We start from the raw sequence: 114573 nt of genomic DNA, 5'->3' as shown, positions 1-114573 counted from the left end.
GGCTGCCTTCGATATCGGCACCAGTTTGCAGCTGTTCGGCCGGATCGAGAACGTGTTCGACACCGATTACCGCGTCGTTTCGGGGTACAATACCCCCGGTCGCGGCGCATTTGCCGGGATCAGGGCGCGGATGTGAAGCGCCTGCTGGCCCAGTCGCTGCCGGTGCTCTCGCTACTGGCGCTGCCTGCCTGCTCTGGCGAGCGAGGAGGCGGGCTTGCGGTTCCCGGGCAACCGACAATCGTCAGCCTCAACCCTTGCACCGACGCGATCCTTGCCGAGATCACGGGGCCGGACCAATTGCTGGCGATCTCCCACTACAGCAAGGACCCGAATGCCAGTTCGATGGCGGCCGGGGATGCTGCACGGTTCAATGCGACGGGCGGTACGGTCGAAGAAGTGCTCGCCCTCGATCCGGATATCGTGGTGGCATCGACCTTCATCGCTCCGGCTACCCGTGCAGCGCTCGAAGATATGGGCTTCCGGGTTGAAACCTTCGGGGGCGTCAGCAGCGTCGAAGAGAGCATCGAGCAAATCCGTAAACTCGCATCTGTTGCAGGCAATCCTGCCGCTGGCGAAGCGCTCGCCGCGAGGATCGAAGCTGCGCTAGACAACGCAGCCTTGTCGGGAACGAAGCTGGAGGCCGCACTGTGGCAGCCCGGCGGGATCGTGCCGGGCGAGGGTGCCTTGGTGAGCGATCTGCTGCGGCGTACAGGCTTTACCAGCTATTCGCTTGTCCGCGGCATGGCGCAGGCGGACTACCTTTCGCTTGAACAAGTGGTCTCCGACCCGCCGGACGTCCTGCTCGTGGCGGGAAGCGAAGCGGGACAGGAGCATCCTGCGCTCGATTCCGTTCCGCAAATGCGGCGTGAAACCTTCGATCCCGGCCTGCTCTATTGCGGCGGTCCGACGATTATCCGCGCATCGCAGCGGCTGGCCCAGATCAGGCAGGCGGCGTCATGACGCGCGCGATTGTAATCTTCGGACTGCTGCTTACCCTCGCTTTGCCTCTGTCCCTGTTTGCAGGCCGCGTCTGGATCGACCCAGCCACAACGCCCAACGCCTCCATCATCCTGGCCGAGTTACGCCTGCCGCGCGCACTGCTGGCAATTGCAGTAGGCGCGGGCCTTGGGGCGGCGGGGGCAGCGATGCAGGGCTATTTGCGCAATCCGCTGGCTGATCCGGGCCTGTTCGGCATCGCCCCGGGTGCAGCGCTGGGCGCGGTGACTGCCCTGTTCTTCGGCTATACCGCCAGCGCCTGGCTGGTGCCGCTGTTCGCGCTGCTGGGTGCATCGGGCGCGATGGCGCTGCTGGCGCTGATAGCGGGCCGGACGGGCGGAATTGCGCTGTTCACGTTGGCGGGACTGATGGTGGCTAGCCTTGCGGGCGCACTGACCGCGCTGGCGATATCGATGGCTCCTAACGCATTTGCGATGAGCGAGATCGTCCTCTGGCTAAACGGCGCGCTGACCGATCGGAGCTGGCGCGAAGTCTACCTAGCTGCACCGCTCACCGCATTGGGGATCGCCGTGCTGTGGCGCACGGGACCCGCGCTCGACGCCCTCACATTGGGAGAGCCGGTCGCGCGCTCGCTTGGCATCAATACCTCGCGGCTTTTGTGGCTGCTGATTGCAGGCATCGGTTTGACGGTGGGGGCAGGGGTGGCAGTTGCGGGGATCATCGGCTTTGTCGGACTGATCGTCCCCCACCTCGTGCGTCCGTTTACCGACCGGCGGCCCTCGCAGCTCATAGTGCCGAGTGCGCTGGCGGGGGCGCTTCTGGTGCTGGTCGCGGACAGCCTCGTGCGGATCTTGCCGCTAGTGACTGAATTGCGGCTTGGCATCGCGCTCAGCCTGCTGGGCGCTCCGTTCTTCCTGTGGCTGCTGCTGCGGATGCGCAGGGGTCTGGCATGATGCTGGAGGCAAGGCACGTTTCTATTGCAGGCCGGCTGACCGATGTGAGCTGCACGCTGCGGGCGGGTGAGGTCACGGCCATTTGCGGGCCGAACGGCGCGGGCAAGTCCAGCCTGCTGGAGGCGATGGCGGGGCTGCTGCCAGTCGGGCAGGGCGCTGTCACCCTTGATGGGAGCAGGCTTGGCGATCTCAGCCTGCAAGAAAAAGCGCGCAAGATCGGCTATCTCCCGCAGGAGCATACCGTGGCATGGGACGTCCCGGTCCGCCGCCTGGTCGAGCTAGGACGGCTACCGCATGGGGACCGGCGCAGCGAACCCGTCGATGCCGCTCTTGCTGCCCTCGACATCGCGCATCTCGCTGATCGCCGCGCGCAGTCGCTGTCTGGCGGCGAGACCGCGAGGGTTCTCTTGGCAAGAGTGCTTGCCGGAGAGCCTGAGTGGATATTGGCTGACGAGCCTCTTGCAGCTCTCGATCTGGGCCATCAGCTGGCCTTGCTCGCGCACCTCAGGTCAGCCGCACAGCGGGGCATCGGGGTGGTGCTGGTGCTGCATGACCTGGCCCACGCGATGAACCATGCGGACAGGGTTCTGGTGCTTGATAGCGGCAATCTCGTCGCCGACGCTGCGCCCGATGATGCGTTGTCGAAAGAACGCATTCAGCAGGTCTGGAAAGTCACGGCGAACTGGATTGGCGACCGGGGCAAAATGGCCCTGACGGCATAGGAAAGGGGCCGGACCTCGCGGTCCGACCCCCAGAGAATTTTCAGCGATGTGACGGCTTAGTTTGCCGGCAGCTTGCCGTCGGAAACTTCGCTGTCCGCTGCCTCGTCGCCAGCGATCAGGCCGCGGGCTTCGAGCATCGGGGTCACGTCTGGTGCGCGTCCCGCGAAGTTCTCGAACATCTTGAAGTAATCCATCGTGCCGCCGCGGCTGAGCACGGTGGCGCGATAATGATCGCCATTCGCGCGGGTCAGACCGCCGTTTTCGATGAACCACTTGCGGCTGTCCCGGTCGAGCATTTCGGTCCACAAATAGCTGTAATAGCCTGCGGAATACCCTTCCGGTGAGCTGAAGATGTGGCTGAAGTAAGTGCTGCGATAGCGCGGCGGCACGAGGTCGACTTCCAGACCCAGATCTTCGAGGGAACTGCGCTCGAAAGCGTCGACCTTTTCAGGTGTGTCGATGGCTGCGGCTTCAGCCGGGCTCAGCGCGCTCCACTTCATGTCAAGCAATGCCGCTTCTACGACTTCGCCGAAATCATAGCCCTGGTTGAACTTTGCCGCAGCTTCGATCTTGGCGATCATCTCGTCAGGGATGGTTTCGCCCGTTTCGTAGTGCTTGGCATAGTTCGACAGGATGCTCGGCCAGGTGGCCCACATCTCGTGGACCTGGCTGGGATATTCCACGAAGTCGCGCGCCGTGGCGGTGCCCGACAGGCTGGCATAGCGCTGGTCGGCGAAGAAGCCGTGCAATGCGTGGCCAAATTCGTGGAAGGTCGTGTTCACCCAGTCAAAGCTGACCAGCTGCGTCTCACCCGCAGGTGCCTTCGGGATGTTGAGCACGTTGTAGATCACCGGCTTGGTGCCATACAGATGGCTCTGGTCGACGAAGTTGCTCATCCAGGCGCCGCCGCGCTTGGAGGGGCGCTGGAACGGGTCGAAGTAGAACACACCCAGTTCGCTGCCGTCGCGGTCGAAGACGGTATAGGTCGATACGTCGGGGTGATAGACCGGAAGATCGGTGCGCTTCTGGAAGGTCAGGCCGTAGAGTTTCTCGGCCATGTAGAACACGCCGTCTTCGAGCACCTTGTCGAGCACGAAGTATTCCATCACCGCATCTTCATCGAGATCGTACTGCTCGGCCTTGATGCGGTTGGCATAGCGGTACCAGTCCCACGGCTTCACATCATAATCGCCGCCGTCGGCCTTGATCGCTTCGGTCAGCAACGCGGCTTCGCGGCGCTGCGTTGCGGCAAGGGCGGGGACCATCTGGCCCATGAAGTCGAGCGCGGTCTTCGGCTTTTCAGCCATCCGGTCCCACATCGCATAGCTGGCCCAGTCGGCTTCACCGAACAGGGCAGCCTTTTCGGCGCGCAGCCTTGCAATTTTCGCGATCAGCATCCGCGTGTCGACGCCAGTGTTGCCGTCGGCGCGGTTGTAGCTCGCCTTGAACAGCTTTTCGCGGGCGGCGCGGTTTTCCATCGCCGGAAGCAAGGGCTGCTGCGTGGTGTTCTGCAACGCGATGGCATATTTGCCCGGCTGGCCTTTCTCGGCGGCGAATTCCGCTGCCGAGGTGATGTCGTTTTCGGACAGGCCCGCAAGATCGTCGCGGCTATCGAAGAAGACCGGCTGGTCGCTCATTGCGCTGCGAGCAAGCTGACTGAATTCCGTGGTCAGCGTCGACAATTGCGAATTGATCGACTTGACCTGTTCGCGCTGTGCGTCGGTCAGCAGGGCGCCTGCATGGACCATGCCGTCATAGGTGGTTTCCAGCAGCTTGGCGTCTTCGGGCGTCATCGCCATCGCAGCGCGGTTGTCGTAGACTGCCTTGACGCGGGCAAACAGCGCAGGATCGAGCGTAATGGCATCGTAATGCGCCGTCAGCTTGGGGCTGATTTCGGTGTTGATCTCGTCTAGCCGATCAGTCGTGTTGGAGCCTGTGAGGGCGAAGAACACGGTGTTGATACGGCCGAGCATCTTGCCTGAGGTTTCCAGCGCTACGATAGTGTTTTCGAAAGTGGGCGCGGCTGGATTTGCCTTGATCGCGGCCACTTCTGCGGTGTGGATTGCCATCGCCTGCTCGTAAGCGGGGAGGTAATCGTCCTCGGCAATTTTTGTGAAATCGGGCGCGAGGAAGGGCAGATTGCTGTCTGCGGCGAAATAGCCTGTGCCTTCGGGCACGGCCACAGCGACGTCAGCGTCGGCCATGGTTTCGATATCTCCTGCGGGGATAGTGCTGCAAGCGCCAAGCAGCGCGGCTGCGGCGGTCGTGGCCAGGATTTGGGCCTTCATGTTTTCTCCAGTATTTTGCGACTTTGCGAATGTTTGTCCATTCGGCATATGGTTTCATTTGCGACAATGGCGCATGAACAGGAATTGCAGGCGAAGTGCAAGTTTGACGCTGCGAAACGGTGACTGTGCTCTGCCAAAGGGCAATCAGTCGATTTCTTCGCCTTGGCCGCGATCAGCCTGACGCCTGGCGGCTTCGGCTGCTTCGTCGAGAGCTTGCCGGTTGACCGTGACGACGCGCGGCTTGCCGCCTTCCTCGTCGACCACCAGCCACAAAGATCCCAACTCGAAGAACGCACCTTGTCCCTGGTCAACCGTCATTTGCGACAAATCGAGGTTCTGCAGTATCTCGATCATCCGTTCGTCGAACACGTCATCGAATAGCGTCTCGACTTCTTCCTTGGTCAGCTCGCGGCGCTCGCCCGCTGCATCGATGTAGAGCAGGGGTAGCCCAACCTGTTCCAGTAGGCGTGCCTTGTTGCCGCTTTTAGCCGCATCGCGCAGGGCCGCGATGGCCGCTTCGAACTGGCTTGGGCTGGTGCCGGTGGCGCAGGAAATCGCGCCGCCTTTCACCGTGTCGTGCGACTTGTCGAACTCGATATCCGGCTCGTCCTGTTCGGACCAAACAAGCAGTAGGCAATCTTCTGCCTGGTCTGCTTCCACCTTGGCTTCTTGCGTCCGAAGCATCGGTTCTGTGTCGCCCTCGGAGGCGATCACATCGGCCGGTGACGGCGAGCAGGCCATTGCCAACAAGGGCAAGACAGGCAGCAGGGAAATTCGCAAAGCGGTCATATCCGGGCAGGATAGCGGACAATGGGGGTATAAATCGACCCCTCGTCCCGCAATTCGCTCTCGAAAAGCACGAATTCCTGCACGGTCCACGGCGGGAGAGCGAAAGAGGCGGTGTTCGCAAGGAATTCGGCGACCGGTCCCGATGCCGTGTTGAGCCGGGCAAGGGTGATATGCGGAATGAACTTGCGGCTCTCTGCAGGTAGTCCGACTTGCTGACACACCCGTTCGACCTTGCGGTGCAATCGCTCGAGCGGTTGGCTGCGCTCGACCCCGGCCCAAACCGCCCTTGGAATGGATTTCCTCTCGAAAATTCCGGTACTTGAGAGGCGCAGCTCGAATGGTTCGAACGGGATGCCGGCAAGCGCGTCAGCCAGGTCGTCCGCCTGATGGGTTTCGACATCTCCGACATAGCGCAGGGTCAGATGAAGCTGATTGTCATCCTGCCAGCGTGCGTTATCGATATCCTGCATCAGGTCGAGGAGCGCGCTGCGCACCGCCAAGGGCGGCCGTAATCCGGCGAACAATCGATGGCTCATACCGGTGCCTTAGCGTGAAGGGCTAACCGCGTTCAACGCTGCGAACGCGGTTGCGGCCGCTCGTCTTGGCGTCATACATCGCTGCATCGGCTTTCAGAAGACTGGAATCGACCGTATCGCCGCGTTTGTGTCTGGTGAGCCCGATTGATGCGCTCGTCGCTCCGGCAGGCAGTCCGATCGAGTTATGGAGCCCTGCCAGCGCCTCTCTCATGTCTTCTGCAAAAACGAGTGCCTTGTCGCGATCTGGCTCGTCTATGAATATGCAGAATTCCTCACCACCGAGCCGCACGGCAAAGTGATGGCCTGAGCCGTAGGCGCGCAGGGCATCGCGCATCATGGCGCTAGCGGCGATCAGGGCGCGATCGCCTGTGTCATGGCCGTAGGTGTCATTGAGCTTCTTGAAGTGATCCAGGTCAATCAACAACAGGTGCGCTTCGTCCTGCGTCGCCTCTTCAATGAGTTTCTGCTCGAACAGCGCGCGGCGGTTGTAAAGGCCGGTAAGCGGGTCATGCTTGGCCAGAAATTCCGAATGGGCGAGCGCTTCGGCGAGATCCTCATTGAGCCGCTGGTTTTCGACCAGCATATCGGAGGAGAAGATCCGCTGATGTGCGGTTGCGAATGCGAAAATCATGACCCCGAGTGACAGCGCACTCATTCCGATGATATTCGGGATCAAGGCGTCTCCCGCCATCAAAGCCAGTCCGATGAAGAATGTCAGCAGGAAGCCGGCAATGAACGCCAAAGCCTGCGGCTTGAGCGGAGCAGTCATCGTGACGACAAGGGCAACTCCGACCATCGCGCCGCCAGCGACCAACAACCTGAACGGGTGGTCGGAAGGCTCTACTATGACGGGAAGGAGTAGGTACGCCCAACTCATGCCGCCAAAAAATAGCATGACTGCTAGCAGTCTGAGTGAAGGACCCAAATCAGCTGAGCTATCTATTTTCGAGCGAAGATGATTGTAGGAAAGATGTGCGCCGACCAAAGCCAGCACTCGCATCATCAGCGGCAGAATGAATGAAGTCGCATTGGGCAGAAAAGCAATCGCGACCCCGAACGCCAGTGCGCCAAGGGCGTTTGCCGAAAATGCTCGCTGCTCTGTGATAAGAACGGACCGTACGGTTTCCCGCCAACGTTCACGTACCCAGTCTTCATCACGATCGGGCAGTGCCCGAAAACCTTGTGCTGTCGCCAAGCGACAATCCCCTTAAACGACCCGCCTGTTTTGCTCTCGGCGGCACTCGTTTAAATATGCACTAATTTCACTAAATGTAAAAACCCTATAAAGAAAATTTACAATTGGCCTGGGTGCGGGTCGGAAACTGTCTCAAATCTCTCGTGGGTTTTCGTATGTCGCATCCATGAAGATTTGGGCACGGCGCTCGGAACGGAACTCCAGGCCGCGGGCCACCTTGCCGCCCGCATGAGTATAATCGAGTTCGGCTGCGATACCTTCGTAGTCAGCGTCTGCGATCGCCGCATTCAGTCGCGGGCTTTTGCCTTCCGACGCATTGCCAAGGCCGACATTGTAAACAAGGTCGAGAAGCGCATCGAATTCGTGCTGAAACAGTGGGAGCTCACTGGCAAGCGTTCTCACGCCGCGCTCGGCAATTTCGAGGTCATGCTCGAGGAATTCGAGGACCTGCTCTTCCGAAACACGGTCACCGATGCGAAGATTATCCTGCGGTGTGATCAAGTGGCCTACGCCGACAGTCGGATAGCCTGCGACATCGCGATAAACGGTGTATCGAACGCCTTCTTCCTCAATCAACGCCTGCTTGAAATCATCGCTTGCCTTGAGCAGAGCGGCAGGCTTGCGGATATCGTCATTCTGGACAGTAGATATCATCTGCGGATCGGTCGTGGATGTGCTCGTCGGCGGTCCGGTAAACGCCGCCAGGCTCATCGCTCCTGCACCCATCATCAAAGTCGCGCGCTTTCGCGTCGAGAACTTGGGCTTCGTGCCGAACACCTGTTGCGCCGCCTGCCGTGCGCGCTTGAGCTCTGTGCGGTGGCGTCTATGGCGGCGAATACGGTTGAGAAACTTCTTCGCGCCCTTTTGGTCGCCGGCGTGGGGTGTTGCTGTCCAATTTTCATTGTCGAGCGGCTTGTCCAACTCACTCATTAGGGCGCGCAGACGATCGCTCTGGTCGGAGCCTGATATTAGCCCGGGCCGCAATCGACCGCTTGCCGGTGTGTTCCGGCCTGTCTCCTGCTTTTCCTTTTGCATTATATTTATAACCTTCAGATACTTGTGACACTCTCTTCGCAAACGCGTTCCGGTTGCGAGAGGCCCTCGAATAGTCGTGCGAAACACTGACTTTGGGGCGGTACTTATCTGAAGAACGGTTGAGCGACCGGATTAGGTCCACGCTTCGTCGTTCACGTGAACCGGCTCGGGGGGAGGTGGGGCCTAAGATCCTTCAGCGTCCATCTGCGGTGAAGAAGTATTGACTGGCGCGAACATTTCATGAACATTGACTGCCAGAAGGCCGCTCTTGCGCCCGCGTGAGACGCCCCTCTGGACTCAACCCCTTCCAGCCCCCACTTGGACCGCCATGGCACTTACCAAAATTTCCGTACGCGGCGCGCGTGAGCATAACCTCAAGGGCATCGATATTGATCTTCCACGCGATGCACTGATTGTCATCACGGGCCTGTCCGGCTCGGGTAAATCAAGTTTGGCGTTCGATACGATCTATGCCGAGGGGCAACGGCGGTACGTCGAGAGCCTCAGCGCCTATGCGCGCCAGTTCCTGGAGATGATGCAGAAGCCCGATGTCGAACATATCGACGGGCTATCGCCGGCCATCTCGATCGAGCAGAAAACTACCAGTCGCAATCCGCGTTCGACCGTTGCGACCGTCACCGAGATCTACGACTACATGCGCCTGTTGTGGGCGAGGGTGGGTGTCCCCTATTCGCCGACCACCGGTCTGCCGATCGAAGCGCAGACTGTTTCCAACATGGTCGATCGGGTCATGGAACTGCCCGAAGGCACGCGGCTTTACCTGCTCGCTCCCGTGGTGCGGGGCCGCAAGGGCGAATATCGCCGTGAATTGGCCGAATGGCAGAAGGCGGGCTTCACTCGCGTTCGCATCGACGGCGAGATGTATCCGATCGAGGAAGCGCCTGCGCTCGACAAGAAATTCAAGCACGACATCGAGGTGGTGGTTGACCGGTTAGCGGTGAAAGAAGGCCTGGAGACGCGCCTTGCCGACAGTTTCGAAACTGCCCTCAAGCTGGCCGATGGCCTGGCCTTTGTCGATCTTGCGGACGGCGTCGTGCCGGGCCGCGAAGACGAAGGTGCATCGGGCGGCGCGATGAAGGGCGCTGGCCTGCCTGCGAACCGGATCGTATTCTCCGAACGCTTTTCCTGCCCTGTCAGCGGTTTCACCATCGAAGAGGTCGAACCGCGCCTGTTCTCCTTCAACGCACCCCAGGGTGCGTGCGCCACTTGTGACGGACTGGGCGAAAAGCAACTGTTCGACCCGCAGCTCGTCGTGCCGAACGAAGGGCTAAGCCTCAAGAAGGGCGCAGTGGTTCCGTGGGCCAAGTCCAATCCGCCAAGCCCGTATTACATGCAGGTGCTCGCCAGCCTAGCAAAGGAATACGAGTTCGACCTGACCACTCCGTGGGAGGATTTCGACAAGGAAATCCGCGACATTATCCTGTACGGGACACGGGGCCGCGCCATTCCGCTCACCTTCAAGGACGGGCGCAAGCAGTACACGGTGCGCAAGGCGTTCGAGGGTGTGATCGGCAATCTCAACCGCCGCCTGTTGCAAACCGAAAGCGCGTGGATGCGCGAGGAACTGTCCAAGTTCCAGACCGCCCAGCCGTGCGAGGCGTGCCACGGCAAACGCCTCAACCAGAAAGCTCTGGCGGTGAAGATCGCTGACACCGACATCGCGACGCCCACCAAGATGAGCGTGGCGGACGCGAAGAAGTGGTTCCTCGCGCTGCCGGACAAGCTGAACAGCACCCAGACCCAGATCGCCACGGCCATCCTCAAGGAAATCAACGAGCGGCTGGGGTTCCTCGACAATGTGGGCCTCGACTACCTCAACCTCGACCGGACCAGCGGCACGCTGAGCGGCGGAGAGAGCCAGCGCATCCGCCTCGCCAGCCAGATCGGCAGCGGGCTTTCCGGCGTGCTCTACGTGCTCGACGAACCCAGCATCGGCCTCCACCAGCGCGACAATGACCGGCTGCTGGAAACGCTGAAGCGGCTCCGCGATCTCGGCAATACGGTGATCGTGGTCGAGCATGACGAGGACGCGATCCGCCAGGCCGACCACGTGGTCGACCTTGGTCCCGGCGCCGGTGTGCGCGGGGGCGAGGTGGTGGCGCAGGGCACGCTGAAACAGGTGCTCAAGTCGAAGAAGTCGCTCACCGCAGACTACCTCACCGGACGGCGCGAAATCGCGGTCCCGCCGCAGCGGCGCAAGGGTAACGGGCACAAGCTGACCGTCCACGGCGCGCGGGCGAACAACCTCAACGACGTTACCGCGTCCATCCCGCTCGGCACGTTCACCTGCGTCACCGGCGTATCGGGCAGCGGCAAGTCGTCCTTCACCATCGACACGCTCTATGCCTCTGCCGCGCGCACGCTGAACGGGGCGAGGGTGGTGGCTGGCGCACACGACAAGGTCACCGGCCTCGAATATTGCGACAAGGTGATCGAGATCGACCAGTCGCCCATCGGCCGCACTCCGCGGTCCAACCCGGCAACGTATACCGGCGCCTTCACCCAGATCCGCGACTGGTTCGCCGGCCTCCCCGAAGCGCAGGCGCGCGGGTACAAGCCCGGACGCTTCAGCTTCAACGTGAAGGGCGGCCGCTGTGAGGCGTGCCAGGGCGACGGGCTGATCAAGATCGAGATGCACTTCCTGCCCGACGTGTATGTCACGTGCGAACAATGCGGCGGCAAACGCTACAACCGCGAAACGCTGGAGGTGAAGTTCAAGGGCCTCTCCATCGCCGACGTGCTCGACATGACGATCGAGGATGCGGAAACCTTCTTCAAGGCCGTCCCCCCGATCCGCGACAAGATGCACATGCTGAACGAAGTGGGGCTGGGCTACGTCAAGGTCGGCCAGCAGGCGACCACGCTGTCAGGCGGCGAGGCGCAGCGGGTGAAGCTGGCCAAGGAACTCAGCAAGCGCAGCACCGGGCAGACGCTGTATATCCTCGATGAGCCGACCACGGGCCTGCACTTCGAAGATGTCCGCAAACTCCTCGAAGTGCTCCAGCGGCTGGTGGACCAGGGCAATTCGGTGGTGGTGATCGAACACAATCTCGACGTCATCAAGACCGCCGACCACATCCTCGACCTCGGCCCCGGCGGCGGCGTACGCGGCGGCGAGATCGTGGCGCAAGGCACGCCCGAAGAAGTGGCCGAGGTGCCGGAAAGCTTTACCGGCCATTACCTCAAGCCGATGCTCGAGAAGAGCAAGGAGCGGCAGCGGGAGGCTGCGGAATAAGGACTACGACGGATTGCCCACATCGTTTTCAAGGTCGTGAACCTCCTGTCCGACCAACCGACTGAAATTCCGTTCAATGGAGTCCGCTTCAAAAGCCTGAACTTCCTCAAGTGGACGTCCCATCAAAATAGCCACTACTTCAGCTTTCGCGTTCAAATCATACTCATCGAATTTTGGAATATAGTCCGTCTGATCGAGATTGAAGCAAATCTCGTGATAGCTCTTGATAAAGCGCTTAATTCTCGACCTGTGCTCCGCCGGCAAACCGACCCTATTTAGCTGATTTTGAACAAAACTATCTAGATGTGCGAGCTGCTTCAAATTTTCGGTTCTTGAGAAAAACATCATCCAGCCGCGCCTCTTTGCGTCGGCAATGCAACCCGTGATTTTGAGGTTCAGCCGAAATATTAATCGCTCGACGTCGCCGCGATATCTGTAATCAGTGATGACCTTCAGTAGGTTGTTAAACATGCGGCGAAATGAGCTTTCACGCACGGAGATTATTTCGCGCTGTATATGATAACCTAGATAATCAACTCCATCAGCAATATCGGAAATCTCAGTTTTGCCTGATGTGCCGACGGGATGAATAGCTAATCCAAGTCGACCCAAACTTCTTCGCATACTGTTCAGCCGTGCCTGCGCTTCAGCTGCTGGGGAGATCATCAGTATGTCGTCTACGTAGCGGAAATACTGGTGGAAACGCCGCGTTTGCCGATCATCAAACCTTAGGAGATAGATGCAGGCGAGTGCTCCTGAAATACTTAGTCCTTGGGCGATACCTCGGCTTTCAGGCTGCTCCGCGCTTCCGATGCGACATGCAACTGCGTTCATGCATAATTCGCGGGTCATTTCATCCAAACCAAATCGCGCCAATTCCGCTGCTAGGAGATCATGGCGAATGCTTGGGAAAAACTCCTTCACATCAATTCGGATAAATGAACTATTTAGAGGACATAGTCGAAGTTGAGTAGCAACTCGATCCACAACTGCATGTGGAGAAAAGCCTGTAGATTGAGGTATTGCTGAATGAAGTATTTGGCAAACAGCACGCAATACTAGCCTGTCGCGGACTGTGGGGATGCATATTTGGCGTGGTGCTTTGCCCACGCCTTTTAGCAAAAGCCTCTCTTTGTATGCTGTGAAGGCGTATCTTCCACCAAGAACTTTACGCCTGATAATCTCGACATTCTCGGTAAGGTTGTCTTCGAAAATGCCAACCCGAATGCCGTCTTTTCCTGTGGCACGTGATTTCGCAATCTTTTCAACAAACAGGCGTCGAAGATGATCTGTTTCGAAATGCTGCTCCGGGCTACGCTCGACTGGAAAATCGATTAGATCTTCAAATGTTAAAACGGTCGCCAATTCACTGCACCGTTATGAAGCGCGGGGCATACCACACTGGACCCAAAAAAATCGCTGCCATAGTCACCCAGAACATTGCTCTTCGCAGAACTGCGGCACTGAGGGAGGAGAAGGAAGCCGGAACCTTGCCCTTCGTGTCAAAAAGCTCGCCTTTACGAAGCCAAGTAGAAAGGATGACTTCTCCATCATCGCGCGAAGAATGGTTTGGATAGCGCTTCCGCGCTTCGCTATATCGCTTTAGCTTGACCTCTTCTTGAACACTTGAATCCCAAATTTCCTGTAATTCGAGATAACAAGCACGATACTCGTCGGCTCGCTTTTGCAAAATACCCGTCGCGAGAAATACTGACGAAGCAAAAATAGCTATCGAAGAAGCTGCCAAAGCCGTTTCAAAATGTGATATCACCACAGTATTTGAGGAAACTGCGATAGACGCAACTATGATCAAGAATGAATACCATATGATAAGAATATTCGCCGTCATGGAATACAACCGGTAACGAGACTCCGCTTTTATGCGCGCCTTGTAGGTTAAATAAATCCGGTTTGATGGTTTAACGTCAGTCATAAGTTGGTGGGCGCATACAATGTAACACTAATTCCTCTTTCGAAGACAGCAAAGCTCAGAAAAACTCAACTGTAAGGACAGCCTCAAAGAAGCTAACAGCCAAAGCTGCTCCGCCCACCATTGGTGTGGGTAAAGCGAATAGGCGCGGAGAGCAATCGTTTGATTTTCCGCCCATACAAACCTGTCCTACTCTCTGATCGCGATTCAACTAACCTAATTCACTCAACTCCACAGTGGTGAGCCATGAGCGCCATCGACTCCATTACTCCCGCCCCACCGCAGGCCAGCATGGGGGGACTTTCCATTTTCTCGCACCGGCGCAGTTCTTTGTCTGCGCCCTCAAACGCCGGGCGGGGCGCGGTCGCGCTTGCCTCGCCTAGCGGCGCGGACGCTTTCGCCAGCCAGCAGCGAGCCGCCCTAAACCTCCGGCTTCCCTCTCCCCATCGACCAGTTCTCCTGCATCCGCACCTTGGGGTTGGGGGCGCACCAGATCTCGCCGTTTTCGTCCAGTGCGGTTACCCAGATGAGGTCCACGCTCCGGTCCGTAGTCTATCACCGCCAGCGCCAGCCCCTTTCCACGGTCGATGACGGTGACGGGCAGCGGCGGATTGAGCTGGGTGAACATGGGTGTGCGATCCTGCGGGGCGAGGGGACAATTCCCTGTCGCGCATAGCCAAACGCGCCATCGCGATTTTCGGCACCCGCATGCCGCCCGCATGCGCGCTCTGTCCTACACCCCCACCGCTGTATAAATGGCCCGGTTCCCCTGATCACAAGTCACACAGGTGAACCATGCACGAAACTGACAAACATCTCCCCCTCAACTCGGCGCTCGGCGTATCTCAGGCACACTTGCAGGCGCATGCTTGCGCCTGGTTGGCGCATGTGCACGCAGGTCGGATCGCCGCCGACGATGGCATGACCCGCACGCAATTGGCGCAGCTGGTGCGCAATGAGCTTGTCTTGCTCGGGAATCGCGTATGAACGCCATCGTCGAACATGCCGACTTCATCGAAGCCGAGCATCACACCGTCCTCACCCCCTCGCGGCAGGCGGATTTTCTTTCAAGCCTCCAGCTGTTCGGCAATGTCCGGCTTGCGTGCCGTTCGGCCAGTGTCTCGGCGCAGACGGCCTATCGGGCGCGGCGCGCTGCTCCCGGCTTTGCGCGGGCGTGGGATGCGGCGCTGCTGGCGGCGCGGGCGCATGCGGAAGCTACGCTGGCGGACCGCGCGCTGAACGGGGTGGAGGAGGCGGTCTATTATCACGGCGAGGAGGTGGCGCGGCGCAAGCGGTTCGACAGCCGTCTGCTGCTCGCGCACCTGGCGCGGCTCGACCGGCTTGAAGAGCGCGCGGATATCGCCGCCACGCTCCCGCTGCTTGACGACCAGATCGATGCCCTGCGGCGCGGGGAGGCATTACCCGATGCTCCGCCTCCGGTGAATTTGCCCCAGGACCCTGTTCCATGTGTTCCATCCGGTGGGACTGGCGGGGGCGGGGGCCTACATGGCTCCTACACGCAAGACGAGGGGCTGGAGGACGGCCTGGAGGACGGGCTGTGGCTCGCCAGTGACGAGGACCCGCGGTACGACCGCTGGCCGGAAGGGTCGTGGAAGCACCGCCTGCCGCCTCCCGCTTATCCGGAATGGGAGGAGGACATGGACGATCCCGATCACTGGGTAAACGGGACCTACCGCCCGCCGCTCTCGCGCCTGCTCGCCGCGATGGAGGAGGACCGCCCGCGCGGGGCGGCGAAGCCTGCCCAGCAGGGACGCGCGGCCGAGATCGAGCCGCTGCAGATGGCGGCGTTCGAGGGCGGGGTGGACGAGTGGTGGCTCGTCACCAGTGACGAGGAGCTGGAGGCGGCGCTGGCGGGGCCATGCCCGCAGCGGGCGGTCAGTCGACCAGCGCCAGATCCACAGTGCCGTGACCGCGGCGGACGATACCGATCTGCTCTGCCGCAGCACGGCTGAGGTCGATCGTACGGCCATGGGCATAGGGCCCGCGGTCGTTGATGCGGACAGTCACCGATTTACCGGTGTTAGGGTTGGTCACTTCGACCAAGCTTCCGAAGGGCAGCGTCTTATGCGCAGCTGTCATGGCGTTCATGTCGAACCGCTCGCCACTCGCGGTGCGGCGGCCGTGGAACCGGCGGCCGTAATAGGAGGCAATACCCTTGCCGAGCGATGTGCTGGCAGGCTCCACCTCGACCGGGGCATCGAAGGTGTCGAGATCCACGACTGCTCCGCCCGGCAAAGGTGCGTCGGGCAGGGGGGCATACTCGGCGAAACTCGCCTGGAAATGGGTGTCAGTGACTGGAGTAAGCTCGCGCTCTTCGGTGTGTCCGGCAGTGCCGGGCAGCACAAGTGCTGCAAAAAAAAGCGCGCCGCGAAGAGCGCGTTGGGCCATGAATGGACCTCCCGTTCGGTTCGGGAGGATATAGGAGAGTTGGCGGCGAGAGTCGTTAACGTGAACGTCAACCGCCCCAATTTGGACACGTTTGGGCGTGTATCATCGGTGGATATGGCGGTTCTGCAGGGTTGAGAGATCACCGCATGCCGGGCAGTTGCGGGCCGATTCGGGAGGCGCATAGCAAATGGGGCCGGCATTGCTGCCGACCCCACTCTCACCGATACGTGGCCGTGTTCCTTCAACCGAAGTTCAAGGGACGCAGACTTGGCATCCGATGTTTTCCCTTCTGTTCATCCGAAGATGATCTTCCGGTTCTATCACCGGCGCTCGCACCGGCATCCGGCTCCACCCTCCAGTCAGCCCGGTCCAGTCGCGTCGCAGCCGAAGCTGTTCGCTTACCTTCACCAGTTGGCCTTCAACAGGCAGCTCCGCAGCCCGACTTTCCCTTGGTGGCCAGAGCCTCAAACGGTTACATCGCCATCCGGCCCGAAGGCCTTGTTGCGACGCCTCCTTCGGCATCTGACCGGGTTGGTCCGGCCCGTAACAGAACGTTACGCGTCTTCGTCATCGACCCACCTTGCGTCCGGCGTGAGCCTTCGGCACGAGGGTCTCTTAAGTCGCGCGGACAGGTTCTGCCACGTCTTTCCGGTTCCGAATTTCCTAAGTCTTTCAAGTCGTTAAACCGTCGAGACCGGAAGCTTTCTTTGCCGTTCCGATGAGTTAAAGCTGCTCTCGATCGACCGATTCTTCAAGCCAGCAAGAGGGGAGTTATCCACTTTCCACGGATTTCGCTGTGGACGAGGGTGGATAACTCAACCGGTCGTCGCAATTTTTAACGGTCGCGCTTCGCCAGCAGGCGCAGACGTAATGCGTTTAGCTTGATGAAGCCGTCCGCGTCCTTCTGATCATATGCGCCGGCATCGTCTTCGAACGTGACGTGCGCTTCTGAATAGAGGGAATTGGCAGACTTGCGTCCGACTACCATCGCATTGCCTTTGTAGAGTTTGAGGCGGACGGTGCCGCTGACCTTTTCCTGGCTGAGATCTACGGCGGCCTGTAACATTTCGCGCTCGGGACTGAACCAGAGGCCATTGTAAACGAGTTCCGCATAGCGCGGCATTAGTTCGTCTTTCAGATGTGCGGCCCCGCGATCCAGAGTGATCTGCTCGATTCCTCGATGGGCGCGGGCATAGATTTCGCCGCCCGGCGTTTCGTACATGCCGCGGCTCTTCATTCCGACGAACCGGTTCTCAACGAGATCGAGGCGCCCGATGCCATGTTTTCTGCCAAGATCGTTGAGGGCGGCGAGCAGGGTAGCCGGGCTCATGGCTTCGCCGTTCAGTGCTACGCCGTCGCCCTTCTGGAACTCGATCGTGATATATTCAGGGGTGTCGGGAGCTTCTTCCGGGTGGTTCGTGCGCGAGTAAACGTAATCCGGCGTTTCTTCCCACGGGTCTTCGAGAACCTTCCCTTCACTCGAAGTGTGCAGGAGGTTTGCATCGGTAGAGAACGGGCTTTCACCGCGCTTGTCCTTCGGTACCGCGATCTGGTGTTCTTCGGCCCAAGCAATCAGTGCAGTACGGCTGGTAAGGTTCCATTCCCGCCACGGAGCGATCACCTTGATATCGGGATCGAGTGCGTAAGCGGACAGCTCGAAGCGAACCTGGTCATTACCCTTGCCGGTCGCACCATGCGCGATCGCATCTGCGCCGGTTTCATGCGCGATTTCCACGAGGCGCTTGGAGATAAGCGGCCGCGCGATTGAGGTCCCCAGCAGATAGTCGCCCTCATAGCGGGCATTCGCGCGCATCATCGGGAACACGAAGTCTCGCACGAATTCCTCGCGCAGGTCTTCGATGAAAATGTGCTGGTCGGGGATGCCCATTGCCCGCGCTTTTTCGCGAGCAGGTTCGATTTCTTCGCCCTGACCGAGATCGGCGGTGAAAGTCACCACCTCTAGACCGCGCTCAACCTCGAGCCATTTCGCGATCACAGATGTATCGAGTCCGCCGGAATAGGCGAGGACGACGCGCTTGATATCGGACATTGCAGAGCACCTTGATTGCTTTGCGGCGCGGCTAGCAGGGCGCGCGCGGTCCATCAATGAAGAAGCACTAGACTGCGGGAAAGGGGGATGTGGCTGACGAGGACGCCTGCCGGTGCCGGATTGTCGGATCAGGCCAGTCGGAAATATGTGGGGGCAAGCTAATTGCCAAGAAGCCTTCGCTCTTCCGCTTCGATATATCCTCTGGTCAGCGGCAAGGCGCGCCGATTTCGCGTAAACTGGATCTGGTAATTGCCCATGCCGCCCCATTCGAAGGCGGCTGTCGCACCGGACAGGTAGAACATCCACATCCGGTAGAACCGCTCATCATACATCGCGATGATCGCATCCCTGTTGGCTTCGCATTCGCGATACCATGCGCGCAGGGTCTTGGCGTAGTGGAGCCTGAGCGTTTCGATGTCAGACGCGATCAGCCGGTATTTCTCACTGGCCCGAACGGTTTCGGACAGGGCCGGAATGTAACCACCAGGAAAGATGTACTTGCGCGTGAATGCATCGGTTGTGCCGGGAGATCCGAACCGTCCGATCGTGTGCAACAGGATCACGCCGTCCTCATGGAGAAGCGCGGTGCATGCCTTGAAGAAATCTTCAAACTGAGGGCGTCCGACATGTTCGAACATCCCCACCGATACAATGCGGTCAAACACCTGACCGCGAGCAGCCAGATCGCGGTAATCGACGAGTTTGAAAGTAACCCTGTCGGCGACGCCGGCTTTGTCGGCACGCGTTCTTGCCAGCGCCAGTTGCTCTTCGGACAAGGTAATGCCCAGCACATCGATTTCGTATTTCTGCGCCAGATAAATCGCCATCCCGCCCCAGCCGCAGCCGATGTCGAGAACTTTGTTGCCGGGCGTAATCGCAAGCTTTGCAGCGATATGGGCAAGTTTAGCTTCTTGGGCCTCGGCCAGCGTATCTACGCCGTCACCCCAATAGGCGCAGCTATACTGCATGTGCTCGCTATCGAGCATCAGTTGGTAAAATTCATTCCCGATGTCGTAGTGGTGAGAGACATTGCGCTTGGCACCAATGCGGTTGTTGATGGATTCGCGCGCAAACCCGACCGAGTTCTTCAGCCGTTTCAGCGCGCTCGGCCCCCTCAGTTCGCCCCCCTTGTCCCAGGGCTGATTGCGCCGCAAAAGCTCCACAAGGCCCATGACATCGCCGCTCTCGATGAGCAGCCGCCCGTCCATGAAAGCTTCTGCCGCTCCGAGGCGCGGATCGAGCATGATATCGCGCGGCACCTTGGTGTCGGTGAACCGTATCGCGATGTCGGGATATCCATCGACCTGCTTGCCAAGCGCTTCTGTCGAGCCGTCAGCAAATCCAACCCGTAAAGTTCCGGATTTCACTACATGGGAAAGAAAGCGGATCACAAGGCGCTTGCTCATAGAGCCAGTGACTATTGCATCGTCTCTTGAATGTTAAGAGATATTCTAGGGTAGGGTGGCTGTCCCTTTTCCGTGCGTTGCCGAATTGGTAGGGTGCCTTTCATGGCAGAAGCAAAAACACAGGTCACAGACCGCGATCCGGCAGATTTCATCAGCGCCGTAGAGCCCGAGCGGAAGCGCGAGGAAGCGCAAGTTCTCGACGACCTGTTTCGCAAGGTAACCGGCGAGAAGCCGCAGATGTGGGGGCCTGCCATTATCGGCTACGGCGCTTACCGAACGACTTACGCAAGCGGCCGGGATGTTCATTGGATGCGCAGCGGGTTCAGTCCGCGCAAAGCCAAGCACTCGCTGTATCTGATGGGCGGCTATTGCGACGAGCTGGCGGGAGAGCGGCGCGATGAATTGCTTGCACAGCTTGGCAAATACAAGACCGGCAAGAGCTGCCTCTATATAAACAGGCTCGCCGACGTCGACATGGACGTTCTCGAACAATTGCTGCGCAACGATTGGGAAGCAATGGCGCGCAATTATCCCGAGTGATCAGATTCCGGCGTACCACTGGTAGCCAGCGCGATCTTCCCAATAGCCGCCTTCGCCTGTGCCGATGTCGTCAAGACTGGCCACAGCTTCGATAGCCGTGAGATACTTGGCATGTTTATAGCCTAATTGCCGTTCGATCCGCATTCGCAGCGGCGCCCCGTTGCGGATCGGAAGAGGATCTCCGTTCAGCAGATGAGCGATAATGGTTTGCGGATGATAGGCGTCGATCAGATCGACGCTCTCATAATAATCCTGCCCATTCAGATTGTCGGCACAGCGGAATACGATGAACTTTGCCTCTGGCCTCAACTTGGCTGCGTCCAGCAGCAAGGAAAGCTGCGGGCCGGTCCATTCACCAATTGCGCTCCAACCCTCTACGCAGTCGTGGCGGGTGATCTGGGTGCGTTGTGGCAATCGGCGGATGTTGTCGAGCGAGAGGCTAAGCGGGTTTTCGACCAGTCCGCGAACCTCAAGCCTCCAATCCGCAAACCGGGCGGCTGCCTGTGCCGGGTAGTCTCCATTCTTCGGATCGGTCGATCCGTTGCCGCGAAAGAATGGGGAGATCGCACTGCGCGGAAATTCCGGCGCCAGCGCTTTGCGATCCTGCAACAACCCGTGCGCGCTTTTATGCCACTTCTCAGCAGCGCCGAGCAATTTCGAACCAGTGTCGCTTTCGGCGACCTTGTTGCAGCCGGCCACAAATCCTGCAGCGATCACGGCGAGGAAGCCCCTACGCTTGATCATGGCGCCCTCCTGTTATCATGTCGCGGATCTGGTGGATCGGACCCGCAAGGATGACCAACGCCAGGTGGACGACGAAGAAACCGAAGATAGCGAATGCAAAGATGAAATGCAGGCTACGTGCCGATTGCCTTCCGCCCATTAAATCGACCATCCAGCCAAGCACTGGCTCGATACCGGGACTGATCGCCATTCCGGTGAACACCATCATCGGCAGGAATATGCCCAGCACCAGCCCATAGGCAAGCTTCTGGAGGAAATTGTATTTCCCACCTGTATGATCGAAATTCAGCTTCAGATGCTTAACGATATCCGTGCGTATGTTCGACCAGCGCCATTCCTTCCTGCTGGTTGCAATATCGCGCTTGAAATGCCGGTTCACGAGCATGGCGACCCACATCAGCAACAAGCCGATGGCAAATGGCCAGGCCATCAAGATGTGCCAGTCGCGGGCAACGGCCAGACTATAATAACCCGGGATGGTCATCCAGTCGGGAAAGCGGGGCACCTCCAGCCAGGCATGAGCGCGCGAAAATCCCCAGTCGCCCCAATAGAGCAGACGGTGCGCGTTCGATATCGTCAGACCCGACATGAACAGGACCACGATGCAAAGCAGGTTGAGCCAATGCCAAGCCCGCGTGCTCAGGGAATGCCGTTTCATGAGGCTTCCATTTGCTGACGCGCCAGATAGATCACGTCCCGATCTTGCCGGAGCAGGTGCTGTCCGCTGTCGACGAACAAGGTCTGGCCCGTGGCGAGCCGGCCTTCTGCAAGAAAAACTGCTGCATCTGCTACTTCCTCGACATGCGTTCTGCGGCCAAGCAGGTTCATGCGGTGCGAGATTTCCGCCTCATCGGCCGATTGGTCATGACTGGGCAGGATGGCTCCCGGTGCCAGGCCGTAAATGCGGTCATCCGGTCCTGCTGCACCCATGGCGAGCATCGGTATGGTCGCGGCAAGAGCATGCTTGCTCATCGTATAGCTGAAGAAATCGGGGTTCGGATTGGCCAGCTTCTGGTCGGTTACCTGGATCACGCGGCGGCCCTTGCTGGAACGCGCTTGCGCGAGAAATGCCTGTGCGAGGCGGGTAGGGGCGCGGGCGTTGATCTGCATCGCTTGCCTGTTCGTCTCGGCATCCAGAGCGGTTACATCGTCGGGTTTGAAAATCGACGCACTGTTCACAAGCGCTCGCCAGTCGGGATGATGCGCCGCGAGGGCTGTTGCCATCGCAACTGCGTCGTCACCCTCGCTCAGGTCGCATTGGACAGCGTCTGCGTAAGGCATGCTCTCGGCGAGATCTTCCGCCGCTTCCTTCGAGCGGTGGTAGTGAATGATCACATGCCATCCAGCTTCGGAAAATGCCCTGCTGATTGCAGCGCCTATTCGCTGGGAGCCTCCTGTAACGAGGACGGCTGGGCGGCTCATCGCCGGTGGGGCCAAGGCATTTTCATGGGGGAGGTCTGGACTACGCAAGGCCAGTTGATCAAGGCAAATTGCCGGAAAATCACCCGGAAACACAAAACGCCGCCAGCCTTAAGGGCCAGCGGCGTCTCGGGTATAAGATCAGGAGAACCGACTTAGCGGCAGCGAAGGCTGCCCCTGTCAATCTCGCGGCCGACAACTGCGCCGATTGCGCCGCCCAGGATTGCTCCGAGCGTGCGATCGCCGCGACCTGCAAGTTCATGACCTGCAAGTGCGCCGACACCTGCACCGATCACCAAACCGGTCGTGCCATTGTCGCGTTTGCAGTAATAATTCCCGTCACGGCCGCGCCACATGTAGCTGTTGCGAGTGATCCGGCGCGGTTCAGCGTAGTAACCCCGATCATCATAAACGCGGGCGCGGTCCTTGGCGCGCTTCCCATGAGCCGGAGCCCAGCTGGGCGGGTCAGCGGCGGCGGGAGCCGATGTTCCGATACCGGTCACGGCAAGCGTGCCAGCGGCAATTGCGAGTGATAATTTTTTCATTTCTGCGTCCCCATTCGGTAATGTCGATCCGCAGATTGCGGCGCAGATTACAACGGCGGCTGAACGAACGCCGTTAACTCGAAATTAGCGATAAACCGACGCACTGAGTGCGATGAGATGCTAGGTTTCGAGCTTCATGAGAGCTTTGCCGCGCCAATTTTGGCAGAGCCTATCGAGACCGGCAATCTCTTCAAATCCTTCGCGATTCGCGCCGTGGGCCGGATCGTACAGGGCTGCAAACAGCCTTGCGACAGTCCAAGAGCAGTGGCCGATTTCCTCGCGCAAGAGTATGTCGCCGGGCGCCGCTTCGCCTTCTTCCAGAACGCGGTAGTACCAACCGCAATTGTGCTGGCCGATGATGCGTTTGACCATGCCTTTCCGGCCGAAGCGGTGTTCTATCTTCCAGCACGGTTGGCGCGGCTGACTGATCTCCAGCAATGCACCGCCGAACCTGAACCGGTCGCCGATGTGGACAGCGTCCTCTGTCATTCCGAGAACCATCAGGTTTTCGCCAAATGCGGCAGGACCGGAAAGCAATTCGTGCCCGCCGAGCCATTCGTGCCAACCCTTGTAGTGATCGACGGGATATTGGTGGACAGCCATGTCCGCACCGCCATGATGCTTGGTGTCTGCGACCATATCGCCTTCGATACCAAAGGTGCGGATTATGACCGGGCCGGTCACCGGACGCTTGCCGATCGCGCTAAGTTCGGCACCGTTGAACGGCTTGGGCTGTCCTATGCAAATCGCCGTGACCTGAGCATTCATCAATCTTGCTTTCGCAAAGTTAGCGCGTGCCAGTCGCGCACCACCCCGTCGGCACCTTCGCCGCGGTATCGTTCCGCTTCGATAATGGCGAAACCGGCGTCGCTATAGGAGGCTTCCAGCCACTTTTCGTCTGGAAAATTATGTAGGCGGCCAAGCGGATCCCGGCCTTCGTCGTCTCCAAGCTTGAAGTTCGCATAGTGCCAGCCATCAGGCTTCAAAGCGCGATGGATTCTGCCAATCACGCCGGGAAAATCGTTTCTCGCGACATGGATCAGGCAAGCATGTGCCCAGATCGCGTCGAATTCTGCGAGCGCGTCGAGCTCGTGAAATTGCAACAGGCGTGCTGGCAGATCGAAACGTTCGCGGGCTTTGGCAACCATCGCAGGAGTGCCGTCCGTGGTGTCGACTGAGAAGCCTCGCTCCGCCATACGAGCAGAATCGCGCCCGGCTCCGCAGCCCAGTTCCAGGATGTGAGCGCCTGGGTCCAGACGGTCGAGAAAGTCATCGAGATGGCGGCTCGGTGCCTGACTAAGGCTTAATGTGTATCGCGGCGCATTCGCCTCGTAGAACGCAATGGTAGCTGGATCGCCCATCAGGCCGCGGCCAGCATCATAACCGACACGCCATCAATTCCGATCAATGTCCTGATACGCATCGCAATGTCTCCACTCGCCGGAAGACTAGTGGAGATGCGATCTCGATCAAGCGTCGGCGTCAATCTCCGCCGCTTCCCGGTCCAGCTGGGCGCGGCTCTTCTTTTCGGCAGCGGTCTTTAGCTGGCCGCATGCCGCATCAATATCACGGCCTCGCGGAGTACGGATCGGCGCGGAGATGCCGTTTTCGAAAACTATGTTGGAGAAAGACCGAATGCGTTCCGGTTTGGAGCATTCGTAAGGCGCGCCCGGCCACGGATTGAACGGGATCAGGTTCACCTTCGCCGGAAGATCATAATGCTTGATCAAGCGGACCAGTTCGCGCGCGTCATCGTCGCTGTCGTTCTTGTCCTTCAGCATGACGTATTCGAAGGTAATCCGCCGCGCATTGCTGGCACCGTGATAGTCGGCGCAGGCCTGCAGCAATTCTTCAATCCCGTATTTCTTATTGATCGGGACGATTTCGTCGCGGACTTCCTTGGTCACGGCATGGAGTGAAACGGCGAGGTTTACACCGATCTCCTTGCCGCACTTTTCCATCTGCGGAACCACACCGCTCGTGGAGAGCGTGATGCGCCGCTTCGACAGGGCAAGCCCTTCGCCGTCCATGACCAGCTTCAGGGCGTCTCTGACATTATCGAAATTATAAAGAGGTTCGCCCATGCCCATCATCACGATATTCGTGAGCAGACGGCCATCTGCGCGGTATTCGGTTCCGTCGGCGTCTTCCGCAAAATCCATCTTGCCCTTGGGCCATTCGCCCAGCGCATCACGGGCCAGCATGACCTGGCCGACAATCTCGCCCGGCGTGAGGTTGCGCACAAGCCGCATGGTGCCAGTGTGACAGAAGCGGCAATTGAGGGTGCAACCCACCTGGCTGGAAACACAAAGTGTGCCGCGGTCCGCATCGGGGATGAAAACCATCTCGTATTCATGGCCGTCAGCGGTCTTCAGCAGCCATTTGCGCGTACCGTCATTGGAATGCTGCGCTTCGACAACTTCCGGGCGGCCGATGACGAACCGCTCGCGCAGCCATGGACGCATCGTTTTCGCAATGTCGGTCATCGCCTCGAAGTCAGTGACACCGCGGTGGTAAAGCCAGTGATAGACTTGCTTTGCACGAAGCTTCGCCTGCTTGGGCTCGAGGCCGGCTTCTTCGAACAATTCGCAAATGCGCGCTCTGGACACGCCGAGAACATCCACGCGTCCATCTGGACGCGGCGTGATGTCACGCGCGACGGGAACCGGGTCAATCTGCCCGGGAATGCTCATGAGTGTCGTATCGGCCATGGGAGCCGCGCATATAGGCGCGGCGTGAGCATTTGGCCAGATGCATCGCAGAGGCGCCCAAAACCGCGTGACAGTTTTCGCGTTCCCACCATTCACCGCAATTCTGTGCAGCCTGAATTGGACCGTAGTTAGCCGCACCTATCTTTCGTCTTGCCGCAAGATTGTGACTTTCACGCAACATAATCATGTTGTGTGAGGTTAATGAAACCACTTCGCACTGATAGCCGTTTGATGGGTCCACGCCGCCTTTTGGCAGCGTTTGAATACGGAGAAACAAAATGAAAACTACGGTCGCAATTCTTACTGCAACTTCGGTCGCAGCCCTTTCTGCCCCAGCAATGGCACAGGATGCCACGGATGGAGCCTTCACTGGCCCGCGTGTTGAAGCCATTGTTGGCTATGACGTCAGCAAGGCAGGTAGTTCCATCGATGACGACACAAACGACGATAACGATCAGTCGATTGAAGGTATCAACTACGGCATCGGTGTAGGTTACGACATCAACGCTGGCGGCATCGTCCTTGGCCTGGAAGGTGAATACACCGACTCCAGCGCCGATGTGGACTATGATCAGGCCGATCCCGAGCTCTTCGGACTGGGCGACGTGAATGCTGGTCGCGATCTTTATGTCGGTGCCCGTGTCGGCGTGCTCGCAGCTCCTGACCTCCTGGTCTATGCCAAGGGCGGCTACACGAACGCACGTTACAATTTGAACGGCTCGTTCGATGGTGAAGAATATCGTGCGAAGATTGACACCGATGGCTTCCGCGTTGGCGCCGGCGTCGAATATGCGCTGGACACGAACACCTTCGCCAAGGTCGAGTACCGCTATTCCAACTACAGCAGTGCTGAGCTGGATTTCGAAAACGATCGTACGGACGTGGAAATCGGTGAGATCGATACCGACCGTCACCAGGTCATGGTCGGCTTCGGTTACCGCTTCTAAAATAACCTGAAGCTGAAAAATTGGCCGGGCGCGAGTTGATCGCGTCCGGCCTTTTTTATTTCAGCCTCGAGCATGCCACCGTTGCGGCGTCGATTGCTGTCGCTGCTCCTTCCAGAGCGTAGCTGTCGGAGATTCTCTTCCCGCGCTTGTCGCGCATGCCGAGCGACATCGTATCGGCAGAACGCAAGGCAGCAATAATCGCGGCGTCCGTTTTCCGGTCTTTCGCCCAGGCGTTTCTTCCGCTGACCTCCAGAGAGAACGTTTGCCGGCCGATGCGGACCCTGACTTGTTTTGATGGCGTTTCTTGCGACAGCCTGAAATGAATCTGGCCGCGTATCGACTGCCTAGGCCAGTTACCGACGCTGACATAACCCGCCGAAGCCTTCCCGTTTCGGTCAGGCTGCGCGGTCGAAATGGCATAGCAACGGGGAACGTCCGCGTCGCGAAAGGCCCCCCACTGGGAAAAGACGCCAAGACTGTCTTTCGCGCCGAGGGGCGAGGCCAGAAATGCTGCGGCGAAAAAGATGGCGGACTTACGCATAATCGATCGCCATCACTTCCCATTCCTTGTCTCCGGAGGGTAGCTTGACCGCGCGCAGATCCCCGACCGATGCCCCCCTGAGCGCACGGGCCATCGGGCTGGACCAACCGATCCGGCCCACCTTCGCGTCCTGCTCGTCATCGCCCACAAGCGTCACGATCTTTTCGTTGTCATCTTCATCGGCAAGGGTGACCCGCGCTCCGAAAAAGGCGCGACCCTTATCGGGCTGCTCAGCTGGCTGGATCACTTGTGCGCTTTTCATCCGGCGCGCCAGATGCGCGAGTTCACGGTCGATCTCGCGCATCTTCTTGCGGCCATAGATATAGTCGCCATTCTCGCTGCGGTCCCCGTTGCCGGCCGCCCAGCTCACGATCTCGACAATTGCGGGCCGTTCCTTGCCGAGCAAATGGTCGTAGCGCGCCTTGAGCGCGGCATAGCCGGACGGCGTTATGGGATTGGTCTTGTGCTGCATCTAGGAGCGAGCCCTAGACGATTTCAGCGGCCCAAGTAATGGCGGATATCGCGCTCGTAGCTGGCCGATTTGTCGGGATGCAAATTGGCATAAGTCACAGCGTTCCCGATTACACGCATCACATAGTAGCGAGTCTCGAAGTTCGCGGGGATCTGCTCGATCCAGCTAACATAATCGACTGCGCCCGTACGCGGATCGCCGTTGAGGCGAAGCCACTGATTCACGCGGCCAGGCCCTGCGTTATAGGCTGCAATCGCCAGAGGATATGCGCCATTGTAGCGGTCCATCAATCTGGCAAAATGCGCATCCCCCAAGCGGATATTGTAGCTCGGGCTGCCGGTAAGGTTGGCCGACATATACGTTATGCCAAGCTTACCTGCTTCTTCACGGGCTGTACCCGGCATCAGCTGCATCATTCCCCGCGCACCGGCGTGGCTGACGCGGGTCCGGTCGAATTCGCTTTCCTGACGGGCAATTGCGTGGACCATTGTCCAGTTCGCCCCCGAGTGCGTGGGTACGGTCGGGAAACCAAGCCATTCGAAATCGGTGAAGTCGCGTTCGCCCGCGACCATTCCGGCGACCACGGCCATTTCTTCCAAGCCGGTTTCGCGTGCCAGTTCGGCGACCAGTGCCATATCTGCCGGGCTCTCGGCGTTTTCTGCGATAGCTTCGAAAAATGCACGCTCGGTTTGCCAGGCGCGGCGATTGCGGGCCATTTCACGCAGGGCCGCGGTAAGCGGCTGGGCGTTGAATTCGGCGCGTTGTCCAGGCGTCGGTTCAATGGCGACGGATTTCGCGAAACCTTTCAACGGCCTGCCTAGCTCGCTGTAGGCGAGCTGGCCGTAATAATATTCGGGATGCGCCGCTGCCATTTCCCAGTAACGCTGCGCATCTTCGCGGTTGCCAGCCTTGGCTGCTGCGCGTCCGGCCCAGTAAAAGCCTTTCGCCCGCGTCAGCTGCGTCTTTGCTGCAGCGCCGTAACGATAGAACAGCGGGGCGGCCTTGGCACCATCGCCCAGTGACCACAGCGCCTTTGTCCCGCCTAGCCACATCAAGTCTGTATACTTGTCGCGCAGCTGGAAAGAGCCTTCGGAAATGTCCGTGCCCGGCGCGAACAGGTCGTCCACCTTCCCGGCGATAGCTACCGCTTGCGAGGAGCTGGCGCCTTGCGCCACGCGCAGAGCCTCGGTGACGAAGTCCGCACCGTCAAAAGCGGGGCTTGCAGCAGGGGCACGTGTAGAAAGGAGGCTGATCGCCTGCGGCAGGCGTCCATTGCTGCGGTAATAGCGTGCCAGATTATAGACATAACCGCTGTCATTCATCGCGCCTGCGGGAACGGGCAACCCGATGCTGGCAGGGTCAGAACCCTGAAGCAGCGCGAGACGCGCCTGGGCAGTTTCGCGGTACGCGGGTGAGACGCGGACGATCTGGCGTGCGGCAGCTTCCTGCGCACCTTGCCAAAGAAGTGCGTCCATTCGCGCGTCATGGTCTTCCGGGGAAAGCCGCTGACCGAACAGACCTTGCATATAAGCTTCTGCGGGACCGCTCATCTCACCGCCGCGCCATGCTTCGCGGGCAAAGTCGAACGCCTCGGGCCGGCTCATCGCGGCCAGGGCGAGGGCATAACGCGCTTTCGCTGCATTGCTGAGCGGCGGATTTTTCTCGAAGAAAGACACCAAAGCTTGCGGCGAAACGGGTTCCCTGTCGAGTGCCGCTTCCGCGCGGTACTGTATCAGGGTGGATTTCGGGAATTCGGGATATTTGGTCAGGAAACCGGCGTATTGCGAGAAAGACAGGTCGTCTTCCTTGGTCAGATATTCCCACTGCGACAACGTCGCCGCCATAGGGCCGGGCTGCTGAGCGACCGTCGTGCGCTGGGGCACCTCGATCGTTTGAGCCAAGGCCGGGGTTGCCAGCGCGGTGCCGGCGAAAAATACGAACGAAGTGATAGTTTTACTGCCCATGCTGGACATAATGGCCGGCCCCTCATTATCAGGCGCTGAATGGAATACTGCGCGGTACGCTACAAAGCGTCCCATTTTCATACCTCTAACGCAGGACTCGCGTAAATGTTCTCTGGCTCAATTCCGGCTCTGGCGACTCCTTTTCGCGACGGGTCGTTCGACGAATCGGCGTTTCGGCAACTTGTCGACTGGCAAATCGAAAATGGGAGCAGAGGCCTCGTGCCCTGCGGGACTACTGGCGAGGCCTCAACGCTCTCCAATGCAGAGCACCACCGCGTGGTCGAGGTATGTATCGAACAGGCAGCGGGCAGGGTGCCCGTGATTGCCGGGTGCGGTTCAAACGACACCCGCAACGCCTTGATGCACATGCACTTCTCAAAGAAGGCCGGAGCAGCGGCAGGCCTGTGCGTTGCTCCATACTACAACCGGCCCAGCCAGGCGGGTTTGATCGCCCATTTCAGCTTCCTCGCCGAAAACAGTGACCTGCCCATCGTGCTGTATAACGTGCCGAGCCGGACTGTGACGGACATCGAGGATGAGACGGTGGTGGAGCTGGTGCGCAAGTATCCCGACCGGATCGTAGCGATCAAGGATGCGAGCGGGGATTTGTCGCGCGTTGCAGACCACCGAATGGGCCTCGACAAGGATTTCTGTCAGCTTTCGGGAAATGACGAGCTCTGGCTGCCGCACTCTGCTGCGGGCGGTTCTGGCTGTATTTCCGTCACTGCCAATGTCGCGCCGGCGCTATGCGCAGAGTTCCATGATGCGATTGCGGCAAACGACCTGGTGAAAGCGCGCGAGATTAACGACCGCCTGTTCCCGCTTCATTATGCCATGTTCTCAGATGCGAGCCCGGCGCCGGTCAAATACGCACTGAGCCGTGTGCACGACTGGTTCCCCGAAGGTGTCCGGTTGCCGCTGTGCAATGCCAGTGAAGCCAGCCGCCGCGCAGTGGACGAAGCGCTAGAAATCGCCGGGCTTACCTAGGATCTTGGGCGAAGCGGTCTAATCAGGCGGATTGTGTTTCTCGGCTCGGCATTCAGCCCCAACAGAACTGTGACGAAGACAATGATCCTCCTTTGTCAGTTGGCGCTGGTACTTTGGGTAAGAGGGACTTGGCCTTTTAGCTCGTCGCCCCTACATGGCGCCAAGATATGGCCCGTCCCAAACCAGCAACCTTCGACAAGCAGAAAACCGTCGCCGAGAACCGGCGTGTACGGTTCGACTATCACGTGGAGGAAACGTACGAGGCAGGGCTTGCATTGCACGGCACAGAAGTGAAATCGCTGCGTGCCGGCGAAGCTTCGATCAAGGAAAGCTATGCCGAAGTGCGTGATGGTCAGGTCTGGCTGATCAATGCGAACATCCCCGAATATTCGCATGGCAACCGCAGCAATCACGAACCCCGCCGGCCTCGCAAGCTCCTGTTGCACGAGCGGGAGATCAACAAACTGTTCGGCGCGGTAGAGCGCAAGGGCATGACGCTGGTGCCCCTGTCGGTCTATTTCAATTCGACTGGGCGTGCGAAAGTCGAACTTGCGCTGGCGAAGGGCAAGCAAGCACATGACAAACGGCAGGCAACCAAGGAGCGTGACTGGAAGCGCGACAAAGCGCGCGTGATGCGGGATCGCGGTTGAGCTTTTCAGCAACCCGCAACAAAATCGTGCTAACTCTGTCGACCGTCATGGCTTTTTCATCGCAGATATCTGGATCGGGTGCCTTGCACCCTGCAGTGGCTCGTCCCATTGCAAGGATATGGCAATGAGCGGGTTCAGGTCCAAAACTTGGCTGGCGGACACGATCCGCAAATACATGCCCACGCGTGACCAGATGGCGCGCAACAAATATCTCAAACCCATAGCCCATCGCTTCCTCACACCCGAGCTCTGGCGGTTTACGCGCAGGAGCGTGCCCCGCGGAGTTGCGCTGGGGCTGTTCGCAGCGTTTATCGTGCCGATCGGACAGATATTCCTGGCCGCCTTTCTTGCCCTTCCAGCACGGGCTAATGTTCCGCTCTCGGCATTGGTGACGTTCGTGACCAATCCGTTCACCCTTCCTTTCTGGCTCATCGTGGCCAACAAGGTTGGTAAATTGACACTCAACATCGATGCGACCCTAGGTGCTGGTGCCGGATCATTCGCCGAAGATGGCGGCGCGCTGGCGCTCTGGCTTGAGGTGGGCGGGGTGACCGCTTTCGGTTTTTTGGTGATCGCGCTCGTGAGCGCGGGGGTCGGGTATCTCGCGGCGAGCTTCAGCTGGCGTTACATCGTTGCCCGCCGCCGCCGTAAACGTCTGGCCCAGATGGAACAGCGATTGGCCGAACGGCTGAGGGAGCACGGTCAATGAGCGTAAGCACTGCGGGCGATGGCCCCGGCCTGCCACCGATCCCATTGCTCCTCGGGATCGCCCTGGCGCTGTTCGTTTCGGTCGGTCTGGTCTGGCTCGTGGCAGGAAGTTCGCTCGTCGCTATTGCATACGGCGGCGCACTGCTGACGGTTATCCTCACTCTCCTCCTCGCTGCTCGCCTGAAGTCGCCAGAAGAAGCGGAAGAGCTTACCCAGCCTGATTGGGCCGTTACTGCCGCCGCAATCGAAAACCGCCGCCGCGCGGTAGCGATCATCGACCGCGCCAACCGGCTGGTTTGCGCTAACTCGACCTATGAAGAGTGGTTCGACGTCAAAGGCGCACCGCATGAAATCGAGCTTGGCGAAAGCTTGAGAAAACGGCTCGCAGATGCTGCCAGGCAAGCCTGGCGCGAAGGTTTTTCGGAATGCGAGGACCTTATTTCCAAGAATGAGGACCGACACTTTACGCTCAGCATCGAACGGGTGGGCCGCGGAGAGGACTTTCTGGTCTGGCGTTTCGGCGAGCGGATTAGTGAGAGTGGGCATGATGGTCTTGCAGATCGGGTTGCGGGCCCGTTCGGCGCTATTCTGTCCAACGCGGGCATTGAACTGGCACTGGTGGCACCGGACGGTATCGTTCAGTCAGCAACGCCGGGCCTGTCGGAGCGTGCGACTGGGACCGCGAATGGGTCACTGGAAGGTCAGGAATTCGTCCAACTGCTCCGCTCGGATGACCGCGACCGTATTTTTTACGCGCGGGAAGGGCAGCAGGGCACTCCTCAGACATTGGTTCACATCCCGCTCGACCAGCCGCACGGCGCGGGCGTGAAGCCGGCGGACCAGACCCCATCATTGATGTTGCTGGTCGATAGCGGCGTTGGAATTGGCGGCGGCTGGCAGGGCAGCGGTAAGACAGCCATTCCCCAGCTCGAGGCATTGCTTTCCGCGCTGCCCCTGGGGCTTGCGCTCACCGATCGCGATGGCCGTTTCCTGTTTGCCAACAAGGCGTTCCTTCGCGCAGTCGAGCGCGAGGATCAGGGCATGCCGCAATTCCCTTCCGATCTGGTTGTGCGCGAGGACAAGCCCGCCATCTCCGATACGGTTCGCAGGTTCGCCAAAGGTGCCGCGTCCAGCAGCGACATGGCCGTGCGCCTTTCCGGCAACAAGGAAGAGCCGGTTTCGATCGGCCTTGCCGGTGTCCGCGGTCTCGGTGACGCAGCGGTACTGCTTTCGATTTCGGATTCGACAGAGGAAAAGCGCCTACGCCGCCAGGTTGCTCAAGCGACCAAGATGCAGGCGGTCGGTCAGTTGGCCGGCGGTGTTGCGCATGATTTCAACAACGTGCTGACCGCGATCATCGGCTACTGCGACCTCATGCTGCTGCGCCACACGCCAGGCGATAGCGACTATGACGATATCCAGCAGATCAGGGCCAATTCCAATCGCGCAGCCAGTCTGACGCGTCAATTGCTGGCGTTTAGCCGTCAGCAGACGCTGCGTCCCGTTGTGCTGCAATTGCCCGATGTCGTCAGCGAAGTCAGCCAATTGCTCAAACGCCTGATGGGCGACAAGATTGAATTCGTTGTCAGGCATGACCGCGAATTGGGTCCTGTGCGCGCAGACCCGCAGCAGCTCGAGCAGGTTATCATCAACCTCGCTGTAAACGCCCGTGATGCAATGCAGGCCCATGCGTCGAATTCGGGCAAGGAAAACTGGAAAGGGCGCCTGACCTTGGCGACCCGCCGGGTCTCTGCGCGTGATGTGCGCAAGATGGGCATCGATATAATGCCTGCAGACGATTACACCGTTCTCATCGTTCAGGACACCGGCGGCGGTATCCCGGGCGAACATCTCAACAAGATTTTCGAACCGTTCTTCACCACGAAAGAGCAGGGCAAGGGCACTGGACTTGGTCTCTCGACGGTTTACGGCATCGTCAAACAGTCGAACGGGTTTATTTTCGCCGACAACATCAGCGCTGGAGACGGGCGCCCGGCCGGAGCGCGGTTTACGGTTTACCTGCCGGTCCACAAAGGCGAAATGCCGGTGGATACTCGCCCCGACGAAGCGGAGGACACCAAGGCCAGCGAATGGTCCGGCGGCGGCAATTTGCTTCTGGTCGAAGACGAAGACATGGTCCGTGCTGTCGCCGAACGCGCGCTGACGCGCGCAGGCTATCAGGTCACGACGGCAAGTGACGGCGAGGAAGGTCTGGCGGCCATCGCCAATGGCGACACCGAGTTCGACCTCATCGTGTCCGATGTTGTCATGCCGGCAATGGACGGTCCGGCAATGGCCCGCGCGATCCGCAGGGTGAAACCGAAAATTCCGATACTTTTCATGTCGGGATACGCTGAAGAGCAGTTGCGCAACGACATTGATATCGACAACATGCACTTTATTCCCAAGCCGTTCAGCGTACAGCAAATAAACGGCAAGGTATCAGAAGTACTTCGAGAGCAAGCCAAGATCGACGCCTAGTTAATTTCAGTCGCGTCTGGCCGCAGGATAGGGGACTGCAATGAAGACGCGTACGATTTCGGCTCTGGCAGGTTTGACTTTGCTCGGCGGTGGCCCGCTTTTGGGACAAACGGCGGAGCAGGCCTTGGCGGACCCTGACGCAACAGCCCAAGGCGATGTCTCTGTTACAATCTACAATAATAGCCAGGCACTGGTGCAGGATGTCCGGCAGCTTTCCATATCTGCCGGTCGCAGCCGAATAGAATTTCCCGATGTGTCGGCGAGGATCCGGCCAGAAACGCTAAGTTTCGCCGCAGCCGGGGCAGGGATTGTCGAACAGAATTTCGACTTCGACCTGCTTACTCCTACGAAGCTGATGGAGAAGGCCATTGGCCAGACCATCACTTTGATCCGCACAAATCCCGCTACCGGTGCGGAAACCCGGGAGCGCGCGACAGTTCTCTCGACAGCTGGCGGCGTGGTCGTGAAGATCGGGGACAGGATCGAGGTCTTGCGCGATGACGGCCTGCCGGTGAGGGCAATCTTCGACAGGGTGCCAACGAACCTGCGGGCACGCCCGACGCTATCGGTGACCGTTGAAAGCGACCGCGCTGGTTCGCGTCCCGCCTCGATCCGCTATCTCACGCCCGGCCTTGGATGGAGCGCAGATTATGTCGCCCTGTTCGATGAAGAGAACGGCACGGTCGATATGCAGGGCTGGGTTACCCTGACCAACCAGACGGGCACGACCTTTCACAGGGCCGATACCCTGCTGGTAGCTGGCAATCCGGCCGGTGGATCGAACACATCAAATCGCCAGCGCGGAAGCACAATGCGGCCGGGTACAGAGACTGCGAACCGCGAACAATTGGGCGATTTCTACCTCTATCCGCTGTCTGAACGTACCACGATTGCCAATCAGCAGACCAAGCAAGTCAGTTTCCTCGACGTGCAGGGAGTCCCGGCACAGCGGCGCTATGCGCGGGAGGTTGACTGGCTGACCAATGACGAGCGTTCCATCAACGTTTCGAGCCAAGTCCGGTTCAGCACCAGCCGCGAGCAAGGCCTCGGCGATGCTCTACCAGCTGGCACAGTGCGGTTTTATCAGCGCGATGCGGAAGGCAACCCCCAGTTCATTGGTGAGAACGGCATTGGGCATACACCAATGGGAAGCGTTCTGACTTTGCGGACTGGTGATGCCTTCGATGTGCTGGTGCTCGCCGAAGTGATCGAGCGCGAAAGGATTTCGGGCACCGAGTATGAGAAAAGCTCGCGCTACCGCGTTATCGAGGATGGCAAGGTCGTACGAGAGGTCGAGGTCGAGAATGCCAAGACATTCTGGCGCACGACAATGCGGTATACGATCACCAATGCCAAACCTTCGCCCGTCGAAGTTCAACTCGCACAGGCTGGCCTCGACCCGTATTGGTGGGCACGCGATTTCCGAGTTGTCTTGGAGGATATCGTCGGTCGCCAGGTCAATGCTGGCAGGCGAGAATGGACTGTCCCGGTGGCTGCGAACAGCAAGCGCGAAGTGACCGTCGTGTTCGAGGGGCGGTACTGAGGGGGCCGGTAACATGCGCTCCCTTGTCCTCGCCCTTGCGGTCCTGTGCGCGTCCGCACCTTCAGATGCGGATGCACGTGAAGCGATCGACGCGTCCTCGCCGCAGGAACTGGCGGTGACGGTTTACCGTGATCCTCTCCGCCCGGAGGGCCAGCGTATGAACCGCGATTGGCCGGGAGGCTTCGCCATGATCAGCGAAGTCCGGCAGGTTACCCTTCCGCCCGGCCAATCGACGATCCGCTTCACCGGCGTTGCAGAAGGAATGGTAGCCGTTAGCGCTATCGTCACCGGACTTCCGGGTGGAACGATCGAGAAGAACCGCAACGCCGATCTGCTAAGCCCCGCGGCATTGGTCGACAGGACGCTGGGCAACCGGGTGACAATAACCCGCACCGATCCGGCGACTGGTAATCAGGCTTCCGAGAGCGCTGTCGTCAGGACGAGGGCCGACGGCGGCCTCGTGCTCCAGACGCGTGAAGGGTTCGAAGCAGTGCGATGTTCCGGACTGCCGGAAAAACTGACCTTTGACAGCGTTCCTTCGGGACTCTCGTCAGATCCCGTTTTCTCGATCGACACGCGCAGCGCAATGGGCGGAACCTACACAGTGACGCTGACCTATCTCGCATGGGGCTTCGACTGGGAAGCGAATTATGTGGCCCGATTGGGAGAAGCGAGGCGCGACGGAACTTTGCGCATGGAACTGCTGTCCTGGCTGACGATCCTCAATGACAATGGGCAGACCTTCCCCGACGCCGAACTCATGGCAGTTGCCGGGACACTGAACATCGAGAGTGATTTCGAGGAACTCGCAGACGCGCCGTCGGCGAGGCCGCTGCGGCTCACGTGCTATCCATTCGGCAGCACGGCAGCGGGATCGCCGATAGCCTATCCGCCTCCGCCGCCGCCTCCCCCGCCGCCAGCACCGGCGATGTATGACAGCGCCAACGCCATTGTCGTAACAGGATCACGCGTGTCCAAAGCAGCGGCTGAAGCTGCCGCGCCGCTCGCGATGATTGCAGGGGAAGAAGCGCTGGGTGATCTCAAGCTCTATCGCATTCCGGAAAAGGTCACTGTCGCAGCGCAGGGCCAAAAGCAGATTGTGTTTCTCGACAAGGATGCTGTCGAGGCGCGCTTTATTTACGTGGGGCGCTGTGGGTCAGAGCAGGTGAATGATCTGTCCGAGCCAGATCTTTTCGATCCGGCGCAGCTTCTTCTCGCGACGAAGAACGAGGAAGGCAAAGGCCTCGGGCAGTCGTTGCCCCAGGGCGGCATCGCGATTTACGAACCCACCGAGGCGGGCGATCTGTTGATTGCCGAAACGCGGCTGCGCGATTTCGCTTTGACTGAGGACATCGAACTCGACCTGCCCGAAAGCACCCAGGTATTCTTCCAGTGCGGAGTTATCGACGACGATGATCTGCAAGCCGAGGGCAAATGGGTAAAGCATCGCGCTCAGGTTTCAAATGCGAATGACACCCCGATCATGATGCGCTTCGATCTGGGAATGTCCGGCTATGCCAAGATCAAGGGCCTCAGAAAGACCCGTGTCAAGGATGGGCGCATCATTTACGAGGTTGAAATTCCTGCAAATTCGCAGCATTCATTCCGATATCGGCAACTCTACGACTAGCGCAAAACGCTTGCTTAAAAAACTTTCTGTTCCACTCTTGTTCTATTGGAACAAACGCGGTACACCCCATGACAGTTGATGAGTCGGTTATGGCTCTGGAAAAGCAAAAGGGGTAATGTCATGGCGGCCAGTCTGAAGCTTGTGGAAGGAAAAAAAGTGGACGCAGACCGCCAGAAGGCATTGGACGCAGCGCTATCGCAAATAGATCGCGCGTTCGGCAAAGGTTCGGCTATGAAGCTTGGCCAGAGGAAAGCGATGGAAGTGGAAACGATTTCCACTGGTTCGCTCGGCCTTGATATCGCGCTCGGCGTGGGCGGATTGCCCAAGGGCCGTGTGATCGAAGTTTACGGTCCGGAAAGCTCGGGCAAGACTACGCTGGCGCTGCATGTCCTGGCCGAAGCCCAGAAACAAGGCGGCACCGTCGCTTTCGTCGATGCCGAACATGCGCTTGATCCGGTCTATGCCCGCAAGTTGGGAGTCGATATTGACGAATTGATCGTATCGCAGCCCGACACTGGCGAGCAGGCTCTTGAGATCGTCGATACGCTGGTTCGCTCCAACGCGATTGATGTGTTGGTTGTGGACTCCGTTGCTGCACTGGTCCCGCGCGCTGAAATCGAAGGTGAAATGGGTGACAGCCATGTCGGCCTGCAAGCCCGCCTCATGTCGCAGTCGCTGCGCAAGCTGACCGGTTCGATCAACCGCTCCAAGTGCATGGTAATCTTCATCAACCAGCTGCGCATGAAGATCGGCGTAATGTACGGCAATCCCGAGACGACAACTGGCGGTAACGCGCTCAAGTTTTACGCCTCGGTCCGTCTCGACATCCGCCGCACCGGTCAAATCAAGGACCGCGACGAGATCGTTGGCAACTCCACGCGTGTGAAAGTGGTCAAAAACAAGGTCGCGCCGCCGTTCAAGCAGGTCGAATTCGACATCATGTATGGGGAAGGCATTTCCAAGATCGGCGAGATTCTCGATCTTGGCGTGAAGGCAGGCCTCGTGGAAAAGTCGGGTAGCTGGTTCAGCTACGACAGCGTCCGGATCGGCCAAGGCCGTGAGAACGCGAAGACCTTCCTGAAAGAGAATACCGAAATGTGTGCCAAGTTGGAAGCCGCCATCCGCGGCAAAACCGACGAGGTCGCCGAGGAAATGATGACCGGTCCGGACGCGGACGACTGATCTTCATACCTCGAAGCGGGAGCTTGGGCGGCATATCAACCCCTGTCGCCTGAATGCCGGACTGTCCCCCGGTGCTCCCGATTAAACGGAAAGCCGGTGCGCGCGCTCTTCATGATGCTGCCGCACCGGCTTTTCCGTATCTGGTCTGGCGAAACGATGATGTTGCGCCTACGCAGTCGGCTCGAAACAGCAGGAGCTTCGCATGACCGTTACAGTCCACCATCTCAACAACAGCCGTTCACAGCGTATCCTGTGGCTTCTCGAGGAGCTCGGCGCTGACTACGAGATCGTGGCATATCAGCGCGACAGCGAAACTAATCTTGCCCCGCCGGAACTGCTCAGCGTCCATCCCCTGGGTAAGTCGCCGGTAATTGAAGACGATGGGCGCATGATTGCCGAAAGCGGTGCAATCATCGAGTATCTTTGCGCAAAACATGGCGGGAAGGGCTGGCTTCCCGAACAAGGCAGCCATGCCTGGGTCGATCATCTGGAATGGATGCAATTCGGAGAGAGTTCCTTCTTTGTCCCCGTCATGCTGAAAATCTATGCCGGTCGGCTTGGCGAAGCCGCTGCACCGCTCATGCCGCGCGTCGATGCGCAGCTCGAAGCCCACATCAATTACGCCGAGGCGAAGATTTCCGATGATCTTCACTTCGTCGGCCACGATTGGAGCGCAGCGGATGTGATGATGAGCTTCCCCGCCGAGATTGCAGTGATGCAGGGGTATGCCGAGCGCGCACCCAAGCTCGCCAAATTCGTCGAAGCAATCCACGCACGCCCCGCTTGGCAGCGCGCACGAGAGAAGGGCGGTGCCTATTTCGGTTGGTGAGAACGCTGACCATCCGACCCTTGCAAATGGCGGTTCAGCCTCACAAAGCTCTGCGATGATGTTCGGCCATCACAGTTAAATGCAACATAGGTAAATCAATGAAAATCGCTGTATTTGGGCTCGGTTATGTAGGGCTATCCAACGCCATCATGCTTTCGCAGCATAATGAAGTTGTGGGGTGTGATATTTCCCAACCGCGGGTCGACATGCTGCGCGGGGGCAAATCGCCGATTCAGGATGTTCTGGTGCAGGAATATCTGCAGCGCGACGATTTGAATCTCGAATTCACAACGAAATTCGAAGACGCGATAGCCGGGGCCGAGTTTGCCGTCGTGGCAGTCCCTACGAATTATGACGTCGACAACAACTTCTTCGATACGTCTGCAGTGGATACGGTAATCGAAGGCGTCCTCAAGGCGAGTGACACCGCGATTATCGTTATAAAATCGACCATTCCGGTGGGCTATGTTTCGTCCGCTCGCGACCGGTTCGCAAGCGACCGAATTCTCTTCAGCCCTGAGTTCTTGCGTGAAGGCCAGGCGCTGCACGACAATTTGCACCCCTCCCGCATCATCGTGGGTGAACGGTCCGAGCGCGGTCAGCGCTTTGCTGACTTGTTGTCGCAGCCCGTTCTAGACGATGACACTCCGGTGCTCCTGACTGATCCAAATGAAGCCGAGGCGATAAAACTTTTTGCGAATACGTACCTCGCTATGCGCGTCGCGTTTTTTAATGAACTCGACAGCTATTCGCTGTCGCGCGGGCTCGATACGCGGCAGATCATTGAGGGGATCGGTCACGATCCGCGCATTGGTTCGCACTATAACAACCCTTCCTTTGGTTATGGCGGTTATTGCCTACCCAAAGATACCAAGCAGCTTTTGGCGAATTACAGCGAGGTGCCCCAGAACCTGATCCGCGCGATTGTCGATGCGAACCGCACGCGGAAAGATTTCCTCGCGGATCGCATTATCGAGAAAGGACCTGAAAAGGTCGGCGTGTTCAGGCTCGTGATGAAAGCGGGTTCAGACAACTTTCGGCAGTCTTCCATCCAAGGCATCATGAAGCGTGTGAAGGCCAAGGGCATCGAAGTGATCGTCTATGAGCCGGTCATGGAAGAAGACAGCTTCTTTGGTTCGCGCGTCGAACGCGATCTCGAAAAGTTCAAAGCGGACTGTGACGTCATCATTGCAAACCGCCTTGATCCCGAACTCGCTGATGTGCGCGACAAAGTCTTCACCCGAGACCTTTTCGGGGCCGACTGATGAAGCAGCCCCGTACCGCGCTCGTGACCGGTGCGGCCGGTTTTATTGGCTACTTCACATGCAAACGGTTGCTGGCAGACGGTTTCCGCGTCATCGGCGTCGATAATCTGAGCGATTACTACGACGTCCGCTTGAAAGAGCGCAGGCAAAGCGAGCTTCTCCAGAACCCCGGCTTTCGGATCGTAAACAAAGCAATCGAAACGCCGCAATTGCTGATGGACCTGTTCGAGGCCGAGCAACCGGATATCGTCATACACCTCGCTGCGCAGGCCGGTGTGCGGTATTCGATCGATAACCCGCGCTCCTACCTAGAGAGCAATCTGGTCGGGACCTTCGAACTGCTCGAAGCAGCGCGCGCCTTTCCGCCCGGGCATATGTTGCTGGCTTCGACATCTTCGGCCTACGGCGCGAATACCGAGATGCCATATCGCGAGACGATGAAGGCGGATCACCAGATGTCCTTCTACGCCGCGACGAAAAAGGCGAACGAGGCGATGGCTCACAGCTACGCGCACCTGTTCGGGCTTCCGGTCACAATGTTCCGCTTCTTTACCGTTTACGGCCCCTGGGGCCGACCGGATATGGCGTTGTTCAGGTTCACAAAGGCAATGCTCGCTGGCGAGGCTATCGACGTCTATAATCACGGCGAGATGATGCGCGATTTCACTTTTGTCGAAGACCTTGTTGAAGCAGTCCGGCGCTTGGTAGACACGCCTCCCATAAGGCCAGACAAGCCCAAAGACATCGCCGACGGTGACAGCCTTTCTCCAGTGGCCCCCTGGCGTATCGTCAATATCGGCAACTCCCGACCGGTGCAGCTCGGCGACATGATCGCTGCGGTTGAAGAAGCGCTTGGTGTGGAGGCCAGACGAAACCTCATGCCGATGCAACCGGGTGATGTCCCGGCGACATGGGCAGACGCCGATTTGCTCAAATCGCTCACCGGCTATGTGCCGCAAACCGATATTCGAGAAGGCGTTGGCAAGTTCATCGAGTGGTACCGTGACTATTATCAGGCCTGATCTTTGACCCAGAAATCCGAATGGACCGGGCGTGTCGGCGAAAGCTGGGCCCATGAATGGAGGCGCACCGACCGAAGCTTTGGTGGGCTGACCGATCGCTTGTTGCAGGCTGCGACCAGCAGCCCTTTCAACCAGGTGGTGGATGTCGGATGCGGGGCAGGGGAAGTGTCGCTGCTCCTCGCTGCTGCGAACCCGTCGGCGCGGGTCACGGGAGTTGATGTAAGCGAAAACCTCCTGGCGGTTGCCAGGCTCCGTGGCGAAGGGGCAGACAATGTCGCGTTCGTGCTCGGAGACGCTTCTCAGTGGGAGGCAGGTGAGGGTGAAGCGCCCGACCTAATCGTATCGCGCCACGGTGTAATGTTCTTTCCCGAGCCGGTCACTGCATTCGAGCATTTGCGAAGCATAGCTCGGCCCGGTGCGAGGTTGGTGTTCTCCTGCTTCCGCGAGCGGCGTGACAATCAATGGGCAGAGCAGCTGACCTCCGTACTTGGCACAGGGAGCTCTCCTGCAGATCCCCGTGCACCGGGGCCCTTTGCCTTTGGCGAAGCGGATTACGTCGAAGACATACTCACTAGGGCAGGGTGGACTGACGTACACTTTTCTCCTGTCGACTATGAAATGGTTGCGGGTGAAGGCACGGACGCACTTGAAGATGCGGTGTCTTATTTCCTGAGAATTGGTCCGGCTGCCCGCGCGATTTCAGAGATGGACGCAGCCGAGCGTGACCGCACGATGGGCCGATTGCGCGAAATGCTCTATGCCCAATCCAAGGAGGGCAGGATAACTTTGCCCGCTGCGTCATGGATAGTCACGGCCAAACGCGCAGACTGATCGGAAGCTCTGCACAGTCTGAGCAGGCATTCATGCTTGTCGGCTGCGCGGCGATTGCCTACTTGCGCGAACATGACGTCGACCAACGAAATCCGCCGCTCCTTTCTCGACTATTTCGCCGGGACAGGTCACCAGGAGGTGCCGAGTGCGCCGCTGGTGCCGTTCAGCGATCCCACGCTGATGTTCGTGAATGCGGGCATGGTGCCGTTCAAGAACTCGTTCACCGGGCTTGAAGCGCCGCCTGCGTCGCGCGCAACAAGCGCGCAGAAATGTGTCCGGGCTGGCGGTAAGCACAACGATCTCGACAATGTCGGTTACACGGCGCGTCACCACACCTTCTTCGAGATGCTCGGCAATTTTTCGTTCGGCGATTACTTCAAGGAACAGGCTATCGAGCATGCCTGGACCCTGCTCACCAAGGAATGGGGCCTCAACGCTGAACGCCTGCTGGTCACGGTGTACCACACCGATGATGAGGCATTCGATCTCTGGAAGAAGCTGACCGGCTTTGCCGATGACCGGATTATCCGGATCCCGACCAAGGACAACTTCTGGGCTATGGGAGCCGATGGCCCATGCGGTCCGTGTTCCGAGATATTCTACGATCACGGGGATCATATATGGGGCGGCCCTCCCGGATCGCCTGATGAAGACGGCGACCGGTTTGTCGAGATCTGGAACTTGGTGTTCATGCAATTCCAGCAGGAAGCCGACCAGATCGTGGGCGACCTCCCCAAACCCAGCATCGACACTGGCATGGGCATAGAGCGTGTCGCGGCGGTCATGCAGGGCGTTCACGACAATTACGATACCGATACTTTCAAGGCGCTGATTGCCGCAAGCGAGAGCCTGACGGGCGTGAAGGCGGACGACGCCACGACTGCAAGCCACCGGGTCATCGCGGACCATCTTCGCTCGACCAGCTTCCTGCTCGCCGATGGCGTCCTGCCCAGCAATGAGGGCCGCGGCTATGTCCTGCGCCGGATCATGCGCCGCGCAATGCGTCATGCGCATCTGCTGGGTGCGGGCGAGCCGCTCATGCACCGGCTCGTGCCGGAACTGGTCAGCGAGATGGGCGGGGCCTACCCTGAAATCGTCCGCGGACAGGCGCTGATCCAGGAAGTGCTAGAGCGGGAGGAAGCTCAGTTTCGTCGCACTCTCGACAAGGGTCTCAAGCTGCTGGATGAGGCCACTGGAGACATGGGCGAGGGCGGGACGCTGGACGGCGAGACCGCGTTCAAACTCTACGACACCTATGGTTTCCCGTATGACTTGACCGAAGATGCCCTTCGCAACCGCGGAATTGGTGTCGACAAGAACGGCTTCGATGCCGCCATGACCCGCCAGAAACAAGCTGCCCGAGCAGCCTGGAAGGGGTCCGGAGAATCCGCCAGCGAAGAAATTTGGTTCGACATCGCGGAGCGCGAAGGATCGACGGAATTCACCGGCTACAGTTCTGTTACCGGTGAAGGCGTGGTTGTCTCGATCATCAAGGATGGCGCCGAGGTCGAAAGAGCGGACGCAGGTGACGAGATCATCCTTCTTACCAACCAGACACCGTTCTACGGCGAAAGCGGCGGGCAGGCAGGTGACGCGGGACGGATATGGACCCCCGAAGGTCTGGAAATGACCGTTACAACCACGAATAAGCCGCTAGGCCGGTTGCACGCGCACGTCGGCAAAGTCGGCACGGGAACGGTGGCGGTAGGTGATGCTGTGCACATGGAAATCGATGCGGCGCGCCGCGATCGGATTCGCGCTAACCACTCGGCCACGCATCTGGTGCACGCTGCGCTCCGCAATCGTCTAGGCGGTCATGTAACGCAGAAGGGCTCGCTTGTTTCGGATGACCGGTTCCGGTTCGATTTCTCGCACCCCAAGCCACTGAGCGATACCGATATTGCGGCAATCGAGGCCGAAGTGAATGCAGAGATCCGTTCCAACGAACAGGTATCGACCCGGCTGATGACGCCGGATGACGCTGTTGCAGCCGGGGCGCTGGCGCTCTTCGGAGAAAAATACGGCGATGAAGTCCGCGTTCTGTCGATGGGCAGCAAACGGGATGAAGGCAAGGAATTCTCGGTCGAACTGTGCGGCGGAACTCACGTCGAGGCTACGGGCGATATCGGCCTTTTCAAGATAATCTCGGAAAGCGCAGTCAGTTCGGGTGTGCGCCGCATCGAAGCTCTGACTGGAGAGGCTGCACGGCAGTGGCTGTTGGGCCGCGATAGCGCCATTCGTACAATCGCAGGCGTTTTGAAAACGTCGCCCGATGAAGCAGCGGCGCGCGTCACGGCATTAGTGGAAGAGCGCAAGCGTCTTGAGAAAGAACTTTCGGAGGCAAAGCGTGCGCTAGCCCTGGGCGGCGGCTCAAGCGAAGCCAGCTCATCTGATGAGGACGTTGGCGGGGTCACATTTTCGGGACAGGTCATCGAAGGGCTCAGTCCGAAAGAACTTCGCCCACTGCTGGACGACGCAAAGAAACGCATTGGCTCCGGTGTAGCGGCAATTTGCGCCGTCAACGACGGCAAGGGCACGTTTGCCGTGGCTGTCACCGACGATCTTACGGACCGGATCAGCGCGGTCGATCTTGTGCGTGCCGGTGTCGAGGCGCTGGCCGGCAAGGGTGGCGGCGGCCGGCCTGATATGGCGCAAGGTGGCGGACCGGACGGTGCCAAGGCCGAGGAAGCGATCTCTGCCGTCAAAGCCCTTCTCGCACGCGAAAACGCCTGACGGGTTTAACCCCGCCAGGCGTTTGCAAATCATCAATTTGGCGCTGGGCATTTGCCTCAGGCGCTGGGTGTTTTCTTGGTCATGCCGTCCGAACCATGGGCGACGTCATACCCTTCGGTGTCGCCAGGAGCACCGCGCTTCTGGTTCGGCGCCGAGCTGGTCTGCGGATCGGCTACGTTTTGCGGCTTGAACTTTTCGTCGTTCGGGATCGGCTTGGTGGGGTCGATGTCACTCATTGAATTCTCCTTTGCCCATACAACGCATGGGAAAGCCGAGAGTTCTCAGAAAGTCAGCTGTTCGCAGTGCTAGAGCGAAGCTTGGGTTTGTAATCCAGGTCGCCGTCTTCTTCGATTCGCGCCCTGAATTCATCGCGCTTTTCGTGGATGGAAGCGATGACGGGTCCCATAGGGACACCGATATCGACCAAAACCGCTTCGGAAAGCTGGAGGGTCGCTTCAAGGGTTTCCGGCACAGCATGGCTTGCACCTGCGCGATATAGCTCTGAAGCATGGGCGATATCTCGCGCGCGTGCGACAATGAGAAGGTCGGGATGTGCGGCACGCAATTTCGAAACCAGGCGCTGGGCAAGGATAGGTTCGTCCATCGTCAGGACAACAGCCAGTGCGTTGTCGATGCCGAGGCGCTCGAGAGCATCTCCGCGCACCGCATCGCCGAACGTCGCGCGGTAGCCTTTGCGCTTGGCACTTTCGATGATGTCCGCGTCCGCATCGATCGCGACGTAGGGTTTGCCGTGCTCGTCAAGCATCTGGGCGATAAGCCGCCCAACGCGTCCGGCGCCGACGATGATTACACGCGGCTCGCCCTCATCCTCGAACGGCAATTCAGGAGCTGGTTCAACCCGGCGTCCCACCGCGCGCCCGAGGCGTGCCAAGAGCGGAGTTATGGTCAGGCCGATCGCCGTGACGATTTGCCAGAACTGGGCGGTTCCGGGCTGAATGAGCATCGCACTGCCTGCCGCAGCAAGGACGATCAAGGTTGTCTCGGAAGGGCTGGCCATCAATATGCCCGTTTCGGCAGCAGTACTGCGCCGCGCACCCATCAGCCTGAGCAGCATCCCGGTTAGCAGGGCCTTGAAAATGAGCACGCCAAGAACTGCCAGGGTAATCGGGAGCAGGTTGTCCCAAATCGTGGTGAGGTCGATGCTCATGCCAACCGTGATCAGGAAAATACCCAAAGCCAAGCCCTTGAAGGGCTCCATGATCGATTCGACTTCGCCGTGATACTCGGTTTCCGCGATCAGCAGGCCCGCAATTAGGGCGCCAACGATAGGCGACAAGCCGACCGCAGCCGTGGCGAGGCTGGCCCCGATGACCACAAGCAATGCGGCGGCAAGAAAAAGCTCGGGGCTCTTGGTGCGTGCTGCCTGCGCGAACAATCGCGGCAAGGCGATGCGGCCGGCGATCATCATTACTGCGATGACCAGTGCACCCTGCCAAAGCGTCTCGATCATGCCTTCCCAGCCTTGAGACGCAGCATTTGGTGCCATTGCGCCCAGCAGGAAGATGATCGGGACGATCATGATGTCTTCGAAAAGCAGCATCGAGAGGGCGGCGCGCCCAACAGGGCTGGTGCTGCCGGAAATCGGCAAGACAATTGCGGTCGATGAAAATGCCAGCGCAAAGCCAAGGGCGAGGGCGCCGGTCCAGTATTGACCCATCATCGCCAGCACCGTGGCGAGGCAAAGGCCGCCAATCATCAACTCCATCGCGCCGAGGCCGAAGACAAGTCTTCGCAGCTGCCACAAACGATTAAAGGACAATTCGAGACCGATGGCGAACAGCAGCAGGATGATGCCGAACTCGGCAAAGGGCTCAAGCGCCTCGGGATCGGATATCGTTATGTGTTCGAGTATCGGTCTTTCGTAAACCAGTTGGCCGAGCCCGTAGGGGCCCACCAGGATGCCGATCAGGATAAACCCGATAACCGGAGTGATCCGGAATCTGGTAAAGACAGGAATGACCAAGCCCGCTGCGCCAAGAATGACCAGCGCGTCGGAAATTGCGGGACTTGCGAGATCACCTGAGGCCATGCAGCCGATCTAGCCAGAGCCGGGGGTGCTGTCACGCGCCATGACCGGGTTAGCCACCGCCTGGTCCGCCATGGCCGAGCGGTTCGCGGCGTGGGCGCGGCTTTCCGGGATGCTTGCCGTCCTCGTCCCACTCGATCCGGTAAAGATCGAATCGCCTGTCGGCCAGGTTGCGCACCGTGCCTTCCGCTCTTGCCCATTGCAGGTCGGCGAGGTTGATGTCGCTGATCGTCAGCGTCTCGACATTCTCGGTGGCCTCGGCCGCGATACCGTCGCGGGCGAACGGGAAATCGCACGGCGTAAGGATGCAACTTTGCGCATATTGGATGTCCATGTTTCCAACGTTGGGAAGATTGCCGACATTGCCGGACAGAACCACGAAACACTGATTCTCGATTGCCCGCGCCTGGCAACAATAGCGCACGCGGAGATACCCCTGACGGCTATCGGTGCAGAACGGCACGAAGATGATACGGGCGCCTTCATCTGCAAGCCGCCGGCTAAGTTCGGGGAATTCACTGTCGTAGCAGATCTGGACGCCAATCGGACCGCAGTCCGTCTGGATGACTTCGACCTTGTCGCCGCCCTTGATATTCCACCAATACCGCTCGTTCGGGGTAGGGTGGATCTTCTCCTGCGCGTGGACCGAACCGTCCCGTAGGCAGACATAGGCGATGTTGTGGATGTCGCCGTCGTCCATCCTCGTCGGGTGGCTGCCAGCGATGATGTTGATGTTGTAGCGCATCGCCATCTCGGAAATGTCCTGGCGCAAGCGCGGTGTGTATTCAGAAAGCCTCTCGATGGCCTCCACCGGAGACAGTTCCTTTTCCTCGAAACTCAGCAACATTAGCGTGAAGAGTTCGGGAAAGACAATGAAGTCTGCTTCGTAATCGCTTGCAACATCGACGAAATATGTGACGTGGCGCATGAACTCGTCATAGTCGGCAACTTGGCGCGCCTGTAGCTGGCACGTGGCCACGCGAACCGCCTCTACCCCGCGAGGCAGGCGCTTCTTCACCGGCTGATCGCGCTCCACATACGGGTTGCGCCAGACCATCATCACGGCGTTCGCCATCGAAGCCTTGTCTTCGGGAAGGTAGCCCACAAGGATGCGTTCCGGCTCAAAACCATTGGCGAGCTGGAAGCGCAGGACCGGGTCGTGAAGCTTACCTTCAACGACTTTCTCAAGGTAATCTTTAGGACCTTCGACGCGTTTCTGGAAGCGCCGATAGTTTGGCATCCGGCCCGCAAATACGATGCCGGTGAGGTCGCGCTCTTCAGCAAGCGCACGCCGTTCTTCGTAAAGCCTGCGCCCAATGCGCACGCCGCGCACCTTCGGGTCGACACACATCTCGTAGCCATACAGCCAGTCGCCGGTCGGATCGTGGCGGCTGCCGTAGCCGTTACCGGTAATCTCATCCCAAGTATGGTCCTGGAAGGCGAGGGCTTCGCCGACCTGCATCGTCGCGCAGTATCCAACAACTTCCTCGTCGAGCAGTGCGACGAAACAGCCTTCCGAAAAATTGTTGATCTGGCCGCGGATTTCACCGTGCGTGTACGCGGGCATATCGTCGTAAACGCGCCTGACGAGGTGCGCAATTCCAGGGATATCCTTGATCATGGCATTGCGAATTTCGAGCCGCTTCTGGCCGAATTTTTCGCTCGTCTTGCGGCGCGGTGCGCGCTTTTTCGCCGGTATCTTCGCCATGTATCTCTCGTTTATCCTTGAGCCGCAAAAGAAAACGGGGCCGGCAATTGCCGACCCCGTAAGATCTAGCCTTGCTTACGAAATGCCGCAGCAGGCAATTGGTGTCAGCCCCAGTTGGCCATTTCCTGCTCGAGACCTTCGACGATCGCTGCGAAGAACTGCTCGGTCGTCATCCAGCTCTGCTGGGGGCCGATAAGCAGTGCGAGGTCCTTGGTCATCTTGCCGCTTTCAACCGTCTTGATGCAGACAGCTTCCAGCGTTTCGGCAAATTTGACCACGTCTGGGGTGTTGTCGAACTTGCCGCGATACATAAGACCGCGCGTCCAGGCGAAAATGCTGGCGATAGGGTTGGTCGAAGTGGCCTTGCCCTGCTGATGCTGGCGATAATGGCGAGTGACGGTGCCGTGCGCCGCTTCTGCTTCGACGGTCTTGCCGTCGGGCGTCATCAGCACGGAGGTCATGAGGCCGAGCGAGCCGAAGCCCTGTGCCACGATGTCCGACTGAACGTCGCCATCGTAGTTCTTGCAGGCCCAGACGAACTTGCCGCTCCATTTGAGCGCTGCCGCGACCATGTCATCGATCAGACGGTGTTCGTAAGTGATGCCGTGCTTGTCGAAGTCCGCCTGATATTCAGCTTCGAACACTTCCTGGAACAGATCCTTGAAGCGGCCATCGTACTTCTTGAGGATGGTGTTCTTGGTCGACAGGTAGACCGGCCATTTGCGGTCCAGACCGTACTGGAAACTGGCGCGGGCAAAATCGCGGATGCTGTCGTCGAGATTATACATCGCCATGGCGACGCCCGGGCTTTCGAACTCGAACACATCGAGATCGATGTTCTTCCCGTCGGCACCTTCGAACACAAGGCGCAGCTTGCCGGCGCCGGGGATCAGGGTGTCAGTGGCGCGATACTGGTCACCGAATGCGTGACGGCCAACCACGATCGGGTCAGTCCAGCCGGGCACTAGGCGCGGAACGTTGTCGATCACGATGGGCTCGCGGAAAACCACGCCGCCAAGGATGTTGCGGATGGTGCCGTTGGGCGAGCGCCACATCTTCTTGAGGCCGAATTCCTCAACGCGGGCTTCATCAGGAGTGATAGTGGCGCATTTGACGCCAACACCGTGTTCCTTGATCGCATTAGCGGCATCGACCGTGATCTGATCGTCCGTCTCGTCGCGTTTCTCGATCGAGAGGTCGTAGTATTTCAGGTCAACATCCAGATAAGGAAGGATCAGCTGCTCGCGGATCCACTTCCAGATGATCTTCGTCATTTCATCGCCGTCTAGTTCGACGACCGGGTTGGCTACCTTGATCTTGGCCATAAATTTCCTGTCTGTTCGAATTGATTTATGCGCGCTTTAGCAGAGGAGTGGACTAGAGCAAGGGACGGGGGCTTGGAACGATCGCGTCAACAAATGGGGTTGAATTTGATGACGCCATCGCTAGACAAAGTCCTAAGTCGCCGCCTGAATGCATTCGGGCAGGCCTTCACTTCGGTCTAACCAGTCGAATCCCTCGCAACACATTGTAAATGGTCGCCCATATGCCGGCAGACAGCCCCGGTCGTACATTGAGTCGTGCTTCGGCACCATTGGTGTCGGTCGTTATCCCGATGCATAATTCGCGTTCGCATATTCTTGAGACGGTGAATTCCGTTCTCAATCAGTCGCACGAGAACCTCGAAATTCTCGCAGTTGACGATGCGTCGAGCGACGACACCCTAGACCTGCTCGATAAAATCGATGATCCGCGGTTAAAGATTATTCCGCTAGACACGAATGCGGGCGCAGGCAACGCCCGGAACAAGGGTATTGATGCCGTTTCTGGCGAATTCCTTGCCCTCTTGGATTCCGATGACCGCTGGTATCCAGATAAGATCGAAAAGCAGCTTCGGTTCATGCAATCGAGCGGAGCGAAAATGTGCTACACAAGGTACGATCTGATCGACAGTGAGGGTAGCAAGATTGGCTCGAGCGGTCCGTTAGCCGCGAGCGTCACTTACGAGGAACTTCTGCGGCATTGCATCATCCGAACTTCAAGCTTGATGGTTGATCTCGGCGCCCTTCCAAAGCCCGTTTATTTTCCGCTCATCAGGAAGCGTCAGGATTTCGTTTTTTTCTTGCGCTTGCTCAAAGTTTTAGGCGAAGCCCGGTTGCTTGACGAAGTCACCAGCAGCTACCGTATTCACAGCGGTACGGTGTCGTCCAACAAGTTCAAGGTGATCCCGTTTCAGTGGAACGTTTACCGTACGCAGGAACAGCTTCCGCTCGCTAAGTCGCTGCAGCTCATGGGTGGATGGTTTTTCAATGCTGGTTTCGTAAATGCCCGGCGAGTGATGCAATGGCTGCGTAGCCGTTAGTAGAAAGCATGGTGGCCTCTCCCAAACATATTGCGGTTGTTGCCCTGCGTCGCTCAGGCACGACAGCACTGTGGAACCTGCTCCGTCAGGATCGACGATACACCTGCTATGATGAACCCTTCAGCAGGCTGCTCCATGACTTGCCCGCCGAAAATCAGAAGCGGACCCGCGCCGAATTCATTGCGCTGTACAATCGCGACCCCCAGCGTTTTCGCGATCTTTATGCACCGATCAGCCGAGGGGAAGAAGTCACCCGCGAGTTTTCCGAAGGGCAAGTTCAGTACCTTCAGTATCTGCTCGACAGCGGACCGGTCGCGTTTGATGTGACGAGATGCATGGGCAAGATCCGGGCGCTCCATGAGGCCGCCTCCGATGCAGTGCTTGTCCATCTCTTCAGGCATCCCGTCGCCTTTGCGAGTTCACACCTCCAACCTTCAGATAGTTTCGACCCATTCGGGCTGCGTAAAAGCTGGAACCGCAGGACTGCGCTACAGCGCAAGCGCCGGTTTAATGGCTGGGGAATGGAAGAACTCACGCGTGGCCTTCACTTCGACGCTACCGCTTCACTCTTATCCGAAGCCGGAGTGAGTTTGCCAAAGTTGGCGAGCAATGTCCCTGCTTTCCATCGTCTCCTCGCGATATGGCTCGGCGCATTTCGCCTGGCGGAGAGCGAGGGACGAGAATGTTACGGCGATCAATTTATGTCACTGTCATTTGAAGAGCTTTGCAGCGAGCCTGCGGTAAACATTTCGCAGATTCAGGATCTCGCTGGAATCGCCCGCGTATCAATTGATAGTTCTTGGCTTAAACCCGCTTCGAGGGGGCTTCGGCCGGATTCGGAGAAATGGGCTGAAGGCGCGCGGTCAGTCGGTTTTAGCGCCGATGAGATGGCGCGGTTTTTTCCGAACGAGGCTGCTTGATGGGCACTATGCGCATCAGCAAGCTCATGCGCTGGGGTAGCGTCGCGATCTTGATCCGATTTCTGTCCGCAGCTTTGGGCTTTGGGCTAATTTTCGTCATGTCGAAATGGATGACGACGACCCAGTTTGGCCACTTCGGCTTTGCGTTCAGCGTTGCGACAACGGTTTCTCTTGTGACCGACCTGGGTCAGCAGCGCTTGATTTTGCGATCGCTGGCCGCTTATCGTGAGCGAGATAGGCCAGACCTCATGCGCGCCGTGCTTCGCTATAGTATGGCCAAGACGGCCATGGGCGCGCTCCTCGCCGTACTAATAATTTTCGCCTTTAATGCCGTGAGCGACATGAACGCGTCGGCAACTGCGGTAGCGCTACTATCCATCGGAATGCTGGCCGCCGATTTTCAGGCCCACATCTTACGAGGACTGGGAAGTCTGGTCGGTTCGTTGGTTCCGCGCGAAATCGTCTGGCGTCCCATCGCCCTTGGTATTCTCGCCTTGATCGGTGGAGGAATCTCGATCTTGGTGGATGCAAATGCGGCGATCTGGGTCTTGGCGTTGTCGCTGGCCTTTCTAACATTTATTCAATTCCTTTTTTTGACCCGGCCGCGTTGGCGGGCCGAATTGACGAATTTCGCGAAATTTGAGGAACCTGCCAGCGGCGACGAAGAAACGATAAGTCAGAGCAAAGCTGGCTGGCGCGCCAGTTCGATGAGGCTTTGGGCGGTCTCTGCGATGAATTCAGGCATTCTCCCGTTCAGCGTTGTAGTCGTAGGGCTTTTTGTGAGTCCTGCTGAAACCGGCGCCTTTTTCGCTGTTGTCAGGATAGCGGCTGTGATTGCGTTCCCTCTGCAGGGACTTAACCTCCTGACCTCTCCTTTGCTGGCCCGTGCTTATGCGGCCAATGACCGCGACCGTCTTCAAAGCGTTGCAAGCTTTACGGCCTTATGGTCAACGGCGGCGGCTCTTGCCGGCATCGCTGTGCTTGCCTTCTTTGGAGAGCTCCTGCTGGGACTGTTGAACCAAGAATTCGCAAGCTCAGCGACGACCCAACTGGTCGTAATGTGCGGTTTCTTGATCGCCGCGATGTGCGGATCGAGCGGTCAACTCATGAACATGACAGGACATGATCGCGAATTCCTGCGCATCCTCCTCATTGCCAATCCGATGGGCTTCGCCAGTCTCATTTTGTTGAGTTACCTTTATGGCGGTCTGGGGGCTGCCTTCGGGCTCCTCATATTGAAGGCGAGCTGGAATATCTGGGTCGTGTTCTGGGCCAGAAGGAATCTTGGCATCGACCCCTCGGTCGCGGCCTACCTTCTCCCGCTTAAGGAACGAGCGTTATGACAGCCCCTACATTTTTCATCGCGGGCGCGCAGAAGGCGGGGACTACCAGCTTGCACGCGATGCTGGCCAAGCATCCGAATGTTTTCATGTCCACTCCCAAGGAGCCGGGCTATTTCATTCGCGGCTTCGATGACCAAGAGCGTTGGCAAACCATGAAACGCCCTGGACCTGATGGCACAATCCAGGATCTCTCGCAGGTCGACATGGGCGTTTTTACGGAGCAGGCCTATGCGGCGATGTTTGCATCCCGTGCGGCGCAATTGGCCACGCACAGGGGAGACGCCTCTACACCCTATTTTCCATCGCCCAACGCGGCGCGGCGAATTCGCGAAACGGTGCCGAATGCGCGCATCATCATCGCATTGCGTGACCCGGTCGCTCGTGCCTACTCCGCTTGGGGCTATAATTCCTCGCGCGGGAACGAACGTGCTTTAACCTTCGAAGAGGCGGTCGATGAGGAATTGTCAGGGGGCCGCGACGACTGGGTATACGGTTGGCGGTACCTTTATACCGGCCTTTATTCTCAGCACTTGCAGCGGTATCTTGATGCATTCGGCGATGAACGAATTCTCCTGCTAAAGTTCGAGGATTTTCGCGCTGACAGTCAGGCCGTTTTCGACCGTATCTGCCAATTTCTGGAAATTCCAGCCGCCGAAGTGCAATCCGGCGATCGCGAGAATGTGACTGTGCAACACAAAAACAAAACCCTGGGCGCGATCCGCAATGGTTTCAATCGGCCCAGCCTGGTTAAGTCCATGGTCAAGCCCCTGCTTTCACCGGGACTTCGCCGAAGCGTAAGCAGGAGCGTGACACAATTTGTTGATAGATTTGCAGACCGGCCCGAAAGATTGAGTGAGGAAATGCGCGACAGGCTCAACGCCTATTTCTTAGAAGATTGTCGCAAGCTCCAAAGCATGGTCCCATTCGATATTTCGGACTGGTCCCCGCTTGCTGCCAAATATTCAGGAGGGGCGCATGGCTGATGGTGTGATGCCCATCTACGTGATCGGACGGGCCCATTCGGGATCTACAATCTTGACCGTTCTCTTGCATGGTCATCCCGGCATCGAGGGATGCGGGGAGATCCTCGATGCGTTTGCACGGGGGCCAGAAGAGAAGTGCTCCTGCGGAGAGCCAATTCGCGAGTGTGTCAAATGGTCAAAGGTATTCGACCAATACCAACGGGATACCGGCCGCAGTCTGGACGATGACATCCCCGTCCTTTACGAAATGACTGACATACGTGAGTTCAGGTCAGCGCTGTCAAGCAAACCAGAGAACGTTGATGATCGGTGGGCGTTCTATGCCTCTGCAACGCGCTCGCTCAGCGCCGCTATTGGCAAGGTCTTCGGAGTTGAAGCTTTTGTCGATAGCCACAAGGAATACACGCGCGGACTGATGATGTTAAAGTCTGACCCGGCTGCGAAAGTCATTCATATCTATCGTGAGCCTGACATCACCATCACCTCCCACTATTACAGGCTTGGCACGGGCAGCCCTATAAAGTTCATGAAGCGACTCTATCGTCCCGGGCTCATGACTTTTCCCTTCATGATGCTGCTCGCGGCAGGATGGTCAGTGGGAATGCTGGCAGCGGTCAGGATCGCCAGCGCGTTCCCGAAACGGGTATTACATGTTTCGCATGACAATCTCTCCGCAAACCCGCGTGCCGAACTCGAACGGATCGGAGATTTTCTCTCCATGGATATGTCCTCAGTGACCGATCGGATCGCTGCCGGAGAGGCCTTCGAAATCGACCATCTGATTGGAGGGAATGAGTTCAAGCACGAAGGCAAGATGGCCTTTAATCCGCGGACAAAGGGGCGCCGCAAGGCACCTTGGTATTATCGCGCTTCGGCATGGCTGTTCGCTTGGCCCGGCGCTTTGGCCCGTCGCACTTACATCAAATCTTGAAGCACCCCACTCGGTTACGCTCGAAAGCCAGTCCAAGATCCATGTCAACCCAACCAGAAAACGTTCTCGTAATTGCCAAAGGCTTCCCCCCGGATATCGGAGGGATCGAAACATATTCTTACGAAGTTGCCTCAGCCTACGCCGAGTCCGGCAAAGTCGTGAGAGTCTTGGCCTCGCATATCGATGAGGCTTTGACTGAGACTAGCGCGTTCGATTGGTTCCTCTCCGTCAAGCAGCGCTCACAGGCAAGCGTTGCGGTAAAGATGCTGGCCGGATTGTTGCGATTGCGCCTTGCCGGATACAGCCCAGATATGATCCACGCGACGAGCTGGAGGGTAGGGGGGCTGACCCGCTTGGTTTGGCCAAGGACCCCTCTGGCGATTACCGTCCATGGAAAAGAAGTTTTCACAATTTCCAAACCCATGGAAAAGCTTGCGCGTCAGGTTCTGTCAAAAGCCGATCGATTGATTTTTGTAAGCGAAGCAATTCGTCAAAAATTCGATGCGGCCTATCCCGGACTGGCTGAACGAACAGTTGTCGCGTGGAACGGCACCACAAAGTTTGATCATCCCAAGATTTTGCCGGAACGAGAAACCTCGGCAATTTTCACTGTGTGCCGGCTGGTCGAACGGAAGAATATCGTCGCGTGCATCGAGGCTTTGGCTTTGGTTCGTGACCGGGGAAAGCACTTTCGATATCGGATCGCTGGGACCGGACCGGAGGCGGATGGGATTAGGCAATCCATCGAGGAGCATGGCCTCGGCCAGCATGTCGAAATGCTCGGCTTCACTAGTGAAGCGCGAATGGTCGAGGAGTACAGCCGTTCTGCGCTGTTCCTTCACCCTCAGGTGATTGCCGACAATGGCGCAGATATCGAGGGATTCGGCATCACCATTGCAGATGCGATGCAATTCGCGTGTGTCCCGATTGCAGGAAACAACGGTGGGCCACTCGACTTCATCGTAGACGGTGAAACCGGTTATCTTGTCGATGGGCGAGATATCGATGGCCTTGCAGACCTAATCGAAAAGCTCCTCGACGATCCCGACAAACCAATTCGTATTGGCTTGGCAGCGAAGCGTTTTTCCGACGCGAAGCTGACTTGGTCGTCCCACGTGCAGACTGTCATTCAGGCATTGATGCTTCCGAAGTGACTATCGATCCCGTGAATTGCCTGGCCTTCATCTAGCTGAGAAAACCGACTTCTTCAGTTAGAAGAACATTAATCCTATCGGATCCCTCGATATCCTGGAAATTCACGCCCCTGGCCTTGCGCCTCACTTCAACGAGCGCGTCGACCTTACCGTTGATGAGTCTGAAATTGTCGAAGTTGGCATTGCTCAAAGTACCAAACTGCATGAGGGCTGCGGCATCGGCGATCTCGTCATCGAAACTCCATGTGATGTCGCGAATGGAGAGATCCGAAACCTTCTTATCGCTCTTCCACAACATTGCGCCTTCCGGCATTGCCGAAGCTGTCAGCCTTTCAATCACAATTCTCGACGATGCGAACTTGGCCCCAAACACGGTCGTATTCGCGAAGCGAGGGCCTTGGTGAGTGACCGAAATATCTCCAAAATAAGCTGAGCGTTCTCCGGTTACATGGACGATCTGAGAAGGATTGTTCCCCTTGTAAAGGGTAGAGAGATCACCCGTGATTTCGAGGCGTTCGATCAAGGTTGGTTGATCCAGATCGCTCCTCAGCCATAGCACCGACTGTGTATCAAGTCCGTCGATTGGATTAGGAGCGAGATCGGTAACTCGGCAATCGCGGATCATTCCGCAGGATATCACCACCATCGCATCATGTGCGTAACCCGATAGATGCGTGTTTTGTACGAGTATATCCGGGTTGCGATCTGCGTAGATTAGGTGGTCCGTATCGCTGTCGGCAATTCGGCAATCACGAATGGTTACCTTGGGAGCGCGATTGGCCACGATTCCGCTGCGGACCGTGTTGTGGATGTGCATCCTTTCAATTAGCGTGCTGCTCGGCGCACGGTAGCCTTCGTCTTCCTCCATCTCACCAATGTTTATGCCGCCCTGCCGCAACAAGTGACGGCGGAACGACTTCTTTCCGGCGGCCTTGCCGCCGGTGTCGGAGAGATAATTACGATATCCGTCGCGGTGATCGAAATGCTCTCTGGCAGAACCGTCATATTCAAAATCGGAAAAGACGATATCTTCCGCGCCTGAACGTGTAGAAAGCCCGCGGAAGGCCTGCTCCGCCGGAGAGCGAGGCGCACTATTCGCTAGTAGATCGGCAAAGCTTTCGCCATGGATCATCGTCTTGAGGCCGACGCGAGCTCCCTGGCCTAAGTCGGCATCTCCTCGGAGTGTCTGGCCGCTAGCTACCCAATTTGCCGTGTGTTCGAAAAATCCATCAAGAACCGCGATTTTAGCTTCGCTATCCAGCATGGCCTGAAGCGCTAGTGTGTTATCGTGACCAGGTTGCTCAAGAGCACCGAACCAACTTGCCTTGGCGATGCCTGGCAGGCGGATACCGCCGTAAGTTTGCCACAGGAAACTGCCTCGCTTCCGCGCTGAGCTTCGAGGCAAGCCTTTCGACCATTGAACGTTCCGGAGGTTGAACAAGGGGCCGGGCGAAGTAGTCTGGATATCTTGCTCGAACTCGACCACGGATCCGGTAGCAGGTACTATGACGCCGCCTTCAAAGATGACCTTGGCTGCGACCTTGATGGGTTCGCTGACCGTCCATACGCCGCGTTTAATACGGATGACTTCGCCGGGTCCGCTATTGCGAAGCTCAGCAGTAATATCTCCGTCGCTGTTCAAGTGCGACAAAGTCTTCGTGGTGCCGAGCACCGTTCCCGAAAGAAGGCCAAAGGCCAGACTGCCTTTGATGAGATTTCTGCGGTCGATCGGTAATACTCCAACGCTCTTACTGCTTCCCCAACCGACAACGAGCGGCATTTGCGGTTCGTAACTTGATGCCATGTGGCGCCACTGCAGATTTATCGTCACTTAACGTTTTTGTTCCGCCCGATGGTTGCGGTGCCATCCTTGATCAGTTTCGAGGCGTCATCCTGCTGTGGCAGCCCGGTTCCTTTGCGGGTTCAAAGGCACTAGGTTGACGGCGTGGCCGCAGAACGCTGAGAAACGAAGCATTACTTTCAGGACGAATTGAACCGTTCAAGGCCGTGTCTGGTTAACGGGACTGGCACTGATCCAAAGATGCTCAGGGCAAGGTTCGGAATCGGGAGAAAGATAAATCGCACGCTATTTTCGGGCTAATCAAACGCTCAATCGGCGACGCGGTCTGCGTTGCAGTTTACGGGAGAGCTTTATCTCGGCCGGATTGGGGCGCTGTCGGTAGAAAGCCATTTGGCGGGCTTTGATGATTAGGATCAACCCGATTCCAAGTCCGATCCAATCGTTGAGATCGAATAGGCCCTGCGCCGACAGCTGCGTGAGCGCGATACTATAGAGCACGATGGTAATACCGCCGATCATCAATCTGCGTTCCGCCGCAGAAGCGTTCGGTTCAAGCAGTCTGAACAGCCCTGCCAATGCGAATTTTGCAAGGACAAAAAACCAGAACACTGCGGCGGCAAGACCTAAGAGGCCGGCAGAAAAGTAGTCTGCCAAAAATAGGTTGTGAGCATATTTATAGCCAAGGCCGGGTAAATTAAGGTTGGTGCCCAATCCCGATCCGAACAGGCCACCATCGTCCAGGACCATCAATATTCTGCTCAGGTCATTGAAACGAGGATTGTCCAGGAATTTTGCTACAAATTCACCAATCCCGTCTTGGGCTGCGATACTCCAACCGAGATAAATGAGAAGCGCACCAAAGCCCATGGTGAATGCGTAGATCATCAGAAAGCGGGTTTTGCGATTTCCCTCTACGAAACCGAAATAGAAGATGTGTGTCAGCAGGATCAGACCCGCAAAAACGGTAACCCGGTCACTATACGCCATCAGTATGCAGAAGACAGCATTCAGCATGGCAATTCGTACGGCCCAGTCGCGAGCAGCGTCGCGGGTTTTAGTCATGATCCGGTCCGCAGCGAGGAGGTGTATTGCTGCCAGTGTCGGTGTCAGGATTGAACTTCCGAAAGCGTTCGTCGACTTCGGCGCAACTTCAGAGAAGAAGCTTGCGACCCCCTGAAGTCCAAGGCCGTGCAAGGCACCTACGAAATAGAGCGATTTCAACTGTCTGATTTGTCCGCTCAACAAAGCATCGAGCGCGATTGAGAGGCTGAAATTACCTGTTGCCGCATGACCGACAAAAATCACGAAGTGCAGGGATATGGCCAATCCGAGAGACCCCCAGGCAAAGATACCCGCTAGGTCAGAGAGAGAAAACCTTGAAGCCATGGCGCAGATCAGCAACGTAGCCAAAGCACTCACGAAATCGACAACGATCAACGTGAGGCCGTCGATTACGTAGTCCGACCAAGCGAGGGAAATCAGGAGGACCGAAAGTCGCACCACAACTCCCAAAAACACGAACATCGTGACGCTTCTTGCGACTGCTTCACTGCGCAAGATGGTAGGAATGAACGCGAGTATGAGGACGACGGCAAGTTGTGTCGGCTTTAAAAATGCCAATCCAATTGATTGAAGAGGAATAAAGCCGAGCGGCAACGCGCAGATGAATATTATGAGCGCCATCCGAAACCAGCGCGCAGCGCGCTGGTCAGCAACGGCACCGCCTCGAGTCAGGCCTCGACTGGCGGAAACGACTGCAGGCCCCGAATTACGGCTCATTTGATTTGGGCGCTGATAATTGCCCCCACGTGTCTGCATCATTGAACTAGGAAATTTCCTGTTGAAAGTTTGTTTCTGGTCGCAGCGAATGACCCTCGTTGCGCCGAGAGGTTTTTTTGCTAAATGCTGGCGGCGAGCGAACATGCCCGAGGTCTAATCGCTTCACGCTTTGATCTATCAGCGGATTATAGGGGCTGCGGTGCCCTGACAAGTGGATGTTGATGATCGGGTATGGCATTCGCAAAACTATTGTGAGCCTTCCGCTTGTTAGCGCATGGTTCAGCTTTCCCAGTGTCCAGGAGTACCATGCGACAGCTTCACCGTGGCCCATCGTCGGCTAGAAGATCAAAACAGGGGTCTCGAAAGCAGCCCGCTAGCGCGCTTCTTGTGCGGGTTGGCGAAGCATTGGGGTCTGATCGTGGCCGCTTCGTAGCGTTTTGCGCATTTCTCAGTATCGTTGCTCTGACTGGCGGCGGATCGAGGCCGGATATCCAATCGTTAGTAATCCTGCGGCCAGTAGCAGTTTTCGCTTTGTTTTACGGACTTTGGTTCATGCGCAATGGCGACGTCAAGGGCGCCAAGGTGCCGCTGGCTGTAATACTCGGCTTGATGGCAATCGCGATCTGTCAGCTCATCCCGCTACCTTGGTCGGTATGGACAGAATTACCCAAGAGATCGGCCATTGCTGAGATTGATACTCTTTTGGGTATGGCCGGTGTCTCAAGGCCGCTTAGCCTCGACCCCGCACGCACATGGAACACGCTTTTTGCGTTGTTGGTACCGCTGGCTGCGTTAGTACTCTTCTGTATTCAATCAGGCCGCTACGTCCGAATGTCGCTACTTGCCCTTGTTGCGCTAGCTCTTGCGAGTGCAGCTGTGGGATATTTGCAAGCGATTGGGATCAAGGCGCTGCACTTTTACGCCATCACTCATGATCACCATCCTGTAGGCCTGTTTTCTAACAAAAATCACCAAGCAGTATTGCTGGTGTGGCTCCTGATGACGGTCGCGTGGTTCGCAACCCTCATTGACCCTGCTTCGCGCAAGGCAAAGGCTCATGGGGCCGCAGTTCTCGCAACCTTGTTTGTTATCTTCCCATTGATTCTCCTGAGTGGCTCGCGCGCTGGCCTGCTCATGAGCTTCCCTGCCTTGATGATCAGTCTCTGGTTGCTTTCCCGCTCGAAAGTTTACCAATTGTCCGCAGCCAAGAAGGTGAACATGAAGCGGGTTAGGGTCGCTTTCATTCTGGCTGCACTGATCATTGTGTTGGCAGGCATTTTCAGTGTGCTCGCGTTGTCAGATAGGCAGGCGGCTCTTTCGCGGTTGTTCGCTTCTGATCCTGCCGATGAGATGCGTTGGATTTTTCTCCCTCTACTCTGGGAAATGACCGGTGATTTCTTTGTATTAGGTACTGGATTCGGAGCCTTTGCTGCGACGTTTCATATGTATGAGTCTACCGAAACACTTGGCCCGGGATATCTCAATCAGGCGCACTTGGATCCTCTGCAGCTGATAATAGAAGGCGGAATACCAGCGCTGATACTGGCCGCATGGGGATCGGTGTGGCTCGTTTGGAAGATCCTCGCGCTATGGATGAGTGGTAAGCGGCCCCATCGCGATCTGGCTATATACCTGGCATCGGCGATTGGTGTGTGGTTCGCAGCGAGCTTGATTGACTACCCTTTACGCGCGCCAATCATATCCGTCGTCTTTGTGATCTTGACCGCTCACCTCGGTATCTCTAGCGTCCGCGGCGGCCGTGACATGATGCGGCAGCCATCGGAAAGCACTAGGCAAAGAAAGCAATGACGGGTCGCACCGCCTGAGCTACCTCGATGAGGAATAAATTTCTATGATACGTAAGTTTTGTCTCGCCGCGCTCGTATTGGCGACGGCTGCATGCGGAGGGGGTCCACCCGAGCTAGGGCAGGCTCCCAATGTAGCATACGTGCAGGCCGATGCGATGCCTGCGCCTGTCAATGGCGGCGAGGGCTATGTCTATGCACTCGGCCCGATGGACAAAATATCTGTTGAGATCGTTGGTCTTCCCGACATGCGGCGTGATATCACCGTCGACGGGCAGGGCTTTGTATCCATTCCGATCGCCGGTGCTGTATCCGCCGCCGGTTTGACACCGACTGAACTCGCGGGCGTCATCGAAGAGCGTCTGCGCGCCCGTTACGTTCGTGACCCTCAGGCACTGGTGAATTTGGTCGAAGGCAACAGCAATGTTGTGACTTTGGAAGGGCAGGTGAGACAACCTGGCCTCTATCCGCTCCGTAGCGAGACCACCTTGTCGCAGGCGATTGCGACCGCTGGTGGTGAGGACGATCTCGCCAAGATCTCGATTATTATCTTACAGCGACAAGTCGATGGCCAGGAGTATATCGGACTTTATGATTTGCAGGCCATCCGATACGGCAATTATGCCGACCCCATAGTTTATCCTGGTGACACAATAGTCGTGGACGAATCTCGCAGTCGCCGCACGCTCGATACTTTTCAGGGTATCACCAACTTGCTTACCACGCCGCTCATTATACTTTCCCGCCAGCTTTGAGCCTTGCGCGATCAAATTTTCGAAAGATTTGTTAAGTGAATACCCAGATGGAATTGCCTGAGAACGGTTTGGTGCCGATGGTACGTAACGGCGATGAGCCGTACGCCGCCTATGACGAGGCGTTCGAACCGTCGATTTTTACGCGCCTTTGGCGGATAATCTGGAATAACCGGCTTATTGTCGCCGTGATAATCGGCCTGACAATGGCTGTTGCGCTTGTGTTGACCCTGCTCGCAACGCCGCAATTTACTTCGGTTGCGCGCATCCAAGTTAATCGTGTCGAGGCCAATGTCGCGGACGTCGAAGCTGTCGAGCCAGCCGGCGACGCCCTGCTTTATGACGAGTTCTACAGGACCCAGTATGCTCTTCTGGAGTCCAAGAATCTGGCAGAGCGCGTTGCGCGAAAGTTGAATTTGCAGTCGAACGAGGAGTTTCTTTCTGCGTTCGACATTCCATCGGATGGCGAAATCGTCACAGCAAATCAACGCCGCTCTATTGAGATCACGTCCGACTTGCTGCTCGACAATATACAGATCAACCCGGTTGTTGGTTCAAGTCTTGTCGACGTTGGTTTCACGAGCCCATCGCGAGAGTTTTCACGCACAGTGGTGGCAACCTGGATCGACGAATACATTGCAGCCAATCTAGAACGCCGGTTCGATGCCACGGGCGATGCTAGAAAGTTTCTCGAAAGCCAGCTCGCCGAGCTTCGCACGAGGCTAGAAGATTCCGAGCGGCAGTTCGTAGGTTACGCTTCCCAAAGTGGGATCGTGTCGTTGCCCTCGACGGGTGTGCAAGGAGCCGAGCGGACTCTCGCAGCTTCCGATCTTGCCGCGATGAACGAGGCGTTGGTCGAAGCTCGTGCTGACCGCCTGGCGGCCGAAAGTGCGTTCAGGGCAGGCGCTCAGCAGCAGCAAAATCAAGTCGCGACAAGCCTTCGTAGCGAGCGCGCGCGCCTTTCCGGCGAACGGGCTAAACTCCTTGCTCAGTTTGAACCCGGTTATCCCGAAATTCAGTCACTCGACAGTCAGATAGCAGAACTCGACCGTGAGATCGCAGCGGCAATTGGTACGGGTACGGCAGATCTTCAACGCAGCCTGCGTCAAGCGATAGATCGTGAAAATGGTCTGGAAAAGGAGGTCGCCAGTTACCGCGCGGCCTTCAATTCAGAACAGCAGGATACAGTCCAGTACAACATCCTGAGGCGGGAAGTTGATACCAATCGTGAGCTCTACAACAGTCTCTTGCAGCGTTACAAAGAGATCGGTGTCGCCGGCGTAGCCGCAAGTAATGCCCAACTCATTGACGCTCCTCGGATCCCGATTGAGCCATCCAGTCCAAATCTCGCACTTAATCTGGCTATCGGTCTGTTGCTTGGTTTGGGAATTGCGGGTGCGGTTCTGTTCGCCAGGGAAGAGATGGATCGCAGCCTAAGGGATCCGAGCGATGTAAAGGGCAAGCTTGGCCTGTCCTTGCTCGGCGTCATTCCGAGGATCGAAGATGTCGATCTTTACGAGGAGCTTACCGATCCGAAGTCCGCAATGTCCGAGGCATATCTGTCGGTCGGCATTATGTTGGACATGTCCACTTCACATGGATTCCCGCGCACGCTGATGACCTCAAGCACGGTTCCCAGCGAAGGGAAGACCGCTACATCTTACGCCATCGCAAGCCGAATGGCACGCAATGGCCGCAAGACAGTCTTGGTCGATCTTGATCTTCGCAACCCGTCGGTCGGCAAGAGACTTGAAATCGCAAATGATTTTGGCGCAGTTAACTTCCTCACAGGTTCGGACGATATCCGATCGCTGGTCCATAATGAGTTCCAGCCAGGCCTATCCGTCCTGACAACCGGACCGATGCCGCCAAATCCGGGCGAATTGATTTCTGGCCCTCGAGTGGCGCAGTTGCTGGAAAGCCTGCTGCAGGATTTCGACCACGTCGTGATCGACGCGCCTCCGGTCCTAGGTATCGCGGATTCGCCTGTTCTAGGCGCGCAAGTTGAAGGTGTTGCTTTTGTCATCGAGGCTAACCGTGCTGGATTGCGCCAGATTGTTGGGGCGATCAGCCGCCTGCGAGGAACTGGCAGTAATGTTGTCGGTGCAGTCGTGACGAAGGCAGACGATCGCAATCTCGATTACGGTTATGGTTCAGAATACGGATATGGCTACGGATATGGACAATCTAGCTCCGGAGACTGATCAACAGGCGCGGTCGGGACGGAATCGATTGCTTCCATTTTGGCTGCGTATTGCATTGGTCCCGCTCGCTTTGAGCGGAGCCGCGGCTGCGGTTATCCACGCTGGATCTGAGAACGGCATAAAGCCGCTGGCCTTCACCGAAACGCTTGAATCGGGCCTCAATGCCGAAACCAGGTCGCGATTGGTTGACGCACAATTCCGCGAAAATCTTGCCACAGACATCAAAGCTGGCCGGGAGGCGAGCCCTACAGCGAGCGCTACGCTGGAAGCCGCCAAGAGTGTGTATGAGGTGAAACCGCTCGACATTGGTCTGGCGAGGACTCTGGCGACCGGAGAAATCGCGTTCGATGATCAAGCTCAGGCATTTGAGATCGTAAAGAGACTCGTTGAGCTTAATCGCCGTGATGCGATCGCAAATATGTGGTTGGTTCAATACTATGGAGAGTTGGGCGAGATCGCGCCTATGCTCACAGTCTTTGACCAAACCCTCAGAACCAATCGTGAAATTCGCACCACCGCAATGCCATCGTTCGTCAACTTGCTCGCCTTCCCAGAAGGTCGGAACGCAATTCGAGATTTGCTGTCGAACGAACCCATCTGGCTCCCTGAATTCTGGGCGGAGTTCGCGAAAAATCCAGTAGCACTATTGAATGCAGAGGCATTTTTTGGACAGGACGAGGGTTATCTGAAGTCTCTCGACGAGGAATATCGAGAATCGATTTTTCGGGGACTTAAGGATGCGGGCTTATATGAGGCGTTGTTCCTGCTCGCAGACAATTCTGGGGTAGCCGTCGCGACCGCCGCGAACCACAGTGACGGCTTTGAATCAGCAAAGACAAGCGATCCCTTTGGCTGGGAACTTACTTCGACAGGAAAATACGTCACTTTGGTAGAGCGCGACGGCGACGTTCTCTCCGTCGACGCTGAACCCGGATCCTTCGGGCCGGTCGCTCAACGTCTCCTTCGCAAGGCGGACAATCGGCAACTGGTGGTGAAATTGGCAGAGCCACTCGAAGTCGGTGGGCGCCTTGAAGCCAGATTGATTTGCGCCGATGAATCTAGAAGCATCATTGGCCAAGCCATACTCCTGGAGGGCGATCTTGTGGCTAGTGGGACGATTGATCCGTCCAGTTGCAGTTTTGCCACTCTGACTTTGATTGCGAAAGTCGATAATGGCCGCAGCCGCGTTAACATGAGAATTCAGACCGCACACCTCGCCCCTTGAAAATCCAAATCTTTGGGGGAGTTGAAGGGTCTATTCTTTCAGCGGCCTTTCATTTCAGCACAGTTTCCGGTCATTTCGAATTGCATCGGACAACTCGTTTTTAACCATTTCGAAAGCTAGAGGGTGCCAATAACAAGTCGGATTGAGGTGTGTTCATTTCCACAAAGGGCTTGATTTCCATTGGGAAAACCCATACCTCGAAGTTGAAAGGGCGTGAAACCCTTTATCAAAATGAGTTCTGCCAAAATTATCTCTTGGAGGTTACTAATGAAACTAAAGAATTCCATTCTCGCTGCATCCGCAGCTGCTCTGGCGCTCTCGCCAGTTGCAGCTCAGGCTGCTGACGCCGTTTCGGTTGAGCGCGCTAGCGCAACCAGCAAAGACACCGCCGCTCTTGGTGGTGGTTCGTCGGTTATCATCGCTGTGCTCGCTGCAGCTGCAGTGATCGCTGGCATCATCGTTGCTGCTGACGGCGACGACGACGAGCCGCTGAGCCCGTAAGCTTCGCTTACGCTGAAATTAAAAGGCCGGGGTCGATCATTCGACTCCGGCCTTTTTTGTATGTGGGTCACTCCCGATGCAGAGGTAGCGATCCCGTAATTGAACAGACATGGCTATGGATTACGCCGGTGCTAAACGAAGGCGGGGGCCACTAGCTCTCAGCCACCGACCAACTTTGTCATCCCAGGCAAGGCGGGGGCCACCCACCGACCAGCCTTATCATCCTAGACAAGGCGAGGGCTGAAGACAGCTCGGATAACTGAAGCCTTTGATCGGAAGGCGGGCCTGATCGTTAGAATGCGTTGTCGTGCGCCAAAACTCGGAACGTTCGCAGAATGATTTTGATATCATTGAGCAAGGACCAGTTTGCAACATATTCCAGATCCGCACCAAGCCGCGCTCGAAGGTGCTCCTCACGAAATGTATTGCCTCGATGCCCTCTGACTTGGGCGAGGCCTGTGATCCCAGGTTTCACGCTGTGCCGTTGCCAATAGGCACTATCGACTTCCCAGAACAGGCGTTCACCGGCTCTCGATAGCTTCGCGTGGGGGCGAGGGCCTACCAAGCTCATGTCGCCGAGCAGCACATTAAGTAATTGGGGTATTTCATCTAGGCTCGTGCGTCGAAGAAACTCACCCAACTTGGTGGTTCGCGGATCGTCACGCTGCGTCGATTGAGCGCCATGGGCGTCGGACTGCTCAACACGCATGGTGCGTAGTTTAATGATCCGGAATGGCCGATTGTCTCGTCCGATCCTGTCTTGGAAAAACAAGACTGGACCCTTGGAATCGAGCTTGATGGCAATACCGATGGCAAAGATTAGCACCAGCAGAAATGGCAAGGCAAGCACAACGATTGTCAGGTCGAATGCCCTTTTTAGCAGGCGTTCATGCAGTTGCAGCGGTCCTCCCGTTATGATCCCGCTGACGCCGGCATTACGGATACGTAGACCTATTGGATTGATGTCGTTGAGTTCAGGCAGCAAGATCTCACTCGGTATGCTGAGAGAGCGCATGACCGAAATCCACTTCTGCCTTTTGTTGGGCGGGCAGTGAACCAGAAGGTGATCGAAATCCTTGGTAATTTGAGCAAGTTTGGCGATCATTTCGGGATCTGAAGCATTCGCTGACAAGCCATATGCCTGAGCATCGATTTGGGTGGCATGTGTCGCCCTCTTCAACGGCAAACCGTCGTAGATACACAGCGTCGAAAACTGTCCTGACGGTAGATTGCGGCCAACAATATAGGAAACATAGGCTCGAAAAGTGCATATCCCGATGGCCGAAGTGGCCGTCGATGCGACTGTGACGACACGCGATATGTCAGTCGTCTTGGTCAGAAAGATCATCAGCACAACCCCGCCGACTGACGCCAGCAATCCCGATAGTGCCGCAAATATTGGCACGCCGGGGCGGGTATTGTCGGCAATCCGATATGCGCGTTGATTATAGGCGACGAAAAAATAGATCGGGATCACGGCCATCGCAAGCAGCCCGGCCGTGGATGTGGCTAGCCGTTCCGGGATGTATCCCAGCGACCATCCGTAAATTGACGCAAGCAGGATGGTGAGGTCGCCGGCGACAAGGGCAATCTTTACCCTGCTGCGGAATAGACGCTTAGCTTGCGCATTTTTCTGAAATTCCGCAGCCAAAAGATCAAAAGGTTTAGCGACCGAACCACCTTCTTCCGTCGAAACCCGTGATGAACTCGGAGTTTCTCTCGCTTGGTTTTTCATCGGATGAAATTTACCCGGAATTTGGCAGACGCCCATGCATCTGCGCATTGTAGTTGGCGGAAGCCGGAAATAGCATGATCCCGCTACGAGCCCGTTTGCACAAACACGCATTAGCAGGAAAGAACATCTTCACAATCATTCGCGTGATTATTGTGCCAATGCGTGGGATTGGCGCAACGCATTCAGTCATTCCGCCAGGATCCCTGCGGGAAGTTTCATGACTGCTTCGATGGTGGGCGTACCAAGGTTCGAACTTGGGACCCCTACGATGTCAACATAGTGCTCTACCACTGAGCTATACGCCCACACATCGAACAAGCCGAACTGGTCGGCAGGCGCGCCGTTTAGCCGGAGGCCCAAGAGCGTGCAAGTGTGAAATAAAATTAAATCTGCGCGCTGATCTTGTCTTCCAGAACGCGCTCAACTTCCATCACGAGATCGCGCAGGTGGAATGGCTTGGAAAGGACTTTGGCGTGCGGCTGTTCGCGGCTCGCCTTGAGGGTAACGGCGGCGAAACCGGTGATGAACATCACTTTCGTATGCGGACTGATTTCGTTGCAGCGCTGGGCCAATTCGATGCCATCCATTTCAGGCATGACGATATCCGACAGGAGCAGGTCATAATCGCCGTCCTCCAGATAGGGGATCGCAGCGGTGCCGCGGTCGACTGAATCGACGCTGTAGCCGGCCTTGAGCAGAGCGCGCTCAAGGTACACGCGCATCGCTTCATCATCTTCAGCAAGAAGTATCTGGGCGGAAGTGGAATGGTTCATGCGCTGCTCCTAGTAGACGCTGTTTAAGAAAGGATTTCCGATTTACCATTTCCATTCTCCATCGCGTTCGAAAATGGAACAGAGTGACCCGCACACCTTTCACTGGGCAGAACCGGATGCGTTCCACTGGAAAAGACCGGGTGCGTTCAGGCAATATCAAGCCCGAACAATTAGTTAAAAGTACAGTCCGCGGAAGATTGCGATCGCCTTAGGGCTTCGCTTTTCTTCACAACTTGGTTACCTTGTTGCTGAACGGATTGGGACGCCTTCTTCTATAGGGCGATGCCCAAGTTGGTTTGCTGCCGTACTTTGGATCAAGTGCGGCGCTTAGGGAGGTCGCACGATGCGCAATTTTTTCGATGAATTCGGTGCTATGAATCTTGGCTTGACTGAACAAGAGAATGGCGCCCGCTACGCCTTAGCGTTCTCCGCACATTCGCATCATGATTGCAACGATGACGACCACAAGCACGATCAGGGCGGCTCCGTATCCAATGGGTCGACGACGAGCTCGACCACCCCGATCGTTGTACCGCCTGGCGACATTGCCGGTGATTCAACGACAGCGGTCACTATAGCAATCGGCGAATCAGTCACCAGCGAGCTCGAAACCGTTGGTGATACTGACTGGATCAGGATCGAGCTGTCGGCCGGCGACGAAATTACGATTTCGCTTTTTGGCTCTGGCGACAATCCGGTCTTGGATACATATCTCAGGCTGTATGATGCCAACGGCGTTTTGGTTTCGTTGAATGATGACGGCGGTGCCGGATACAACTCGCTACTGCGATTTGAGGCTGTTGCCGATGGCACATATTATATCGAGGTCGATAGTTACGCCAACCAGTACACGGGTCAGTACACGCTGGAAGTCACCGAGACTGTTCCTCTCCCGGTATACGACTACGACCAGATTGCTGATCAGCTAACCGAGGGTTATTGGGGCGGGACTGCTCGTTCGTACGACATCACTGACGGTCAGATCACCTACGACATCAGCGCTTTACCGGCCGACGCGCGGTATCTCGCAATCGAGGCAATGGCGCTTTGGTCTGATATCACGGGCATCAACTTTGTCTCGAGCCCAGGCTCCGGCGAAATTACCTTTCAGGATACCGAAGACGGGGCATTTGCATCGTCTTCGCGTTTCGGCTCGACCATCACAGGGTCCACGGTCAATGTTTCCGCCAACTGGGTCGCAACGTACGGCACCACGCTTAGCAGCTATTCCTTCCAGACATATGTGCATGAAATCGGGCATGCGCTGGGATTGGGACATGGCGGGAATTACAACGGTTCGGCCGATTATTCTGTCGATGCGCTTTACGCCAACGATGCCTGGTCGACGACTGTCATGTCGTACTTCAGCCAGACGGAGAATTTCTATTTTCAGGAACTAGGTTTCAATTACGCGCCGGTTACCAGCCCGATGAACGGCGATGTGGTCGCAGTGTTGAGGCTTTACGGCGCTTCGACGACCACACGTACAGGGGACACGACCTACGGTTTCAACAGTACCTCGAACCGCGACATTCATGATGCCTCACTGTTCAATAACACTGCTTATACGATCGTGGACAGCGCCGGAAACGATACATTGGACTACAGCGGATTCAGTGCCGATCAATTGATCGATCTGAATGCCGAGGTCTTCATGAATATCGGCGGTCGGGTTGGAAACGTCATGATCGGTCGCGGCACCGTGATAGAAAACACTATCAGCGGAATCGGCAGCGACGTCATCAATGGCAATAATGTCGGCAATTTGATTCGAGCGGGTGGCGGTAATGACGTCGTCGATGGACGCGACGGAAATGATTGGATCTACGGAGGAGGTGGGGCCGATACGCTGATCGGCGGTGCTGGTTCAGACCGGATTGATGGCGGTGGCGGGCAAGACGTCCTTTATGGCGGATTCAACAATGACCGCCTCGCCGGCGGAAGCGATGCCGACGAGTTATTTGGCCAGCAAGGTCCTGACCGTCTTTTTGGTGGCGGTGGTAGCGATACGCTTCACGGCGGTGTGGGTGATGACATGCTTTATGGCGGTCACAGCGGCGATATTATCTCAGGTGATGACGGCAATGATATCGTGTTCGGCGGCGATGGGAACGATGTCATCGACGGTGACGACGGGGATGACACGCTGAAAGGAAGTGACGGAAGCGACGTCATCCGGGGTGGATCTGGTGATGATATCCTCGAAGGCGGATTTGGTATTGATCAGTTGTTCGGCGGCAATGATCAGGATGTCCTGAATGGCAATAATGGGAATGATCAGCTTACCGGCGGCGCTGGGGGAGACTGGTTCTTTTTCGATATTAAGGGCTCCAATCACGTCGACGAAATTCTCGATTTCGGAAACGGCGATGACGGGATTCTGCTTGATCCTGAAGCCTTTGCCGCGATTTCGGGCGGTCAGCTCGCCGCCTCGGCTTTCGTTGTCGGGACAAGTGCGCGAGACTCAACCGATCGCATTATCTACGACCAGGCCACAGGGAATATCTACTACGATGAAGACGGTTCTGGCGGCGCGAGCAAGAAGATCTTCGCTAAGGTCACGCCGGGCACCGAACTCACTGCGAGCGACTTTTTCGTTGGAACGGTTTCGGATATCCCAGCAGCCAACGGCATGCTTGGTGATGCGAAGCCGGTAGATAGTCTCAATACAGCAGATATGTTCACCATAGCCTAGTCGAGCGAACAGGAGGCGCCGCTCTGCTTGCATGATCGGCTATTCCGCGCAAGATGCGCGAGATGGCGCCTCCCTTGAACGAATCGGCAGCTGATTGGCAGTTTGAAACCGGCGGCTACATTGAAGGCTTAGGGCACCCGGCGTTCTATCATCGATCGCTCGTAGAACCGCGGGTGCCGATCCTCGTCGCATCCCCTCATGCGGGACGTTCCTATCCAAGCAATGTGCTCGAAGAAGCGAGATATCCGCGCATATTCGAGCGGAGGTTAGAGGATCGCTACGTGGAACAGATCGCGGAAGCGATCTCTTCGCAGATCGGAGCGAGCCTGCTTGTGGCCAATGCCCCCAGAGCGATGCTGGATCTGAACCGGTCGGAAGACGACATCGACTGGGGCATGATCGTTGGCGGATCCCAATCGAATTCGCGAGCCTCATCAGTCACTCGCCGGGCGCGCACTGGGCTGGGCCTTATCCCGCGCAGGCTCGCAGGAGTGGGTGAATTATGGCAGAAACCATTGAAGCGCTCTCGGCTTGAGGCCCGGATCGACGGGATCCATCGCCCCTATCATCAGAAGCTGGCATCGGAATTGGAAAGGCTCCGAGATGCATGGGGCTACTCAATACTGATCGACTTGCATTCAATGCCGCCTCTAGCGCGCGCGGATCAAGCCACTGTTGCGATCGATTTCGTAGTTGGGGATCGGTTCGGCACTTCGTGTGACAGCAAACTAAGCTACCGGATCACGAGTAATCTTCGATCGAACGGGCGTGGTGTCTCACAAAATCGACCTTATTCCGGATGCTATACGCTTGATCGTCACGGCCGACCGCGCCGAAACATCCATGCAGTACAAATCGAAGTGTGCAGGACAACCTATCTCGATGCCGATCTGGACCGGCCAACTAGTCGTAGAGAGAATGTTTCGAAACTTATCTCCGGGGCGATTCTAAGCGGGCTGTCGTGCCTGTCGGATGTCGGGATAGCCGCGGAGTAGAGCAAGTAATTCGAATTGAGTTCGGACGCGCGGTCTAAATGCTGACCGAAGGTCCTCACTCCAAATGACTTACGCACTCCGATCAGAAAATAAGCCAGATCAAACGCGTAATTGCATCGCTTTGATTTCGAGCCGGCGCGACCGCTTTGATCTAATTGGCCAGAGCTGCCGGCGAACTTAATCCTCGTTTACCGGCGTTGCAATCAGCAGCACTCCGTCACCAGAAATGGCATCTGCCGAAAGTCCAGTGTGGATTGCGCATTCCCCCGGTGCCAGCTTCTCGCCTTGCACATCGAATTCGCCGGAAAATGGAATTACCAGGGCCGGTCCTTTACGGAGGGTGGGAAATGGGGCCAGACTACCAGCGCGCCAGAACCGTAAATCGAAATACGGACTCTCGACGAGCACGCCTTGGTCCCCATCTATCTTGCTACGGTGGCCGTTGTTGTAGGGACCGGTAAGCGCGACTTCGACGCTGCGGTCGAGATGCAGTTCACGCTGGCGCCCGTAGTCAAAGAGGCGAAAGGTCACATCGCTGTTTTGCTGCACTTCGATCAGACTGACGCCGCCTCCAATTGCATGCACTGTGCCGGCAGGAATATAAAACGCGTCCCCTGCACGTACTTCGTGCCATTCCAGCATGTCGACGATGGAACCGTCCACGGCTGCTCGCCGCATTTGTTCGGACGTTATTTCCTCGTGGAACCCGATCGCGATGGTTGCGCCAGGATCGGCGTCCAGAATTACCCAGCATTCACTTTTACCGCACTTTCCCAAGCCCATAGCTTCTGCCTGGCGGTCATTGGGGTGGCATTGGACCGACAACCGTTCGCTGGCGAAGATATATTTTACGAGCAGTTGGCTGACTTCGGGCGGAGGCTCGAACCAAACTTCGCCAATTTTCCCATCTGCCGGGTGAGGTAAGGGGGCCGGTAGTCGCTCAACGCCCCAGACCTTGTCGACGAAAGAGCGGGGTAGTTTGCGGATCATTTCTTTTTGCAACGGCTGACTTCGCCTACGCGCTGGACGGCGCTGCGAGCAGTGACGAGCACGTCGTTACCATCGACCACGACCACCAGGTTGTCTGCACCCAAGATTGTGACGTGGGGTCCGTCACTATCGATCATGCTTCCTGACGCGCCGATAACCTCGCCCGGTCCCATGATTACATTGCCATTTTCGTCCTTTTCGCGCTCGTGAAGAAGCGCATCCCAATTGCCGATGTCTGACCAACCCATCGAGGCATCTACCATTGCTGCCCTTCGGGTGTTTTCCATAACAGCATAGTCCACCGATTCACCTTTGATTGCAGCAAAGCTGTTCGCTTCCGGTCGAAGAGCCCCGTCGGTTTTCAGCCCCGTCTTGTAGGCATGTTCTGTGTCACGGGCCATTTCGGGCCGATGCAGCGCCAGCTCTTCGAGAAAACGGCCAGCTTTGAAAACGAAGATGCCCCCGTTCCAAGCATAACTTCCGTCCTCGAGGAATCCGATCGCAGTTGGTAGATCAGGCTTCTCGACGAAGCTTTGGATATTAAAGCCTTCGCCGATCCTATCCCCACGGTGAAGATATCCGTAGCCCGTCTCCGGTGCGGTGGCTAAAATGCCAAACGCCACCAGCCAGTCATCACTGGCAAGTTTGGCGGCGGCCTGTGCCGCGCGCTTGAATGCCTCGGTATCAAGAATATGATGATCGCTTGGGCAAACCAGCATTATCGCGTCCGGATCTAGCGTAAGAGCAGCCAGCGCGATTGCGGGCGCAGTGTTGCGCCCCACGGGTTCGACTATGAACTGCGCATCGGGTGCGACGCTGCCCGCTTGCGGTACAGCATGTTCAAGATGTTGTTCCCCCACCACGACTACCGGTCTCGTGAAAATCGTCCGGTCCGAGCACCGGCGTAGAGTCTCCTGATAGAGCGTCGTCTTTCCCAGCAACGGGATAAACGGTTTGGGCTTGGTCGCACGGCTGCGTGGCCAAAGACGAGTCCCGCTACCTCCACACAGAACGACAGGGGTAATGCTTGGCACAGAATTCTCCGAATATTTTGAATATCTTGCGAGCGCGAAAGATCGTACCCCCGCAATAGGGGAAGCACTCGCCAATCTCTGACAACGGTCGGCCTTATGCTATCAGCGCGCTAGCTCAAGATTGAATTGTGTCAACCAGTCGGCAGAGCGATCAGGGCGCATAGTCCTCGATTTCTGGATCAGTGAAACTTCAGCTTCGATGATGTCTCTGCGCTCATCCCATCCATCATGCGTTCGCTTGCGGAACAGGCCGCCGGCATGCCGCGGACCCCAACGCTCCATCATGCGGACCGCCGCTGTTGGATCATAGCCCGCATTGGCAAGCAACCATGGCATCAGGCGATCAGCTTCACGTTCCGTCTGGCGCACTATTGATTGGCGATTCTTCTTTGTCTCGCGCATCTCCAGATGACCAAGAATGTTGTGTGCCATCTCGTGAGCAAGAACGGCAGCGAACTCGTCGATGGGATAGTCGAAGGCCGGCAATCTCTCTCCGACGAGCACGCGGGTTCCATCGGCCGCTGCATCGTCATTCCCACTGAGCAACTCGAAGCTTGAAAGGCAAACGGGCAAAGGTTCGATATTTGCGCTGACGAATTCACCGCTGCCCGCGATCCATGAGACACTAACGCTGGAGCGAGCAGCGGAACCCTTCAGCAAAGACCCGATCGCGGTCGCTCTTGTCCAGTCGTCCTTCGTCTTCACTGGCAAGTCCGCCAACAAGACACCGTTCACGGCGATAAGGGTATCGTTCTGAGCTAACCCCGCGCCTTCAGCAGGTGAGCCTTCTGCGACTGACTGTACGCCGATATCTCCCGAAAGATTGAAAATGGAGCGGATAGCCTCAGGGTTCCAGTAGGCTCTGGCATCATGAATAAGGATGCCCAGAGAGTTTTCTCGGCGACTGCAAAACTCCGCATTGCTCCGGGATAATCGGAATCCGGTCCGGTAGAGCAGGTCTTCTTTTTTCTGGAAGGTTTCCAGCGACGTGGCTTGCGTTTCGCCAGCAGACGCTGACGAGGCAAAACCGCTAAAAAGCAAAGCCGAAGCGCACAAAAGCACGTGGCCGAGAGCGCCAACCGCTCCCGGCCACGAAAATTCGAGTTTGTGCCGGGTCAAAGTTGCCCTGCGCATAATTGGATTATGCGTTTGCTGCGCCATCAGTCGCAAGCGGAGCTGGTTTCCAGCCCTGCTGAATCTGACGCGAGAAGATCGTACGCATGTTGTCGAGCGAGAACATGTGCGCGTGGATCAGCATCATCAGGCCGCTCTTGTTGAATTCAGCAACCTTCTCGTCGGACAGTGCCTGAAGCTTTTCCTGGTTGATCATGCCAAAACCGCGATACACGAAAGGCTTGTCATCGCCATCGGTCTGGATCGTGACTTCACCGTCCATGAGGAGGTCGGCTTCCTTGATCTGCTGGAGGAATGCCTGTGTGCGCTGAGCAGCAGCTTCGAAGTTCTGGCAGAATTCGAGGATCTGCTTGGTTGCTTCACTGCTTTCGCCATTTTCGAACAGCGGGCGACCTTCGTCGAATTCGCCAACCGCATCGCTGGTCGGATCGAAGCAAAGCGACAGCTGATCGGTATCCTGCTGGAGCTTGGCCAGCATGAAAGGATAGCGGCGGATGTAAGCCGGGATGTAGACGGGGTCAGAAACCTTGCCGTCCTTATCGACGAAGGTGTTGAAGCCTTCGTTGAGGCCCATCAGAGCGAGCGGAAGCGGGTTTTCACCGGTCGAGAAGACGATGGGGAAATTGCGCTGGGCCTGGACAAATTCGTCCACGGTCAGGGGAATTGCGTGAGCCTTCGCCAGCCACGGAGCAGTTTCGAGAGTTCGCGACTTGTAGTTCGCGTGATCACGGCTGTTGAGGGGCATCAGGTCGTTGAAAAATAGGGGCAGTTGAGGCTGCTGCGGCGCGCTCGCCATGTCTTGTCTCCGAAGTCGATTTAGTCGTTTTGGGATAAGGCACTTTGGTCCCTGGGAACCGGCACGCGCCCTTGGCTGCGCGCCTTAAGCTGTCACGTCCGTTTTCGCAAGCGGCACGAGTTTGCCGGGATTGAGTAATCCCCGCGGGTCTAGCGCTTGTTTGACTGAACGCATGATAGCGAGCGCCGCGGGATCGCCGAGACGGCCCAATTCATCGCGTTTCATCTGGCCAATCCCGTGCTCGGCACTGATCGATCCGCCCCATTGTGTCACCAGGTCATGGACAAAGGCGCTGATGTCCTTGCCCTCGGCAAGTTCCCATTCGCCGCGTTTGGCACCCTTCGGTGCAAGGACGTGGAAATGTACATTGCCGTCTCCGAGATGGCCGAACGCAGCGACCTGGGTACCCGGAAAGCGTTTCTCTATCTGGGGCGAGGATGTCTCTACAAAGTCGGGCATTTTCGCCACCGGGACTGAAATATCGTGCTGCATCGCCGGACCGATTGCCCGCTCGGCTGCGGAAATGGAATCGCGCAGAAGCCAGAAGGTATCGGCTTGCGCCTCGTTCGCTGAGATCACCGCGTCATCGAGGAATTCCTGTTCGGACGCTTCGGTGAGCATGTTTTCGGCAAGAGCTTGCAGGTCTTCACCGTTTCCGGCGGCTACCAGTTCGATCAAGACATTCCACTCGTGCTGCTGCGCCAATGGCGACCGGGCATCGGGCAAGTGGTCCAACACCGCCGTCAGACAGTGCGCGGGCATAACTTCGAAACCTTCGAGAGCATCACCGGCAATCTTGTCGCAATGCAGGAGCAGTCGCCGCGCGTGCTGGAGGCTCGGCAGGCCGGCCCAAATAACCAGGCGATCACTGGTCTCCGGAAGCAGGCGCAAGGTGGCTGCTGTGACAATTCCCAGCGTCCCCTCGGACCCGATCAGCAGCTGCTTGAGATCGAACCCGCGATTGTCCTTCTTGAGCGGAGTGAGCGTATCGAGCACCGAGCCATCCGCCATCACCGCTTCGAGGCCGAGTACCTGCGCGCGCATCGTGCCATGCCGAAGGACCTGCGTTCCACCCGCATTGGTGGATATGAGGCCGCCAATCGTCGCAGAACCCTTGCCGCCCAATGTGAGCGGAAAGCGCAAGCGGTGCTTCGCCGCTGCCTCGTGCAGGGTCTGCAGGACGACCCCGGCATCGCAGGTCACTTGCATGGCGCTCGTATCGAGTTGCCGTACCCCATTCATGCGCCGGAGCGACAATATCAGCGCATCGCCGCTGCTGTCGGGTGTCGCGCCGCCAGACATGCCGCTGTTTCCGCCTTGGGGTACGATGGGGATTCCGTGCACGCCGCACAATTCCACTATTGCAGCGACTTCCGAAGTGCTCACAGGCGAGGCAAGTCCAACTGCTTTCCCATGATAGCGTCCACGCCAGTCCGTCAGCCACGGATCAAGCAGTTCGGGATCGCAGGTGAAGCCGCGTGTCCCAAGCAGATCGGCCGCCTCACTGGCGAATTTCCCAAGGTCTGAATTCATCGATGCATCCATGCCACACTGGATAGGCAAATGGCCACCTCTTGCTATCCGGCGCAATCCAATTAAGCCGATATTCAATTGTCGGGAGGCAGTGCAACAAACACGCGCTGAATTCCTTCGGCGCGAATACGAGGAACTTGAAAAAGCCCCGATGTTCAGCCTGTTCGCCCTGACTGCGCCGATTGCGCTCCTGTTGTCTCATGGCGGCCAGGAGAATGCATTGCCCAAGGCGGACGGGATCTGTGAAGCGCAGGTTGCGCAGCAGTCTCGCGACAACAATCGCGGCGTCTCGCCTCTGCCGCTTTCAAGCGACGCGCCTGGATGGGCTCCGCTGTTTGAGGGCGTAGGGCCCGCAATCGAACGACAGGTCCGGATCGAAGGGCGGGTTATCTTGCGCGTCTCTCCCGCGCGCGGCCCTGTCAGGCAAAGCATGATGGCCGAAACCCGCGATACAGAGCCGGCGCGGCTGGTTGAGCGTTCATTCGGGAAATGCATCGATGCCAGTCGGATCGGCGGAGTTGCCGCCAGCGGTGACCGCCTGATGTTGTTCCTCAAGAACCGCCAGGTCTTGTCTGCAGAGCTTGAAAAGGGCTGCAGCCCGCGCAGCTTCAACCGCGGTTTTTATATGGAGCCATCGAAAGATGGGAACCTGTGTATCAAGCGTGACCTCGTACAGAGTCGTTCGGGGGCAAAGTGCCAGATCACTCGGCTACGCCAAATGGTGCTCGAAACCGAGGGTTGAGGCCGCTTTTTCTTGACTAATCGGCCTAAAAGCGCAAAGGCGCGCACCTGAAAGAGTGTGCAATTTGCGCCCTTTTCACTTTTCCGCAAATCCGGGGGCACTCGACAGCCGCATGAACTTCGCCGATCTCGGCCTTTCACCTGACCTGCTTAAAGCCGTTGCAGACGCCGGCTATAGCGAACCCACGCCTATCCAGGCGCAGGCCATTCCGCCTATCCTGATGATGAAAGACATCATCGGGATTGCTCAGACGGGTACAGGTAAAACCGCCAGTTTCGTTCTTCCGATGATTGACGTCATGGCCAGTGGTCGGCGCCGTGCGCTCATGCCGCGCTCGCTGATCTTGGCGCCTACGCGCGAACTTGCTGCGCAGGTTGCTGAAAACTTCGAGAAGTATGGCAAGAATCACGATCTCAAACTGGCGCTGCTGATTGGCGGCGTGCAGATGGGCGACCAGGTCAAGGCTCTGAACGAAGGCGTGGACGTGCTTATCGCGACGCCGGGCCGCCTGATGGACCTGTTCGAGCGTGGCAAGATCCTGCTCAACGGCTGCGAATTGCTGGTTATCGACGAAGCGGACCGGATGCTCGACATGGGCTTCATCCCGGATATCGAGTTCATCTGTTCCAAATTGCCCGAAACACGGCAGACCATGCTGTTCTCGGCGACGATGCCGCCGCCAATCGAAAAGCTGGCCAAGAAATTCCTCCAGAATCCCAAGCGGATCGAGGTCAGCCGTGCGGCGACGACCAACAAGGACATCACCGCCTTCAAGATCCCGGTTCAAAGCCGTCAGAAGCGTGAGACGCTTCGCTGGTTGCTTAAGAACGATCATGTCGAAACGGCGATCATTTTCGCCAACCGCAAAACCACGGTGCGTGAGCTCAACAAGAGCCTGCAGCAACACGGTTTCTCGAGCAGCGAAATCCACGGTGACATGGATCAGTCGAGCCGCATCAAGGAGCTTGATCGGTTCAAGGCTGGCGAGGTGAATATCCTTGTCGCCAGTGACGTTGCCGCACGCGGTCTCGACGTTAAAGGCGTGAGCCACGTATTCAATTTCGACACGCCCTGGCATCCCGACGATTATGTGCACCGCATTGGCCGTACGGGCAGGGCAGGCGCCAAGGGCCGCGCATTTACATTCGTATCGAATGAGGACGCCGAAGCCATTGCAAACGTCGAAAAGCTGACCGGCAGCAAGATACCGGTGTTCGGAAAGAGCGACGTCCGCGTCGAACTGATCGATCCTGCGGCAAGCAAGAAGGACGCCAGCGAAAAGCCCGAGCGCAAAGCTAGGGGCGAGCGCAAGCCGCGCAAGCCGGTAGAAGAGTCCAAGGCGGAGGCCCAGTCGGTGTCCGAGGCCCCGTCAAAGTCCGAGGAAAAGTCGGAGCCCAGGCCCAAGCCAGCCAGGAAGGCCGCAGAAAAGGCGCAACCTCAGAAGGTGGAACGTCCGAAAAAGCCCCACAAGGGCGCTGCGAAAGGCGAATCCTCTGATCCGGGTGAATGGAACGGTCCTGTGCCCGGGTTCCTGGAAGTTTCGGCAGGTTGACTTAACAACTCTCTAACTACAATCTCGTAGTTACGGAGCCGTTATGGAAATTTTCGTACAGTCATTCAAAAGCACTTTCAGCCTGCTATTTTTGGCTGGACTATGCTTTGGAACGCTCGCTTTGGTGGTGAAGCGGACACAGATTATCCCGGCCATGGAACGTGGCCGCAAGGAATTCCTCACCAGTCTGGCGCTGATGATCATCAATTTGGCGATCCTTGCGCCGTTCTTTGCCTTGCCGAGCGGAGCGATCCGCGAGTTCCTTGGCATGAGCGAGCGTTTCGCCGGATTCTGGGCGAATGTTCCCGAACTGCTGACGCTGCTTGGTGCGTTCCTGGTCTATGATTTCGTTATTTACGTCAGGCACAGGCTGGAGCATTCACCAATGCTGTGGCGCATCCATGCGACACATCATGCCGATACGGCGCTCTCGTGGCTGACCGTTCAACGAAAACACCCGCTCAGCAAACTCCTCAGCGTTTGCGTCGATCTTTCGCTCTTGCTGCTGCTTGGCTTCCCGCAATGGTCGATCGGTGCTGCGGGCGTAGGCATAGCGTTCTGGGGCTTCTTTGTTCACTGCGATGTGCCATGGACGCTCGGCATATTTGGCCGGGTTTTCCTCTCGCCTGCAGCACACCGCCTACATCACATCCGTGATGAGGCGCTGATGGGCACAAACTTCGGAAATACTCTCACGCTGTGGGACAAGATGTTCGGTACATACTGTGATCCCAAGCCGTACATCGGATGCGAGACCGGGATCGAGGAAGGCACGCGGTCCATTGGCGGCGAATTGCTCCGTCCGTTCGAAAAGCGGTATTGGACGCGAAAACCGGCGAAGCCAGAAGAAGAAAGCGAAGCGGTCGCTTAATCGCCTGTCGGTTTGACGAAACTGTCGAGCACGCGTTTTTCGCCTGCCTGCTCGAACTCGATTGTCAGCTTGTTGCCTTCCTGATCGGTGACCACACCGTACCCGAACTTATCGTGAAAAACGCGCGCGCCAATGGCGATATCGGTTCGCGGTTTTGCTGCGAAACTTGCGGCGCTGCGACCGGTTTCGGCAAGCTTTTTCGGCGTCGCATCATAGCCGGTGGAGATTGCCCGCTGCCAGCCAGGACCGCGCGCAGTCGAACGATCGGGGCGATTTATGGAGACATGGGCGAAGGGATCGTCATTCTCGCTCCAATTCGCACGCCAAAGTGACGCGCCGCCCGACATCGTTGTTTCGCTCTCGATGAACTCGTCCGGCAATTCCTCGATGAACCGGCTCGGGATCGAGCTTGTCCACTGGCCGTAAATCCGCCTATTTGCCGCATGCAGGATCGTACATCGGCGCTTGGCGCGGGTAATGGCGACATAGGCCAGACGGCGCTCTTCTTCGAGGCTGGCAAGACCGCCCTCGTCAATCGAACGCTGGCTCGGGAAAACGCCTTCTTCCCACCCGGGCAGGAACACATGATTAAATTCGAGGCCCTTGGCAGCGTGCATCGTCATGATGGTGACCTTTTCGCCGTCGTTGGCGCGGTCGTTATCCATGACGAGGCCGACGTGCTCGAGAAACTCGCCCAGCGTTTCGTAGTCTTCCATCGCGCGGGCAAGCTCTGTGATATTCTCCAGCCGGCCAGCGCTTTCCGGGCTGCGGTCCTTCTGGAGCATTTCTTCATAGCCGCTTTCCGAGGCAACAATGCGGAGCAGTTCGGACGGCGTGATCTTGTCCACCTGCTCGCGCCAGTGAACGAACTGACCCAGCAAGCTGATCATCGTGTTGCGCGCCCGAGCGGGAAGCTCGTCGCTGTCAGCAAGGTCGAGAGAAGCGGCGGCCAGCGGTGACTGGGTTCGCCGGGCATGACGACGCATCGCTTCCAATGTCTTTGCGCCGAGCCCGCGCTTGGGCTGGTTGTAGATACGCTCAAACGCCAGATCGTCGGCTGGTTGCGAGATGACCCGCAGATAGGCCAGCATATCGCGGATTTCGGCACGCTCGTAGAAACGAAAACCGCCCACGATGCGGTAGTTCAGGCCGATCTGGATGAACCGGTCCTCGAATTCGCGGGTCTGGTACTGGGCGCGCACGAGGATCGCGACTTCATCCAGCGGGGCGCCTTCGGATTCCAGGCGTTCGATATCCTCGCCTACGCGGCGCGCTTCTTCCGGACCGTCCCAGATGCCGACGACCCGCACCTTCTCGCCAGCGGGAAGATCCGTCCACAGTGTCTTGCCCAGTCGCTCGCTATTGGCGTTGATCAGCCCGGATGCGGCTGCGAGGATTTGCGGTGTGGAGCGATAGTTCTGCTCCAGCTTGACTACCGCAGCGCCGGGAAAATCCTTCTCGAAGCGCAGGATGTTCGCCACTTCCGCGCCGCGCCATGAATAGATCGACTGGTCATCATCGCCTACGACGCAAATATTCTTGCGCTCCTGGGCGAGCAAGCGCAGCCAGAGATACTGGACTTGGTTGGTGTCCTGATATTCGTCGACCAGGATGTACTTGAAGCGCTGCTGATACTGGGTCAGCACGTCATGATGTTTGCGGAAGATGTTCAGAATGTGCAGCAACAGATCACCGAAGTCGCAGGCATTCAGGGCCTTCAGCCGGTCCTGGTACAGCTTGTAGAACTTGGTGCCGTGGCCGTTGGCGTAGGCCTCGTTCTCGATTGAATCGAGATCGCCGGGATTGAGCCCCCGGTTCTTCCAGCGATCGATCAGTCCGGCAAGTTGGCGCGCAGGCCAGCGTTTTTCATCCAGCTCCTGTTCTTGAATGATCTGCTTGAGCAGTCGAAGTTGATCATCGGTGTCGAGGATCGTGTAATTGCTCTGAAGCCCGACCAGCTCGGCATGGCGGCGCAGCATGCGGGCACCGATCGAATGGAATGTGCCAAGCCACGGCATTCCTTCTACGGCATCGCCTATATGACGCCCCACGCGTTCGCGCATTTCGCGGGCAGCCTTGTTGGTGAAGGTCACGCAGAGGATTTCGGAAGGCCAGGCACGCCGTGTGGCGATAAGGTGCGCCAGACGTGCAGTCAGCGCCGCTGTCTTGCCAGTACCTGCTCCGGCCAGCATCAGCACTGGCCCTTCAGTCGTCAACACAGCTTCGCGCTGAGGCGCGTTTAGCATGGCCGCATAAGGCGGAATCGTGCCGGTCTCGGCCACTTCGCTGGGTTCTGGGAGATCAGGCATCTTCACAGAACAGCTAGGGAACGATACCCTGTAGCACAAGTGCGCTGATGCCCCTTTCGGAACAAGAAGGCGGGGTTCCGCGTAGTGTTTGCAATGTCGAAACGAGGAGAAGCCCTTTGAAAATTCTCATTTTAGCCAGCGCCGCGGCGCTTGCATTCACCGCTACACCCGCATTTGCCGATCATCATATGGAAGGCGAGATGTCTGAATATGTGCTGAGCGCTGACCAGCAGGTTATGTACGACGGTTGGCCAGAAGAACGCCGTATGACCTATGATGCATGGCCCGCAGGCGCCCAGGATTACTATTGGACGCTCGATCCCGCACAGGCGACAGGCTGGTGGGTCCTGACTGACGAACAGCGCGTGCGCATCTATGAGATGACACCGGACCAGCGTGCGAGCGCGTGGACTGCAATCGCTGCCCAGATGGGCAATGCGAATGAGACTGCGGTTGCTGCCCGTACGTCTGCGTCTGCTTCGGCAGGCCCGCGTTTTGTAAGCAGCGAAGTGGTTCAGACCACGCCTGCAAACCGGAACGCCGGCGGCGAACTTCCGATCTGTTCGTCCGATGAAGAAGATAACTGCATCAACGCGTGGGAAGCTGGAAAACGCGGCCCCGGCGTCAATCGTCCGCTCGAATACTGGCCGGGTCGTCCCGCCAGCGAAATCGACGAGCCGCTTCCGGCGACACGCGGCGACTGATTTTATTACAGCATGAGTCCCGCCAATATTAGTGGCGGCGACGCTTGGAGGGGGGCGGAGTTGCCATGGCGATCCTGCCCCTTTCTTCGTCCTGAAACCAGCAGCAACGCGCCATTCGTCAGGTGGCTGTCACGGGCAAGGCTGCCGTATCGACCGCCAACGAAGCCCGAGCCAGAGGTTCGTTAATCTTCCGGCGGCGAATTTTCCGCTTCGGTGCTTAGCTTCATGAAACTGATCCTGGCCTTGCCGACGCGGCGGTCGTCGATAATCTCCAGACCTTTCACCGACACTTTCTCGTAATGCGCAGTTTCGAGCGCGATCAGAGTAGCAGGGCCAATCCATCCAAGCCGCTTCATCCGGTCGAGGGCGACCATGCCTGCGCCGGATTCGTACGGAGGGTCCAGCAGGATCAAGTCATGCTCGCCCTTCGCTGGTCCCAGGCTCATTACTGATCCCTGCTGAACTGTTGCACGCTTGTGGGCATCGAGTGCGCTGACATTGGCGCGGATCGTTTTGACCGCATCGGCTTCCTGCTCGACGAACAGGCAATGCGCGGCACCGCGGGACAGAGCCTCGAGCCCAAGGGCGCCTGAACCGGCAAACAGGTCCACTACAGACAGGTCTTCGAAACTGCCCAAGCGGCTATTCAGAATATTGAACAGGGTTTCGCGGGTGCGATCGGCTGTTGGCCTGGTGACATCACCCTTGGGCGCAGCAAGTTTTCGGCCGCGCCAGTCGCCTGCGATAATTCTCATTTCTTGGCCGTCTTCAGCTGTTTGGCATACCGCTCGACTTCTGCGGGCTGGATTTCGGTCGCTTGGCCGCGGGGCAGGTCGTCAAGTTCGAACGGACCGTAACCTACGCGCATCAGGCGGTTCACCTGCAATCCGAGATGTTCAAGCACTTTGCGAATTTCGCGGTTCTTGCCTTCGGTGATTGTCATCTGGATCCACCGGTTCTTGCCCGAACCGCGCTCAAGATCAGCTTCGATCCGGCCATAGCGTATGCCATCGACTTCAATGCCTTCGATGAGCTTGTCGAGCATTGCCTGGGTCACATCACCAAACGCACGGGCGCGGTAAGTGCGCGGTACGCCAGTAGATGGCAATTCCATCGCCCGCTTGAGTTCGCCGTCGTTGGTAAGGAGAAGCAGGCCTTCGGTGTTGAAGTCCAGTCGGCCTACCGGCATCACGCGGCCTGCATCTTTCGGCAAAGCGTTGCGCAGCGCCGCATAGATCGTTGGTCGCCCCTTGGGGTCGTATTCGGCGGTGATCAGGCCGGATGGCTTGTGGAATGCAAAGAGCCGCGTAGCTTCGGCGGGGCCAACAGGTTTACCGTCCACGGATACGCCGCGCAGGCTCATCAGTTTGATGGCAGGGGTATCGAGCACTTTGCCATCGAGCGAAATGCGCCCGTCAGCGATCATGCGCTCGATCTCTCGGCGGCTGGCAACACCAGCACGCGCGAGCAGCTTGGCGATACGGTCGCCTTCTTCGGGTAATCGGTTGTCGGACATAGCGTGCGCGATTAGGCCTTCAGCCTGCAGCGCGCAAGGCTTCCTCTACAGTCTCATGATAACGCCTGATACCGCCCTCCATGGTGCCAAGGGTCAGTTCGGGCACTGCGCCGGTCTCCAGCCCTTGTTGCCCAAGCTCGGCCGCACGGAAATCTTCGCCTGCAAAGACACCGCCATCCAGCAGCGCCCAGCTGCGTTCCCAGTGATCGCGTGCCTTGTCGGTGCCGGGCGGTTCAGGGATGAGCATGAAGTCTTCGACGAGGGTTCGATTATGGGCCTGCGGCATCATCACCATGACGTTGATATAATCTGGGCTGGGGATGATCAGCGCGCCGGGAAGCAATTGATAGGCGAAGGTAATGACCCGGCGCATCTGGTCCATATCGCTCAGGTCCACGCCCTCCATTTCCTCTAGCCTGCCAACAGCACTGCGGGCGTGAGATCCGATCATGTCCCCGCTGGTGACGCCGTCCTTGAAGAAGGGGCCGATCGTCTGGGCGTGTAGGCGCGTTACGTGGTAGCTTTCGAGGAAAGCATCCATGATGAGCTTCCAGTTACCGTTGACCTCGTGGGTCTTGCGGCGAAACAGCAAATGCTCGCCCATGCCAAGCGCGTCGAAGTCCTCACCCACTTCTTCCGCCAGCGAGAAATCGGCTGTGTCCTCGTGCGGGCAGAACCAGATCAGTCCGCCGGTTTCTTTAGACGGTAGTTCGACAAGCCCCATGGCCCCCTTGTCCAAGTCGGGAAACGTGTCGGGTCTGGGCAGGGCGAGCAAGCGCCCGTCAACCGAATAGGTCCAGGCATGATAGGGGCACACCAGCTTTTTGGTGCACTGTGTGTCGCTGCCTTCCACAAGCCGGGTTCCGCGGTGGCGGCACACGTTGAGAAACACGTGCGCATTGCCTTGCGCGTCCCGGGTGATCAGCAGGGGCCGCCCCGTTCCATCGTGCGGCACCGCCATTTCGTTGTCGGGAAGCAGCGCGCTGGGGCATAAGATTTGCGGCAGACGGTCATAGATTGCCGCTTTTTCAAGGACCCAGTAGTCCGGATCGGTATAAACGCGGGCAGGAACCGTCGTCTGTCCCAAGCTGTCCCGCTTTTTATTTTGCGCAATATTCTGCGCCAACCGCAGCATTCCGTCGGTTGGTCGCCGACCAGCTGCCAAAGTGTTCGGAACGCCCATCGGTCCTGTTCCTTTCTCTCTCTACGGCAGCTAGTGTCGCAAAAAATAGACCATAACGGAAGGACGTTAGGGAATGGCCGAAGCGGTTGCCGACGCAAAGAAGGAAAAAATTTCGACCTGGCGCGCCCTCGGCCTGGCCCTGACAAACAAGAAAACCGGCTTCATGGCGTTGTTCGGTTTCGCCCAGGGCCTGCCTCCTGCGCTCTTCCTCGGCACGCTTTATGCCTGGCTGAGCGAGGCTGAAGTTGATCTGGAAACGATGGGCGTATTCTCGCTCGTCGGCTTGGCTTATGCCTTCCAGTTCCTGTGGTCGCCGTTGCTGGATAAGGTCGATATCCCGGGGCTGCGCCGACTGGGAAAGCGCAAGCAATGGATTGCGCCGATGCAGCTGATCGTCGGCATTGCGCTGCTGATCATGAGTTTTCTCGATCCGGGGAGCGCACTCGGCTGGTTCAGCCTGCTTGCGGCAATCGGCGCCTTCGCCAGCGCGACGCAGGATATTGCGATCAACGCCTGGCGCATCGACGTTGCCGACGAGACTGCCACGCTCGATATTCTGTCCACCATTACCCAGATGGGGTTCCGCCTCGCTGCGCTGATTGGCGGGGCGCTTGGCCTCATCATCGCAGAGCGAATCGGCTGGCCGCAGACCTATCTGATCATGGGCGCGATCATGCTGAGCATCGGCATCGCCAGCCTGTTCGCACCTGACGCCAGCGTCGCGAAACGCTCGGCCGCGACTGTTGCCGCCAACGAGGACGAGGTCGCCGAACTCTACAACGCCGGCGAAGTGACCGAAAAGGTCCGTAATCGTGCGCTGCTGGCCGTTGGTTTGCTGTGGGGCTGGGCGATCGCAACCGTCGTTGTTTTCATGGTCCGATCGATGACCGCAACCCCGGAAACCCGGCCCGATGTGACCGAGTTCACGACCACCTTCGGCCCGCTGATTGTCATCGCAACCGTAGTCCTGCCGGCGTTTATCGCGGCGTGGATTGCCAAGCAGAAACGCGAAGGGACGAATATCATCGTCTCGGCCCCCGGTGTGGGCGCGGGGCACAAGGTGAAGTTTACCGACCACCTTTACCGCGCACTTGTCTTGCCGCTTGTTGAATTCGTCGGACGAATGGGCTGGTCGCTCGTTCTCATCCTGTCGCTGGTGCTGACCTATCGCATTTGCGATTCAATCTGGGGCGTTTTCGCCTATCCCTTCTATCTTGGGGAATTGAACTATACCGGCGATCAGGTCGCCTTCGCGTCCAAGTTCTTCGGCGTATTCGCCATCCTCCTCGGCCTGGCTCTGGGCGGCTGGATCATCACGCAATTCGGGCGCATGTTCACGCTGACGCTCGGCGCGGTTCTCGCCGCAGCGACCAATCTGCTCTACGCCGATCTCGCCATTGGCGGCGAGCTGATGCAGGCAGGCAGCGACGCCATCGGCTTCACTGCACTGGTGAACTTCATCGCCGGGGCATTCCAGATGTCGGAGATTGATGGCCTCGCGCGTCTTACATTCACGATCTTCTGGGAAAACCTTGCGATCGGTATCGCAGGCGCCGCCTATATCGCCTGGCTGTCGAGCATCGTCGCAAAGAAATACGCAGCGGTGCAATATGCTTTGCTGGCTTCTCTTACGCTGCTGGTCGGGACACTGGGCCGCGGCGCACTTGGCCAGATGATCGAGGAGCGCGGGTATTATTTCGTGTTCATTTTCACCACCTTGATCGGCATCATCGCCGTATTCCTGTGCTTGGCTGAATGGTACCGCGAAAGCCGGGGCAAAAAGGCGGCGGGTATCGTGGCCCTGGAGCTGGGGGAAAGTGCCGCATAATTTTACAATTTTGACCGGGCGAAGTTAGCCAATTGAAAACCCTTCTCTGAGAAGAAGGTGCAATGAGCGAGTCCGCTGCAAATTTCGATGATGAAAAACGCCGCGACTATTTGCGCCTGAATTTGGGCGTGATTGCTCGTGTCGAGACCCTCGAAGGGCGGAAAAAGGTCGAAATTCTCGATCTTTCACAAGGCGGCGCGCGCATCCGCCTGCTGGTTGACGCAGAGCCGTTCAAGGAATGCGTATTGTGCTGGTTGTCGTTTGATTCCTACGCCCGTGTCGGCCGCCGGAATGGCAACGAACTCGCACTGGTGTTCGATTTTCCGCTGCGTCCAGGGGTCATCAAGCAAACCCGCAACCAGGCACCGGGCATTTGGCGCAATGACAGCGTTTACCAGGGCGCTATCGCCCGCGATTTTGTGCAGGGCACGTACAACACCTAATCCGGCAATTCGTCGTTCAGTCGCAGGACCTCGCCCGCGAGATAGAGCGAGCCTGTGATAAGAACCAGGAGACCGTCATCGGGCAGGGCCTTCAGGGCCGCAGGGACATCTTCGGCACGCTTAGAACCTTGCGGAAAGGCATCGATACTGTGCCAATCGTGCCCCGGGACAGGGACGACGGTAGTGCTGGCGATCATGGCTGACAACGGATCGACGAGCGCGGCCGGATCCTTCGCTTCGAGCATCCCGATGATCAGGTGCATCTTCTGCCCCTGGAAATGGTCCGCCAGAGCCTGGCCTGCGCTGCGATTGTGGCCACCATCGAGCCAGATGAGGCGGCCCTGAGTTAGCGGTCCGTCGCCCAAGCGCTGTAGCCTTGCAGGCCAGCGCGCCGCCCCAATTCCAGCGGCCATCGCATCTTCGCTGATCGTGACCGTATACTGGTGCCGTAGCATGGCGACGGCCAGTGCTGCGTTCTCGGCCTGATGCGCTCCTGCAATTGAAGGAAGCGGCAGTTCGAGTTTTCCGTGGGCGTCCGAATAGAGCAGCGCCGTTCCGGTAATCTCCGAAGTCCACTCTGCGCACCGCATTGCCAACGGTGCATTCTTTGCATGTGCAGCCCGAATGATTTCGGCCCTGGGACCGCCGGGATAGGACAGGGTTACCAGCGGCACGCCCTGCTTCGCGATGCCGGCTTTCTCGAAGGCAATCCTCGACAACGGCTCATATGGGGTGCCGGCTTCGGGGATAAGCAGGAAACGCTCATGGTCGATGCCGAGCGCTGCGATACCGCACACAGCGGGCGAGGGCAGGACGTTCGTTGCGTCGAACCGTCCCCCGAGGCCGACCTCGACGATGCAGGCATCGGCCGGAACACGGGCGAATTCCGTAAAGGCTGCAGCAATGGTTACTTCAAAGAAGCTGGGACCAAGATCGGCTCCGATATCGAGAACTTTGGCGAGCAATTCTGCAAGACGTGCATCGGAGATAAGCTGTCCCGCGACACGGATACGCTCGTTGTAGCGGACCAGATGCGGGCTGGTGGTGACGTGGACCTTATGACCCTCTGCCTCCAACATGGCGCGAAGGAAGGCGCAGGTTGAACCCTTGCCGTTTGTCCCGGCCACATGGAAAACCGGCGGCAGCCTGAGGTGCGGACTGCCCAACCGTTCGAGCAAGGCGAGCATGGTTTCGAGGCCCAGCCGACCGTCCGGGACAGACAGCGCCCCCAGCCGGTCGAGCTGCGCCTGAACAGCCGCATCATCTGAGCGGGCAAAGTCCCGCATGGGAGGGGTCAGGCCGCCTCTGACGGCGCGAGGTAGTCGAGAACGGTCGACAGCATTCCGCGCAGTTCCTTACGGTGAACCACCATGTCGACCATGCCGTGTTTGTGCAGGTACTCGGCGCGCTGGAAGCCATCGGGCAGCTGTTCGCGAATGGTGTCCTGAATCACGCGCTGGCCGGCAAAACCGATGAGCGCGCCCGGTTCGGCAATGTGGACATCGCCCAGCATCGCGTAGCTTGCGGTCACGCCGCCTGTTGTCGGATCAGTGAGGACTACGATGTAGGGCAGGCCCGCTTCTTTCAGGCGCCGCGTCATAACTGTCGCCTTGGGCATTTGCATCAGGCTGAGAATGCCTTCCTGCATGCGCGCACCGCCAGCGGCAGTAACAACGATGTAGGGCGCGCGGCGGGTAAGGGCACGTTCTGCGCCCTGACAAAACGCCGTGCCCACGGCCATGCCCATGGATCCGCCCATGAAGGTGAAGTCCTGTACGCCGACAACGGCAGGCTTGCCGTCAATCGCCCCGGAACCGACGATGAAGGCATCTCGGTGCGGGTTCTTTGCGCGGGCCTTCTTCAGGCGGTCGGTATATTTTTGCGAATCCTTGAACTTGAGCGGGTCTTCTTTGACTTCAGGCACAGGCAGGACCTCAAAGCCTTCGTCAAGCAATTGGCGTAGGCGTTCGTTCGCGCCGATACGGCCGTGATGGTCGCAGCGCGGGCAGACAAAAGCATTGTCCTCGTATTCCTGCGCAAAGACCATTTGCTGGCAGCTGGGGCATTTCACCCAGAGGTTTTCTTCGGTGCTGCGCTTGGGCAGCCAGGACATCGAACTACGGACGCGTGTAAACCAGTTCATGACGCGCCCTTTGCCGCTGAATGCACTGCCTTGGCAAGACCTGCAGTCAGTTCGCGGAGCTTCGCAGGTGCATCGGCGCCGTGCTCTGCGATCAATTCGACCAAGGCAGATCCCACGACGACCCCGTCTGCGACCTGCGCAATTTCTGCAGCTTGCTCAGGCGTACGGACACCGAAACCGACCGCAACCGGAATGTCGGTTTGGCCTTTGATGCGCGTCACGTTTTCCTCGATCGATTCGATCGCTGCCTGCTGCATGCCGGTGATGCCGGCGACTGCGACATAGTAGAGGAAACCGTCCGACCCCTCCAACACCTGCGGTAGCCGCCTGGCGTCGGTGGTGGGGGTCGCAAGCCGGATCGGAGATATGCCAGCCGCGCGCAGTTGCGGGCCAAGGGCATCGTCTTCTTCCGGCGGGATGTCGACGCAGATTACGCCATCGACGCCTGCATCCTTTGCGGCAGAGGCAAACCAGTCCGGCCCGCGCCGGATCATGGGATTGGCATAACCCATGAGAACCAGCGGCACTTCGGGATGGCGCTCGCGAAACTTGCGCGCGATGCGCAGAACGTCCGCGGTGGTGGTGCCTGCGCCAAGCGAGCGGATGTTCGCCGCCTGAATCGCAGGGCCATCGGCCATGGGATCGGTGAAAGGCATGCCAAGCTCGATGACATCGGCGCCGCCCTCAACGAGAGCGTCGAGATTGGCAGCCGTGTCGCCGTCACCTGCGGTGACAAAGCAGACAAGTGCGGGGTGGGGTTTGGCAAAGGTGTTGGAGAGGCGGGTCAAATCTCCACTCCCAGCTTTTCAGCCACAGTGAAGATGTCTTTGTCCCCGCGCCCGCACAGATTGGCGAGGATCACGCTGTCCTTGGGCATGTCCTTCGCGCGATTCGCCACTGCTGCAATAGCGTGGCTGGGTTCAAGCGCGGGAATAATGCCTTCGGTGCGGCAGAGGAGTTGGAAGGCCTCAAGCGCTTCGTCATCGGTGACGGCGGTGTATTCGACCCGGCCGCTGTCCTTGAGCCAGGCATGTTCGGGACCGATGCCGGGATAATCGAGACCTGCGCTGATAGAGTGACCCTCGGTGATCTGGCCGTCCTCGTCCTGAAGCAGATAGGTCTTGTTGCCGTGGAGCACGCCGGGAAAGCCGCCAAGCAGGCTGGCCGCATGTTCGTCGCCGTCGAGGCCGTGTCCAGCAGCCTCCACGCCGAGCAACTTCACTTCGCGGTCGTCGAGGAAGGGGTGGAACAGGCCGAGGGCATTCGAGCCGCCGCCGATACAGGCCACTGCAAGATCTGGCAGGCGGCCAATGCGCGACAGCATCTGTGCACGGGCTTCCTTGCCGATGATGCTCTGGAAATCGCGGACCATTTCCGGATAGGGATGCGGTCCTGCAGCAGTGCCGATGATGTAGAAAGTGTCATGCACGTTCGCGACCCAATCGCGCAGGCCCTCGTTCATTGCATCTTTCAGCGTGCCGCGTCCGCTGGTTACCGGCACGATTTCCGCGCCGAGCAACTTCATGCGGAACACGTTTGGCGATTGGCGCCGAACGTCCTCGGCACCCATGTAGATCACGCAAGGAAGGCCGAAGCGCGCGCAGACGGTGGCCGTGGCCACGCCATGCTGACCCGCGCCGGTTTCGGCGATAATGCGCTTCTTGCCCATGCGCATGGCAAGCAGGATCTGCCCGATGCAATTGTTGATCTTGTGCGCGCCGGTATGATTGAGCTCATCGCGTTTGAACCAGACCTGTGCGCCGCCGAGCGCCTCTGTCAGCCGCTCTGCGAAGTAGAGCGGGGAGGGGCGCCCCACATAATGTTCGAGCAGATCGTCGAACTGCGCCTGGAACGCCGGATCGGCCTGTGCCTTGCGATATTCACGCTCCAAGTCGAGCACGAGCGGCATTAGCGTTTCTGCGACATAACGTCCGCCATAGTCGCCAAAATGTCCGCGCTCGTCGGGCTGGTTGCGAAAGGTATTTGCATTGGTTGCCATGGGGCTTCCATGACGGGGAGAAATGCCAATGTCGAGAGAGGGTTTCGTTTGCGCTCGACAAGTGCGTCTGGCTTCGCCATTCGGCGCGGCCATGGACACGACAAAGCCCGCCGATTTCAAGCTTCCCGAAGACTGCACCGACATGCGCGAAGTGCGCATCGGGGTCGACGCAACCGACCGCGAATTGATGGAACTGCTGGACCGCCGCTTTGGCTACATGCGCGCTGCGGCCCGCATCAAGCAGGACCGCAATGTCGTTCGCGACGAAGCGCGGAAGACCGAAGTAATCGACAATGCCCGCGCAGATGCAGAAAAGCGCGACCTTCCCGCTGGGAAGATCGCGCAAATCTGGGGCGAATTGGTCGAAACCTCGATCGCCTACGAATTGGTAGAGTGGGACCGCCTGAGGGCGTGATCCCGCTGCACTACGGGCTTAGTTGCCGCGGTTGAATTCGACCCACTGGTCCTGCGTCATGCAGACTTTCTGCTTCCGGCGGCTGCTCATGTCAGCGCGAATGTACTTGCAGACTTCTTCGTTCTTCTCTTCCGCAGGCTTCTGCTGCTGGACCGCTTCGTCCTTCTTCTGAGCATCGGGTTCGTTCGCAAGAACTGGAACGGAAATAAGTGTCAGAGAGGCGGCAATCGCAGCAAAGCGCATGAAATTTTTCCTTCGTTTCAATGAATTCGTCGGCGCTGATAGTTCTCGATCGATGAACCGTCGATGAGTTTTCGATCAACTGCTTCTGGGTTTGCGCCCAAGCGAGGACAAGACACCGCGAAGCGTCCGCACCTCAAGATGATTCCAGCCCGGCTTGGTCAGAACGCTGCGCAGGGTTCGGTGAGTCGCCTCTGCGCGGCCTTCGGGAAGGAAATAACCAGTAGGCTCCAGCATCCGCTCTAGATGATCGATCAGTCCTTCCAGATCCCCCTGCGGGGCAGGTGGCAGGATCTCTTCCTGTGTTGGTTGGACCAGCGATTCGTTCTTGGACCATTCGTAAGCACAAAGGATCACGGCCTGCGCCAGATTGAGCGATCCGAATTCCGGATTGATCGGTGCGGTGACAATGGCGCGGGCCAGATCGAGATCTTCGGTTGCCAAACCCGAACGTTCCGGTCCGAACAGGATCGCACTGCGGCCCTCGGCAACAGCTATCTCGCGCGTGGCCTGTTCTGGCGTGAAGACAGGCTTGGTAACGCCGCGCTTGCGAACTGTCGTCGCATAGACATGGGCGCAATCAGCCACGGCTTCCGCCGTCGTGGAGAAGACTTCGGCTCGCTCGAGCACGATGTCTGCGCCGGCGGCCGACGGACCTGCAGACGGGTTGGGCCAGCCATCGCGCGGTTCGACAAGGCGGAGTTCGGTCAGGCCGAAATTGAGCATCGCCCGCGCAGACTTGCCGATATTCTCGCCAAGCTGGGGCTTCACCAGCACAATGACCGGCTTGCGCACCTCAGTTTTTGCCATGAGGCGCAGCTTCCTGGACCGAGCTGGCAAATTCCTCGAAGTCGCGCGCTTCATTGAAGTCGCGGTAGACGCTGGCGAAGCGGATGTAGGCCACGCTGTCGAGCTGGCGCAGGCCGTCCATTACGAGTTCGCCGATGCGCTGCGATGGGATTTCGGCCTCACCTGCAGTTTCGACCTGTCGCTGGATGCCGGACACGAGCTGGTCGATCTGTTCCTGCGCAACGTCGCGTTTGCGGCACGCGAGGGAAATCGATTGCTCCAACTTGCTGCGATCGAAAGGCTGGCGGCGATCTCCGCTTTTGACAACGGTCACCTCGCGCAATTGTACACGCTCGAATGTGGTGAAGCGCGCTCCGCATTTCGAACATTGGCGCCGCCGCCTGATCGAGGTCGAATCCTCGGTCGGACGACTGTCCTTTACCTGGCTGTCGTCATGGGCACAAAAAGGGCAGCGCATTTACGGCCTGAGGCGTTTGTAAAGGACGATGCCTGCACCGGCCACGCCGCCGATGATCGGACCAACCACGGGCAGCACCCAGCCTGCCACCGCGCCGATCGCTGCGCCAGTCAGCACGGGCTTGGTCGAGGGATGGTGGACGCCTTCCTTCATCATGCTCTTCAGCTCGGCCTGAGCATCGGGCAGAAGGTCGTGATCCTGATGTTTGGGGTCTTTTTCGTCCATTGTCCTGTTCCTCAGCGCCCCGGATAGACCGGAAAGGCGGCGCAAAGCTTTGCGACTTGTGCGCGCACCTGCTCTTCGACCTGTCCGTCACCTTCGGGGCCATTGCGTGACAACCCGTCTACCACTTCGCAGATGAGTTTGCCCACTGTTTCGAATTCTGCGGGACCGAAACCGCGTGTGGTGCCAGCCGGAGTGCCAAGGCGAATGCCGCTGGTCACGAAAGGACTGCGGGTGTCGTAGGGAATGCCGTTCTTGTTGCAGGTCAGCCAAGCCCGGTCGAGGCCTGCTTCTGCCGCCTTGCCGGTCACGTCCTTGGCCGTGAGGTCGACGAGCATGGAGTGGTTATCGGTACCGCCGGACACGACGCGAAGGCCGTTATCCTCGATACCCTTGGCAAGCGCACGGGCGTTTTCGACGATCCGGTGGGCATAGTCCTTGAAATCCGGACGCAGCGCCTCCCTGAAAGCGACGGCCTTGGCGGCGATGATGTGCATCAAAGGGCCACCCTGAAGGCCCGGGAAAACCGCCATGTTCAGCGGCTTCGTGTACTTCTCGTCATTCCACAAGATGATGCCGGAACGCGGGCCGCGCAGGCTTTTGTGGGTCGTAGTGGTCACGATATCGGCATGGGGGAAAGGCGAGGGATGGGCACCGCCCGCCACGAGACCCGAGATGTGGCTCATGTCCACCATCAGGATCGCACCGACTTCGTCAGCAACCTTGCGGAAAGCGGCCCAATCCCATGTTCGCGAGTATGCAGTACCGCCCGCGATGATGAGCTTGGGCTTGTGCTCCTTCGCAGTCGCCATGACGGCGTCCATGTCGATCAGTTCGTCTTCCTTGCGGACGCCGTAACTGACCGGGTTGAACCACTTGCCGCTCATATTGACGGGCGAGCCATGCGTAAGGTGACCGCCCGAATTGAGGTCGAGGCCCATGAAGGTGTCGCCAGGCTGCAGCATCGCAAGGAACACTGCCTGGTTCATCTGGCTGCCCGAATTCGGCTGAACATTCGCAAAGTCGGATCCAAACAACTGTTTAGCGCGGTCAATTGCCAGTGTTTCTACCACGTCGGCATAATCGCATCCGCCATAGTAGCGCTTGCCGGGATAACCTTCGGCGTATTTGTTCGTGAATACCGTTCCTGCAGCTTCAAGCACTGCGGCGGAGGCGATATTCTCGCTCGCGATCAGTTCGATCTTGTCCTGCTGGCGCTTGAGTTCATTGCGAACCGCGCCGAAAACCTCGGGGTCGGCTTCTGCGAGTGTATCGTGCCAGAAGCGGTCCATCGGCTCGCGGGAATTGTCGGCGGGCTGTGTTGCCATGAAATCAGACCTCGGGGTTGGAAAGCTTGTCGACACGGCGCTGATGACGCCCTGTTCCGCCGGGAAGTGAATCGGCGAATGCGGTTTCGAGAAATGCGGTCAGGCACGCCTTGGCCATATCGCTGCCTATCAGACGCGCGCCCATCGCGATGCAATTGGCGTCATTATGCTCACGCGAAAGAGCAGCAGAAAGCGGTTCCGACGCGATTGCGCAGCGGACCGCAGGGTTGCGATTGACGCTGATCGAGATGCCGATACCTGATCCGCAAAGCGCAACACCGCGCTCAGCAGTACCGTCGGCGATGACATTGGCCAGCTTGTAGCCAAAGTCAGGGTAATCGACGCTGTCGTTATTGTCGGGGCCAAGGTCTGCGACCTCGTGGCCCTGTTCGATAAGCCAGTCGCGCAGCTCGGCCTTGAGGTCGGTTGCGGCATGGTCGGAGGCAATGGCGATACGCATGCGAATTCCATACGGAAGGGGAGGCAAGATTGCCAGACGGGCACTGCGAGAATTCGTCCGAAAAGTCGCAAGAATTTCTTGTTCGGGGCCTTAGACCGCCTCGTCAGTTTCAGCCCATAAGTCGTCGAGATGCGCTTTGAGGTCTTCAGTGGACTGGTTGCAGCGCCCCCAGCGCGAAAGGCGCAATTGCCACAAGTTCAGATCTGCAGTCGGCTCGCGCTGCCGGGTCTCGGCCATCAACTTGCGTGCTTCCTCCGTATTGCCCAGGTGAAAGCAGATCAGCGCCAAATGCCAATAAGTGTAGCTCGCGAGAGGGTTCAGCAACATGCTCTCACGAAAGACACTTTCGGCCGCTTCGTAATTATCGAGGCCCAGATATGCGACACCCTGCCAATTCAGAGCATAGTGCAAATAGGGTGACTGCGGTTCGATCTGCATGAAATCATCGAGTATCGAAAGCGCGTTTTCATGCTTGCCCAGCATGGGGCTGCAGATGCCTGCTGCCAATTGTGCAAAGCCGTATCCGGGATTGATCCTATGCGCCCGCATCGAGCAGTTGAGCGAGTCTTTCAATTTCCCCAGATACATCAGGCCAAACGCGACATGGGCCAGCGTGGGCGCGCTTTCTCCGTCGCACGCGAGGGCGCGGTCTACGTTGAGCTTGATCCGTTTTACCTCGGCAGGATTGTCCGGACTGAGGAAATGATAGGCGAGGGCGGACGAGTGCGCGAACAGCGCATGGGCAAGCCCGTAATCCGGGTCGATTGAGATGGCTTCACTTGAAGCCTCGATCGCATTGCCGACTGAATCGCCATTGAGTTGGCGCAGTGCCGCCAACCCGCGCATGCAGAATTCCCAGGCAGTCAGATCGCGCGGTTTCTTGAGCGCCTGTTCCATGGCCATACGGTAGACTTGCGTACCGAGATGGGCGGCAAGCTCTTCGATCAAATCTTCTTGGAGAGCTGCAAGTTCTGCGAGCGGTTTTTCGAAACGCTGGGTCCAGGCGATCTCGCCGTTGCCCGCTTCGACAAGCTGGGCCGTAACCCGCAGCACTTTACCGCTGCGCCGGACGTTGCCCTCGAGAAGATAGCGAACTCCAAGCTGTTCGCCCAACGCTTCGATATCCGGCAGCTTCCCGGTGTAGAAGCGCGCTGTTGCCGAGCTTGAAATGACGCGCACATTTACCGCGTGGGAAAGCGTGTCGATGACGTCTTCTACCATGCCGATTGCGAAAACTTCGTCTTCTTCAAGACCGGATCGGTTCGCAAATGGCAGGACGGCGAGTGTGGGGGCATCACCGCGCTCGCCGTGTCTGACAGGAGGAAGGGCAGGTGTCTTTGCGGGCTGGACTGAGGCCGCGCCAAGTTCAGGGTCACGCCCGAGAAATTCGCGGATTTCCTCGACAAGTGATCGCCAAGATGGATGGCTGAGATCGCCGTTCCAGCCGGACAGGTCGGCCGTCTGCGTCAGCTCGAAGATTACGGGTCTATCACAAGGCTCGATCGTTACCGGGATCAGGGTTTTGCGGCGATCCGCAATGGTCGCCTCGGCGCGAACCCAGCGCGATCCGACCGAACGGGGACTCCACAGTACGACGACGGCTTTTGCTTCTCGCAGAGCAGCTTCGGTGACGATATCGTAGTTTTCGCCCGAACGCAGCTCGGTATCCCACCAGACAGATAAACCCTCCTTCCCGAATGACTCGGAAAATTGGAGCGCAACTGCCTCGTCTTCACGATTGTAGGAGAGAAAAATCTCGGGGGACTTGGTCATGAGGCGTTCGCCGTCGTCATCCAAATCCCCCGTTATTTCAATGCGGTATTACTGGTCCAGGAATGAACGCATCTTGCGGCTGCGGCTAGGATGCTTGAGCTTGCGCAGCGCCTTCGCTTCAATCTGACGGATACGTTCACGTGTCACGCTGAACTGCTGGCCGACTTCTTCCAGAGTGTGGTCGGTGTTCATGCCGATCCCGAAGCGCATACGCAGGACGCGTTCTTCGCGCGGGGTAAGCGAGGCAAGGACGCGGGTGACCGTTTCCTTCAGATTCGCCTGGATCGCTGCGTCGACCGGAATGATCGCGTTCTTGTCCTCGATGAAATCGCCGAGGTGCGAATCTTCCTCGTCGCCGATAGGCGTTTCGAGGCTGATCGGTTCCTTGGCGATCTTCATCACCTTGCGGACCTTCTCGAGCGGCATGGAGAGCTTCTCCGCCATCTCTTCAGGTGTCGGTTCGCGGCCCTGATCGTGCAGGAACTGGCGCGAGCAACGTACCAGCTTGTTGATCGTCTCGATCATGTGAACCGGGATGCGGATCGTGCGGGCCTGGTCGGCAATCGAGCGTGTAATCGCCTGCCTGATCCACCAAGTCGCGTAAGTGCTGAACTTGTAACCGCGGCGGTATTCGAACTTGTCGACCGCCTTCATCAGGCCGATGTTGCCTTCCTGAATGAGATCGAGGAACTGCAGGCCGCGGTTCGTGTATTTCTTCGCGATCGAGATCACGAGGCGCAGGTTCGCTTCGACCATTTCCTTCTTGGCGATACGTGCTTCACGCTCGCCCTTCTGGACCATGTTCACGATCCGGCGGAATTCCGGCAATGCCATGCCGGTGGCGCTGGCAATATCAGCGATTTCCGCACGAATACGGTCGATCGCATCGCCTTCCTTCTCGGCGAAAGCAGCCCACTTTTTGTCCTTCTTGACCTTGTCGTCCATCCACGCATCGTCGAGCTCGTGGCCGATATAGGCTTCGAGGAAGTCGACGCGCTTGACCTTGTGACGTTCAGCCAGCCGGAGCATCTGCCCGCCAAGTGCAGTCAAGCGGCGGTTGAAGGCATAAAGATTGTCGACCAGGAATTCGATCTTGGTCGCATGGAACTGGACGCTTTCCACTTCGGCGGTGAGCTGTTCCGAAAGCGCTTCGTACTTCTTTTCCTTGGCAGCGGGGAAATCTTCTCCGCGTGCAAGCGTGTCAACGCGATCGGCCTGAAGCTTTTCGAACTTCCCGAAAAGGTCCGCGATGCGTGCAAAACGTTCGATGGCGTCCGGCTTGAGCGCGGCTTCCATCTGAGCAAGGGACATGGTGTTGTCCTCTTCCTCTTCATCGTCCTTCTTGGACGAACCTTCTTTGCCGTCCTCATCTTCGGAATCGCTGTCGTCTTCGTCCTCATCATCGTCGTCGCGAATGGTGGGGCCGGCGGTCTCTTCCGAAATTTCGCCGTCGTCATCATCGTCTTCCGCGTCGTCGGTCATCTTGTCCGCCGGCGGTTCCTTGGAGAGCATGGCGTCGAGATCGAGGATCTCGCGCAGCTGCATTTCCTCGGCATTCAGGGCTTCGGACCACTGGATGATGGCATGGAAAGTGATCGGGCTCTGGCACAGGCCGATGATCATCATGTCGCGGCCGGATTCGATCCGCTTGGCAATCGCGATTTCGCCTTCGCGGCTGAGCAACTCGACGGCGCCCATTTCACGCAGGTACATGCGTACCGGGTCATCGGTGCGTTCGCCGGCGGCCAGCTTCTTGGGGCCTGCAGGCTTCTTGGGAGCTTCCTTTTCGGCTGACGAAGGAGCGGGTGCGATTTCCTCGACTTCGTCTTCCTGCTCGGCGTCTTCGTCGTTCTCGACGATCTGGACGCCCATTTCGGACAGAGCGGCCTGAATGTCTTCGATCTGGTCGGAGCTCATCTCGCCCTGAGGCAAAGCGTCGTTGAGCTCGTCATAGGTGACGTAGCCCTTCTTCTTTGCTTTGGTGAGGAGCTTCTTCACCGACGCTTCGTTGAGATCGATCAGCGGTGCGTCGTCTTTGTCGCCCGACTTGGTCTTGGTGGCCATAAAGAGCAATTAGTCCGTACTTGCGCCGCTATCAGGTTCTGCACCCTTCGCGGCATCTGAATTTTTCGCGGTCGCCGTAGCGGCCTTGCGGCTTGCCATTTGCCCGAGTCGTGCCTCGAATTCCAGCTTTCGCTTGAGCAGGCGCTGCTGCTCGGCGAAGGCCCCTTCGGGGTCACTTTCAAAACGCGCGGTTGCTGCAGCAAGCGCGGCTTCGATTGCCGGTCTTTCGACCAGCAACGACACGGCTTCGGCCAGTTCCTCGCGCGCATCTACCGGATCAGTGCCTTCATCGAGAAAGGCGAAGCGGATGTTAGCCGGTGGGGCAGGTAGGCCTTCGGGTAGCGATATGGGCGATTGCGCGTGCGAATCAAGCGTTTCCGCTGCGGCAAGTAGCGAATCTATGGCCGGACCGACATTTCGGTCACTTTGCGCGACGCGGGCCAGAGCTGCTTCATGCTGCGCGATTTCACCCGGATGTCGCAGAAGTCCGTGGATTACAGCGCTGGCCAGCGCATCGCGTGACCCGCCCTGGATTGCCCTTTCGAGCCGTGATTTCGCTTCTGGTGAAAGCTGGGGAGAAGGGGCCTTGTAACCGGATTTTTTCCACTCCCCGCGCGGCTTGAACTCGCGCTGCGGGCGCGGAGGGAAAGCGAAATCGGAGAATCGCTGGGACAATTCGCGCTTGTAGAGAGCCCGGATATCCGGGTGCTGGATCATCTCTACATGCGACATCAGCCGGTCCTTGAGGCCCGCTTTCTCCTCTGGCGAAGTCAGCGGCGCTGCCGCTTTTTCGAATTCCCATAGTGTATCCAGGAGGCTTGCCGGATTGCCGAGCAATTCTTCCAGCGCGCCGACCCCGCGATCCCGGATCAAATCGTCTGGATCGGTGCCAGCAGGCATCCGGACGATCGAGAGGGAATGCCCCGGTCGAAGCATGGGGAGGGCGCGCTCCACCGCGCGCATCGCTGCCCGCTGGCCTGCATTGTCACCGTCGAAACATACGATGGGGCGTTCAACTTGGCGCCAGAGCAGCTCGATCTGGTTCTCTGTCAGCGCTGTACCCAGCGGCGCGACTGCTTCGGCGATGCCCGCATTGGCGAGGGCGATCACGTCCATATATCCCTCGACCACCACGATCCTGCCCGATTGCCGTGCGGCAGGAGCTGCCCGGTGCAAATTGTAGAGGGTGCGCCCCTTGTCAAAGAGCGGCGTATCAGGCGAATTCAGATATTTCGGGGCGTGGGGATTGCTGTCGCCGTCGAGGATGCGGCCCCCGAACGCGATAACCCGGCCGCGGGTATCGTGGATGGGCAGCATCAAACGGCCGCGGAACCGGTCGTAGGGATCCTTGCCCTCGATCTCGATCCGCATGCCGGTTTCCGACAACATCGCTTCATCGAAATTGGCGAGGGCGGATTTCAAAGCCTGCCGGTCCTCCGGAGCGAAGCCGAAACCGAATTCGCGGATCACGGCGTCAGAAAAGCCGCGCCGCGCCAGATAGGAGCGAGCCCTCGTGCCGCCCGCACCGGCAAGGTTCGCCTCGAACCAGACCTGCGCCGCTGTTGTCACATCATGGAGACTGGCACGCTTTTCCGCGCGCTTGGCTGCCTGCGGGTCGGGCGCGGGCACCTCCATTCCCGCCTCTGCGGCCAGTTCCTTGACCGCATCCATGAACGGCATGCCGCGCTGGTCGGTCAACCAGCGGATGGCATCGCCGTGCGCCTCGCAGCCGAAGCAGTGGTAGAAGCCCTTCTCGTCATTTACGTAAAAGCTGGGCGTCTTTTCATTGTGGAACGGGCAACACGCCTTGAACTCACGGCCCGCCTTGGTCAGCCGGGTGGTGCGGCCGATCACGGCAGACAGCGTGGTCCGCATGCGCAATTCGTCCAACCATTGGGGTGATAGGGCCATCGCCTTCCCCTACCGCCTGCGGCGCGCCGCCGCTAGTTTGCAGGTGCGCCGGGTGCCGCTTTTTCTTCGGCCGGGAAGGGACCGCGCGCGATGGCCTGGTTACCTTCTATCTCCAGCAGGTAAGCATCGGCAGGTCCTGCGGGCGGCAAGGTCGATTGCCACCAGAAGGTGAGGGTCGCGCCGGGTAGCCAGCCGTCACCCTCGACGACGCGCCAGATTAACTGGCCATCGTCGCTCGAAATGGAGATCGCGTCCTCGTTGCCGAGCGCAGCAAGCGCCTGTGCGTTGGAATAGCCGACGGCTGCATTGAAGCCGTGAACCCTTTCGGTGGTCCGGAAGAGCGTGGGCGGGCTCTCGACCACTTCGGGGCCTTCGCCCTCTGCAGCTTCTTCTTCGCCATTGGTGGCGGCCAACGTCACCTGGTGCACATAGGTGTAGATCGTGCCTTCGGGCATCTGCCCGGGCTCGCACACCGCAACGCCTTGGGGGCAGGCAACGAAACTGACCATTTCGGCAATCTGGCTGCTGCCAGCGCTCAGCACGGTTGAAACTTCCGGTCCCTGCGGTCCGACAATCTTCGCGCCCAATGTGCTCAGGTCGAGATCGGCAGCGACGAGTGTGCGCGGCTGAGCTGGGGTGGGTGTGGGCGAGGGCGCTGGTTCAGGTTCACCCGGTCCGCAAGCAGCCAGTGCGAACGGCGCAGCAATCAACAACAGCCGCTTCACGAGAGTGCTTCCTTCACCAGGCCGCTAGCCTTGGTCATGTCGAGCGTCGCACCGTGGCGCGCCTTGAGCTCGCCCATGACCTTGCCCATGTCCTTCATGCCCTCGGCACCGGTATCGGCCTTGATCTGCGCGATGGCAGCGCGGGTTTCTTCCTCGCTCATCTGCTGCGGCAGGAATTCCTCAATAACGCCGAGTTCGGCCTTTTCCTTGTCGGCCAGTTCCTGGCGGCCGCCATCTTCGTACATCTCGATCGATTCGCGGCGCTGTTTGGCCATCTTCATCAGGACATCGGTCACCATCGCGTCGTCATCCGGCATTTTGTCGGAAGTGCGCAGTTCGATATCGCGGTCCTTGATCTTGGCGCCAATCAGGCGGAGCGTGGCGGTGCGCTCCTTGTCCTTCGCCTTCATGGCGGTGACGGTCTCGGTCTTGATGGTCTCGCGGAGCATGGTGCCTCGTAACGCTAATCTGTGGATGGTTCGGCTCCCATGTAGGGCAAGCTGACACAAAGCCAAGTCTTGCGCTTGACGGGGGGGCGTCACACCTATAGCCGCCACCGCTTAGCGACATCGCCGGAAAACCCCTGACTCGGAGAGCCCAAATGGCCCTGCCCGCATTCTCGCACGCGCAACCCAAAGGCGCGACGGGAGTCCTCGTCTTTGCAGACGGCACATGTATCTGGGGCAAGGGCTTCGGCGCGACCGGTTCGGCCGTCGGCGAAGTGTGCTTCAACACCGCCATGACCGGCTATCAGGAAGTGATGACCGATCCGTCCTACGACAGCCAGATCGTCACCTTCACCTTCCCGCACATTGGCAACGTCGGCGCGAACGAGGAAGACCACGAGAGCCGCGGTCTAGGCGCCGTGGGCTGCATCGTGCGGCAGGAGGTCACTCCGCAATCGAACTTCCGCGCGCAGCAGGAATTCGCCGATTGGATGACCGCACACGGGAAGATCGGCCTGTCGGGCATCGATACCCGCGCGCTAACCCGCCGCATTCGCATGAACGGTGCACCCAATGCAGTGATCGCCCACAGCCCGCGCGGCGAATTCGACATGAAAGCGCTCAAGCAGCGGGCCGCAGACTGGTCCGGCCTCGAAGGCTTGGACCTTGTGCCATCGGTTACGCGTGACGGAACAGAGGACTGGAAGGGTGGCCATTGGCAGCTTGGCCATGGTTATACCGAAGGCGGGACGGAGAAGCCGCACGTGGTCGCGATCGATTACGGCGCGAAGGACAATATCTTCCGCAACCTCGTGAAAGCGGGGGCCAAGGTCACAGTCGTGCCTGCGCGCACAACGCTTGAAGAGATCATGGCGCTTAAGCCTGACGGTGTGTTCCTCTCGAACGGACCGGGAGATCCGGCGGCGACGGGCGAATATGCCGTGCCGGTAATCAAGGGACTGCTGGACGCGGACGTGCCGCTGTTCGGTATCTGCCTCGGCCACCAGATGCTTGGCCTGGCTGCTGGCGCAAAGACCGCCAAGATGTTCCAAGGTCACCGCGGCGCCAATCACCCCGTCCAGCGCGTCGGGTCCGCGTGGGGGGCTAGCGAAGGCCTCGTCGAGATCACCAGCATGAACCACGGCTTTGCGGTCGATGTTGATACGCTGCCGGACGGTGTAGAGCAGACCCACGTCTCGCTGTTCGATGGCACCAATTGCGGCATCTCGATCAAGGGCAAGAAGGCCTTCGGTGTCCAGTACCACCCTGAGGCGTCGCCGGGACCGCAGGACAGCTTCTACCTGTTTGAAAAGTTCGTGGGGATGTTGGGGTGACGCGCAGCAATTTAGTTGCGTTTGCTCTCGGAACGTTCGCATCTTTGGTGAGCGTCGCAATCGCACTTCAAATCAAGAGCGATCCGGTTGAACCCAAGGCGTACCGAACAGTATTCGCGCCTGACATCACCGAGCCTGGTGGTGAAGAGACGATGGACAATGTTGCCTACAGGGTTGGCGAGATGCTTCGTGAATGCGGTCTTTCAGAGTTTGAGATGCGGCTCGGCGATTTGCATGGCATCACCTACGACATCGAAATCTCATCCGAAAACACGCAAAGCCTCCATTGCATCGAAGACAATGCCCGAGGTGTCGATAAAGCAGTCAAACTCGGTTTTAAGGTTATCTGATGCCCAAACGCACTGACATCTCCTCGATCCTCGTCATTGGCGCTGGCCCGATCATCATCGGCCAGGCGTGCGAGTTCGACTATTCCGGCACGCAGGCGATCAAGGCGCTGAAGGAAGAGGGCTACCGGGTCATCCTGGTAAACTCCAACCCCGCCACGATCATGACCGACCCGGAAATGGCCGACGCGACCTATATCGAGCCGATCACGCCCGAAATCGTCGCCAAGATCATCGCCAAGGAACGCCCCGATGCGGTGCTGCCGACGATGGGCGGGCAAACCGCGCTCAACTGCGCGCTGTCGCTCAACAAGGACGGCACGCTGGAGAAATACGGCGTCCAGATGATCGGTGCCGACGCCGAAGCCATCGACAAGGCCGAAGATCGCCTGAAATTCCGCGATGCGATGGACAAGATCGGCCTCGAAAGTGCGCGCAGCGGCATCGCCCATTCGGTCGACCAGGCATATGAGGTGCTCGAACGCACTGGACTGCCATCCATCATCCGTCCCAGCTTCACGCTTGGCGGGACGGGCGGGGGCATTGCCTACAACAAGGCCGAGTTCGAGCGGATCGTGCGCGAAGGCCTCGACGCATCGCCCACCACCGAAGTCCTGATCGAGGAATCGCTCCTCGGCTGGAAAGAATACGAGATGGAAGTTGTCCGCGACCGCAAGGACAATTGCATCATCATCTGTTCGATCGAAAACGTCGATCCGATGGGCGTGCATACCGGAGATTCCATTACTGTCGCACCGGCGCTGACGCTGACCGACAAGGAATACCAGATCATGCGCACCGCCTCGCTGGAGGTTTTGCGTGAAATCGGTGTGGAAACAGGCGGTTCTAACGTACAGTTCGCAGTCAATCCAGCTGACGGCCGCCTGATCGTGATCGAGATGAACCCGCGTGTTTCGCGATCATCTGCGCTCGCATCCAAGGCCACCGGTTTTCCGATTGCCCGCATCGCGGCGAAGCTGGCCGTGGGCTACACGCTGGACGAGCTGACCAACGAGATCACGGGCGCGACGCCTGCCAGCTTCGAGCCGACCATCGACTATGTCGTGACCAAGATTCCGCGCTTCGCGTTTGAAAAGTTCAAGGGTGCCAAGCCGGAACTGGCCACCGCGATGAAGTCGGTTGGCGAAGTCATGGCCATCGGCCGCTGCTTTGCAGAATCGATGCAAAAGGCGCTTCGGGGCCTCGAAACAGGCCTCGACGGTTTTAACCGCGTGCCTGAACTCGAAGGCGTCAGCCGCGAGAAGATCACCGCCGCGCTCAGCCAGCGTACGCCCGACCGTATCCTGAGGATCGCCCAGGCGTTCCGTGAAGAATTCACAGTCGAGGAAATCAACCGCATCACCGGCTTCGACCCGTGGTTCCTGCGCCAGATCGAAGCGATCATCTACGAAGAGAACATGCTGGGCCACAACGGTCTGCCGAGGGATGCCGAAGAAATGCGCCGCCTGAAGGCGATGGGTTTCTCCGACAAGCGCCTTGCGACACTGGCCGTCCGCTCGGTCGGCGTGGCTGGCGGCATGGCGGAAACGCAGGCGCGCCGCTCGGGCCTGCTCCACGACGCCTTGCGCGCCATGGCAGGGGCGACGAGCGAACAGGAAGTGCGCGCGCTGCGCCACAAGCTCGGCGTCTATCCCGTGTATAAGCGGATCGACAGCTGCGCCGCAGAGTTCGAGGCAATTACGCCCTACATGTACTCGACCTACGAAGCGCCCAGTTTCGGCGAATCCGAGGACGAGGCAAACCCATCCGACCGCCGCAAGATCGTGATTCTCGGCGGCGGACCCAACCGGATCGGGCAGGGCATCGAGTTCGATTATTGCTGCGTCCACGCCTGTCTCGCGCTGGCGGAGGCCGGTTTCGAGACGATCATGGTCAACTGCAATCCGGAAACGGTTTCGACCGATTACGACACGTCCGACCGCCTCTACTTCGAGCCGCTGACAGAAGAAGACGTGCTGGAAATCCTGCGCGTCGAGATGTCGAAGGGCGAGCTTGTTGGCGTCATCGTCCAGTTCGGCGGGCAGACCCCGCTCAAGCTTGCCGCTGCGCTTGAACGCGAGGGGATTCCCATCCTCGGCACCAGCCCGGACGCCATCGACCTTGCCGAAGATCGCGAACGTTTTGCCAAGCTGGTATCGAAGCTGAAGCTCAAGCAGCCGGAAAACGGCATCGCCAAGAGCCGTGACGAAGCCGCAGCCGTCGCTGCGCGCATCGGCTATCCCGTACTCTTGCGCCCCAGCTATGTGCTTGGCGGTCGCGCGATGGAAATCGTCGACAGCGTCGCGCAGCTCGATGACTATATCGCTACGGCCGTCAACGTGTCGGGTGATAGCCCAGTCCTGGTCGACCAATACCTGCGCGATGCCGTGGAATGCGATGTCGACGTGATCGCCGATGGGAACGAGGTTCGCATTGCCGGGGTCATGCAGCACATCGAAGAGGCCGGCGTCCACTCGGGCGACAGCGCGTGTACGCTCCCGCCGTACAGCCTCCCGGACGATATCGTCGAAGAGATGGAGCGCCAGGCTACCGCGCTCGCAGAAGCACTCGACGTACGCGGACTGATGAACGTTCAGTTCGCTGTGAAAGACGGCGAGGTCTATCTGATCGAAGTGAACCCGCGCGCCAGCCGCACGGTGCCGTTTGTCGCCAAGGCTATCGGGAAACCTGTCGCCAAAATTGCCTCGCGCGTTATGGCAGGCGAACCGCTCTCCAGTTTCGAGCCGTTCAACCTCAAGCCAGATCACATGTCTGTAAAGGAAGCGGTCTTCCCCTTCAGCCGCTTCCCCGGCTCGGATCCGGCACTTTCGCCGGAAATGAAGAGCACGGGCGAAGTCATGGGCATCGATGCAGATTTCCCGGCCGCCTTCCTCAAGTCGCAGCTCGGAGCAGGCATGGTCCTGCCTGAAGAAGGCACGCTGTTCGTCTCGGTCAAGGACAGCGATAAGGAAGTGATCCTGCCCGCAGTGGCGACCCTGCTAGAAAAAGGTTTCCGCGTGATCGCGACGGGCGGCACGCAGCGCTTCCTTGCAGCGCAGGGTCTCGAAGTCGAACTGGTCAACAAGGTGGCCGAGGGACGGCCGCACATTGTCGATGCAATTATCGACGGTGAAGTGGCCTTGATCTTCAACACCACCGAAGGGTGGCAGTCGCTTCTGGACAGCCAGTCCATCCGTGTTGCTGCGCTGGAACAGAAGGTTCCATACTACACGACAGCCGCCGCCAGCCTAGCTGCTGCACGTGCGATTGCAGAGGTTTCGACCGAGCAGCTTGAAGTGCGTTCGTTGCAAGACTATTATAGCTGACAAGAACAAACGCGAATTCCCCCCACAGAAGAGCAATTGGGCTCCGCTTTCCTTGCGGACCGGGCTCTAATTGTCCGGCGAGGGAGCGCAAACAGGAAGGATTTTGGGTTCGATGGAAAAAGTGCCGATGCTGGCCGAGGGCTACGAAAAGCTCACTGCCGACCTGAAGGTGCTGCGCGCCGAACGGCCCAGGATCGTGGATGCGATCGAAGAGGCCCGCGCGCACGGTGACCTTTCGGAAAACGCCGAATACCATGCTGCCAAGGAACGCCAGGGCCAGGTCGAGGCAATGATTTCCGATATCGAATCAATGGTCAGCCGCGCGCAGATCATCGATCCGACAACCCTTACCGGCGACAAGGTTGTCTTCGGTGCGACCGTGACACTCCTCGATGAAGACGACAAACCGGTGAAATACCAGATTGTTGGTCAGACAGAAGCGGATGCATCCAAGGGCCGGATTTCCTATAACTCGCCCATCGCGCGCGCGCTTATCGGCAAGCAGCGTGAAGACGAGGTCGAAGTGACCGTTCCTTCGGGCGACAAGTTTTACCTGATCGACAAGATCGAATTTATCTGACCGGACGCGCTCTATGCGCGGCCCATGCCAGAATCAGGTGATGGTCTTTTCCATCGCCCAATTGTGGATCGGCACGCCGTCGATCTCAAACTCGCGCTTTTCGGTAGCGACGTAGCCTGCCTGTTCGAAAGACGGGCGGGCAAGGTCGCTTGCCTCGGTATAAAGCCGCGTCATGCCGTGATGTTTTGCATATAGCGATGCTGTCGCCAGCAGGTTTAGCGCCAGGCCTTTGCGCGAATGGTCGGGGTGGTTGTAAAGGTGGTCGAGATGACCATCGGGTTCGAGCAGGGCGTAAGCGACCGGCTGATCATCTTCCCCCGCTGCGATGAAGATCGACGCGCCATTACCGACACGTTCGCGGTAGAGATGCGCGCCGGGATGGCGGGCGAGCCATGCCTCGACCTGCTCTTCGGAATATGCTCCGGGACCGATTGCCCGGATCGCCGCGCGGCACAGGTCAGCCAACGCTTCCGCGTCGGAGTCCTGATAAGGGCGGATCGTATAGGCCAAGGACCGGTCAGGCGTCCGGTTCGAGTAGCTTGTGCAAGTGCACAATTACGTACTTCATTTCAGCATCGTCCACAGTGCGCTGGGCATTTGCGCGCCATGCACTCTCGGCATCTTCGTAAGTCGAGAAAACACCTGCAACGTGGAGGCTTTCCGGATCGGAGAAGGTGACGCTACGCGGGTCGGTCACGCGGCCGCCCATGACGAGGTAGAGCGTCTGCTTGCTCTCTTTTTCTTCCATGATGAATTTTTTCCGAAGTTGGGGAGAAGAATTGCGGTGCGCCATAGCGAAAGCGGCGCGACAGGCAAACCCGTCACGCCGCTTTGGCTTTAAACTATTACGTATGCCTTACCGGCCGACGCGAGCCTTAAGGTCACGTACGGTGCGCGAGGACTTGCGCGAGGCCTTGCGTCCGCTGGAGCGCAGAACATCACCAAGCGCATCTGCGCGGTAACCTGCGTCACGCTTGAGGCGGCGGGCCTGCGTGCCGGCTGCATCGCTGTAATCTTCAAATTTGTCGCCTGCGCCTTCGACCATGCTCAGGCCGTAGGCGAGGGCAGCGTCGGCTGCATAAGCAGCAAGCGATCCGCCACGGCGGCCAAGCTGACGGCCGCGGCTTGTCATCGCGCCGATTGCCAGACCAATTGCCACGGCACCGGCAACGGTTGCGATGGGATGCTTCTTGGCGAAGTCGACAGCGCTGTCAGCTGCTTCCTTGGCCTGGTCGGCGAAGCTGCGTTCCTCATTCCGCCTTTCGCCGGCTTCAATGCGGGCGCGGAGCTGTTCGCGCTTTTGTTCATCGCTAAGCTGGCTGTCTGCGCTGATGGGGGTGACGTTGGTCGCTGTTGTATCGGTCATGGAAAATTCTCCGGAATAGGTGTTCGGAGATTCAACGGATCGGAGGGGTCGCTCGTTCCGACTATTCGTCGTTTATCCGTTACTTCTCGTCGTTTTCCTCGCCTTCGCCTTCGCCATCAAAGCTGAAAATCGCCAAAAGCGGGTTGCGCGCGAACCACACGACGACTGCCGCGAGCAGGGCAGCGAGTGCGCCCTTGTTGCTTTCGGCGATGTCGATGGCCTCTTCGTAAACATCGACTGCGCCCTCGCGGACGCGGTCGAACGCGCGTTCGCCCATGCTTTTCCCGCTGAATGTTGTTTTCAGGTTCTCGAGATCGGCATCGACGAGGGCCCGGGCGGAATCGCGCAGGTACTTGTCCGCGAGCATTTGCGACTTGCGATCACTCATCGTTGCTATCCGAAAATGCAGCGCGCACGTCATCAATGCGAGCCTTAAGCTGGCGGAGCATAATTACGCCAAGCGCAACCAGCCCGAGCGTGACAATTGCCGTCGCGATCCACGGTCCGACAATCGGTATCAGGGCAATAACCAATCCCACTGTCATCGCGATCAACGCGAGATGGAGGACACCGAAGGCGCCAAGCCCGAAAGCTATGGCGCCCTTTAGGCGGTTGGCAGCATATCCGGCACGGCTTTTCTGGAACGCCATTTCTGCGTCGGCATACGTCTTGCCGTCTTCCAGTAGAGCAAGGACGTCATCCGCGAGGGAAGGACGATCATCATGACCGTCCTCCTCTTCGGGCTCGTGCTGGTCCGGCAAGTCTACCGGACCTTCGTAGGGCGCGTGGTCGCGCTCTTGTTCTTCGAGCATCGAGCCCCCCTTATCCATCGATCAGCGGCGGAAAATGCGCGAGATCATGAAGCCGGCAGCTGCCGCGATACCGATGGCGAGGCCAGGGCTTTTGCGGACAAATTCACGTCCGTCTTCGACGAGCTCATCGACATTCTTCTCGTCGAGCTTGCCAGCGTAATCTTCAAGCGCGCCCGATGCGGTACGGGCGTATTCGCCGTATTTCGCGCCGAGCTTTTCGTCGACCTGATAGGCGTTTTCGTTGATCGTACGGCTCAGGGCGCGAAGGCCTTCGCTCGTCTTGACCTTGCCTTCTGTGGCGAGTTCCTTGCCCTTCACGCGGGCATCTTCGCCATAGTGCTTCGCTTCGGCGACCCAATCTTCACCCTTGCCCTTGGCTTGGCCGCGCACTGCAGAGGCGCGCTCCTTGCCTTCGGCACGAAGCGCAGCAGCGCCGGCCTTGGCTTCTTCCAGAGCGGCGTTGAAGCGGCTCTTGGCTTCGGCGCGGTGAGGTGTCGTGGTGGTGGTGTTGTCGGTTGCAGTGTTAGTCACTGGAGCTGTCTCCTTTGCTGCACCCTTTTGCGCCACGGTTTTCTTGGGCGCATTGCGGGTGGTTGATTTCTTCGGTGCGGTGGCGGTCCGTTTTTTCGAACCGGTCGATTTGGTTTCTTCGGCCATGGCCTCGTCCTTCCCATCAAATTCGTATTCATCCCGGGCAACTGACGAGGCCCGGTATTCCTTTTTGCAACGTCGCTTGCGCCGACAAGTTCCGGCGAATAGAGCGCTGCACGAAACCCCAACCTAGGGGTGTCTTATATCATTACAACACCCCGCCGAGGAGTTTGTTCCAAAATGACCGCCATCATCGACATCCACGCACGCGAAATTCTGGACAGCCGGGGTAACCCCACCGTCGAGGTGGATGTCTTGTTGGAAGATGGCAGTTTCGGACGTGCCGCCGTGCCTTCCGGAGCTTCCACCGGCGCACATGAAGCGGTTGAACTGCGGGACGGCGACAAGGACCGTTACCTCGGCAAAGGTGTCCTCAAGGCTGTCGATGCGACGAATGGCGAGATCAGCGATCTGCTGATCGGAAAATTCGACGCCGAGGACCAGCGCGACATCGATCTTGCGATGATCGCTCTCGACGATACCGAGAACAAGAGTAGGCTTGGCGCCAATGCCATACTGGGCACCAGCATGGCAGTGGCCAAGGCGGCGGCGAACGCGCGGGGCCTGCCGCTATATTCCTACATTGGCGGTGTTTCTGCCCACGTGCTTCCGGTCCCGATGATGAACATCATCAACGGTGGTGAGCATGCGGACAACCCGATCGACATTCAGGAATTCATGGTCATGCCCGTGGGTGCCGACAGCATCGCCGAGGCCGTGCGCTGGGGTTCGGAAATTTTTCACACTCTGAAGAAGAACCTCTCGCAAAAAGGCCTGGCAACAGCAGTCGGCGATGAAGGCGGTTTCGCGCCCGATCTAGCCAGCACACGCGATGCGCTGGACTTCATCATGGGTTCGGTAGAGCAGGCTGGCTTCACGCCGGGAGATGACGTCGTGCTCGCGCTGGATTGCGCCTCGACCGAATTTTTCAGGGACGGCAAATACATGATCTCGGGCGAGAAACTTGCGCTGTCCGGCGATGAAATGGCACAATACCTCGCCAAGCTTTGCGCGGAATACCCGATCCGCTCGATCGAAGATGGCATGGGCGAAGACGACTTCGCAGGCTGGAAAGCGCTGACCGATCTCGTGGGTGACAAGGTCCAGCTGGTGGGTGATGACCTGTTCGTTACCAATCCGCAGCGCCTGACTGACGGGATCGAGCAAGGCCTCGCCAATTCGCTGCTGGTCAAGGTCAACCAGATCGGCACGCTGTCCGAAACTCTCGATGCTGTCAGCATCGCGAACCGTGCGGGTTACACGGCTGTGATGTCACACCGTTCCGGCGAGACAGAGGACGCAACCATCGCCGATTTGGCAGTCGCGACCAACTGCGGCCAGATCAAGACCGGCTCGCTCGCCCGTTCCGACCGGCTTGCCAAGTACAACCAGCTGATCCGCATCGAGGAAGAGCTCGGCCACAGCGCGGTTTATGCCGGGCGGTCCTGCTTCGGCTGATAGGCAAGGCTGAACCGCTCGCTGGAGCGCAGTTCCTCGATGGCGTGATCTAGCCGAGCGGCAGCGCACAGGCATCCGAGCGCATCCA

The 114573-nt window shown here is 58.3% G+C and carries 105 protein-coding genes, 1 tRNA gene and 1 pseudogene (2 of these 107 only partly in view); 46 read left to right on the top strand and 61 right to left on the bottom strand.

What is annotated here, in order from left to right:
• The 4 genes in view from K3166_RS07225 to K3166_RS07210 are tightly spaced (each overlapping or abutting the next) and all read left to right on the top strand, a layout consistent with a single transcriptional unit that may run on beyond the window.
• Window positions 1-136 carry the 3' end of a TonB-dependent receptor plug domain-containing protein gene (locus K3166_RS07225; RefSeq protein WP_247714567.1) on the top strand. 1736 nt of this gene lie to the left of the window's left edge, so 136 of the gene's 1872 nt are visible here — the last part of the coding sequence; its start codon lies off the left edge, out of view; its stop codon occupies window positions 134-136.
• Complete coding sequence (locus K3166_RS07220; RefSeq protein ID WP_247714566.1) at window positions 133-960, top strand: ABC transporter substrate-binding protein; 828 nt, start codon at window positions 133-135, stop codon at window positions 958-960. Before K3166_RS07225 ends, K3166_RS07220 begins: the two co-directional genes overlap by 4 nt.
• Window positions 957-1910: a FecCD family ABC transporter permease gene (locus K3166_RS07215; RefSeq protein WP_221421625.1), complete on the top strand. Its 954-nt coding sequence runs from the start codon at window positions 957-959 to the stop codon at window positions 1908-1910. Before K3166_RS07220 ends, K3166_RS07215 begins: the two co-directional genes overlap by 4 nt.
• Window positions 1907-2632, top strand: a complete 726-nt coding sequence (locus K3166_RS07210) for an ABC transporter ATP-binding protein (RefSeq protein ID WP_345719123.1) — start codon at window positions 1907-1909, stop codon at window positions 2630-2632. Before K3166_RS07215 ends, K3166_RS07210 begins: the two co-directional genes overlap by 4 nt.
• A gap of 56 nt (window positions 2633-2688) precedes the next feature.
• On the opposite strand, the gene K3166_RS07205 is transcribed toward K3166_RS07210, so the two are convergent.
• The 5 genes from K3166_RS07205 to K3166_RS07185 form a co-directional block, all read right to left on the bottom strand.
• Window positions 2689-4920, bottom strand: coding sequence for a M3 family metallopeptidase (locus K3166_RS07205; protein WP_221421624.1), 2232 nt, complete (start codon window positions 4918-4920; stop codon window positions 2689-2691).
• Between the two features lie 144 nt (window positions 4921-5064).
• Window positions 5065-5661 (bottom strand): hypothetical protein, encoded by a 597-nt coding sequence (locus K3166_RS07200; protein WP_247714565.1) that lies wholly within the window; start codon window positions 5659-5661, stop codon window positions 5065-5067.
• 44 nt (window positions 5662-5705) lie between these two features.
• Window positions 5706-6245 (bottom strand): RNA 2',3'-cyclic phosphodiesterase, encoded by a 540-nt coding sequence (thpR, locus tag K3166_RS07195; protein WP_221421622.1) that lies wholly within the window; start codon window positions 6243-6245, stop codon window positions 5706-5708.
• 22 nt (window positions 6246-6267) lie between these two features.
• The gene (locus tag K3166_RS07190) at window positions 6268-7122 is read right to left on the bottom strand and encodes a GGDEF domain-containing protein (RefSeq protein WP_221421621.1); all 855 of its coding nucleotides are present in this window, start codon (window positions 7120-7122) and stop codon (window positions 6268-6270) included.
• A 450-nt stretch (window positions 7123-7572) separates the two neighbouring features.
• A complete protein-coding gene (locus K3166_RS07185) occupies window positions 7573-8370 on the bottom strand; it encodes a lysozyme (protein WP_247714564.1) in 798 nt (265 codons plus the stop codon).
• 433 nt (window positions 8371-8803) lie between these two features.
• Here K3166_RS07185 and uvrA point away from each other — a divergent pair, with 433 nt between their 5' ends.
• A complete protein-coding gene (gene uvrA / locus K3166_RS07180) occupies window positions 8804-11731 on the top strand; it encodes an excinuclease ABC subunit UvrA (protein ID WP_221421620.1) in 2928 nt (975 codons plus the stop codon).
• Window positions 11732-11734: 3 nt separating this feature from the next.
• Here the strand turns inward: uvrA and K3166_RS07175 are convergent, their stop codons facing one another.
• The 3 genes and pseudogenes from K3166_RS07175 to K3166_RS07165 form a co-directional block, all read right to left on the bottom strand.
• Window positions 11735-13096, bottom strand: coding sequence for a reverse transcriptase domain-containing protein (locus K3166_RS07175; protein WP_221421619.1), 1362 nt, complete (start codon window positions 13094-13096; stop codon window positions 11735-11737).
• Between the two features lies 1 nt (window position 13097).
• Window positions 13098-13664, bottom strand: coding sequence for an SLATT domain-containing protein (locus tag K3166_RS07170; protein ID WP_221421618.1), 567 nt, complete (start codon window positions 13662-13664; stop codon window positions 13098-13100).
• A gap of 417 nt (window positions 13665-14081) precedes the next feature.
• Window positions 14082-14289 (bottom strand): annotated as a pseudogene (locus K3166_RS07165) (hypothetical protein).
• Between the two features lie 167 nt (window positions 14290-14456).
• Between K3166_RS07165 and K3166_RS07160 the strand changes: the two are divergent.
• Together K3166_RS07160 and K3166_RS07155 are read left to right on the top strand one after the other, a co-directional pair.
• Window positions 14457-14648, top strand: a complete 192-nt coding sequence (locus K3166_RS07160) for a hypothetical protein (protein WP_221421617.1) — start codon at window positions 14457-14459, stop codon at window positions 14646-14648.
• On the top strand, window positions 14645-15634 hold the full coding sequence (locus K3166_RS07155) for a hypothetical protein (RefSeq protein ID WP_221421616.1): 990 nt from the start codon (window positions 14645-14647) through the stop codon (window positions 15632-15634). The genes K3166_RS07160 and K3166_RS07155 overlap by 4 nt, the downstream gene beginning before the upstream one ends.
• On the opposite strand, the gene K3166_RS07150 is transcribed toward K3166_RS07155, so the two are convergent.
• From K3166_RS07150 to K3166_RS07140, 3 genes are all read right to left on the bottom strand, one after another.
• Entirely contained in the window at window positions 15558-16070 is a 513-nt protein-coding gene (locus tag K3166_RS07150; protein WP_221421615.1) for a septal ring lytic transglycosylase RlpA family protein, read from the bottom strand. The two genes, K3166_RS07155 and K3166_RS07150, sit on opposite strands and share 77 nt — an antisense overlap.
• 835 nt (window positions 16071-16905) lie before the next feature.
• Window positions 16906-18120, bottom strand: coding sequence for an argininosuccinate synthase (locus K3166_RS07145; RefSeq protein WP_221421614.1), 1215 nt, complete (start codon window positions 18118-18120; stop codon window positions 16906-16908).
• 158 nt (window positions 18121-18278) lie between these two features.
• The gene (locus K3166_RS07140; RefSeq protein ID WP_221421613.1) at window positions 18279-19526 is read right to left on the bottom strand and encodes an SAM-dependent methyltransferase; all 1248 of its coding nucleotides are present in this window, start codon (window positions 19524-19526) and stop codon (window positions 18279-18281) included.
• Window positions 19527-19628: 102 nt separating this feature from the next.
• On the opposite strand from K3166_RS07140, the gene K3166_RS07135 reads away from it, so the two are divergent.
• Window positions 19629-20066, top strand: a complete 438-nt coding sequence (locus tag K3166_RS07135; protein WP_221421612.1) for a DUF1801 domain-containing protein — start codon at window positions 19629-19631, stop codon at window positions 20064-20066.
• On the opposite strand, the gene K3166_RS07130 is transcribed toward K3166_RS07135, so the two are convergent.
• The 7 genes from K3166_RS07130 to rlmN form a co-directional block, all read right to left on the bottom strand.
• Window positions 20067-20810 (bottom strand): molybdopterin-binding protein, encoded by a 744-nt coding sequence (locus K3166_RS07130; RefSeq protein ID WP_221421611.1) that lies wholly within the window; start codon window positions 20808-20810, stop codon window positions 20067-20069.
• Entirely contained in the window at window positions 20797-21468 is a 672-nt protein-coding gene (locus K3166_RS07125) for a cytochrome b/b6 domain-containing protein (RefSeq protein ID WP_221421610.1), read from the bottom strand. The genes K3166_RS07130 and K3166_RS07125 overlap by 14 nt, the downstream gene beginning before the upstream one ends.
• Entirely contained in the window at window positions 21465-22232 is a 768-nt protein-coding gene (locus tag K3166_RS07120; protein WP_221421609.1) for an SDR family oxidoreductase, read from the bottom strand. The genes K3166_RS07125 and K3166_RS07120 overlap by 4 nt, the downstream gene beginning before the upstream one ends.
• 152 nt (window positions 22233-22384) lie before the next feature.
• A complete protein-coding gene (locus K3166_RS07115; protein ID WP_221421608.1) occupies window positions 22385-22774 on the bottom strand; it encodes a glycine zipper 2TM domain-containing protein in 390 nt (129 codons plus the stop codon).
• A gap of 120 nt (window positions 22775-22894) precedes the next feature.
• Window positions 22895-23542: an MOSC domain-containing protein gene (locus K3166_RS07110; RefSeq protein ID WP_221421607.1), complete on the bottom strand. Its 648-nt coding sequence runs from the start codon at window positions 23540-23542 to the stop codon at window positions 22895-22897.
• Window positions 23542-24135, bottom strand: a complete 594-nt coding sequence (locus tag K3166_RS07105; protein WP_247714563.1) for a class I SAM-dependent methyltransferase — start codon at window positions 24133-24135, stop codon at window positions 23542-23544. The genes K3166_RS07110 and K3166_RS07105 overlap by 1 nt, the downstream gene beginning before the upstream one ends.
• 108 nt (window positions 24136-24243) lie before the next feature.
• Window positions 24244-25485 carry a dual-specificity RNA methyltransferase RlmN gene (gene rlmN, locus K3166_RS07100; protein WP_221421606.1) on the bottom strand — a complete coding sequence of 414 codons (1242 nt, stop codon included), beginning with the start codon at window positions 25483-25485 and terminating at the stop codon, window positions 24244-24246.
• 278 nt (window positions 25486-25763) lie between these two features.
• Between rlmN and K3166_RS07095 the strand changes: the two genes are divergently transcribed.
• On the top strand, window positions 25764-26432 hold the full coding sequence (locus tag K3166_RS07095) for an outer membrane protein (protein ID WP_221421605.1): 669 nt from the start codon (window positions 25764-25766) through the stop codon (window positions 26430-26432).
• 55 nt (window positions 26433-26487) lie between these two features.
• On the opposite strand, the gene K3166_RS07090 is transcribed toward K3166_RS07095, so the two are convergent.
• The 3 genes from K3166_RS07090 to K3166_RS07080 are packed head-to-tail and all read right to left on the bottom strand — an operon-like array spanning window position 26488 to window position 29409.
• The gene (locus K3166_RS07090) at window positions 26488-26973 is read right to left on the bottom strand and encodes a hypothetical protein (RefSeq protein WP_221421604.1); all 486 of its coding nucleotides are present in this window, start codon (window positions 26971-26973) and stop codon (window positions 26488-26490) included.
• Window positions 26966-27445 carry a GreA/GreB family elongation factor gene (locus K3166_RS07085; RefSeq protein ID WP_221421603.1) on the bottom strand — a complete coding sequence of 160 codons (480 nt, stop codon included), beginning with the start codon at window positions 27443-27445 and terminating at the stop codon, window positions 26966-26968. The genes K3166_RS07090 and K3166_RS07085 overlap by 8 nt, the downstream gene beginning before the upstream one ends.
• A 23-nt stretch (window positions 27446-27468) precedes the next feature.
• Entirely contained in the window at window positions 27469-29409 is a 1941-nt protein-coding gene (locus K3166_RS07080; RefSeq protein ID WP_247714562.1) for a lytic transglycosylase domain-containing protein, read from the bottom strand.
• 105 nt (window positions 29410-29514) lie between these two features.
• On the opposite strand from K3166_RS07080, the gene dapA reads away from it, so the two are divergent.
• From dapA to alaS, 12 genes are all read left to right on the top strand, one after another.
• Window positions 29515-30396, top strand: coding sequence for a 4-hydroxy-tetrahydrodipicolinate synthase (gene dapA, locus K3166_RS07075; protein WP_221421602.1), 882 nt, complete (start codon window positions 29515-29517; stop codon window positions 30394-30396).
• 167 nt (window positions 30397-30563) lie between these two features.
• Window positions 30564-31046, top strand: coding sequence for an SsrA-binding protein SmpB (smpB, locus tag K3166_RS07070; protein WP_221421601.1), 483 nt, complete (start codon window positions 30564-30566; stop codon window positions 31044-31046).
• Between the two features lie 124 nt (window positions 31047-31170).
• Window positions 31171-31755, top strand: a complete 585-nt coding sequence (locus K3166_RS07065) for a DUF2062 domain-containing protein (protein ID WP_221421600.1) — start codon at window positions 31171-31173, stop codon at window positions 31753-31755.
• The gene (locus tag K3166_RS07060; RefSeq protein WP_221421599.1) at window positions 31752-34235 is read left to right on the top strand and encodes a response regulator; all 2484 of its coding nucleotides are present in this window, start codon (window positions 31752-31754) and stop codon (window positions 34233-34235) included. Before K3166_RS07065 ends, K3166_RS07060 begins: the two co-directional genes overlap by 4 nt.
• A 40-nt stretch (window positions 34236-34275) precedes the next feature.
• Window positions 34276-35778, top strand: a complete 1503-nt coding sequence (locus K3166_RS07055; protein ID WP_247714561.1) for a DUF4139 domain-containing protein — start codon at window positions 34276-34278, stop codon at window positions 35776-35778.
• Between the two features lie 13 nt (window positions 35779-35791).
• On the top strand, window positions 35792-37408 hold the full coding sequence (locus tag K3166_RS07050) for a DUF4139 domain-containing protein (protein ID WP_221421598.1): 1617 nt from the start codon (window positions 35792-35794) through the stop codon (window positions 37406-37408).
• A 120-nt stretch (window positions 37409-37528) separates the two neighbouring features.
• A complete protein-coding gene (gene recA, locus K3166_RS07045; protein WP_221421597.1) occupies window positions 37529-38590 on the top strand; it encodes a recombinase RecA in 1062 nt (353 codons plus the stop codon).
• A 202-nt stretch (window positions 38591-38792) separates the two neighbouring features.
• Entirely contained in the window at window positions 38793-39419 is a 627-nt protein-coding gene (locus K3166_RS07040; RefSeq protein WP_221421596.1) for a glutathione S-transferase family protein, read from the top strand.
• 98 nt (window positions 39420-39517) lie between these two features.
• Complete coding sequence (locus K3166_RS07035; protein ID WP_221421595.1) at window positions 39518-40684, top strand: nucleotide sugar dehydrogenase; 1167 nt, start codon at window positions 39518-39520, stop codon at window positions 40682-40684.
• Window positions 40684-41706 (top strand): NAD-dependent epimerase/dehydratase family protein, encoded by a 1023-nt coding sequence (locus tag K3166_RS07030; RefSeq protein WP_221421594.1) that lies wholly within the window; start codon window positions 40684-40686, stop codon window positions 41704-41706. Before K3166_RS07035 ends, K3166_RS07030 begins: the two co-directional genes overlap by 1 nt.
• Window positions 41707-41709: 3 nt before the next feature.
• Window positions 41710-42537 (top strand): class I SAM-dependent methyltransferase, encoded by an 828-nt coding sequence (locus tag K3166_RS07025; RefSeq protein WP_221421593.1) that lies wholly within the window; start codon window positions 41710-41712, stop codon window positions 42535-42537.
• A 72-nt stretch (window positions 42538-42609) separates the two neighbouring features.
• Window positions 42610-45270 (top strand): alanine--tRNA ligase, encoded by a 2661-nt coding sequence (alaS, locus tag K3166_RS07020; protein ID WP_221421592.1) that lies wholly within the window; start codon window positions 42610-42612, stop codon window positions 45268-45270.
• Window positions 45271-45326: 56 nt separating this feature from the next.
• Here alaS and K3166_RS07015 read toward each other — a convergent pair whose 3' ends face one another.
• The 4 genes from K3166_RS07015 to K3166_RS07000 all read right to left on the bottom strand — a co-directional run bounded on the left by K3166_RS07015 (window position 45327) and on the right by K3166_RS07000 (window position 50350).
• Entirely contained in the window at window positions 45327-45506 is a 180-nt protein-coding gene (locus K3166_RS07015) for a hypothetical protein (RefSeq protein ID WP_221421591.1), read from the bottom strand.
• 53 nt (window positions 45507-45559) lie between these two features.
• Window positions 45560-47320, bottom strand: a complete 1761-nt coding sequence (locus K3166_RS07010) for a cation:proton antiporter domain-containing protein (protein ID WP_221421590.1) — start codon at window positions 47318-47320, stop codon at window positions 45560-45562.
• 49 nt (window positions 47321-47369) lie between these two features.
• Window positions 47370-49025: a bifunctional GNAT family N-acetyltransferase/carbon-nitrogen hydrolase family protein gene (locus K3166_RS07005; RefSeq protein ID WP_221421589.1), complete on the bottom strand. Its 1656-nt coding sequence runs from the start codon at window positions 49023-49025 to the stop codon at window positions 47370-47372.
• A gap of 104 nt (window positions 49026-49129) precedes the next feature.
• Window positions 49130-50350: an NADP-dependent isocitrate dehydrogenase gene (locus K3166_RS07000; protein ID WP_221421588.1), complete on the bottom strand. Its 1221-nt coding sequence runs from the start codon at window positions 50348-50350 to the stop codon at window positions 49130-49132.
• A gap of 209 nt (window positions 50351-50559) precedes the next feature.
• Between K3166_RS07000 and K3166_RS06995 the strand changes: the two genes are divergently transcribed.
• Genes K3166_RS06995 through K3166_RS06970 form a run of 6 tightly spaced genes read left to right on the top strand, consistent with a single transcriptional unit; the run spans window position 50560 to window position 56718 of the window.
• Window positions 50560-51387, top strand: coding sequence for a glycosyltransferase family 2 protein (locus tag K3166_RS06995; protein ID WP_221421587.1), 828 nt, complete (start codon window positions 50560-50562; stop codon window positions 51385-51387).
• 8 nt (window positions 51388-51395) lie between these two features.
• Window positions 51396-52307, top strand: a complete 912-nt coding sequence (locus K3166_RS06990) for a sulfotransferase (protein ID WP_221421586.1) — start codon at window positions 51396-51398, stop codon at window positions 52305-52307.
• A gap of 8 nt (window positions 52308-52315) precedes the next feature.
• Window positions 52316-53650: a lipopolysaccharide biosynthesis protein gene (locus K3166_RS06985; protein WP_221421585.1), complete on the top strand. Its 1335-nt coding sequence runs from the start codon at window positions 52316-52318 to the stop codon at window positions 53648-53650.
• Complete coding sequence (locus K3166_RS06980; RefSeq protein ID WP_221421584.1) at window positions 53647-54633, top strand: sulfotransferase family protein; 987 nt, start codon at window positions 53647-53649, stop codon at window positions 54631-54633. The genes K3166_RS06985 and K3166_RS06980 overlap by 4 nt, the downstream gene beginning before the upstream one ends.
• Window positions 54626-55564 (top strand): sulfotransferase, encoded by a 939-nt coding sequence (locus tag K3166_RS06975; RefSeq protein ID WP_221421583.1) that lies wholly within the window; start codon window positions 54626-54628, stop codon window positions 55562-55564. The genes K3166_RS06980 and K3166_RS06975 overlap by 8 nt, the downstream gene beginning before the upstream one ends.
• On the top strand, window positions 55510-56718 hold the full coding sequence (locus tag K3166_RS06970) for a glycosyltransferase family 4 protein (protein ID WP_221421582.1): 1209 nt from the start codon (window positions 55510-55512) through the stop codon (window positions 56716-56718). The genes K3166_RS06975 and K3166_RS06970 overlap by 55 nt, the downstream gene beginning before the upstream one ends.
• Window positions 56719-56749: 31 nt before the next feature.
• Here K3166_RS06970 and K3166_RS06965 read toward each other — a convergent pair whose 3' ends face one another.
• Both K3166_RS06965 and K3166_RS06960 read right to left on the bottom strand, forming a co-directional pair.
• Window positions 56750-58549 (bottom strand): right-handed parallel beta-helix repeat-containing protein, encoded by a 1800-nt coding sequence (locus K3166_RS06965; RefSeq protein ID WP_221421581.1) that lies wholly within the window; start codon window positions 58547-58549, stop codon window positions 56750-56752.
• Window positions 58550-58819: 270 nt separating this feature from the next.
• On the bottom strand, window positions 58820-60442 hold the full coding sequence (locus tag K3166_RS06960; RefSeq protein ID WP_221421580.1) for a hypothetical protein: 1623 nt from the start codon (window positions 60440-60442) through the stop codon (window positions 58820-58822).
• A gap of 408 nt (window positions 60443-60850) precedes the next feature.
• On the opposite strand from K3166_RS06960, the gene K3166_RS06955 reads away from it, so the two are divergent.
• The 5 genes from K3166_RS06955 to K3166_RS06935 all read left to right on the top strand — a co-directional run bounded on the left by K3166_RS06955 (window position 60851) and on the right by K3166_RS06935 (window position 66785).
• The gene (locus K3166_RS06955; protein WP_221421579.1) at window positions 60851-62107 is read left to right on the top strand and encodes an O-antigen ligase family protein; all 1257 of its coding nucleotides are present in this window, start codon (window positions 60851-60853) and stop codon (window positions 62105-62107) included.
• Window positions 62108-62150: 43 nt separating this feature from the next.
• Window positions 62151-62858, top strand: coding sequence for a polysaccharide biosynthesis/export family protein (locus K3166_RS06950; protein ID WP_221421578.1), 708 nt, complete (start codon window positions 62151-62153; stop codon window positions 62856-62858).
• Between the two features lie 35 nt (window positions 62859-62893).
• Entirely contained in the window at window positions 62894-65059 is a 2166-nt protein-coding gene (locus K3166_RS06945) for a GumC family protein (protein ID WP_221421577.1), read from the top strand.
• On the top strand, window positions 65022-66284 hold the full coding sequence (locus tag K3166_RS06940; protein WP_221421576.1) for a hypothetical protein: 1263 nt from the start codon (window positions 65022-65024) through the stop codon (window positions 66282-66284). Before K3166_RS06945 ends, K3166_RS06940 begins: the two co-directional genes overlap by 38 nt.
• 267 nt (window positions 66285-66551) lie before the next feature.
• The gene (locus tag K3166_RS06935; protein WP_221421575.1) at window positions 66552-66785 is read left to right on the top strand and encodes a hypothetical protein; all 234 of its coding nucleotides are present in this window, start codon (window positions 66552-66554) and stop codon (window positions 66783-66785) included.
• 292 nt (window positions 66786-67077) lie between these two features.
• Here K3166_RS06935 and K3166_RS06930 read toward each other — a convergent pair whose 3' ends face one another.
• From K3166_RS06930 to cpdR, 3 genes are all read right to left on the bottom strand, one after another.
• On the bottom strand, window positions 67078-68556 hold the full coding sequence (locus K3166_RS06930) for a sugar transferase (RefSeq protein WP_221421574.1): 1479 nt from the start codon (window positions 68554-68556) through the stop codon (window positions 67078-67080).
• Window positions 68557-68750: 194 nt separating this feature from the next.
• A tRNA-Val gene (locus tag K3166_RS06925) sits at window positions 68751-68825 on the bottom strand.
• Window positions 68826-68903: 78 nt separating this feature from the next.
• Window positions 68904-69293 carry a cell cycle two-component system response regulator CpdR gene (cpdR, locus tag K3166_RS06920; protein WP_221421573.1) on the bottom strand — a complete coding sequence of 130 codons (390 nt, stop codon included), beginning with the start codon at window positions 69291-69293 and terminating at the stop codon, window positions 68904-68906.
• Between the two features lie 343 nt (window positions 69294-69636).
• Between cpdR and K3166_RS06915 the strand changes: the two genes are divergently transcribed.
• Together K3166_RS06915 and K3166_RS06910 are read left to right on the top strand one after the other, a co-directional pair.
• Window positions 69637-71988 carry a M10 family metallopeptidase C-terminal domain-containing protein gene (locus K3166_RS06915; protein ID WP_221421572.1) on the top strand — a complete coding sequence of 784 codons (2352 nt, stop codon included), beginning with the start codon at window positions 69637-69639 and terminating at the stop codon, window positions 71986-71988.
• A 53-nt stretch (window positions 71989-72041) separates the two neighbouring features.
• Window positions 72042-72983 (top strand): N-formylglutamate amidohydrolase, encoded by a 942-nt coding sequence (locus tag K3166_RS06910; RefSeq protein WP_221421571.1) that lies wholly within the window; start codon window positions 72042-72044, stop codon window positions 72981-72983.
• A gap of 177 nt (window positions 72984-73160) precedes the next feature.
• Here the strand turns inward: K3166_RS06910 and K3166_RS06905 are convergent, their stop codons facing one another.
• From K3166_RS06905 to K3166_RS06885, 5 genes are all read right to left on the bottom strand, one after another.
• Window positions 73161-73973: a class I mannose-6-phosphate isomerase gene (locus K3166_RS06905; RefSeq protein ID WP_221421570.1), complete on the bottom strand. Its 813-nt coding sequence runs from the start codon at window positions 73971-73973 to the stop codon at window positions 73161-73163.
• Complete coding sequence (locus K3166_RS06900) at window positions 73970-75007, bottom strand: mannose-1-phosphate guanylyltransferase (protein WP_221421569.1); 1038 nt, start codon at window positions 75005-75007, stop codon at window positions 73970-73972. Before K3166_RS06900 ends, K3166_RS06905 begins: the two co-directional genes overlap by 4 nt.
• Window positions 75008-75109: 102 nt before the next feature.
• Complete coding sequence (locus K3166_RS06895; RefSeq protein ID WP_221421568.1) at window positions 75110-76168, bottom strand: M48 family metallopeptidase; 1059 nt, start codon at window positions 76166-76168, stop codon at window positions 75110-75112.
• Window positions 76149-76937, bottom strand: a complete 789-nt coding sequence (locus tag K3166_RS06890; protein ID WP_221421567.1) for a SapC family protein — start codon at window positions 76935-76937, stop codon at window positions 76149-76151. The genes K3166_RS06895 and K3166_RS06890 overlap by 20 nt, the downstream gene beginning before the upstream one ends.
• A gap of 84 nt (window positions 76938-77021) precedes the next feature.
• Window positions 77022-78482, bottom strand: coding sequence for an FAD-binding oxidoreductase (locus tag K3166_RS06885; RefSeq protein ID WP_247714560.1), 1461 nt, complete (start codon window positions 78480-78482; stop codon window positions 77022-77024).
• A gap of 79 nt (window positions 78483-78561) precedes the next feature.
• Between K3166_RS06885 and K3166_RS06880 the strand changes: the two genes are divergently transcribed.
• The 3 genes from K3166_RS06880 to K3166_RS06870 all read left to right on the top strand — a co-directional run bounded on the left by K3166_RS06880 (window position 78562) and on the right by K3166_RS06870 (window position 81635).
• Window positions 78562-79212, top strand: a complete 651-nt coding sequence (locus tag K3166_RS06880) for a hypothetical protein (RefSeq protein WP_221421566.1) — start codon at window positions 78562-78564, stop codon at window positions 79210-79212.
• Window positions 79213-79324: 112 nt separating this feature from the next.
• Window positions 79325-80764 (top strand): DEAD/DEAH box helicase, encoded by a 1440-nt coding sequence (locus K3166_RS06875; RefSeq protein WP_221421565.1) that lies wholly within the window; start codon window positions 79325-79327, stop codon window positions 80762-80764.
• 43 nt (window positions 80765-80807) lie between these two features.
• Window positions 80808-81635, top strand: a complete 828-nt coding sequence (locus tag K3166_RS06870; RefSeq protein ID WP_221421564.1) for a sterol desaturase family protein — start codon at window positions 80808-80810, stop codon at window positions 81633-81635.
• On the opposite strand, the gene K3166_RS06865 is transcribed toward K3166_RS06870, so the two are convergent.
• The gene (locus K3166_RS06865) at window positions 81632-83944 is read right to left on the bottom strand and encodes an ATP-dependent helicase (RefSeq protein ID WP_221421563.1); all 2313 of its coding nucleotides are present in this window, start codon (window positions 83942-83944) and stop codon (window positions 81632-81634) included. The genes K3166_RS06870 and K3166_RS06865 overlap by 4 nt on opposite strands.
• Before the next feature lie 116 nt (window positions 83945-84060).
• On the opposite strand from K3166_RS06865, the gene K3166_RS06860 reads away from it, so the two are divergent.
• Window positions 84061-84648, top strand: a complete 588-nt coding sequence (locus K3166_RS06860) for a hypothetical protein (RefSeq protein ID WP_221421562.1) — start codon at window positions 84061-84063, stop codon at window positions 84646-84648.
• Between the two features lie 182 nt (window positions 84649-84830).
• On the opposite strand, the gene rsmD is transcribed toward K3166_RS06860, so the two are convergent.
• From rsmD to K3166_RS06845, 3 genes are read right to left on the bottom strand one after another with little or no spacing between them, the layout of a single operon-like run.
• Window positions 84831-85403, bottom strand: coding sequence for a 16S rRNA (guanine(966)-N(2))-methyltransferase RsmD (rsmD, locus tag K3166_RS06855; protein ID WP_221421561.1), 573 nt, complete (start codon window positions 85401-85403; stop codon window positions 84831-84833).
• The gene (locus K3166_RS06850) at window positions 85400-86164 is read right to left on the bottom strand and encodes a pseudouridine synthase (protein WP_221421560.1); all 765 of its coding nucleotides are present in this window, start codon (window positions 86162-86164) and stop codon (window positions 85400-85402) included. The genes rsmD and K3166_RS06850 overlap by 4 nt, the downstream gene beginning before the upstream one ends.
• 19 nt (window positions 86165-86183) lie before the next feature.
• On the bottom strand, window positions 86184-87251 hold the full coding sequence (locus tag K3166_RS06845) for an aromatic ring-hydroxylating oxygenase subunit alpha (RefSeq protein ID WP_247714559.1): 1068 nt from the start codon (window positions 87249-87251) through the stop codon (window positions 86184-86186).
• Between the two features lie 169 nt (window positions 87252-87420).
• Here K3166_RS06845 and K3166_RS06840 point away from each other — a divergent pair, with 169 nt between their 5' ends.
• Together K3166_RS06840 and K3166_RS06835 are read left to right on the top strand one after the other, a co-directional pair.
• Entirely contained in the window at window positions 87421-89175 is a 1755-nt protein-coding gene (locus tag K3166_RS06840) for an AmpG family muropeptide MFS transporter (protein WP_221421558.1), read from the top strand.
• A 62-nt stretch (window positions 89176-89237) separates the two neighbouring features.
• Window positions 89238-89618: a PilZ domain-containing protein gene (locus K3166_RS06835; RefSeq protein WP_221421557.1), complete on the top strand. Its 381-nt coding sequence runs from the start codon at window positions 89238-89240 to the stop codon at window positions 89616-89618.
• Here K3166_RS06835 and K3166_RS06830 read toward each other — a convergent pair.
• From K3166_RS06830 to trpB, 4 genes are read right to left on the bottom strand one after another with little or no spacing between them, the layout of a single operon-like run.
• Window positions 89615-90904, bottom strand: coding sequence for a bifunctional folylpolyglutamate synthase/dihydrofolate synthase (locus tag K3166_RS06830; RefSeq protein WP_221421556.1), 1290 nt, complete (start codon window positions 90902-90904; stop codon window positions 89615-89617). The two genes, K3166_RS06835 and K3166_RS06830, sit on opposite strands and share 4 nt — an antisense overlap.
• 8 nt (window positions 90905-90912) lie before the next feature.
• Window positions 90913-91761 carry an acetyl-CoA carboxylase, carboxyltransferase subunit beta gene (gene accD / locus K3166_RS06825; protein ID WP_221421555.1) on the bottom strand — a complete coding sequence of 283 codons (849 nt, stop codon included), beginning with the start codon at window positions 91759-91761 and terminating at the stop codon, window positions 90913-90915.
• Window positions 91758-92549, bottom strand: a complete 792-nt coding sequence (gene trpA, locus K3166_RS06820; RefSeq protein WP_221421554.1) for a tryptophan synthase subunit alpha — start codon at window positions 92547-92549, stop codon at window positions 91758-91760. Before trpA ends, accD begins: the two co-directional genes overlap by 4 nt.
• Complete coding sequence (gene trpB, locus K3166_RS06815; protein ID WP_221421553.1) at window positions 92546-93760, bottom strand: tryptophan synthase subunit beta; 1215 nt, start codon at window positions 93758-93760, stop codon at window positions 92546-92548. The genes trpA and trpB overlap by 4 nt, the downstream gene beginning before the upstream one ends.
• A 91-nt stretch (window positions 93761-93851) precedes the next feature.
• Here trpB and K3166_RS06810 point away from each other — a divergent pair, with 91 nt between their 5' ends.
• Window positions 93852-94175, top strand: a complete 324-nt coding sequence (locus K3166_RS06810; protein WP_221421552.1) for a chorismate mutase — start codon at window positions 93852-93854, stop codon at window positions 94173-94175.
• Between the two features lie 18 nt (window positions 94176-94193).
• On the opposite strand, the gene K3166_RS06805 is transcribed toward K3166_RS06810, so the two are convergent.
• From K3166_RS06805 to K3166_RS06755, 11 genes are all read right to left on the bottom strand, one after another.
• The gene (locus tag K3166_RS06805; RefSeq protein ID WP_221421551.1) at window positions 94194-94418 is read right to left on the bottom strand and encodes a hypothetical protein; all 225 of its coding nucleotides are present in this window, start codon (window positions 94416-94418) and stop codon (window positions 94194-94196) included.
• A gap of 75 nt (window positions 94419-94493) precedes the next feature.
• Window positions 94494-95225, bottom strand: a complete 732-nt coding sequence (locus K3166_RS06800; RefSeq protein WP_221421550.1) for an RNA methyltransferase — start codon at window positions 95223-95225, stop codon at window positions 94494-94496.
• On the bottom strand, window positions 95212-95682 hold the full coding sequence (gene nrdR / locus K3166_RS06795; RefSeq protein ID WP_221421549.1) for a transcriptional regulator NrdR: 471 nt from the start codon (window positions 95680-95682) through the stop codon (window positions 95212-95214). The genes K3166_RS06800 and nrdR overlap by 14 nt, the downstream gene beginning before the upstream one ends.
• The gene (locus K3166_RS06790) at window positions 95683-95907 is read right to left on the bottom strand and encodes a hypothetical protein (protein WP_221421548.1); all 225 of its coding nucleotides are present in this window, start codon (window positions 95905-95907) and stop codon (window positions 95683-95685) included.
• An 11-nt stretch (window positions 95908-95918) separates the two neighbouring features.
• Window positions 95919-97232, bottom strand: coding sequence for a serine hydroxymethyltransferase (glyA, locus tag K3166_RS06785; protein WP_221421547.1), 1314 nt, complete (start codon window positions 97230-97232; stop codon window positions 95919-95921).
• A gap of 4 nt (window positions 97233-97236) precedes the next feature.
• Window positions 97237-97692 carry an RpiB/LacA/LacB family sugar-phosphate isomerase gene (locus K3166_RS06780; protein WP_221421546.1) on the bottom strand — a complete coding sequence of 152 codons (456 nt, stop codon included), beginning with the start codon at window positions 97690-97692 and terminating at the stop codon, window positions 97237-97239.
• A 90-nt stretch (window positions 97693-97782) separates the two neighbouring features.
• On the bottom strand, window positions 97783-99465 hold the full coding sequence (locus K3166_RS06775) for a TIR domain-containing protein (RefSeq protein WP_221421545.1): 1683 nt from the start codon (window positions 99463-99465) through the stop codon (window positions 97783-97785).
• Window positions 99466-99513: 48 nt separating this feature from the next.
• A complete protein-coding gene (gene rpoD / locus K3166_RS06770; RefSeq protein ID WP_221421544.1) occupies window positions 99514-101529 on the bottom strand; it encodes an RNA polymerase sigma factor RpoD in 2016 nt (671 codons plus the stop codon).
• A 9-nt stretch (window positions 101530-101538) separates the two neighbouring features.
• The gene (dnaG, locus tag K3166_RS06765) at window positions 101539-103440 is read right to left on the bottom strand and encodes a DNA primase (protein ID WP_221421543.1); all 1902 of its coding nucleotides are present in this window, start codon (window positions 103438-103440) and stop codon (window positions 101539-101541) included.
• Between the two features lie 32 nt (window positions 103441-103472).
• The gene (locus tag K3166_RS06760; protein WP_221423888.1) at window positions 103473-104165 is read right to left on the bottom strand and encodes a hypothetical protein; all 693 of its coding nucleotides are present in this window, start codon (window positions 104163-104165) and stop codon (window positions 103473-103475) included.
• Entirely contained in the window at window positions 104162-104614 is a 453-nt protein-coding gene (locus K3166_RS06755) for a GatB/YqeY domain-containing protein (protein ID WP_221423887.1), read from the bottom strand. The genes K3166_RS06760 and K3166_RS06755 overlap by 4 nt, the downstream gene beginning before the upstream one ends.
• Window positions 104615-104766: 152 nt before the next feature.
• Between K3166_RS06755 and carA the strand changes: the two genes are divergently transcribed.
• The 4 genes from carA (at window position 104767) to greA (ending at window position 110198) form a co-directional block, all read left to right on the top strand.
• Window positions 104767-105945 carry a glutamine-hydrolyzing carbamoyl-phosphate synthase small subunit gene (gene carA / locus K3166_RS06750; RefSeq protein ID WP_221423886.1) on the top strand — a complete coding sequence of 393 codons (1179 nt, stop codon included), beginning with the start codon at window positions 104767-104769 and terminating at the stop codon, window positions 105943-105945.
• Window positions 105942-106295: a hypothetical protein gene (locus K3166_RS06745; RefSeq protein ID WP_221423885.1), complete on the top strand. Its 354-nt coding sequence runs from the start codon at window positions 105942-105944 to the stop codon at window positions 106293-106295. Before carA ends, K3166_RS06745 begins: the two co-directional genes overlap by 4 nt.
• Window positions 106295-109618, top strand: a complete 3324-nt coding sequence (gene carB / locus K3166_RS06740) for a carbamoyl-phosphate synthase large subunit (RefSeq protein ID WP_221423884.1) — start codon at window positions 106295-106297, stop codon at window positions 109616-109618. Before K3166_RS06745 ends, carB begins: the two co-directional genes overlap by 1 nt.
• Window positions 109619-109721: 103 nt before the next feature.
• Window positions 109722-110198 (top strand): transcription elongation factor GreA, encoded by a 477-nt coding sequence (gene greA, locus K3166_RS06735; protein WP_221423883.1) that lies wholly within the window; start codon window positions 109722-109724, stop codon window positions 110196-110198.
• 33 nt (window positions 110199-110231) lie between these two features.
• Here greA and K3166_RS06730 read toward each other — a convergent pair whose 3' ends face one another.
• From K3166_RS06730 to K3166_RS06705, 6 genes are all read right to left on the bottom strand, one after another.
• Window positions 110232-110708: a GNAT family N-acetyltransferase gene (locus K3166_RS06730; protein WP_221423882.1), complete on the bottom strand. Its 477-nt coding sequence runs from the start codon at window positions 110706-110708 to the stop codon at window positions 110232-110234.
• Window positions 110709-110715: 7 nt separating this feature from the next.
• The gene (locus tag K3166_RS06725; protein WP_221423881.1) at window positions 110716-110946 is read right to left on the bottom strand and encodes a DUF4170 domain-containing protein; all 231 of its coding nucleotides are present in this window, start codon (window positions 110944-110946) and stop codon (window positions 110716-110718) included.
• Window positions 110947-111054: 108 nt separating this feature from the next.
• Window positions 111055-111564, bottom strand: coding sequence for a hypothetical protein (locus tag K3166_RS06720; RefSeq protein WP_221423880.1), 510 nt, complete (start codon window positions 111562-111564; stop codon window positions 111055-111057).
• 79 nt (window positions 111565-111643) lie between these two features.
• Window positions 111644-111952 (bottom strand): hypothetical protein, encoded by a 309-nt coding sequence (locus tag K3166_RS06715; RefSeq protein ID WP_221423879.1) that lies wholly within the window; start codon window positions 111950-111952, stop codon window positions 111644-111646.
• Window positions 111945-112376: a phage holin family protein gene (locus tag K3166_RS06710; protein WP_221423878.1), complete on the bottom strand. Its 432-nt coding sequence runs from the start codon at window positions 112374-112376 to the stop codon at window positions 111945-111947. The genes K3166_RS06715 and K3166_RS06710 overlap by 8 nt, the downstream gene beginning before the upstream one ends.
• A 21-nt stretch (window positions 112377-112397) precedes the next feature.
• The gene (locus K3166_RS06705; protein WP_221423877.1) at window positions 112398-113033 is read right to left on the bottom strand and encodes a hypothetical protein; all 636 of its coding nucleotides are present in this window, start codon (window positions 113031-113033) and stop codon (window positions 112398-112400) included.
• Between the two features lie 174 nt (window positions 113034-113207).
• Between K3166_RS06705 and eno the strand changes: the two genes are divergently transcribed.
• The gene (gene eno / locus K3166_RS06700) at window positions 113208-114485 is read left to right on the top strand and encodes a phosphopyruvate hydratase (RefSeq protein WP_221423876.1); all 1278 of its coding nucleotides are present in this window, start codon (window positions 113208-113210) and stop codon (window positions 114483-114485) included.
• On the opposite strand, the gene K3166_RS06695 is transcribed toward eno, so the two are convergent.
• Window positions 114458-114573, bottom strand: partial view of a hypothetical protein gene (locus tag K3166_RS06695; RefSeq protein ID WP_221423875.1) — the 3' portion only. The gene runs 70 nt beyond the window's last position; 116 of the gene's 186 nt are visible here — the last part of the coding sequence; its start codon lies off the right edge, out of view — the gene reads right to left on this strand; its stop codon occupies window positions 114458-114460. The two genes, eno and K3166_RS06695, sit on opposite strands and share 28 nt — an antisense overlap.

This window comes from Qipengyuania psychrotolerans (genome assembly GCF_019711355.1).
Classification (GTDB): Bacteria; Pseudomonadota; Alphaproteobacteria; order Sphingomonadales; family Sphingomonadaceae; genus Qipengyuania; species Qipengyuania psychrotolerans.
This window is presented reverse-complemented; position numbering and strand designations above follow the sequence as displayed.

What these genes read in the sequence shown, in the direction of transcription:
- K3166_RS06710 (WP_221423878.1), bottom strand. Translation starts at nt 112,376, where the DNA reads ATGCTCGAAGAACAAGAGCGCGACCACGCGCCCTACGAAGGTCCGGTA.
- K3166_RS07155 (WP_221421616.1), top strand. Translation starts at nt 14,645, where the DNA reads ATGAACGCCATCGTCGAACATGCCGACTTCATCGAAGCCGAGCATCAC.
- K3166_RS07060 (WP_221421599.1), top strand. Translation starts at nt 31,752, where the DNA reads ATGAGCGTAAGCACTGCGGGCGATGGCCCCGGCCTGCCACCGATCCCA.
- K3166_RS06775 (WP_221421545.1), bottom strand. Translation starts at nt 99,465, where the DNA reads ATGACCAAGTCCCCCGAGATTTTTCTCTCCTACAATCGTGAAGACGAG.
- dapA (WP_221421602.1), top strand. Translation starts at nt 29,515, where the DNA reads ATGTTCTCTGGCTCAATTCCGGCTCTGGCGACTCCTTTTCGCGACGGG.
- rsmD (WP_221421561.1), bottom strand. Translation starts at nt 85,403, where the DNA reads ATGAGAATTATCGCAGGCGACTGGCGCGGCCGAAAACTTGCTGCGCCC.
- K3166_RS06955 (WP_221421579.1), top strand. Translation starts at nt 60,851, where the DNA reads ATGCGCAATGGCGACGTCAAGGGCGCCAAGGTGCCGCTGGCTGTAATA.
- uvrA (WP_221421620.1), top strand. Translation starts at nt 8,804, where the DNA reads ATGGCACTTACCAAAATTTCCGTACGCGGCGCGCGTGAGCATAACCTC.
- K3166_RS07090 (WP_221421604.1), bottom strand. Translation starts at nt 26,973, where the DNA reads ATGCGTAAGTCCGCCATCTTTTTCGCCGCAGCATTTCTGGCCTCGCCC.
- thpR (WP_221421622.1), bottom strand. Translation starts at nt 6,245, where the DNA reads ATGAGCCATCGATTGTTCGCCGGATTACGGCCGCCCTTGGCGGTGCGC.
- K3166_RS07065 (WP_221421600.1), top strand. Translation starts at nt 31,171, where the DNA reads ATGAGCGGGTTCAGGTCCAAAACTTGGCTGGCGGACACGATCCGCAAA.
- K3166_RS06995 (WP_221421587.1), top strand. Translation starts at nt 50,560, where the DNA reads ATGGTCGCCCATATGCCGGCAGACAGCCCCGGTCGTACATTGAGTCGT.
- glyA (WP_221421547.1), bottom strand. Translation starts at nt 97,232, where the DNA reads ATGGCAACACAGCCCGCCGACAATTCCCGCGAGCCGATGGACCGCTTC.
- K3166_RS06950 (WP_221421578.1), top strand. Translation starts at nt 62,151, where the DNA reads ATGATACGTAAGTTTTGTCTCGCCGCGCTCGTATTGGCGACGGCTGCA.
- K3166_RS07160 (WP_221421617.1), top strand. Translation starts at nt 14,457, where the DNA reads ATGCACGAAACTGACAAACATCTCCCCCTCAACTCGGCGCTCGGCGTA.
- rpoD (WP_221421544.1), bottom strand. Translation starts at nt 101,529, where the DNA reads ATGGCCACCAAGACCAAGTCGGGCGACAAAGACGACGCACCGCTGATC.
- K3166_RS06970 (WP_221421582.1), top strand. Translation starts at nt 55,510, where the DNA reads ATGGCTGTTCGCTTGGCCCGGCGCTTTGGCCCGTCGCACTTACATCAA.
- K3166_RS07005 (WP_221421589.1), bottom strand. Translation starts at nt 49,025, where the DNA reads ATGGCGAAGATACCGGCGAAAAAGCGCGCACCGCGCCGCAAGACGAGC.
- nrdR (WP_221421549.1), bottom strand. Translation starts at nt 95,682, where the DNA reads ATGCGCTGCCCTTTTTGTGCCCATGACGACAGCCAGGTAAAGGACAGT.
- K3166_RS06720 (WP_221423880.1), bottom strand. Translation starts at nt 111,564, where the DNA reads ATGACCGATACAACAGCGACCAACGTCACCCCCATCAGCGCAGACAGC.
- K3166_RS07125 (WP_221421610.1), bottom strand. Translation starts at nt 21,468, where the DNA reads ATGAAACGGCATTCCCTGAGCACGCGGGCTTGGCATTGGCTCAACCTG.
- K3166_RS06975 (WP_221421583.1), top strand. Translation starts at nt 54,626, where the DNA reads ATGGCTGATGGTGTGATGCCCATCTACGTGATCGGACGGGCCCATTCG.
- K3166_RS06915 (WP_221421572.1), top strand. Translation starts at nt 69,637, where the DNA reads ATGCGCAATTTTTTCGATGAATTCGGTGCTATGAATCTTGGCTTGACT.
- K3166_RS06830 (WP_221421556.1), bottom strand. Translation starts at nt 90,904, where the DNA reads ATGCGGGACTTTGCCCGCTCAGATGATGCGGCTGTTCAGGCGCAGCTC.
- dnaG (WP_221421543.1), bottom strand. Translation starts at nt 103,440, where the DNA reads ATGGCCCTATCACCCCAATGGTTGGACGAATTGCGCATGCGGACCACG.
- K3166_RS06885 (WP_247714560.1), bottom strand. Translation starts at nt 78,482, where the DNA reads ATGGATGCATCGATGAATTCAGACCTTGGGAAATTCGCCAGTGAGGCG.
- K3166_RS06850 (WP_221421560.1), bottom strand. Translation starts at nt 86,164, where the DNA reads ATGTCCGACAACCGATTACCCGAAGAAGGCGACCGTATCGCCAAGCTG.
- K3166_RS06780 (WP_221421546.1), bottom strand. Translation starts at nt 97,692, where the DNA reads ATGCGTATCGCCATTGCCTCCGACCATGCCGCAACCGACCTCAAGGCC.
- K3166_RS07135 (WP_221421612.1), top strand. Translation starts at nt 19,629, where the DNA reads ATGGCAGAAGCAAAAACACAGGTCACAGACCGCGATCCGGCAGATTTC.
- K3166_RS07035 (WP_221421595.1), top strand. Translation starts at nt 39,518, where the DNA reads ATGAAAATCGCTGTATTTGGGCTCGGTTATGTAGGGCTATCCAACGCC.
- K3166_RS07190 (WP_221421621.1), bottom strand. Translation starts at nt 7,122, where the DNA reads ATGAGTTGGGCGTACCTACTCCTTCCCGTCATAGTAGAGCCTTCCGAC.
- K3166_RS07140 (WP_221421613.1), bottom strand. Translation starts at nt 19,526, where the DNA reads ATGAGCAAGCGCCTTGTGATCCGCTTTCTTTCCCATGTAGTGAAATCC.
- K3166_RS06905 (WP_221421570.1), bottom strand. Translation starts at nt 73,973, where the DNA reads ATGATCCGCAAACTACCCCGCTCTTTCGTCGACAAGGTCTGGGGCGTT.
- accD (WP_221421555.1), bottom strand. Translation starts at nt 91,761, where the DNA reads ATGAACTGGTTTACACGCGTCCGTAGTTCGATGTCCTGGCTGCCCAAG.
- K3166_RS06940 (WP_221421576.1), top strand. Translation starts at nt 65,022, where the DNA reads ATGGCTACGGATATGGACAATCTAGCTCCGGAGACTGATCAACAGGCG.
- K3166_RS07000 (WP_221421588.1), bottom strand. Translation starts at nt 50,350, where the DNA reads ATGGCCAAGATCAAGGTAGCCAACCCGGTCGTCGAACTAGACGGCGAT.
- K3166_RS07105 (WP_247714563.1), bottom strand. Translation starts at nt 24,135, where the DNA reads ATGGGCGATCCAGCTACCATTGCGTTCTACGAGGCGAATGCGCCGCGA.
- K3166_RS06895 (WP_221421568.1), bottom strand. Translation starts at nt 76,168, where the DNA reads ATGGCGCAGCAAACGCATAATCCAATTATGCGCAGGGCAACTTTGACC.
- cpdR (WP_221421573.1), bottom strand. Translation starts at nt 69,293, where the DNA reads ATGAACCATTCCACTTCCGCCCAGATACTTCTTGCTGAAGATGATGAA.
- K3166_RS07040 (WP_221421596.1), top strand. Translation starts at nt 38,793, where the DNA reads ATGACCGTTACAGTCCACCATCTCAACAACAGCCGTTCACAGCGTATC.
- K3166_RS06805 (WP_221421551.1), bottom strand. Translation starts at nt 94,418, where the DNA reads ATGCGCTTTGCTGCGATTGCCGCCTCTCTGACACTTATTTCCGTTCCA.
- K3166_RS07095 (WP_221421605.1), top strand. Translation starts at nt 25,764, where the DNA reads ATGAAAACTACGGTCGCAATTCTTACTGCAACTTCGGTCGCAGCCCTT.
- rlmN (WP_221421606.1), bottom strand. Translation starts at nt 25,485, where the DNA reads ATGGCCGATACGACACTCATGAGCATTCCCGGGCAGATTGACCCGGTT.
- trpB (WP_221421553.1), bottom strand. Translation starts at nt 93,760, where the DNA reads ATGGCAACCAATGCAAATACCTTTCGCAACCAGCCCGACGAGCGCGGA.
- alaS (WP_221421592.1), top strand. Translation starts at nt 42,610, where the DNA reads ATGACGTCGACCAACGAAATCCGCCGCTCCTTTCTCGACTATTTCGCC.
- K3166_RS06870 (WP_221421564.1), top strand. Translation starts at nt 80,808, where the DNA reads ATGGAAATTTTCGTACAGTCATTCAAAAGCACTTTCAGCCTGCTATTT.
- K3166_RS07205 (WP_221421624.1), bottom strand. Translation starts at nt 4,920, where the DNA reads ATGAAGGCCCAAATCCTGGCCACGACCGCCGCAGCCGCGCTGCTTGGC.
- recA (WP_221421597.1), top strand. Translation starts at nt 37,529, where the DNA reads ATGGCGGCCAGTCTGAAGCTTGTGGAAGGAAAAAAAGTGGACGCAGAC.
- K3166_RS06835 (WP_221421557.1), top strand. Translation starts at nt 89,238, where the DNA reads ATGAGCGAGTCCGCTGCAAATTTCGATGATGAAAAACGCCGCGACTAT.
- K3166_RS07115 (WP_221421608.1), bottom strand. Translation starts at nt 22,774, where the DNA reads ATGAAAAAATTATCACTCGCAATTGCCGCTGGCACGCTTGCCGTGACC.
- K3166_RS07080 (WP_247714562.1), bottom strand. Translation starts at nt 29,409, where the DNA reads ATGGGCAGTAAAACTATCACTTCGTTCGTATTTTTCGCCGGCACCGCG.
- K3166_RS06990 (WP_221421586.1), top strand. Translation starts at nt 51,396, where the DNA reads ATGGTGGCCTCTCCCAAACATATTGCGGTTGTTGCCCTGCGTCGCTCA.
- K3166_RS06875 (WP_221421565.1), top strand. Translation starts at nt 79,325, where the DNA reads ATGAACTTCGCCGATCTCGGCCTTTCACCTGACCTGCTTAAAGCCGTT.
- K3166_RS07055 (WP_247714561.1), top strand. Translation starts at nt 34,276, where the DNA reads ATGAAGACGCGTACGATTTCGGCTCTGGCAGGTTTGACTTTGCTCGGC.
- K3166_RS07120 (WP_221421609.1), bottom strand. Translation starts at nt 22,232, where the DNA reads ATGAGCCGCCCAGCCGTCCTCGTTACAGGAGGCTCCCAGCGAATAGGC.
- K3166_RS06725 (WP_221423881.1), bottom strand. Translation starts at nt 110,946, where the DNA reads ATGGAAGAAAAAGAGAGCAAGCAGACGCTCTACCTCGTCATGGGCGGC.
- carA (WP_221423886.1), top strand. Translation starts at nt 104,767, where the DNA reads ATGGCCCTGCCCGCATTCTCGCACGCGCAACCCAAAGGCGCGACGGGA.
- K3166_RS06985 (WP_221421585.1), top strand. Translation starts at nt 52,316, where the DNA reads ATGCGCATCAGCAAGCTCATGCGCTGGGGTAGCGTCGCGATCTTGATC.
- K3166_RS06790 (WP_221421548.1), bottom strand. Translation starts at nt 95,907, where the DNA reads ATGGACGAAAAAGACCCCAAACATCAGGATCACGACCTTCTGCCCGAT.
- K3166_RS07110 (WP_221421607.1), bottom strand. Translation starts at nt 23,542, where the DNA reads ATGAATGCTCAGGTCACGGCGATTTGCATAGGACAGCCCAAGCCGTTC.
- K3166_RS07150 (WP_221421615.1), bottom strand. Translation starts at nt 16,070, where the DNA reads ATGGCCCAACGCGCTCTTCGCGGCGCGCTTTTTTTTGCAGCACTTGTG.
- K3166_RS07145 (WP_221421614.1), bottom strand. Translation starts at nt 18,120, where the DNA reads ATGTCCGATATCAAGCGCGTCGTCCTCGCCTATTCCGGCGGACTCGAT.
- carB (WP_221423884.1), top strand. Translation starts at nt 106,295, where the DNA reads ATGCCCAAACGCACTGACATCTCCTCGATCCTCGTCATTGGCGCTGGC.
- K3166_RS07010 (WP_221421590.1), bottom strand. Translation starts at nt 47,320, where the DNA reads ATGGCCTCAGGTGATCTCGCAAGTCCCGCAATTTCCGACGCGCTGGTC.
- K3166_RS07085 (WP_221421603.1), bottom strand. Translation starts at nt 27,445, where the DNA reads ATGCAGCACAAGACCAATCCCATAACGCCGTCCGGCTATGCCGCGCTC.
- K3166_RS06840 (WP_221421558.1), top strand. Translation starts at nt 87,421, where the DNA reads ATGGCCGAAGCGGTTGCCGACGCAAAGAAGGAAAAAATTTCGACCTGG.
- K3166_RS07200 (WP_247714565.1), bottom strand. Translation starts at nt 5,661, where the DNA reads ATGGCCTGCTCGCCGTCACCGGCCGATGTGATCGCCTCCGAGGGCGAC.
- K3166_RS07130 (WP_221421611.1), bottom strand. Translation starts at nt 20,810, where the DNA reads ATGATCAAGCGTAGGGGCTTCCTCGCCGTGATCGCTGCAGGATTTGTG.
- K3166_RS07015 (WP_221421591.1), bottom strand. Translation starts at nt 45,506, where the DNA reads ATGAGTGACATCGACCCCACCAAGCCGATCCCGAACGACGAAAAGTTC.
- K3166_RS07215 (WP_221421625.1), top strand. Translation starts at nt 957, where the DNA reads ATGACGCGCGCGATTGTAATCTTCGGACTGCTGCTTACCCTCGCTTTG.
- K3166_RS06810 (WP_221421552.1), top strand. Translation starts at nt 93,852, where the DNA reads ATGGACACGACAAAGCCCGCCGATTTCAAGCTTCCCGAAGACTGCACC.
- eno (WP_221423876.1), top strand. Translation starts at nt 113,208, where the DNA reads ATGACCGCCATCATCGACATCCACGCACGCGAAATTCTGGACAGCCGG.
- smpB (WP_221421601.1), top strand. Translation starts at nt 30,564, where the DNA reads ATGGCCCGTCCCAAACCAGCAACCTTCGACAAGCAGAAAACCGTCGCC.
- K3166_RS06930 (WP_221421574.1), bottom strand. Translation starts at nt 68,556, where the DNA reads ATGGGCGTCTGCCAAATTCCGGGTAAATTTCATCCGATGAAAAACCAA.
- K3166_RS06935 (WP_221421575.1), top strand. Translation starts at nt 66,552, where the DNA reads ATGAAACTAAAGAATTCCATTCTCGCTGCATCCGCAGCTGCTCTGGCG.
- K3166_RS06705 (WP_221423877.1), bottom strand. Translation starts at nt 113,033, where the DNA reads ATGGCCGAAGAAACCAAATCGACCGGTTCGAAAAAACGGACCGCCACC.
- K3166_RS07170 (WP_221421618.1), bottom strand. Translation starts at nt 13,664, where the DNA reads ATGACTGACGTTAAACCATCAAACCGGATTTATTTAACCTACAAGGCG.
- K3166_RS06910 (WP_221421571.1), top strand. Translation starts at nt 72,042, where the DNA reads ATGCGCGAGATGGCGCCTCCCTTGAACGAATCGGCAGCTGATTGGCAG.
- K3166_RS06890 (WP_221421567.1), bottom strand. Translation starts at nt 76,937, where the DNA reads ATGGCGAGCGCGCCGCAGCAGCCTCAACTGCCCCTATTTTTCAACGAC.
- K3166_RS06755 (WP_221423887.1), bottom strand. Translation starts at nt 104,614, where the DNA reads ATGCTCCGCGAGACCATCAAGACCGAGACCGTCACCGCCATGAAGGCG.
- K3166_RS06800 (WP_221421550.1), bottom strand. Translation starts at nt 95,225, where the DNA reads ATGGCAAAAACTGAGGTGCGCAAGCCGGTCATTGTGCTGGTGAAGCCC.
- K3166_RS06715 (WP_221423879.1), bottom strand. Translation starts at nt 111,952, where the DNA reads ATGAGTGATCGCAAGTCGCAAATGCTCGCGGACAAGTACCTGCGCGAT.
- K3166_RS07030 (WP_221421594.1), top strand. Translation starts at nt 40,684, where the DNA reads ATGAAGCAGCCCCGTACCGCGCTCGTGACCGGTGCGGCCGGTTTTATT.
- K3166_RS06865 (WP_221421563.1), bottom strand. Translation starts at nt 83,944, where the DNA reads ATGCCTGATCTCCCAGAACCCAGCGAAGTGGCCGAGACCGGCACGATT.
- K3166_RS07210 (WP_345719123.1), top strand. Translation starts at nt 1,907, where the DNA reads ATGATGCTGGAGGCAAGGCACGTTTCTATTGCAGGCCGGCTGACCGAT.
- K3166_RS07185 (WP_247714564.1), bottom strand. Translation starts at nt 8,370, where the DNA reads ATGAGTGAGTTGGACAAGCCGCTCGACAATGAAAATTGGACAGCAACA.
- K3166_RS07050 (WP_221421598.1), top strand. Translation starts at nt 35,792, where the DNA reads ATGCGCTCCCTTGTCCTCGCCCTTGCGGTCCTGTGCGCGTCCGCACCT.
- K3166_RS06960 (WP_221421580.1), bottom strand. Translation starts at nt 60,442, where the DNA reads ATGTTCGCTCGCCGCCAGCATTTAGCAAAAAAACCTCTCGGCGCAACG.
- K3166_RS06980 (WP_221421584.1), top strand. Translation starts at nt 53,647, where the DNA reads ATGACAGCCCCTACATTTTTCATCGCGGGCGCGCAGAAGGCGGGGACT.